Source organism: Chryseobacterium sp. TQ-BC-N36, from assembly GCF_058382295.1.
The window spans coordinates 4525858-4641200 of the sequence record NZ_CM178175.1 but is presented as its reverse complement, the minus strand read 5'-3'; the positions used below and the strand labels follow the sequence as shown (position 1 = coordinate 4641200).

The following is a 115343-nucleotide window of genomic DNA, read 5'->3' as shown; positions in this document are numbered from 1 at the left end:
TCCGGTACACAGCAAATTATTTTTCCTTGAAATCAAAACAAAAGAAGCAAAGAAAATCAGCATCGGAAAAGATCTTTACGGAGAAGCTGCCATGTATGTTCTGGACGGAACAGTGACTACAGACGGAAACTCTTATGGTTCAAAACAGCTGATGATCGCTAAAGACACCAAACTTTGCGAGTTTGATATGAGCGAAAACGGAACAGTTTATCTTTTTGGTGGCGAACCCTTCGATGAAGAGCGCTTTATATTCTGGAATTTTGTTAACTCTGATAAGGAATTGATCGATCAGGCAAAAGTAAACTGGAATGACCAGAATCACGAGGCATTTCCTCTAGTTCCAGGCGACGAAAATGAGTATGTTCCGCTTCCTAAGGCTATTCTAAACAGAAAATAACTTCAGTTCGATTTACGACCATGAAAATATTAGCATTTGCAGGAAGTACATCTTCCACATCTATCAACAGGGAGCTGGTAAAATTTGTTCTGAAAGATTTTCAGGATGAAGAGATCAATCTGATTGACCTCAACGATTTCACCATGCCCGTTTTTTCTGTAGATCTTGAAAAGAAAGGTTTTCCTGATCAGGCACATCAGTTTTTAAAAGCTATTGAGGAATGCGATGTGATTATCTGTTCTCTTGCGGAGCATAACCGCTCTTACAGCGCAGCTTTTAAAAATGTTTTTGACTGGGCTTCAAGGATTAACGTAAAAGTATTCCAGAACAAACCAATGCTTCTGATGAGTACCTCCCCCGGAGGGTATGGCGGCGGAAATGTAATGAATACTGCGAAAACCTTTTTTCCTCAGTTTGCGGCAGATATTAAAGACACTTTTTCATTACCAAAATTCTATGAAAACTTTGATCTTGAAAGCGGAGTCATCAATCCGGAAATGCTGAATGATCTGAAAGGTAAAATACAGAATTTTAAAAATCAGATAAAAACGAATGACTAAGGGAAGACTGGAGGCTTTCAGTGACGGTGTCCTTGCTATTATCATCACCATTATGGTACTTGAACTGAAAGTACCGGAAGGAAATAACTGGGCCAGTCTCAAACCTCTCCTTCCTAAGTTTCTGGCTTATATCTTCAGTTTTATTTATGTAGGGATCTACTGGAACAACCATCATCATTTGTTCCAGACCGTAAAAAAAGTAAATGGCAGCATCCTTTGGGCCAATCTTTATCTGTTGTTCTGGCTCTCCCTGATGCCTGTTGCTACAGAATGGATCGGAACTACAGGTTTTGCAAAAAATCCTGTTGCGGTCTATGGTATCGGGCTCATTATGTCAGCAATTGCTTATACGATTCTGGAAAATGTGATCATCCGCTGTGAAGGGGAAGATTCAAAGCTGAAAGAGGCCATTCATTCAAAATATAAAGAATATATCTCCATTGTATTTTATGTCCTGGGAATCGCCACTTCATTTTTTTATCCTTATATTGCCATAGGTTTTTATTATATCGTGGCTCTCATATGGCTGATTCCGGACAGAAGAATCGAAAAATCATTAAAAGAAAATTAATATGGAAACACACGAATATCCCAACGGCGACATCACTGTCATCTGGCAGCCCCAAAAGTGTATCCACTCGGCTGTATGTGTAAAATTACTTCCGAAAGTCTACAATCCCAAAGAAAGACCCTGGATAAAAGCGGAAAATGCAAGCCCGGAAGAACTTAGAAAGCAGATAGACCAATGCCCTTCCGGTGCATTAAGTTATAAATTCAACACAGAAAAATAATGGCAGTAACAGTAAAAGCAAGTTTAGGAAAAACAAAATATTATACAGAAGTAACAGCCGGCGAAAATCAGATTATTACTGATGAGCCGATTGATAAAGGCGGGCAGAATAAAGGCTTCAATCCTCTGGAAATTTTGGCAACGTCACTGGCAAGCTGTACAGCAGCTACATTGAGAATGTATATCGAAAGAAAGGAATGGGATGTGGAAAATATCAATGTAGAAGTAGAGCTTGAAAATTTCCCTTTAACAAAAAGAGCCGTCTTCAAAAGAGACATCAGCTTTGAAGGTATTCTGGATGATGAACAGAGAAAAAGGCTGCACACCATTGCAGACGCATGCCCTGTTCATAAAATCTTAACCAACGACATAGAAATATTAACCAAATTCTCATAGTATGATCGATGTAAAACAAAACAACGACGAAAAACACGGAAGTTTTGAAGCTTTCATAGACGGAAGACGTGCAGGAATGATGACGTATACCTGGGCGGGAGAAGAAAGATTTATTATAGACCACACTGAGGTGGAAGAAGCCTACAACGGAAAAGGTGTAGGCAAGGAAATGCTTCTGGCAGCAGTAGATTTTGCCAGAAAGAACGGGAAAAAGATTATTCCTCTTTGCCCTTTCGCAAAGGCAAGTTTCCAGAAAAGTGAGGAACTTCAGGATGTTTTAGTGAATTAACCACTGTTTCCACCCTTACAATACAAACCTTCCAGAATAGATCTGGAAGGTTTTTTATGCCGTTATTTTTATTTTTAATACGAGTTTCTCCCGTAAAAATTGTGTCTGAACTAAATTCACGATTCACGACTGATCTTTTTTATATATTTGCTAAAATTTAAAAATCAGGCATGAATCCAGGAACTATCCTTTTGCTATTTGTTTTCGTCTATTTTATTGGTCTTTTGGTGATTTCTTATTTCACCAGCCGCAACTCTGATAACCAGTCATTTTTTATCGGTAACAAAAAGAGTAAATGGTGGCTCGTAGCATTCGGAATGATCGGAACCAGCTTAAGTGGCGTTACTTTTATTTCAGTTCCGGGAACTGTCGGAAAAATGACCGGCTCCGAATATATCTACGGAGGTTTTGAATACTACATGATGGTCATCGGATTTTTCATAGGATATTTTATCGTTGCAGCCATACTCCTGCCGCTTTATTATAAAATGAATCTGACTTCAATTTACACCTACCTTGGAAAAAGATTCAACGTGGAAGCTCATAAAATAGGCTCGATCTTTTTTATTATTTCAAGAGCAATTGGTGCTACAGCAAGATTATATCTCGTGGTAAACGTTCTACAGATATTTTTACTTGAAGGATTGGGAGTTCCGTTCTGGGTAACTTCACTTGTTCTTTTGCTGATGGTACTTCTGTATACTTTTGAAGGTGGGGTAAAAACGATTGTGATTACGGATACGCTGCAGACCTCTTTTATGATCATCAGTCTTGTGGCATGTATCACTTATATTTTATCAAACCTTAATTTATCTTTTGGTGAAGCATACACGATTCTGGAGCAGAAAAACTATACTCATTTCATCAATTTTGATCCTAATTCCAAAACCTTTTTCCTGAAAACAATTCTGGGAGGAATTTTTATTACGATTGCCATGACCGGACTGGATCAGGAGATGATGCAGAAAAATATTTCTGTGGATAATCTTAAGAACTCCAAGAAAAACATGCTTACGTTTGCAGGAACACTTCTTTTGGTCAACCTTGCCTTCTTATTCCTTGGAGGATTACTGTATCTTTTCGCTATCCAGCATGGTGCTGAATATGGAACCCTGAAATCTGAAACGGTGACGAATATTTTCGGATTTAAAGATGCAACAGGAAATATTAAAAATATAATGGGGGATGATCTTTTTCCAGCTCTATCTCTTCAGGGATACTTCCCGATGGCTATTTCCGTCATTTTCATTATCGGATTAATCTCAGCATTATTCCCTTCTGCTGACGGAGCTTTAACAGCTGTAACAAGCTCATACTGCGTAGATCTATTAAACCTTAACGAGGATAAAACCAAAACTGAAAAAGAGAAGAAACGCCTTCGTATGAAAGTGCATTTAACGTTCACTGTTGTTTTCTTTATTCTGATTATGGTTTTCAAAGCAATGAATGACAAGTCTATTGTTTATCTGATTATGGAAATTGCAGGGTATACTTATGGACCGCTTTTAGGACTTTTTGCCTTTGGAATTTTCACCAAATTTAAGATTTCAAGGAAATATTCTATTCTTACCGTAACGATCTTAGCTCCTGTACTGACGTATTTGATCAATCTGGCTGTAACAACTTACACAGATTACAGAATTGGGGTGGAGCTGATTGTTCTCAATGGATTATTAACCTTTATTGGGTTGTGGCTGGTAAAAGACAGACAACATTTAAGAGTCGTTTAATTCAATCGTAAAAAACATAAAAAGGCTGTTTTCAATTGCGAAAACAGCCTTTTTTATATTTATGGTCAAATGGATTATTCTTTAATCCACTTAATTGTTTTATCTATATTTTTAGATTTAACCTTGATCAGATAGTCACCTTTAATCAGGTGAGATAAGTCAAATGTACCCGTTTTATCATGACTCAGTTTATTATTAGCCTGGCTGAATACCAATTTTCCACTTACGTCATATACGGTAATATCATACACTTCATTTGAGCTGGTAAATTTAATATTCAGAAGTCCTTTGCTTGGATTAGGATATACTGCAAACACATCTTTATTTCCTGTAGTTTCATTCACTCCCAATGTCTGGGTAATGGTAAAATTAACAGGGTTGATATTATAGAAAACGTTTGTCTCTGCTGCTACCATAATTCTTGCCTGTGTCGTATTTATGTTAGGAATAGTAACCGTCTCAGAACCATCGTTCGGTGTGGAACCCAAGATCAGTGTAGGATAAGTAAGACCTCCGTCTGTTGAAAGATAAATATTGACAGTGGCGGCATTCACCGGAAATGCAGTTGTATTGGCAACATTCCATGTTATGGTCTGGGTAGAGTTCCCTGCCCAGTTTACTGCTGTGATAGGTGCTGTTACAGTAAATGGTCCTGAATTGCCATCAACAGTAATAATAGCATCATCGTTAGCAACTCCTGCACAACCTGCATTGTTATCCCTTACAGTTAATCTGAACTCCATCGTTCTGGCATAAGTTGGCTTAACTTCACCTTTAGAAACAGTACCATTGATTACATCTGTAAGTTTTGGAAAGTATCTGTAAGGAACTGTTACCGGTACGTATGATCTGAACAGAGGAGCATTTCCTGTAGGGGCATTCCAGTCACCTGCAGGCCCTACATCATTCTGTTCCCAACTGTAAGTAAGTGGATTGTTATCAATATCTGAAGCAGATCCTTCTAATCTGAAGGGAGTGTCTAAAGGAATTGTATAATCCCCACCAGCATTTACAGTAGGAGCAAAATTATTGGAAGGAATAGTCACCTGACATGTTGTTGACTGAACTTTTGTCGTAATAGACTGATATGATTTGGTATGGAAAGTAGGAATACTGTTGGCTGCCAGGTTATTTACACTACCGCAAATTCCTGCGTAAGCCATAATTGTAATTCCACTTCCAGGCTCTACAGCATTGGCTGCGCTGCGATTTCCACCGCCACAGCTTCCTGTAGTTGCATTAAAGGTATGTGGCCCTCCAAACTGATGCCCTACTTCATGGGCAACATAATCAATATCATAAGGATCACCCACTGGATTTGGCGAACCCGTGATTCCTCTTCCTTTATTGGTACTGTTACAGATGACACCTAATCCTGCTAATCCACCACCACCGGTACTGAAGGTGTGCCCGATATCATAATTGGCATTTCCAATCAGTAAATCAATTTGAGTCTGGCTTTCATTGATTAGCGTATTGGCATTATTATTTCCATTAAATGGATCTGTAGCTGCATTTGTAAAAACTACATTAGCTTCATTAGCTACTAATACCAGTCTAGATGCTACCTCCTGCTCATAAACTCCATTGACTCTGTTTACAGAGGTTACAATGGCCGAAAGTGTCTGTGCAACAGTAGGAGTAGCTGAACCAGTTGCTGCTACCGCATATTCACCCGTACAGGCGACTGCCAGTCTGAAAACTCTAATTTGAGTTCCTACGCTTGGACTTACGGTTTTTTGAGCGTTTTTTTTTCCTAATGGAGAATCATCCTCATCTTTTACTCCACAGGTTCTGGGATTTTTATCAATTAAATCACTTTTTCTGTAAATGATATAATTATTCACGTCCATTTTGGCATAAGGATCAATATAAATATCACCAGTGACTACGGATTTTATCTGCGCATGGAATCCAAGCTCGGTAAAATCCAGTTTTATGGTAGCATACTTATCATCAATTCCCTGCCCGGTAAGGGTAACAATCTGAGGAAACTGATTGGCCAATCCCGGAGCCATCACAGAAGACTTCCAGATTCTGAATTTTGCTTTTGTACCATCCGGCATTGGCAGTACAATGATAGGCGCATTGTCTTTACGGTCACTGTCTTTCAGTTCCGGAACGGAATTAAAATAGCTTTTCATCCCGGCCACATCTAAGGTATATGTCAGTGATTTTTCCGGTTGTACAGTTCGGTTTTTAGGATCTGCCTTAATAGACCTTTCGCTGATCACTGTAAAAAAATCCTGAGCCTTACTCAAGGAAACGGATATTACAAATATCCCCAAATAAAATAATTGTTTAATTTTCATATATAATGGTGTGTAATTTATATTAATTCAAACAATAAGGCCAAAAACTAAAAAACAATTAGTTAAAGGATTATAATTCTAATAGTCTGGAATTATAAAATTAGTTAAATTAATCTAATTATCATTTATGAAAATTCAAAAAGTTGCTGTTAATTTGTAAAAAAACAAACGATCCGGTTGGTATAAAGCATTTCACTTCATACAATATTTTTATTTTTTTCTTCATTAAAAGCAACTGATTTTATAGACTTTTGCTTTTTAATTATCTTTGAAGCCAGGATTAAAAACAAAAATTAAAAACCATGAAAAAAATGATCTCAATTTTCATTTTCGCATTAACATTTGGGTTTATGAATGCTCAGGAAAACTTTGAAGTATCGACCTTAAGAATCGGACCATTTAAAGTATTTATGCCAAAGGCTGAAGCTGAAAAAATAGCAGGTATAAAATTGGTGAATTCAAACGGAGAAAAGAAAAATATGGTAAAATATCAGGGTGAAACTATCCAGATTGATCTTTTTGACAATTACATCAATGAAGCCAACCCAAGTGTTCCTTCTATCACTTATATGACAACAACGAGTAAAAAATTTAAGACCAAAAGCGGAATTGGAGTTGGAAATACCCGGGAGGATCTTATCAATGCCTACAAAAATTACCCCAACTTCAGTGTACGTCCGGATTGGGAAAAGGACAAACCGGTTAAAGATTCCGGTTATTTCAATATTGAAGACAGCCAAGCGGGAACGCTTCTAAGCTTTAAGTTTGTTAATAATATTGTTACTGAAATTTCCGTTTACCTCAATGAAGGCTGCTAAAGCGGAGCATTAAATAAATCTTACAAATCCGGGTTTTTACATTCGGATTCCGGACATTTCCGGTAAAAAATTGTAAATTCGCATACAAATAAATCAGATATAATGAGTAAAAGTATTGAGGAGTTAAAAACTCTTACTACGCAGATCAGAAGAGACATTTTAAGAATGGTTCATGCTGTAAATTCAGGGCACCCAGGTGGGAGCTTAGGCTGTACAGAATTCTTCACAGCCCTTTATGGAAAGGTAATGAACTATAAACTTCCTTTCACTATGGAAGGCAAAAATGAGGACCATTTTTATCTATCAAACGGACATATTTCCCCGGTATTCTACTCTACTTTGGCAAGATTCGGGTTCTTCCCGGTGGCAGAGCTGAGTACTTTCAGAAAATTGGATTCAAGATTACAGGGACACCCTACCACACATGAAGGACTTCCGGGAGTTAGAATTGCTTCAGGTTCTCTGGGACAGGGACTTTCTGTAGCGCTTGGAGTAGCGCAGGGTAAAAAATTAGATGGTGATCAGTCTATTGTTTACTCTCTTCACGGAGATGGTGAGCTTCAGGAAGGTCAGGTTTGGGAAGCCTTGATGTATGCTGCTGCTAAAAAAGTAGACAATATCATTTCTACTATTGATTATAACGGACGTCAGATTGACGGAGATACAGATGATGTATTAAGCCTGGGAGATCTTCATGCTAAACTGGAGGCATTCGGATGGATTGTTTTAGAAGAAAAGAATGGTAATGATCTTGAAGCGGTAATTGCAATCCTTGAGAAAGCAAAAACAGAAACTGGTAAAGGGAAGCCTGTAGCCATCCTTCTTCATACAGAAATGGGTTATGGAGTAGATTATATGATGGGATCTCATGCATGGCATGGTAAAGCCCCTAATGATGAGCAGTTAGACACAGCATTCAAGCAATTGTACCTAGAAGCTCCGGCTGATTACTAATATCTTAACATCTCGATTAATACAATAAAAATGAAATATACATATACAGAAAAAAAGGATACACGTTCAGGATTCGGAGCAGGATTAGCAGAACTCGCTGACAAAAATCCTAATGTAGTAGCACTTTGTGCTGACCTTATCGGTTCTTTGAAAATGGAGAAATTCATTGAAAAGGCTCCTGAAAGATTCTTTCAGATAGGAATTGCGGAAGCTAACATGATAGGAATTGCAGCAGGTCTTAGCATTACAGGAAAAATTCCGTTCACAGGAACTTTTGCTAACTTCTCTACCTCAAGGGTATATGACCAGATCCGTCAGTCCATCGCTTATTCTGACAAAAATGTAAAAATCTGTGCATCTCACGCAGGTCTTACTTTAGGAGAAGACGGGGCTACCCACCAGGTTCTTGAAGATATCGGTATGATGAAGATGCTTCCTGGGATGACAGTGATCAATACTTGTGATTACAACCAGACCAAAGCGGCTACATTGGCAATTGCAGATTTTGAAGGTCCTGTATATTTAAGATTCGGAAGACCAGTAGTTCCTGTATTCATCCCTGAAGATATGCCTTTTGAAATCGGAAAAGGAATCATGCTTCAGGAAGGTACTGATGTAACCATTGTTGCAACAGGACACCTTGTATGGGAATCTCTTGTTGCTGCTGATGAACTTGAGAAAGAAGGAATTTCCTGTGAGGTTATCAACATCCACACCATCAAACCTCTTGATGAAGAGATCATTTTAAAGTCTGTTGAAAAGACAGGTAAAATTGTAACGGCTGAGGAACACAACTTCCTTGGTGGTCTAGGTGAATCTGTTGCCGGTATGCTTGCAAGAAGAAGACCAACAAGACAGGAATTCGTAGCAGTGAATGATACTTTCGGAGAATCTGCAACACCTGCAGAACTGATGAAAAAGTATAAAATAGATGCTGCTGCAGTGAAAGAAGCTGTAAAGAGAATTTTAGCTTAATATCAGCTGTTTTATATAAACGAAATCCGGCGGTTTCTCCGAAACCGCCGGATTTTTTGTTGGTAGATTTGTGAAAATCTGTTTTTATGATGTATAAACCACCCCGTCAAAAATTCTTTGAATTTTCGCCACTCCACCGGAGGAGAGGAATGGTTACACCTCCATCCTTCATCGTATTAGTTTTACCCTGCTTATTATTGCTCTTCCTGATTCAAGGGAATTCCTACAGCAATCAGAATGGGACATAAGATTTCTTTGATGTATTCATCTTCTCTCCTTTCCGAAGCTTTTGACCCTGAAAAATAATTGCTGATTCTGTAGTTTTTCACAAACTGACTTCTTTTTTTTCCGATTGAATAATAATAACCGCCTCTTTCATCATTCACAAAATAGGTCATCTCATCAAAATTCATGAGCTTTCTGGAAAATAACACTTTTCTGTAAATGCACTGTTCCGATTTATCAAAGATATATTTCACGGGAACTCTGAAAAGAAGATCAAACAGAAAGTAGATCATATACACACTCCATAATCCCATTGCAATTTTAAACTGGTCACCAGACATTTTATCCATGAAATAATACAAAATGACAGGAAGAGCAATCATACCCAATACCAGCCACCATAACAAAGCACGCAGGAAACTATAATTGGGCATCAAAATTATTTCACTTCCGTTTTCTTCAAACTTATAGCGGTCTCTGATATCCATTCTAAGGATTATTAACATTCATTATATCTTCTGTTTCGTTGACCATTTTCTGTATCCCTTTCTGGGTAAGGGCCTGGCCAATCGTAAGCTGTTTCTCCTTACCATCTACTTCAAAGTACATAGACAGCATTACATTTGTAGTGATAAAGCCCATATATTTTGTGGCCAAAACATGAAAATTTCTGAAATTCTCTATGGGATAGGTTCTTACCGGAACAAAAATGGAGTGTTTTCCAGTAATCGTTTTTCGGTCCAAATCAATGATAAATTTCTTAGTAAAGAAATTGACTAAAATAAGAGCTACCACAGCAATGATAATATAGCTTCCGGTTCTTACACTGTTAAAAATCAATCCTGCGATGATGAGAAAAATAATACAGAGTACCGATACAAATACCGGCTGGTTTTTAAAAATATATTGGTTCCCTTCTTGTTTATAAAATTGATAGTTATTCATAATTAATGTAATTTGTTTTAGTAATTAATTTTATCTCTTAATTTTCTTTCCTAACCATTTTTCCATTTCTGAAAACATTTCATCGATAGACAAAACCCTAAGGTCAGGATGACTTTTCAGCCACTGAGAGTGAAGCTCTGCCAGATTTTCTTCCAGCAGGTAAAATGAATCGTTATTCAAATAGTCTCTTGTATTGTTGGGTCCGAAATATTCGCTTTCCAAAAAGTTCTTCAGTTCACCTTCTTTCAGATATTCAACTTTTGAAGATTGTTCCATAAACAATTCAAGATGTTTTTGTGCATTGATTTTGTTTAATCCTTCTTTGATAATTCTGTTTAATTCTGCTGACCAGCCTGAATTCCAGACAAACTGAGAAAAATTTCCGTTTTTATATTGACTGACATAGTAATCAATATAGTAACTGGTAATTGAATCTTCAAACATATTCTCTTCTTCCATTCCTTCTTCATGTAAAAGATTTACAACAGAAATATTGGAGTTAATAATATCATAAGGATCATTACTTTTAAAAGAGGCTTCTGAGACAATTATTTTATCGGGCTTCATATGTATATATTTAAAGTGTTTTTTTAATTCATCATACTTTTAATTGCCCCAGGTAGCCATCCAGTTCAGATATTCACTTTTGTATTTATTGTCATTAAGTCTGATAATAAGATCTTTCAGATCTTTTTTTTCAAACTCATAATCTGAAACAGTGAAAATCAGAAATATATCTTTGCCTGTGATCTTTGTGAAAAAGTTTTCATTTTTAAGTTTCTCCAGCACTTCAATGCAGGTGGAGAATAACTGAGTCTGAAAACCTTCAAACCATTGATCATCGTCATCATGTTTGTTAAGTTCTGCTCTCAATTGAGTGCAGATATCATTGAATTCTTTATCAGCCCCTTCCATTTCATAGGTCCACTCTGCCGGCTCATACTTATAATAAAGAGCATCATCTTCATCTACATCTTCCATTACTTTCATCGTATTGGCTGCCGGGCATACAGTCATTGCTCCTTCATCACTGTACAATGCAAAACAGTAAATTTCTTCTGCTCCATGCTTTTCGTACACTTCTAAAAAAGCTTTTTTAGCAGCTTCTTCAATCTGTTGTTTCAAAATTTCAAAATCCATACTTCTTTTCTTTTTTAAAACGGGCGTTAAAAATACCTTTATCCTGTCAAATCAGCACATTATATTTTATAAAGGTATAGCCAGTTTCATGATTATAGCTATCTGTTTTTATTATACATGAGCCATCCGGGAATCAAAACAGCTGCTCCAATTAGCATCGGAGGCAACTCTCCATATCTGAATAACCACGAAGTTTCTCTGGATGGTCCTATTTTAATGACTACTATCAGGCAGAAACTTATAATAATAAGGATAACTCCTAATGTTTTTTTCATACGATAAGATTGTAATGGCTCATCAGTCAATCTACAAAAGTGTTATAACGGTCAAGAACATATCCTGCTTCTCTTTCCAGATTATCAAGATTACGGTTCAGTTCCTGATTACCTTCATTCAGGCTTCGTTGTACAATCCTCATTTTACCCAGAAAATCATTAACAGAATTATTAAATGCCTGATAGCTGCTTTCCTTCTGCTTCTCTGAAGACGGAATCTTTTCGCTGATATTTCTATTGTACAATTTTTCCATTTGCAGATACTGCTGTGAAAACTTGTTTTGATAAGCATTCATATCCGTTACATCATAAGAATCATCAATAATCTTCTGAGTCAGCTCCATGATCTCTCTGGATTGGATGATCTGTGTCTTAAGCGGATGATCTTTAAGCACCTCTATTTCGGCCTTATTTGCTTTGGGGGAAAGCCGGATAAATAAATCATTGGCTGCGGTCCGGTTTTCCTTGATAAGTTTTATTGCCTTTTCATTAATTTCAGCAACCTTTTTTCCTTTATCATCTTTCCAGTCCTCTGCCTGTTTATAAGTGTCCAGTTCCTTTTTCAATGATTCCAGTTGGATCATTGTATCCTTCATCTTATCAACAAGTGCCTGAAAATCTTTTCCCAATACATCCGGAGCCTTTAATTCCTGACGGGTATACATCATCACTGAAGGGGTAAAAATAGGCACTACACCAGAAAACTGTGGATTTGCATCAGCATTTTTTACATAGTCTTCCATCTGTATCAATATACTCTGAAAATCTTTGATAAAATCTGACTGCTCATCATCCATTTTCACGACTTTGTTATTAAAAGAAATAATATCTCTGTTGGTATCCCCGGAATTAACACTGAAAGGATTTACCTGGCTGGTATCATTCTGAGATAGTTTTGCTTTAACTTTTTCTAGTTTATCACATGATATAACAGAAAAACTAAAAAGAAGCACTCCAGCGATGATTAATGGTTTTTTCATTATTCTATATTAAATGTTAAATAGGTATTTTCTCAAAATCTTCGAATCCTATCCGATAAAAGAGAATTTATCTTCAAACATTTTCCCGATTAATGGTAAAGGTTTTTCAACATTATTGGCCGCATTGATAATTCCTATAATCATCAGCACCAAAGGAATAATGCCAAATATTCCTAAAATTCCGATTTTGGTCACCATCAATATAATATTGAGAATGACAGATAATACAATTGAAAAAAAGATCAGTCCCAAAGATTGTTTCAGATGGTATTTTAAAAAACCGTTTGATTTTTCTTTTCCGATAACAAAGGAAATAAGCCACCCGAACAGAGTGATGTAAGATACAATTGATAATGTTTTATTGTCCATAATGTAAAAATTTAAGTGAATATTTCTGATTTTTTATCTGTTGTAAAATTGCCACAGAAAAATATGTACAGCTTCTTTTCTGTAGCTACAAAATATCTTCAACTCAGATTTCAGGTGACTACAAAACGACTACACAAACAAATAAACAATTCATTAACAAATACTTAAATAAATAACCTGTTTTTATTTTTTCATAGGGAAAATTGACAGGTGTCTACAATTTTTGTACTTTCACCCCTATGAAACTGAAGTACTCATTTTTATTTTGTCTACTTTTTATCTGCACCCTATACCAAGCACAGAATACATTTATTGACAGCCTCAAAAACCAATTGAGAGGAGATGATATTTCTATTGAACAAAAATTCAGGGCATACAATGAGCTTACAGAATATTACAGGGTTAGTGATCAGTATAGTACAGCCGAAAAATATATTCAGCTACAGCTGCAGCTTGCCAGAAGAGAAAAAAACAATGCTGAAGAAGTAAAGGCTCTTACTCAGCAGGGCATTATTAAGCTCAATCAGTCTGAATATGATAAGATTCCTGGCATTATTGACGCTGCGAACTTAGTTGTTCAAAAAAGCAATGATAAAACAGCTTTATTATATGCCGGTTATCTGAATATTTATTATATCAATGCTTTGGGGGAAACTGAAAATACAATCAGGCAGGTACAGAAACTCCTTCCGCTTGTTGAAAGGCAGCCTTCAGAAATTCTTCTGAAGGCAAAGCTGAATTATCTTCTCTATGCAATCTATACAGAATGGAATGATGCTGAAAATGCCACCAAATATGCAAAAAAAGCAATTGAACTTTCCGAAAAATCAGGAAATAAGAATATGCTGAGCTCAGCCTATTCTGCCCTTGCCGTATGCTATTCTTTTCTTCATGAAAAAACAGGAAATCTAAAAGACCTTGAACCTGTAATACAAACTTGTAAAAAAGCTGTTTCTTTATATTATAAATTCCCTGGCCGCGTTTCATCCCATGTACATGCCATGGCATTGCTTAATCTTATCAATTATTATTTAAACTATCCTGTCATGACTCCTGCAATCCGTGAGGATATTCAGAATAATGCCAACGAAATTTTAACGCTTACCCGGCACACGACCCTTAACCAGGGAATTCAGGCAGGGGCGCTGGGAGTTTTAAGTAACCTTGCTTCACGGGATCAGAATGATGCTTTATCTGAGCATTATCTTCTGAAAGCAGAACAGATTCTTCTTACTCAGCAGCCGGTTTATTACCATGTCATGATCAACGTAGTGAAAGATCTTGCCAAGCTGTATGCAAAGCAAAAAAATTATCAGAAAGCATTTGAGTATGAATCAAAAGTAACGGAATACAGCAATCTGCTGTTTGATGAAGGGCAGGCAGAAACTGCCAAAAGGCTGGAAGCACAATATCAGTCCCGGAAAAAAGAATCTGAACTTCAGATTCTTACAGAAAAAACAGACCGTCTAAAAAGAGAGAAACTATTATACATTATTCTGGGGATTATTGGATTGGCTGGTGCATTTTTTATGTTCCGTTCTTATCATTTTAAACTGAAATATTCTATTGAAAGAGAAAATAAACTTGATACTGAAAAACATGAGGCAGAAATGCAGATCAAACTGCAGGAAGAAGAACAGGCAAGATTAAAAGCTGAGCAGGAGCTTCTTACACTTCAACAGCAAAAGCTTCAAAGCGAAGTACTGGCCAGTCATCTGCATCTCCTGCATAAGAATAAAGTCCTTCAGCGACTTCAGACTCAGCTTTCTGACGCTGATATTAATATTCATCAGGTGGTAAAGGGAGAAAACCGAGTGGATAATGATTTTGAAAAGATCAGATTCACCATTCAGGAACTTCATCCGGATTTCTTTAAAAACATCGATGATAAGGCAAAACTGAAGCTCACTGCACTGGACCTGAAATACTGCGCCTATATTTATCTTGGAATGGATACCAAACAAATTGCCAACCTTCTCAATGTGGAACCGAAAAGTGTAAGAATGACTAAATATCGTTTGAAAAAAAAGTTCGGACTGAATGAAAATACAGCTTTAGATACTTTTTTTAGAGGAATATTTTCTGAGTAAATATTTCTGCTCTTTTACAGCCTCTATTATCAGCAGACCAAAAATTTCTTACAACCAGATGGTTCATCTTCTGCTTTTATTTTTTACTTTTTGCATTATTGTACAATAGAAAATAATACACAGTACTTTATTGGTATATTTTATTTTTTTTATTCGCTTGTATAAGTTTAGTTTATATTTTTTTTAATTATAAATATTTCACCAATACTCAATTATATTTTATATTAAAATTTGTATTTGTGTACATAAAAAAAACAAATCATTTGCAAATTTTATCCCATCAAAGTGATCTAATATTTTATAGATTTGGAAGCATCAACGTTGATGAAATATATTCTTCAGCTTTAAAATGTATGTGTACAGTACATGATAAATATGAGAATTATTCAACCCAAATGTCAGGGTTTGTATGACACAAATGATTTTACACAACACAAAAATTTTATCACAATGAAAAAATTAAATGGAATGAAGGGTGGCTTCTCTTCTACAGAAAACAAAAAATTACAAAGAAAAGATCTAAAATCTATTTTAGGTGGAGATGATTATAAATATGTAGAAACAGATTGTGGTTCTACATGTTATGATAAAGAGACATGGAAAGATGGTGTTCGTATCAGCACTTTGAAAATAGATACCAGCATTAATTAATATTAATACAGATAGAGGGGTATCCCTCTATCTTTTTCTATCAGATCATATTCGTTAGAGAATTTATGAAAAAAGATATTTGGAACTATACTTCATTTGCTTTAATAGCCATAATTTTTGCTCTTACAAGCTGTAAGAGCAAAAATTTAAACTATATAACCTATTATAATAAGATCAATGAAATCGACAGTATATTTCGTTTTCAAAAGGATACAATATTGACGATCAAGCAGTACAAAAAAATATTCAGACAATATCCTCCTAAAAACCAGGAACGGAGAGAAGAATATGAAAATTATATAAAGCTTGCAGATCAACATCACAAAAATTTCGGAGGAAAGAAAAGTCTTTACAAGCTTATTCCGTTAGTTGCACCTAATTGGAAATATAAAAAGCAAGATACTAGCTTTATACAACTCTATCAAAAATATGGTATTGACAGACAAGAAATGGAATTGAAAGTTGAAGAATGGAAAAAAAGACTTAATCAAAAACTTGTAGATTCTTTTACAGTCGCGTTTAAACGTGATCAAGACAGTCGTATTGATTCAAATTATGCAGATATCAATAAAAATGATAAAAAGAATGCTGAACTTCTTAGGTGGATGTTTGAGAACTATGGATTTCCAGACCTGCAAAAAATAGGTTTATGGAATGGTGATTTTTTTATGCCCTCCGGCCCCATGTTACTTCATATGGCCGATTATGAAGAGTATTACTCATATTTGAAAATAAAAGTATTAGAGTATGTAAAATCCGGTGAATGTCCCCCACGAGACTACGCAGCTATGATAGATAGAAATAATTTACACCATAAAGTACCTTATACTTATGGCGTTTATCAAGGATATGAAAATATAAAAGACTCCGCAACCGTCAATCGTAATCGCAAAAGCATAGGGCTGCCAAGCTTAAAGCATGCTCAGTTGATTACAAAAGATTTCTTCAAAAAAATAAAAAAGAAAAATTGATACTGATCATTTCTCAAAATAACGAAATAACGACTACAGAAGTCATTAAATGGCTACTAAAATTGGATAAAAGCTTTATCCGGGTACATGAAGATGAAATTTTTGATATTAAAATCCAAGAAAAACGGATTTATCTAGAAAGCCCGAGAAATTGTTTTTTTATTGATGAAATTACTAGTATATGGTATAGAAGAGGTGGATTGAAGTTTAACCGCCTGCATTATAAAAATGAAGCAATTAATCTTAATATGAATGAATATCAACACTGGTTGGAAGATTATATAATAAAGGTTTTAGAGTCAAAAAAACATATTAATAAACAAAGCAATAGTGATATCAATAAACTTCTCGTGCTTGAAGCGGCTCAAAAAGTTGGATTAGATGTTCCGTCTTATTTTCTGGCTGACACCACAGATGATGTTACTTTAAATAAAACAATCATCAAAACCATTGGTGGAAATCCGCGAATGGAAAACATACTCAAAGATTCCAGTGGTATGATGTATACAACAATTGTTCAAGAAAATGAAGACGAAAATTTTTTTATCACTTTCTTTCAGGAAAAAATTGAAAAAGATTTCGAGATAAGAAGCTTTTATTTAAATGGTAAAGTCTGGTCTACAGCCATCTTTTCGCAAAATGATAACCAGACTAAAATTGACTTTAGGAGATACAATGATGAAAAACCAAATAGAAAAGTTCCTTATAATCTTCCGAAAAATATTGAACAAAAAATACATCAGCTAATGAAGTCATTAGATCTTAATTCCGGTTCTCTTGATTTCATTAAAAATGATGGTAAATATTATTTTTTAGAAATCAATCCTGTAGGCCAGTTTTTGGGAATATCATTAATATGTAATTATTTATTGGAAAAAGAAATAGCTGATTATTTATGAAAAGAGATTTTACTAGCAAAGAAAAACATACACTTCCTCTCACATTTAAATATATTGACGTTGTAAAAAGTAAAAGTCGTGAGAAAAAGCATTTTAGCATTACCATTCCTTGTGAAAAATATTTTACGGATTCTTATGCTAAACTTAATCCTTATAAATTTCTGACAAGATTACTATGAAATACTTTAATCTTTTTTCAACAATTCTGATCACAAAAGGAGCCACCAGAATTCTTATTTCAGATCTACAGAGAAATGTATCGGAATTATATCCCTTGGAATTGTACGAACTGATAGAAGAAATTAAAAAACATTCTCTTGAAGACATACTGCAAGATTATGATGAAGAATCCAGGTCAATTGTTCAGGAATATATTAATCTTCTGCTGGAAAAAGAATATGGATTTATTACTGAAAACGATTGGGACAGGAACTTTCCTCCTCTTTCTTATGAATATCATGAGCCCAGTGCTATAACAAATCTCTTTATCGAAATGGAAGATATAGAGCTGCTGAAAAAAATAAAACCTTCTGTAGAAAACCTTGGCATTAAACATCTGGTGATTTATAGTTTAAAACCTTTAACAATAAATGAATTCATAGAAATTGATGATACTTTTAAAACCTCAGTGCTGTCAGGAATAGAAGTCTTTTCACCATTTCATCAGGAAACCAATCTATCTTTTATACAGGCTCTTCACAAAAATACAGTCAGAATATACAGTCTCATTTTCTACAATTGCTCGAACCCTCCTTTCAAAGCTAAAGATGAATACAGATTTTCGCTGAATTTTCTGAAAGATGACCTGAAACTATCTGCCTGTGGAAAAGTGGATCTGAAATATTTCAACACGAACCTTCCAAAAATACTGGAAGCGATGAATCACAATTCCTGCCTGTATAAAAAGATAGGTATTGACAGACATGGCAACATCAGAAACTGTCCTCTGATGAATGAAAGCTATGGGAATATCCAAAATCAAAGCCTTGAAGCAGCCTTATTTCAGCCTGGTTTCAAACAATACTGGAACCTTACCAAAGACAGCATAGAGACCTGTAAAGACTGTGAGTTCCGGTATGTCTGCACAGACTGCAGGGCATATACCGAGAATGCCGAAAAAAACAAGGAAGGTCTGGATGTATCAAAACCCCTTAAATGTGGTTATAATCCCTATTCAGGTGTATGGGAAGACTGGTTAGAGAATCCTTTAAAACAACAGATTTTCCATTCGCTTGAGCTTAAATAGTATTTTTCTCATCCCTCTTATTATTCAAAAACCGCTTTTAAATAGAATTTAAAAGCGGTTTTATTATCTTATTGCCAATGCCTAAGCCTTGCCTTATTTAAAAAATTTCCATTTCGGAATAATAGCCAGCATTCCGAATCCTGTAAACAGGAAAAGATTGGTAACATCCGTATACAGGAATGTAGAAAGATAATAATTGTGCATAAAGAAATGCAGTACCAGTAAAGCCGGAAACATAACTATTCCCACTTTTCTGTAAAAGAACATCAGCACCAGCCCAATCATCATCAGTACGTCAATGGAAAAAATAATATAGAAGTACCACCTAGGAATCTCCAGGTATTCATGCTGCAGATACTCATCCACATCTATTCCAAGTCCCATTATAGTAAACAACATCAAGGCAGCAAATGCCAGTATGAATCCCCATCCTTTCTTTGGGTCTTCGTCAAAATAGCTGTACTCTTCCATACCTGCAAAAATAAAGAACTTATGAGTAATTTCATAAGTTCTTTTATAATTATTCGTTTAAAATTTGATTAAACAGAGATCGCGTTGATCAGTCTGTTTTTGTCACTTAAGAATTCTTCCATAGAAATCATACTTTCAGTTCTCATTACGTCCTGAATGTCATCGATCTGATAGATAATTCTTTTAGCGTCATCGGTATTTTTAGCTCTTACTTTACAGAAAATATTATATTTTCCGGAAATTACGCTAGCTTCGATTACGTTAGGAATAGTTGACAACTCTTTCAATACTTCCTGAGTACGGTTTGACTTTGTCAAAAGGATACCTATGAAAGCTGTAAAGTGATAATCCAGCTTACCATAATCGATATTAAGAGATGATCCCAAAATAATACCTGCATCTTCCATCTTTTTCACTCTTACGTGAATTGTTCCAGCAGAAACATCCATCTGCTTTGCAATTTCAGTAAAAGGCATTCTTGTGTTTTCTACTAAGAAATCAAGAATCTTCTTGTCTATTTCGTCCAGTTGATAGTTCATATTAGTTAAATTACAATTTTTTTAAAAAATCTATGTATTTTTTGCAAATTTACGAAAAATAATTTAACTAAAAAATATATATCAAATATTAACAATAATTAACACAGATGATAAAAATCATTAAAATATTCTAATTATTTACCTTGCGATTTTATAGAATCTGTTTTTATTTCACCTTTTGCATCTGAACTTTTTTTGTCTTTTTTCTTCTTTTTAAACAAAGAATTGAAGCTTTTACTCCACACAACCCCTCCTCCATACGCTTGATTAGTAGAACCGTTTGTACTCACCATTCCGATGTTGGTAGGCTTGGAATAAGCACGGATGACCAATGAACCGTCATTCTTTTTAGACAGGTCATACTCAACTGAACCTTCCGTAGAAAGGTAATTGTTTTGTGCACCATCTGTTTTTGATAAAGGAATACCCAAACCGGTCTTAATATTAACCCTTGGAGAAACAGCAACACTCACCCCTGCATTAGCCCTGTCTCCGAAGTTTGAATTCTGATCACCTTTTACATAGTTAAGGTCGATCTGGAATTCATTACTCATGGTATTAAGAACAGATCCCAACTGTTTCAGAAGCATATTATACCCTGAAGACTCCGCTACATTCCCTACATTCACATCCACCCCACCGGTATTGGAGACATTAAAAGTACTCAACAGCAGGACAGATCCAAACTGAAGGACCTTCTCTCCCTCCTGGCTCATCTTTGCGGCGAGCGTTTCCCTTACCTGGCTGGACACATCCATGGCAGTTACGTTAAGATCAATCTGAGGATCCACCAGCGACTGGGTTATATGGGCCTGAAGCAGGATACTGATAGGCTGCAGTTTTCCCATACTAAGATACTCTCCGGCATTGGAAACCATTCTTATGTAGTTGGCGTTAATATCTAATGCGGGTTTCATTGCATCACCATCCCATCTGATACTGCTGTTTCTTTCAATCTGGAATGTTTTGTTAAGAATGGCCTTAGAAACGAATGTTCCGTTATCTACTTTATAAGTACCACTCATGGCAATATTCCCCTGCCTGTTCATATGGAACCTCAACGGATCAGCAGAGCCTTTTACCGTAATATTTCCTACATCATCTCCTACCAGTACGTTGACAGTAGTTCCTTTGTCTACAGCCAGGTTGAAATCAATATTCATATTGGCTCCTGTTTTTTTCTTTTCCTCGAGTGTGATCAGACCGTCTTTTCCTTCTTTAAGGAACCTCAGCATTTTAAATTCTTCAACATTGGACGTAGAGCCGGAATTGAAGGTAAAAGTACTTCCGTTAAGCGCCTTCATGTTAGGAGTTGTTATACTTAGCCCCGAAACCGGTCCATCCACATACAGGTCTCCCTGCCCGTAAACTCTTCCCCAAAACAGGTCAGAATCTTTCTGTGTGGTATTAAGCATCAGAAGATTGTCAGCTCTCATTACCAGAGATACCCCCATTGATGAAAGTGTTTCAAACTGGATTGCCCCGGAAATATTCCCCTTAGAATTGGTTCTTCCGTCATGAACCTCAATATTGTTGAGGATAGCAAGTCCTTTCGACAGCTGGATTACAGTATCATCAAATGAATAATCTACTCCTGTAAACAAAAGTTTTAATCCAAAATCTTTCAGAGCAATATCACCGCTATAGTCAAGGTTGTTAAGCTTTCCATTGATTTTCAGATCTCCCGTAGCTTTTCCACGAAGATTTCCGAAAATAGTCTGCACAAACTGCTGTGTAAATGACAGATCAAAATCACGCATTTCTGCGGTAAGGTCGATAATAGGAGAAGACGTATTATTGTTAACAGTTCCTGTCAGATTAAGACTGTTATTTCCCAACACTCCTGCAGAATGCACTTTTACATCAATATCATAGATATTCAGTGAAAAACCATTGGTAGCAGCAATAGAAATATCTCCCATATCATTACCATTCATCTTAATATCATCAATATTGAGATCTACCAAAGGCTGAAGGGTGCTTTTATCCATTTTGATCTTAACACTTCCGTTGGCAAGACCCTTTATATCCATGGTATTCCCTCCTGACTGCATTTCCAGCAGTTTTTCTACAGCAAAATCATTGATATCTGCATCTACGTAAAAATCTTTTGCTGATTTAAACTGCGCTTCTTTAATAAACAGAGCACTCTTGTCAGAATAAACGCGCAGATTCCTGATATCAAAATCCCCTGTCTTCTTTCTGTACGTAATGGAATGATTCAGTTCAGGACTTGTATCTATAGCCCAGGTAACTTCATTAAATTTTACTTCAGTAGGTTCAAACCTGAATACATAATCACCCGCGGCATCTGTAGACTGGTCAACATTGATGGCATATTCCTTAAGTTTTTCATTAATCTCATCATCAGGACTTCCATGCTTAAATACGGTCGCCAGATGCAACGTATTCCCATTCTCATTATTTCCTTTAAGCTCGAAATCTTTAATGACATTTTTATTATAGATCACTCTATTGATCTTGGCATACAACTGCTGATTAAGATCTGCGGTATTAATTCTGATCTTAACACTATCCACCATAGCACTGTCCCTGTTGACATTCTTCCTGTCGTTCACTTTATAATCAGGATTAGAAGCAGCAAGTGCTTTATCAGCATCTGTAATTTCTTCTTCCTTTGTCATGATATATTTTAAAGAAGCTGCATCAAGATTCAGGATCAGATTATTTGAATTTCCGTCATATTCCCCTTCCACCACCGCTCCCTGTGGTAACCTCAGGTCAGGCAAGAAGTAGTTGATTAATCCCTGCTGAACATCAAACTTAAGGGCAAAATTCTGTCCACGGTATAATTTTCTCGGAGGGGGTCCTACCAAAATTTTTCCGACTCCGTTTTCTACCATTCCGGCAAGATCTGCCAGGCTGTATTTCCCGGATATTTTACCGGTAGCAGCACCTGGCGCATCTACATCTATTACACGGGACCCTCCTTCTACAAATGTTTTTAACTTGGCGTTCGGAATATTATATTTTTGAGTGGCAGAAGCAAAGTGAAGATTATTGGCATTAACATCTAAAGTGAGGTCGTTAATGGAAGACATTGCCATTTTCCCTTCAACCTGTCCGCTTACCACCTGACTCCCCGGTTTATTGGTAAAGTAGTTCATATTCAGATAAGTGACATCAGCATTGACATCCATTGCAATCCTTGATGTACTGAAGTCTATTAATCCTTTGATGGTAGCTTTTGCCTGCTCATCATTTACAGTAATGAGTCCATTGTATTTTTTATGATCCAACAATCCGTCCAGATAAAGATTATTGATCGTTTTATCCATAATTTCAACACTTGCAATCTGAGATTTTGTGGTCAGACGCATGGTATTAACATCAAAGCTTTGCCCGTTAAGATCAAATTTACCCGAAATTAAACCCACTGTTTTATTCTTGGTAATCACAGAGGTATTAAGGTCTTTCACGTCAAGATAACCTGAATATTTTGGCATAGCCGTGCTGTAACCTGTCAAAGTAAGTCTGGAGATTTTCGCCTGTCCGATTCCTGTCATCAGGTTTCCGCTATCCACATAGATCTGGTCCGGATTTACTTTTGCTGTTCCGTTATACTTTAACTTCCCGAAATCATCAGCAAAATTCTTCATCTTTTTGGAAATAAATGAAGGCATCATTGCTTTTAAATCTTTGTAGGTAAAATCTGTGGAAAGATCCTTCGTTTCGATTGCAAAATGTCCTTTCAGTAAATGGTCCACCTTCATTGTTTTCGTGGCAATATTAACATCGGGATTTCTGATCAGGAAGTTTTCCAGATGGAACTTATTTAAAGGCCCGGTCATTGTTCCTGAAAGATTGAACGGCTTAATATTATCCCAGTTCGTCACAAAATAGCTGATATCGTAACCGCTTAACTGGCTTCCCTGCTTGATATTCATATCCCAGCGTACTTTATCTGCAAAATCTGCCCACGATCCGTCATGAAGATTAAATTTAATATCACCCTGAAGTAAAGTATGATCTGTATTCAGCGTAAGATCTTTTAATGACAAAAACTGCTTCGTTAAGGAAAGTTCTGTTGAAAAAGTATCTACAATATGGTCTTTCCCCCATCTTGAAGTGACAAATGACATATTATTGATTAACGCCGAAACATTCGGACCGTTGACTTTTACATTAGGCGCTTTTAAGTTGAATTTTGTTGCTGTAAGCCATTTGCCATGTTCTCCTGAAGAATTTTGATTAACAATAGAAACTTTGGAATCAATAATCTGTATCCTGGAATTCAGCTGAAAAGGAGGTTTTTTCGGATCTCTTTTCTTCCCGTTATCAAAAAGTTCTACAAATCTTACAAAATTAGAAATGCTGTCACCCTTATAAGTAATTACTTTTACATCGGCATTAACAAGAGCGAGAGAGTTAAAACTTAAGGAATTGCTGTTTCCGGAAATGGCATTCACAGCAAGAGATATCCAGTCTGAATCAGCACGAAACTCACGGGCTGTAATAAAATTAAAGCCTTTATAATCTTTTACTTTTAAACCTTTTATGGTAACATCTCCGAAGTAATTCACATCTACACTTTCCGTAGAAAAGTCAGATTTGAAATCGTTATTAACAAGTTTCAGCGCCTGATCAGCCGCCCATTGCTTTGTCACCGGAAGATTAATGGCAATAAGAACTCCCCCAACAAGAACAATTCCCAGCCAAAAGAGAATCAAAAGAAGCTTTGCCCACCAGGTATAGCTGGTAACGTCTTTCATGGCCTGCTTCCCAAACTCTTCAGCCGTTTCCACAGGATGATGTATGGCATCTGAAGCAAGCTCAGATGCTTCTTTCACTGTCTCCCGAACTTTCTCCTCTACATTTTCGACAGTCTTTTGTACCTGATCACCTAAGTTTTCAGCTACTGATTTTTTATTCTCATTCTCGTTATTATTCTCTAACTTTGCCATTATTATGAGCGACTCTATAATTTTAGGTATTGAATCGTCCTGCGACGACACCTCAGCAGCTATCATCAAGGGAAATTCTATTCTTTCAAACATTGCCGCGAACCAGGCCATCCACAAAGAATATGGTGGTGTTGTTCCGGAACTGGCTTCACGTGCCCATCAGCAAAATATTATCCCCGTTGTTGAAAAATCTTTTTCTAAAGCAAATATACAACAAAATGCAATCTCAGCTATAGGATTTACACGCGGACCCGGACTTTTAGGATCTCTTCTTGTAGGAACATCATTTGCTAAGTCTCTGGCTATGAGCCTCAATGTTCCGTTAATTGAAGTAAATCACCTTCAAGCCCACATTCTGGCCCATTTCATCGAGGATGCAAATCCTGTGCCGCCTGCCTTTCCTTTCCTATGTCTTACAGTAAGTGGCGGACATACCATGATTGTGCTGGTAAAAGACTATTTCGATATGGACATTATTGGAAAAACCATCGATGATGCCGCAGGAGAAGCCTTTGACAAAATAGGAAAAATCTTTGACCTTGATTATCCGGCCGGACCTATCATTGACAGACTGGCCAAAGAAGGGAATCCTGATGCTTTTAAATTCAATAAACCCAAGCTGGAAAATTATGATTATTCTTTCAGTGGAATTAAAACTTCTGTATTGTATTTCATCCAGAAAGAGGTCAGAAAGAATCCTGATTTCATTAAGGAAAATCTTAATGACCTCTGCGCTTCCGTTCAGAAATCCATTATTGAGATTCTGATGAATAAGCTTGAAAAAGCAGCCAAAGATCTCAACGTAAATGAAGTTGCTATCGCAGGAGGTGTTTCTGCCAATTCTGCCTTGAGAAAAGCCATGGAAGACAATAAAGAAAAACTGGGCTGGAATATCTATATTCCGAAATTTGAATATACTACAGATAATGCTGCTATGATCGCTATGGTAGCAAAGCTGAAATTTGAAAGAGGAGAATTTACAGATCTCAGAACAACGGCAACGGCAAAATATGATTTATAAGGATGCGGAGCCACGAAGTGGTGACGTAAAAAGCAAAGGGTTTTAAGCCCTTTGAAACAGAGATAAATAGGCATACATCAGCAATCAAAAACAACATCATACAATCAAAAATTTCAAGGAAGAGTTTTTAATGTTTCTTAGAAATTATGATATGGAATTTGATGAAAGATATGTCTGGGATTAATATTTCGCTCTTTCAGAGCTCAGGTAAACAAACATTAATTCAAACAAAGACCTGTAGTCTTTGCTAAGTATTGCGCCACTTCATGGCTCTTAAAAAAAATAAGATGAAACTATTCTACGGAGAAATCAACGGAAATAAAGTAACAATCAACGATGAAGAGCAGCAGCATATCGTGAAAGTTCTTCGGATGAAGGATGGAGAGGATATTCATGTGACAGACGGCAAAGGAAAGCTGGCTTCCGGAAAACTCATTATAGAAGGGAAGAAAGCTGGTATTGAAATTTCAGAGATCAAAGAAAATATGCCTGAATTCAACCCCAGGCTTCATATTGCCATTGCTCCTACCAAAAATATTGACAGGATCGAATTCTTTGTGGAAAAAGCTGTGGAAATGGGCATTTCTGAGATTACGATCCTGCAGACTGAGAAAACAGAACGTAAAAACGTCAATATCGATAAAATCAGGAAACAAGCTGTTGCTGCATCAAAGCAAAGCTTAAGATTTCATTTTCCGGTTATCAATGATTTAATTAAAATTCAGGATTTCCTGAAAAGTATTGATCCGGAACATACTTTTGTAGCCCATTGCCATGAAGACCTGGAAAGAATTGCTCTGAAAAATATTCCTAAGATGGAAAAGCTTACATTTTTAATAGGTCCGGAAGGTGATTTTTCTGAAAAGGAGATTGCATTTTTAGCAGAAAATAAGGTAAGAGCTGTATCACTTGGGAATCAAAGACTGAGAACGGAAACAGCTGGCGTTTTTGTGGCAGCATGGAATTATTATACTATGATATAAACAAAAAGAGAAGGTTGCTCAACTTTCTCTTTTTGTTTATTAATTATTTCCAGTCAACATTATTTTCTTTCAGATATTTTTCAAAAATCTGCTGTCCGCTTCTGATTGAATTCACTGCCCAAAGGATTTTCATCCTTAAAAGTTTATCTTCATTCAATTTATAGTCGATATCAGATTTTATCAGTTTCTGTTTCAATTCATACATACAGATTGAAGCCGCAACAGAAACATTGAAGCTTCTTGTAAAGCCATACATCGGAATCGCCAGCGTTTCATCCGCAAAATCTAAAATCTCCTGAGAAACACCTTCCATTTCAGTTCCAAAAACCAAAGCAATAGGTTCTGTTACTTCATATTCAGGAAGCATTTTAGCATTATTCTCCAGTGAAACAGCCACTATTTTGTATCCTCTGTCTTTAATATTCTGAAAAGATTCCATATTCCGGGGAAGTTTTTCAACTTCAACCCATGTATCTGCTCCTTTTGTTACGCGAAGATTAGGCTCAAAACTATATTCTTCCTGTAAGGCCACCACTTTATGAAAACCGCAAGCTTCTACAGAGCGTACAATTGCCGCTGCATTTCTAAACTGATAGACATCTTCCACTACCGGAAGCACAAAGTCTGAACTTTCTTTGGAGAAATGTTCAATTTTAGCCAGTCTTTCTTCGGTCAAAAACTGTTTTAAATATTCAAAAGTTTGCGCTAAATCACTCATCCGCATTTAGTTATTTTTTTTTCATTAGCCCCATAAAACGTCAACAATTTCCATTTTATTTTTATAAAATTTCACGATAAGCGTTTCATCCATTTTCAAATCTTTGCAAATTAACGTAATTTTGGCCTATGAACCCTAATCGGGCTCCAATTCTTAATTAAAATTAGTACATGAAGCGAAAAGTCCTGCTCATCTATACCGGTGGAACCATCGGAATGGAAAAAGATTACGAAACCGGAAGTCTCCGTGCCTTTGATTTTGGTAATATATTTGAAAAGATGCCTGAAATGAGGCTCATGGAATGTGAAGTCTTTGTTCATCCTTTCGCCAAACCGCTAGACTCTTCGGATATGGGGCCTGAAGAATGGAGGGTTATCGCCAATTATATTCACAAAAATTATAATGATTATGACGGCTTCCTGATCCTTCACGGAACCGACACCATGTCTTACACGGCTTCAGCACTGAGTTTCATGCTAAAAGGGTTAAGAAAACCGGTGATCATGACCGGTTCTCAGCTTCCGATTGGTGACCTGAGAACAGATGCCAAAGAAAATCTGCTGACCAGCCTTTATTATGCCAGCCTCTATGAAAATGATGAGGCGGTTATTCAGGAGGTTGCCATTTACTTTGAGTACAAATTGTTAAGAGGAAACAGAACATTGAAATATTCTGCAGAATATTTTGATGCGTACGCAAGTCCGAATTACCCAATTCTTGGGCAGTCAGGAGTTCATTTGAATATTATCAAAGACAACTTATTCCGCTGTGACCCTACAGTAGAATTTCATGTTGATGAGCATATTTCCGAAGATATTTTATTCTGGAGAATTTTCCCTGGTATGCATTTGAGCCATTTCAGAGAAATCCCTAAAATGAAGGTTCTGATTCTTCAGGTGTTCGGTTCAGGAACAATTTTCAGCAGTGAAAAAACACAGGAAACACTTCAGGAAATCAGAAACAACGGAACTGAGATTGTGGTGGTAAGCCAATGTATTTCAGGAGGTATCTCATTTGGAAAGTATGAAAACAGCAATGTTTTTTCAAGAATTGGCGCCATCAGCGGAAGAGATATGACTGCGGAAACGGCTATTACCAAAGCCATGCACCTTATAGATAATCCAAGCTATACCGGAAGCTTTGCGGATAATTTCACCAGAAGCCTTTGTGGAGAAATTACAGATTAAATTGCAATAATAATTTGGATATTCCAGAAAATACACTATTTTTGCAATCTCAAAAAGAAAGGTGTCCGAGTGGTTGAAGGAGCTACCCTGGAAAGGTAGTATACGGGTAACTGTATCGAGGGTTCGAATCCCTTCCTTTCTGCAAGAAACTAAATCCTGTGCTAATGATTAGCACAGGATTTTTTATGAACTGAATTTTTTGATTATTAACCTATAGGTATTTCTACTCAGTATAATAATTGGTAGTTTCTACGCTACAATTTCTTCTTTGTTCTCCGTTACTTTGAAGTACAATCTAATCACTAAAAACAACCTAATCATGACATCAACAAGTGTAAATGCGAATTCTTCAGGTCAGTTAGTCCTGGGAAACGGAGCACAGTTCTGGGTATACCTTTCACCACAAAATGAAACTTCCAGAATGATCTCTACATGGCGTGTAACCTTTTCACAGGGAGACTGGAGCGACTTTATCTCTAGTGAAAACCCTACCAAACAAATTCAGACCCCTAATCTTTCAGGGATCTTTGATATCAAAGTGGAATTGTTAAGCGGATCTACGGGTACATGGCGTCAGATTCCGCCTCAGACAGGAAGTAATAATGAAATAGGATGTAATTCCAACTGTGCTTCTATGGTAGGCATCGTTGCTGACAGCACGCATCCTCCTGTTGGAGCGATCAACGCCCATTTCTGGACAACATGGGACGCCATGTGCGGAGTAAGACAGAACTAATATAAATAAACAGTCTATAGCCAAATAGCCACAATATGCAGCATATTGTGGCTATTCACTGTTTAAAAGCATTTCTTTTTGTCATTATTAATGATAAGGTTATTTAAGCTTTACCCAACCACAAAAGTCACAGAAGGTTTTATTTAAAACACTTGAGTTCACTTCAGTAAGTTTAAAATAATCCCGCAGAAAAGATTTCGTAAAACTTAGGAGTATTTATTACGCATAAGGTTTGATTCTGAAAAAACTTAAGTGCTTAAAACTTTTGTGCCTTTTGACTTCGTCGAATCTTCGATTTGTGGTTAAAATAATGATTATAAAAGTTAAAACAACCTCGATTTGAAAATCCTATCGGTACAATAATTTCAGAATTTCATTTTTCACTAAATTTGCTACCAAAATACGATTCAATCAAATATGTATACCCTAAAGACAGCATTCTCATTGCTGTTACTTTCAGCATTTTTTCTATTGCCCCAATCTGCAAAAGCCAGTGCCTATTGGATGGAAATTCACGGATCAGGAAAATTAAAAGATCCTGTAAATATTCAGGTATGTTATGGTTTTATTGATGACCTTAGTGAGCGTCACCGGACCACTGGACCCGAATTTCAGAGGATCAAAGATTTTATTTTTTTTCTTTTTAATGCCAGAGGTGAAAAATTAAAAATCGAATTACAGCCTAAAGGAGATCATTGGGAAGGAACTTTTACTCCAGACCAGGAAGGAACTTATAGAATTTTAGGAATGAATGACCAGCAACCCGTTCTGGTAAGGTCTCAAAATCCGCAGGAAAATGTAAGGCCCATTGATTTTATGTGCGGAGCTTATCAGGTGGGAATCCCATCTAATAACAATCCACCACTTCCATTGATGGATATACGGCTTTCTGAAAAAAACGGCGTTTATACCATTTTTCCTTACCGCAATATGAAACCTGCAGAGAAAGGAACAATGCTTAGGATCTTTAACCCTGAAAACTGGGAAAAGAATATTCCGGTAAATGAGAATCATAAAGCTTTCTTTAAACCTACTATGCGAGGGCTTTATGTAATCAGACAGGATTGGCAGGAGAATACTTCCGGAGTATTTCAGGGAACCCCTTACACAAAGATAAGGTACCGTAATAATTACTGTCTCTGGAGGAATTAAGGAAACTTAGAAAATCTTTATAATATAAAAGTCCCGGATTCAGAGATCCGGGACTTTTATATCAACTATTCAACCTTATTTAGAATTTCAAGGAAACGCTTCCAAGAAAACGTGATGGAGCCTGTGGAGTCAAACGCACAGACCATGCTTTTTCGTTGGTAATATTGTCAAATTTCAGTCCTACTCTATATTTTGGCTGATCGTAGAAAATACCTAGATCAAACATTTTGTAAGACGGAATAATCACTTTAGCTGTTTGTGTATTGGTCTGATATGAAGAGGATCCCATATTTCCGCCGCCACCTATTCCCAGACCTTTTAATTTTCCTTGAGGAATACGGTAACTGATCCAGAAGTTGAACATATTGGCAGGACCGGACAATGCAGGCCTTAAACCATTGACCGAAGGGTTGGCATTGGTATATTTACTGTCATTATACGCATATCCGGCCACAACATTGAATCCGTCAAACGGGTTGGCCGTCAGCTCAGCCTCTATTCCTTTGCTTACCTGTGTCCCATCCTGTATGGAATAATTAATATCATCCGGATTGGTTCTTAAAATATTATCCACCCGTATATTGTAATAGCTTAAAGTACCTACAAGTCTGTGGTTGAAAACATCTGCTTTTACCCCAAATTCCAGCTGATTGGCATATTCAGGCTTGAAGATATTGCCGTTGATATCTGTTCCACTTACGTTATTAAAACCATTCATATAGTTCCCAAACAGAGAAAGTTTATTTTTCAATACTTCATAAACGATGCCCATTTTAGGTGAAAAAGCGGTCTGCCCATAAGGCCCGGATTGCGTTCCACTGTTGCTCAGGCCTCCTTTGATTTCTCCCGTCGTAATATCATAAACTCCTTTAAACTGAAACCGGTCTACCCTCAAACTGGCCATTACCATCAGCTGGTCTGTAATATTAAAGACATCAGAAACATAGGCAGCATAGGTATTGTCACTATTATTTTCCTTTCTGAAAGCAGAAGTAGCAGTAAGCGCATCGATTATATTGCTGTTGACTCTGAAGTCCGGTGACGGATGGACAAAATTAAATACTTTGGTGTTGGTATGATAACGGTCAAAATGATTGGAATTGTTATAAAAGTCCAATCCAACTACCATTCTGTTTCTGAAACGTCCGATACGGAAATCTCCGATAAAGTTCTGCTGAATATTGGTTGCAATAAATGAAGTCGTTCCCACCATAACCTGAGCACTTGCCGTAGAATCTGTCTTCCCATTGATGGCTGAAATATATCCGTTGATTGTAGATCGTGCCCGTGATAATATCGTCTGAGACGTCCAGTTTTCTGAGACTTTATAATTCATCTGCGCAAAAATGTTCAGCATCTGTGTTTCATAAGCCAGGTCATCACCCAGAAATTTTTTATAGTAAGGAAATTTCATATCCGCAATGGACTGAATTTTATTACTTCCTGTATATGGATTGAAGCGGACAACCGATGTTCCTTTTGCCTGGTTGAATTCCACATCTAACAGAAGGGACATGCGGTCATTAATCTGATAGGAAAAGCTCGGCGCAATCGCCAGAGAATTGGTAAACCCAAGATCCTGGAAACTCTTTTCAAAGGTGCCTGCGGCGTTAAGACGGAAAAGAGCAGTTCTGTCTTTGTTCACCGGTGTATTGACATCTACTGTCAGCCTGTTGTAATTCCAGCTTCCTCCTACATACCCTGCTTCACCACCAAAATCATTGTAAGGCTTTTTGGTCACCCTGTTGTATACTCCTCCGTAACTGCTGGCCACACTCTTTCCGAATAAAGTAGCTGAAGGTCCTTTAATAGCTTCTATACGTTCAAGGTTTACAGGATCTATTACTGAAAACGCAGCCCCTGCTACTCCATTTCTGGCGTTAGGTTCTGTCTCAAATCCTCTTGAACGGAATGTCACCCTTCCCTGATTGGCAATCATAGGAACTCCGGCTCCCGGTACATTTTTGGAAATGCTTCCCAGATCTACAGCAACCTGTTCCTGAAATAATTCCTTGGTAACCGTATTGTATACCTGCGGATTTTCTAAATTTTTCAAGGGCAGTCTGGCTACAAAACCACTTTCTTTTTTCGAAAAACGGTTTATGTTTTTCATAATGACCACTTCCTGTATAGCCTGAATATTTTCTTTGGTCAGCTGATAATCCAGTGTGGTTGTTTCCCCAGCTTTTACCTCCACCGGAAGGCGAACTTCTTTGGTTCCAAGAATCTGTAGCTTTAGGGTATATGAACCGGCATTCAGATTGGCAAAATGATAATATCCTTCATCATCTGTAAGGGTCTGGCGATTTGCTTCCGGCAACGAAACAGATATTGCCCTCAACGGCTGCCCATCTACCATATTTACTTTTCCCGAGATCCCACCCTGTAAATTCTGAGCATGTATTGTCATTAACCCTATCAGAGAGAATAAAAAAATAAAAAATGGCTTTGACCACTGTGGTTTCTGTATTGAAATATCATTTTGCTTCGTTCCCACGGAATGAGCCATATGTCCTTCAGCAGACATACATTCATTGGATTGCATCATTTTTTCAGCCTTATTTAAAGTGATTATAAATAAAGGTGCAAAATAACGGAATCATAAATTCTCCCACAATATTAATTTGAATTATTCTAAATAAATTTTAAAATCTATAGAATCCAGGTTCTGGCAATTTTAGAAACACCCACTAAAACAGGGGCTTAATCGTTATCCAGCCTTCAATAAAGAATGGTAAGCTGACTTTTCCACATGTTGTTAATAAATTATCCACATGTTATCCACAATTTTATTAATTATGAAAATAAGAAAAGGTTTTTAAAAGCTCCTGTTCCTAATTCTATCCTAAATCAGATGTTTATTTTGTCTTGATTTTAAACAGTATTAAAAGATTTTGAATAAACATTTTATGAACAAAGCCAATAATTTTACGACAATAAAGTATTCTCTCTGCGTATCAGCGGTATTCTTTTCCATCTTATGGTTTCGCAGTCATTTAAAATTAGCCGTAAAACAGCTATCCACATTATTGAGCATGAAGAAAATTTTTGCAGTATTAATTGTATTGGGGTGCATAGGAACCACCATCAAAGCACAGATCAGCCCACCAGGGTTAGGAGATGCCAACAATGCATTCTGGGGTGCCTTTGGTATAAAGCAGCAACTGGACTCTCTGGGGAAAAAACAGGCTTTGAGCTATGTTGCCATAGGGAGAAAAAGCAGCCCGGATCATCATAATCTGTTTTCGAAGCAGGCCATCATTGTTTTAAATCATGAAGTGTATCATTCCTTTGCCCCTCACCAGCAGTATAGCTATGCTTTAAGTTACCGACGCCAGCCACAGTATGAAAGTACAGCTCCTTATGATAAAGAATACACAGAACAGGAATTCAGGATTTACGGAAGATATGCATACACATTTGATCTTGGAAAAAGATGGAAACTGAAAAATGTGATAAGGCAGGAATTCAGGAAGTTTTTTGATGCAGACTTTCATAAAGCAGAGGAAGATTTTCAGCTAAGAACCCGTATTAAAAGCCAATTAACATATAACTTATCTCCAAAAAACAATCAGAAGCTGGCACTAAGCGCAGAAGCTCTTTTTTCCATAAGCCACCTCAATGACGCGGATTCGGAGTGGACCCCGTTCGGGTATCGTGAAATGCGGATTGCAGCTTACTATATATTGACCATTCCAAACTCTCCTTTTACGGTAGATTTAGGGTATATGGATGATCTGATCCGAGGCAGCAGAAGCATTCATCATGGAGGCGTTCATTATCTGGCAGCTGATCTGATCTGGAATATTCCTTACAGAAAGAGACAGTAAAAAAATTCTCATTTTTACAAACAAAATCCCAATCATCACTGACTGGGATTTTTGTTTGAAAAACATAAGTTTTTCCGCAATATAATTAAGTATGAATGTTTGGTGTATAATTTAGTTGCAAAGCTTCAGATATTCACGGCTCATCTGCACATTAAATTTTGCTTCAGCTTTAGAACGGGCATAAATTGTATCCTTAAAAGCATGTACAGTTTTTAGTTTCTGGTCAATAAATTCTGCAATCTGTACAATGGAAAAAAGAAAATCCCTGTACACCGCCATATTGACTGTCTGACCATAGTAGGGTAAGTACGCTTTCAAAAAAGGTATTGCTTTCTGATGGCGGTTATAGCTGATACAATATCCCACCCCATCTACTGAGGTAACAACAGCATAGTTATTAAGATAATCCTGAATATTCTTGCTGCCATCAAGAGCCTGAGGATTTTTGGAACAAAACTTATTGATCTTATCCAGAATATGCTGGGCATATTCCATCATGGAAATATTTTTAAATTCAAATACCTGGTGTATCTTATTGGCTGGCTGGATTCCGTTTTCACAATCAATACAGAAAGAGATTCCTATTTTTTCATGATAAGGAAAAAAACAGTCTTTCACTTCAATGGAGGCATCCGGCTTTAACCTGTCTTCAGCAAAATTGTAATAGACGTAAGGACTGTAAAGTTCAGCAAGCGCATTCAGATAATCTGTTTCGCTGGTGTTATGATATTCTTCAAACCATTTTTCAAGGTTATCGTAATAATTACGTTCAAAGTCGTTAAAGTTTAAGTAAAATGGCAATTCCATAGCTCTGTAATTTTGATATGACAAAGCTATATCTGTAATGCGACAAAACTTGACGCAATATATTTTTTGTGAAAGATTTTTTGGTCAAAGATCAATTTTTGTTTCGCAAAGTCAATCCTCAATAATTATTAACGCTGATGTTCGCAAAGTTTATTAATATACATAGCTTATTTGTTCGCAAAGGCATTTCATTTAGCAGAGAGACATACTTTTTCTTTGCTGAGTGGAACGCCTTTACGATCGAAAAAAATAATAAGATGGTATAGAAAACTCCGCTAACTCTGCATTTAATAGTATGCATTATCCCTAGATCCCGTACCCCGAATTACTTATCATAATTCTTCATAATGTACTCAAAGTAGTGGATCATTTTCAGATAGTTTTCAATGCTGAGATATTCATTCGTGCTGTGAATGCTTTGCTGTTCGGCACTGTTGATCTTGATCGGCATGAAACGGTAGACGTTTTTACTTACGATTTCGTATTTCCCCGCATCTGTTCCCGCCATGGTAAGATATGGGGTAACAATTGCTCCGGGATGAATTTCCTTCACTCCTGCTTCTATTATTTTAAAAGCTTTTGTATTGGTTGGAGAAATATTGGAAGCTTCCCTGGTGTTATCAATTTCTTCTACTTCAACATCAAAACCTTCAGTGGCTTTCGCAATATGATCTTTCACATCTTTCACCGAATTTCCGGGAAGCAGTCTGAAATTAACCACAAATTCCACTTCAGGAGAAAGCACATTGGTTCCGTCACTTCCCTTCATCATCGTTAATGCTGTGGTTGTTCTTACCAACGCATTGGTTGTATTGTTTTTGGTGAGCTGTGAAATCAATACAGGTTTTAAAAGCCATTGATTGGCCAGAGCCATTCTTGTGGCAAAAGGCATCTCACCACCAATATTATTAAAAAACTCTTTGATTAAAGGTGTGATAACAGGCTTCATCTGATGATCTTCCAGACGCTGCATGATAACAGCTGCTTTCCCGATAGCACTTTCCATAGGAGGCATAGAGGAATGTCCGCCAAGTCCTTTTACTTTGATTTTTGCCGAAAGAAATCCTTTTTCGGCACACCCTACAACGGCAACGTCAGTATCAATTCCTGCTACATTTCCTTTTCTCATAATTAATCCTCCCTCATCATAAACAGCATCGAACTTCAAGCCTTTTTTCTTAAAATAATCAGCAATCTGAACAGCTCCTTTCTGTCCGCCAACTTCTTCATCAAAACCGAAAGCCAGATAAATATCACGTTGAGGAATCTGTCTGTTTTTAATCATAGAATTCATAGATTCCATTAAGGAGAACAGCATTCCTTTCATGTCTATCGCTCCCCTGCCGTAGATTCTTCCATTGGCAACCGCTCCTGAAAAAGGGGCAAAATCCCAGTCCTCCGCTACTTTTGAAACGGGATCAAGCGGTTTGTCATCCGGACGGAATACATTTTCTTCGTTATTTTTGATATCTGCATCCCCGGGTGGCACAACATCCATATGGGAAAGAAATAAAATCGGTTCCAAAGCAGGATTGCTTCCTTTAAGCCTGAACACCAATCCATATTGGTTAACCTCGACATTTTCGGTATTCTGATACACTAATGGATAGGAGGTTTTTAAATAGGTTTTAAACTGATCGAATGGTGCGTAATTGAATTCACCCAAACTACCCGTAGAAACGGTTGGAACCTTTATTCCTCCCGACAACCGCATTACTGCTGAGTCATTTTTTATCGGCTTCCAGCCTTCGCCTGCCCCGATATTATTTTTTTTAAAAGGATAAGTGTAAGTTTTTATTAATACAACAGCAGCCAGAATGACAATGATTCCCAAAAGGATTAAAAGAAATTTTTTCATAGCAGATAGTTTGTGAAGTGATTTGATTTTATAAATATAGCAAAGTATTCAGTGCCCGACAATTTAAAGCCGGACTTTTTCAATCGACAAACTCATGGAATACACTCTTTACAGTTTTAATCTGATAAAAGGCAAAAGATATGTCCCCTCAATGGAAACTTATTCGTCATCAGAATAAAGAATAAAGAATAAAAAATGAAGAATATACTGCACATTATTTCCAGCGCAAGAGGAGAACTGTCTTACAGTAACCAGCTAAGCTCAGCCATTCTGGAAAAACTGTTACAACAAGGCAATATCAATACGATCACTGTAAGGGATCTGGTGAAGGATGCTCCTCCATATGCAGATGAAGTGTCCATTCATGAATTTTATAAGCATCCGGAGTTATATGATGAACAGAGTAAGCATCTTCTCTCATACGCCAACAGGGTTGTGGATGAAGTGCGTGAAGCAGATATTATTGTTATTGGAACACCAATGTTTAATCTGGGAATTTCCACCCCTTTAAAAGCATGGCTGGACCAGCTGATCCGGGCGGGAGTCACTTATGTTTTTGATGAACAGTGGAACCGCGTAGGACAATTTAAAGGTAAAAAAGTATATCTAGCAGTTGCTTCCGGAGGCAGGAGTGCAGAAGGTGCTCCGGATTATGTTTCTGCCTATATCAAAGATGTTTTCAGAAATTATACGGGAATTACTGATGTAGAAGCTTATCGTATTGAAGGGACTATGGAGAATGGTTTTACAGCGGATTATGAAAGTATTTTGAAAGATTTTAATTCTGTCACTGAAATGCCTTAAAAGCGGGTGTTATTGTAAAAGCAAAGTTTTTTATTGTTAATGCTGAATATAAGGAGCAAAGAAGGAATCAACAAGTTGATTGGATGAAGCTTTGGAGCTTTATAGTATTCTGTTTTTAACGCAAAGGCGCTAAAGGATTTTATCCTGATGTATATTTAAGGCGCAAGAAATCAAAGATTTTCAGCAGGGGAATTATGATAAAATCTTGCGCCTAAAAAATAATTATGATCGTTCTTATCGTTGTGGTTTCTTTAATTCAGGATTTTATTCATTTCGGTTAAGATGATAGGTTTTCCGTCGGTAATTACAATGGTATGCTCGTGCTGGGCCATATAACCGCCTTTATTGCCTACCATGGTCCATCCGTCTTTTAATTCTACCGCAATATTGGAATCGGTGGAGATAAATGTTTCAATAGCCACCACAGAGTTTTTCTTAAAACGCCTGGAATCATAGCGGTTTCTGTAGTTCAGCAATTCATCAGGCTGCTCATGCAGGCTTCTTCCTACTCCGTGACCTGCAAGATTCTTAATGACTTTAAGACCTCTTTTTTTCGCTTCGGTTTCCATTAAATGTCCTATGTCTGCTATTCTTACACCACCTTTTATATTGCTGATCGCCTTTCTCAGAATATCTTTGGATGCCTCCACCAGTTTCTGATGTCCGTGAATATCTTTTCCGATGACAAATGATCCTCCATTATCGGCCCAATATCCATCCAGCTCTGCAGAAACATCAATATTGATCAGATCGCCTTCCTTCAAAATCCTTTGATCTGTAGGAATACCATGGCAGAATTCATTGTCCACACTGATACACGTCCAACCCGGAAATCCATACGTTAGGTAAGGTGCCGATTTTGCCCCGAAATTTTCCAGTATTCCTGCTCCATACTCATCAAGATATTTTGTGGTCATGCCAGGTTCAGCATACGCTATCATCTTTTTCAAAGTGTAGGCGACAGCTTCGCTTACTTTTTGCATTCCAAGCATCTGATCTTCGTTGGTGATTGACATATTTGTTTTGATTATTGTTGATAATGACAAAGTTAAGAATTAAAATATTATGATACAGATTGTTTTAATGCATGAAACCGATTGAGTGGAAAATACGGTTATTCAATTCATTTCCTCCCAATCTCAATAGATAAGGGGCTAGATGGTATTCATAAGGGACTAACAACAGTTTGAAAAAGGGGAAGTCTTCATTATCACTATAATATGGTTGCAATGATGTCGTATCAATTGGTATTATAATATTTTCTTTACTTTCATTATATAGAGTAATATTAGCATTTTTTTTTTGAGAATCTAAATTCCAATTGATTTTAATTTGAGCTTTAAATTGTCCAAATATTGAAAATACAAAGATGATTTGAAATATTTTTAGTACGTTGTGAATCATTATTATTTTATTTACGGTTATTATATTTTATTTCACGTGCTTCAATAGCAAACCCCTGCTATTGCAAGGGCTACCTTATTAAAATATAATTAATACAGTGACGCATTGGGATTTCATCTATTTACAAAGCCTAGCTAATTGAAAAAATCACCATTTAATATACTTAGTATTTTTTAAATTCCACTTAATTCTAATAGGATTACTTTTTATCGTATAATTAATTTTCTCTTTATTATGAGTTGGCGAATTAGAACCACAATTAGTAAGATAGACAGTAATAGTATAATCTTGATTGCTTATAATATTAAAACTATCATATTTACCATTTTCTACATTAAATTGAAAAGGATTAAATTTGATTGGAATTACCAGTTTTTCTTTTGGCTTAATTTTAATTATTCCTTCCTTACTTTCTAAATATGTAAGCTGATTTCTTTTATTAGCAAGATCAATCTGTGTTTCATCTAATTCTATTAATCCAGTTTCATAATTTACAGACTTATTTTTACGTTTCAGTTCAATTAAAGGTCTAAAGTTACCTGCATTATATTGTTTGCCAAATGGTTTAAAACTTACAGTATCTATAGGGATTGAACACGTAATATTCGAATTATTATATATTTCCATCACAATTATCTTACTATTATTATCAGTATCTAACGATTTAATATTTAATAATAATTGAGATTTAACATTGATTATTGCCAAAAATAATACAAGAAGATATTTCATATTTTATGGTATTTTATAAATAGAATCTAACAATTTATATTTTTCTAAAAATAAATTATAAGCTTGTGTTCCTAAATCACTATTCCTACTATTAAGTTTATCAGCATATCCAAACTTAATAATATTAAGAATATTCAATTCATTTCCACTTTTTGTTTTATATCCTAAACTATCCATCCAACGATAAGATCTATATTCATTATATAATAATATAGCACTCGTACCTACAGTTCCATTTCCGAAATAATCTCGTAATGAACGATTCACAAAATATGAATCATATAGATGGAGCATTTCGTGACCCAACGTAAATGATAAATGTAAAATATTATCAATTTTCGTCATATTAAGAGCAATTATATTGGTAGAACTTAAAAGCTGTCCTGGAGCATCTGTTCCACCTTTTTGAAATTCTATGGGAGTCTCTTTAGTAAAATATTTATAAATATCTGCTAAAGAAGGAACCTTATCAACTAATTGCATCCAATCTTTGAAATTTGCTTTTTTATTAATAGGATCACTCCAACCTGCTTTCTTTAATTGCTCAACCATAGAGAACAAGGCCCCAATATTTCCACCACCACCAAAATATGATTGGGCAAAGGTAATTGCCTCCAGACTTGTAAACGATAATCCTCCGGAGGATGGCTCACTTTCAGTATATCCAAACCCACCAAAATCAGCAGAAGTACCACCGCTTCCATTAGGAATTTTCTGGTGAGGATTGAAGCTGCCACCAGCCATCTGCCACATATACGAACCTACTACCAAATGGTTCTCCATCCCTTCGTAAGGAACAGGGACGGCTTTTCTTCCATCAGGATCGATAAAGCTTACCGGATTATTTAAGGCATAGGCATAAGGTGAAAATCTTCTTGATGTTTCAGCCAATGGATCAATAACGCCCCATCGTCCGATATCAGACATATACATTCTGGCTCCGTAGTCATTCCAGCCGGTTTCCTTTTGTAATTCTTTACCATTGTACTGGTAATTATACGATGGGTTGAATCCTATCGTATTGTATCCCAAATGTTTTAACCCAAAAGGATAGTAGTTGTTTTCTTCAAGAGCTTCTGCGCTGCCGCCGGCATTTTCAAGTTATATTCAAAAATTAGGAGCATTGAAATCCAATGCTCCTAATTAGTTATCAAAATTTTGGAATATTATTAATACTATAAGTTTTTATACAGATTTACTATTTCCAAAAATCTTCAATAAGATTGGTGAAAGACCTACTGAAACAATTAAGAATAATCCTAAATTTGATATATTCAATTTATTAGGAAACATTACCATTAACATTAGCCATGTTAACATTATTCCAATCATTATATAACCATAAATCTTAGCTGATTTAGTACTATACCAATTGTATTCAACAATCGAATCATTACTCTTTTTTTTATTCTGCATAGTAATAATTTCAATTAAATCTTCTTTAAAATCTAAATAATTTCCACTATCTTTTTTAGGAATATTCAAAAAAATTTTATAAGACTTAAAGACTAATCTACATCCATAAAATGTTTCAGTTTCACTAAAATTATAATTACGAATATCTATTATATCAATTTTTTTATTGTTAAAAAAAATATAATCATTATCCAAAATTATATTATATGTAAATGTACAATTATTTTTAATTAACATAAAACTTAAAGCTGATAATGCAAAAAGTACAATCGCAGGAAAAATCCTTGGATTATAATAAATAGAAGTTAGTATAGTTAATGATATTACTAAAACAAAAGCAAAAGACATAAGCAATATCAGTCTTTTTATTGAAAAATTTTTAAATTTATATTTCTTCATTTAATTTATTTACGGATACCAAATTGTAGATTTTCTACCAATGCTCTTATCTAACTGATCACTTACTCCAAACATATAGTCTGCTACTCCATAAATTGCAATACCTGCAAGGATGGCAGGAGCTGCTGCAACTATAACAGGAGCTGTGGCAAATGTAGCAACAGCTGTTGCACCTAATAGACCAAGATTTACAATTGAATGGGCATCCCAAGTATCAGTTCCAAATTCATATAATGTTACCCCAGCAGTTAATGCTGTACCAACATAGCCTAATCTTTTAGATATTTTACCTACAGATTTCATAAATCCTTCGGTTGATCTTAAAATCTTTCCTGCTCTAATACCACTAACTGCTGAAAGAAACGTTGAAGCGTTTATTTTGTTTATGTTAGATAATTTATTATACTCATCTATTATCATATTAGCATTTCCTAATTGTCCATTTAAATGCTTTTCAGTGTCTTTAAAAAAATCTTCAGTTTGATATTTCATTAAAGAATGACTTGCACTTTCTATATCATTCGTAAGTCCTAATAAACCATCTCCAGCGAGCTTTAACATATGGCCCACCATCTCCTGAGCTGTTGTAGCATCTCCCACAGCTCCTCCTGTCCACCAGCTCATATAGCCGTTGTTGGTTTTGAGGGAGAAATCTGCACCATTTTGTAAAGATTGCATCAGATCTGCATAGGCCTGTGTCTGTCCAAAAGTGGTTCCGGTTCCGGTATATCCAAACCCACCAAAATCAGCAGAAGTACCACCGCTTCCATTAGGAATTTTCTGGTGAGGATTGAAGCTGCCACCAGCCATCTGCCACATATATGAACCTACTACCAAATGGTTCTCCATCCCTTCGTAAGGAACAGGGACGGCTTTTCTTCCATCAGGATCGATAAAGCTTACAGGGTTATTTAAGGCATAGGCATAAGGTGAAAATCTTCTTGATGTTTCAGCCAATGGATCAATAACGCCCCATCGTCCAATCTCAGCCATGTACATCCTGGCGCCATAATCATTCCAGCCGGTTTCTTTTTGTAATTCTTTACCATTGTACTGGTAATTATACGATGGGTTGAATCCTATCGTATTATATCCCAAATGTTTTAACCCAAAAGGATAGTAGTTGTTTTCTTCAAGAGCTTCTGCGCTGCCGCCGGCATTTTTAAAATAGCTGAGGCGTACATTTCCCAGATGATCGGTATAGCTGTAAATATACTTATTATTTTCAAAATTATAATACCCTTCCGAAGTGGGAACAAATTTTAAAACAGGAGATTCTGTTCCTTTTTTACTTGTTGTGGTTTCGTATTGAAAACCATCCAGGTATTCTGTAATATTGGATGTAAGTTCTGTAGCAGTACCAAAGGGATTGAAGGGAGTGTAGTTATAGACTTTCCTTACTTTCGTTCCATCTGCACGATACGTATAGATTGTATTTTCATTAATAATCCCTGTACGTGTCTGTAATCCCTTATCAAATTTGATATAATACGGGAGGTTCAGGAAGTTATAATCAATCTGCAAGACCCCTTTGTCCTTATGATCGGTCATATTGCCATTATCATCATAAGAGATTATATTTCCTGATCCATCAGGATACCCATCATAGTTGGTGGAAGTATCAGTGACAGAATTTAACCTGTTCCCTGTATAATTGTAGGTAAGGTCATCCATAAGGGCAGCCATTCCTGACATTCCTGTATTTCTCTTAAGCGAAGTGATATTGCTTCCGGAATCATATTCCACGGTTTCATTATAAAACCCATTTTGAGGAGCAGAAGCATTAGGTTCAGAATAAATTCCTTTCTTTAGCCTGTTTAAAGCATCATATTGGTAATTATACTGCCTTAATACATTATCCGTAGAAGTTTTCCAGGTTACTTCCGTTATATTCCCGTTATATTTTGCCGGGGAATTGGCGGTATTCTGGGGGGTGGTATATTTCAGCTCAAATCCAAACAGCTTTGTCCCTAGTTGAGCCGGATCGTTCAGTTTGGTGAGCTTGCCCCGGATATCATAGGCATAATCTATACTTTGCAGGTTGTTTCCTACCTTTTTGTTGCTGATCTGTGAGAGTTCATTATACGTATTTTCCGCCAGCAGTTCCTGTGGCTGGCTGCCTACCTGGTGCCATTTCTTTTTCAGGCGGTTTTTACTGTCATATTCATAAACCTGGCTGATGGTTTTCTCTGTATCGGCACTGACTCTTTTATGGTATACCCTGGTTTGTTTCACAACGCCTGCAAAATCAAATTCTGTCTCTGTTTTTGTGTAGCCGCCAAGATGATTGACAGAATAAGCACCGATAGCCATGCCTTTGGTATTATAATAAGCAAAGCTTTTAGTCCAGTTATTATCCTCGATATTTTTGATAAGACTAAGGGTAAGTAACCCTTTTGTACTGACAGAAGTTAGATCAGTAATTACATTTTGTCCCAATATGGCTGCTGGAAAGGCAGGATTAAAACTGTAAGCGGGATAGGTATCATAATAATTGATACTTAATATGGTAATATTCCCGCTTGGAAAAGCATTCTGAGTATAGAAAACCTGCATTCCGTTTGCGGTAAATGAAGTATCGCTCCTTGATTCATTATTTTCAGCATTTACCGTCACATTGTTGATATTATTCTGCAGCATGCCCCGTGAATCTTCGCTCGGAAAAAAACCAGAATACAGCACTCTTCCCCATTTATCATACTTGGTAAACATCCATCCTTTCGCAGAAAAAGTATTGTTTACGGTTCTCAGTTTAGCATCCTGTGTCATAATTACCCTGTCCTGCTGATCATAGATGATGTATTCCCAGCCTTTACCGGGAAGCTTTTTCTCTACCTGTCTTCCCTGGGAATCATAATGATATTGATAACACAGGTTATCCAGCATAGCAGTGGTAAGGGGGGCTGAAGCAGACATCCCGGCAGATGCCAGCGGAGGTATGACATAGGCGAGGTTTCCGAACTCATCATAGAGATAATATGTATCTATGGGTTTTGTCCCGTCATTTTTCCTTACCAATACGGTTTTACCGGAGCCGTTTGTAAACTCAGTGGTCGTATTGCCATCTCCATCTGTTGCGATGTTCTTTGAAAGCTGATTGGGAGCATAATCAGGGTTGTAGCTCAGTGTATAAGAAGTGGCATTGTTCACCCATGAGGTGACCACAGTTATTTTTCTGACCTGATCTCCGGAAGCATTTCCGGAAACGGCAAGCTGCAAAGGGTGGGCAGCCCATGCATTCCCTGCGGGAATCACCTGTTTTATCCGTCCGGAGATATCATTCTGAAATATTTTTTCGGAATATATTTTCTCTGACCCATACACCGCATTGGCATTGGCAAGCGGAGCGGAATAAATAGCTCCGCCCTGTGATCCGGACTGGGGAACAGGAAGAAAACTTTTTACCTGTCTGTCATAATTGTCATATTCTATATGCTGAACAATATCCTTTCCGGAAGGAGTCGCTCCAATAGAAATTACCTGTTTATTTCTTCCGAATCCATCTGCATACTGCACCGTTTCACTTTTTTTGGTACAGGTTTCATCCAGGCATGTTTTGCTGTATATATAATTTTCAGCCGGGCTCAGTGTCTGGGCATCTATAAACAATGCCAACCCTAAGCTCACTGTTGTTAATATTCTTTTCATGATCATTTGTTCTTATTGTTTATAGTGATATTGATATATTTTCAGTGTTTTACCGTCCTGGTCCACTACCTTTTCAAGCCTTCCGGCTTTATCGTAGGTATACATTTCTTTTGCTCCGTTAGGGGCGGTTACAGAAGTCATCCCTGTGAAGATATCCCAGGTATAGGTAGTGACATTGAAGTCTTTCACTGCACTGCTGGTCCGCAGGTTTTCAAGAGCCGTTTTCAGAGCTCCTTCATTTTCCGGGGTTGCAGAATTGGAGGCTGTTACTGCATTCTGTACGGCAGGCAGTGAAATAATCTGAGCATAGGAAGCTCCCTCAATTTTTGCAATAGGCTGGGTATTGTTATATCCATATACAACAGCGGTTGGAATCCCTTTAGGCGTTTTGGTTTCCACGGGATTTCCATAGCTGTCATAATTACTGAAAATTACTTTCGTCTGTGCTGACTGGTTCTGCATTTCATATGAATTCACAGAGGTTACCTGAAGCGATGCCGGATTATCATATTTGGTTTCTGCTTTACTGACTAATTTCCCGTTTATTTTTACTTCTGTTGCTAAAGGAGAAGAAAGGATACGGGCATTTACCAGTTTGGTATTATTAAGTTCAGAAGAGTATTTGATATTTTTTTCGGTTACTGTTCCGTCCGGAGCTGTAACCTTTGTATAAACAGGCTCAAAATTAACAGGGCTGTAAGTCACTTCAGAAGTGTTTTCCAATGCTGACCCATCGCTGAAAAATGTTTTTGAAGTTGTCTTTGCAGACTGTGTCCAGGATGATTTGCTTGTTGTTCCGTCACATAGGGTGTATTCTGGTGTATTATTGATTTCAGTGAGTACATAGTCTGTATTTTCATTTGAAACCAATTGGTTCTGATTATTATAGATTTCTTTCTTATACAGTAATCCTCCTGAAACGATATTATAATGAGGCCTTGTCCCATTTCCCGTAAAATCTTTTGGAGTTTTGAAGTAATATTGGGTATATCCAAGATTATTAGAATCTCCATATATTTCTTTTACATTGTTATATAAGATAACCGAATTCAGATAATCATATTCCTGGGACTGGCAGGTTTCCAGTGTAAAGTAGTCCCCACTTGAATTCATGGCATTGTCAAACGCATTATATTCATAGTTAATGCTTTTTTTCAGGGTATTATCATCATAATATTCTATCCTTCTTATTCTGGCTCCTGTAGCCACTGTTTTAGCATTTCTGTAAGGTGGTGGATCCGTCTGGATTTTCCCAATATTAAAGCCGCCATTTCCAAAACCAGTATTCACTTCTATTGTATAAGTTCCTGGTGTCAATAAATATTTCGGCATTTCACTACTGGTGATCACTGTTCCTCCTTTTTTAATAACATAGGTGATCTTGTAATTATAAGTATCAGGATCATCATGAATACCGAGATGATACTGGTCTTTATAGAATACATAATCATCTTTTCCAATAAAAATAGCCCTCGGCTCATCTACCTGAAAAGTATAGATACGGCTGATATTGGTATCAAAAAACACATTATCATAAACATATCTCTGTATTTCAGGATATTTAATTGAATAATTATCAGCTCCGGGGTAGCTGACAGCAGTGTAGACTTCATTGGCATCATATTGATATCTGATACGACCTCCTTCTGGCAGTTTCATTTCCGCCAGGGCTCCGATCATTTGTGAAGGAGAGACACTTGAACTTTCATATTGAAAAGAATAACTTCCGATTGTATTCTGGTCTTTATCAACTTGGTACAGGTTTGACAGGATTCTTTTTTCTTCTGCCTGATTATTGTTAATTGTGGAATATTCAAATTTATATTTAGACACCTGCCTTCCTGAATTATCCATCAGAGAAATACTTTGTATTTTATTGGGATCACTGTTTCCGTGATCTTCCCAATAAGGTTCATACATATTTTCAAAAGCGATTTTTCCAAAGATACTTGTAACTGTTGTCAGGTTGCAAGTCTGATATTTTACAAATGTTCCGCTATATCTGGTGTCTTTCTGATACACAAGACTTACAATTTCAACATTATTTTCATCCAGAATTCTGCTCAGATAAAACGCAGATCTGTAATTGGTTTTATAGCTGTCCCTCGAAGCTATACTGTAATTGTCGTATATATATTTGAATCCTTTATCATCCGTCAGTTTGAATGATTCCAGGATAAGGGTTGCTGTATTGGCAGTCCTGGTAAATTCTATTTTAACATTATTTCCTGAGATATTGTTAAGTGTAAAGGTATTGTTGATCGTATCCCTTACAAACTTAAACTTCCCGGAACTTCCCGGCAGATAGTAGTGATACACATCATCAAAGGCATTCTTCTTATAATCGGGTTTTGAGGCATTATCATACTTTTCATCCACATCACTGTTGATTACCCTGGAAATAATTCCGACCTTTGAAAGTGACCAGCCCAATCCTGCTTCACCAGCAGGCTTTTTTAACCCCACATTGTATACATGATTACTCAATCCAAAAGGAATACTAAGATTCTTATTGCTGGTAGGTAAAGTAAGCAAGGGGATGGATATTTCCGGTACGCCTGTCGCTAAAGAAACAGGGGTATTGGAATAAGAGGTAAAAGAAGAGGCTGAAGGCACCGGAACTGGTGTACTACCGAAATTTCGTTCTATCTGAGCCTTTCCCAATCCATAGATTAAAATAAATAGTAATAGTACTTTTTTCATCATGTTTATTTCTTAATTAATTTAGCATTCGCCGTTTTGTTGCTATCAGTTTTAATGGTCACCAAATAAGCTCCTTGTACAAGTGCCTGCGTATTGATCTTTGTCACTTTGTTCTTAGTTTTAATACTCTGAAGCTGTCTTCCGCTCATGTCATACAAAAGAATATCTGCATCCTTGAAATCGAAACCGATTTCTACATATGCATAATCAGACACTGGATTCGGATAGATTTTGATATCGTATTTCTCAATTAACTGGTCAACCTGTTTGTCTCCCAGTTTCACGATCTTCCAGTTTTCTTTTCCAAGCTCTTCTGCACTGGTTCCTGCTAGAATAATTGATCCGTCTTTGTTCAGCTTTAAATCAGAAAGTCTCTCTTCTTTCTTTCTGGATTCTCCCTTTACATGTTTTCTCCACTGCTCATTTCCATTCTGGTCAAGGTATAATATCCAGAAGGTTTCATCATCGGTCTGTATTCTTCCTTCTGCCTGGGTATAGCCACCCAATAAGATTCCTTTGGAAGATGTGTCATCTGCAGAGTGAAGAACACTCATTCCCATTAGAATATCACGGTTTTTGAAATTGTAAGACTTCTGCCACTGTTCATCGCCTCTGTCATTTAAAGAAATTAACCATAGGTCTGTTCCTTCTTCCAGTCCTACCGCTTTATTTCCTGATCTTTCTGATCTGGATTCTCCACCGATAATGAATCCGGTTGAGGTTAATGCAAGGGTTCTCAAATGATCATCATCTTTCCCTCCGAAGTTCTTTTCCCATTCCACTTTTCCGTTTTTATCCAGCTTTACGATCCAGTAATCGCCTTCGCCGAAGTTGTCGCTTTGTTTTTGTAACGTTGTCAGATGTCGGGTGTCGGATGTATTTTGAGGACTTTGTACAGCTGAACTTCTTGAATACATTCCAAGTAAAGCTCCTCCGTCTTTTGTTGGAATCATCTTCTCCACCTCATCCAATCCTTTTCCACCTAAAATAAGCTGTGAAAGTTCTTTTCCATCTTTGTCCAGTTTTGTGATGAAGACATCCTTGGAACCGTAGCCTTTTGCAGCGCTCTGTACATTTCCGGCCACAAAGAATCCCAAATCGGTAGTCTGGATAACCGCTCTGGCTTCTTCATCTGAAGAACTGCCTAAGGTCTTCTGCCATAATTCGTCCCCAAATTCATTGATCCTGATGAGCCAGATATCAGATCCTCCTTTGGAATCCTCTTTTTTATCCAGCCCTTTCCCTGAATAAGAAGTGCCTGCTAAAAGAAATCCGCCATCCTGTGTGGTAACAGTGGCTGACAGATAATCATGATTTGGTCCTGAGAAATATTTTTCCCAGACTTCTTCTCCCTGCTGGTTCAGCTTGACCAGATGAAAATCGTAACCGTTGTTCTGCTTACTTCCAGCCTCCAGCTTTCCGCTTCCTGACTGTATCGAACTTCCTGTAATTAGGTATTGCTGATCGATGGTTGTGGTGATCTGGCTTAAGAAATCCTGGGTAGAGGATCTGATGTCTTTCTGCCATATCACTTCCTGGGCTGATGTGCCCAGATAAGCGCATAAGGTGAGCGCTCCGAGATAGATTTTTTTCATTCCCGTGTTTTTTAAGTTAACATTGTTTATAGTGACAGATCATGGTTAAAATCCAATTCTCTTATAATATGCTAAGAATCAGAGATCTTTATAGTGTAAAAATATTTCAAAACTATTCAAAATAATATTCTTTTAAGGCAAAAAATATTGTATTTCAATGTGTATACATTTAAACTCCTATTTGTACATATTAAATTGATTTTGAATATTTTAAAAGTAACTGAAGAATATCCTCCGAATGAATATAATTGAATAAAAATTTCATAGTTATTGTTTTTTTAGCCATAATTTGACTATGTTATAAAACTTTACAAATTTAACGTTTTTTAACATATCTGTACACATATGATCCTGATGTAATACAAAAATATTTCTTTGAAGCGACAGAACGTGTCGTATAAAAATAAAAAAGGCCAACTCAAAAGAATTGACCCTTCCAAAAAACATTAACTGTTTATTGATAGAATTATGATGTTTTATTTCCAGCCTCCACCTAAACTTTTATAGATGTCGACTACTGTACTGAGCTGTTTCTGTTTTGCCTCAATAAGTTCCATTTTAGCATCCAGTGCATCCCTTTGGTTCAGAAGAACTTCAAGATAATCTGCTCTGGAATTCCGGAACAACTGATTGGCGATATCAATAGACTGGTCAAGAGCTTTCGTTTCCTGAGACTTTAACTGATAATACTGATCAATATTTTTAACCTTTGACATCAGATTGGCAACATCCAGATAAGCATTCAGAATGGTTTTGTCATATTCGTACAATGCCTGGATCTGCTTTGCATCTGCTGTCTGGAAATTGGCTTTTATCGCACTTTTATTAATCAGCGGACCTGCCAGTTCACCCGCAAGATTGTACGCAATAGATTCGGGCATTTTAACGAGATAGGAAGGTTTGAAAGCTTCCAGACCTAATGTTGCTGAAATTTCCAGAGAAGGATAAAATTCTTTTCTTGCTGCTTCCACATCCAGCTTTGAAGCCTTTAATTCCAGCTCTGCCTGCTTGATATCAGGACGGTTCGCCAAAAGCTGTGACGGAATCCCGGTATATACCGTTTGAGGAATGATAGACATAAAGTTTTCCTTCGTTCTTACAATCGGTTGTGGATACCGTCCCAACAAAGCATTGATTTCATTTTCCTTCTCCGTGATTTGCTGACGGATGGTATATTCTGTCGCTTTGGATTTCGCCAGTTCTGCTTCAAATTTCTTCACTGCCAGTTCTGTTGCCGCTGCTGCTTCTTTCTGAATTTTGGAAATTTCCAACGCCCTTTGCTGAAGCTTGATATACTGCTGTATAATATCCAGTTGGTTATCAAGCGCTAATAATTCATAATAATTATCTGCAACTTCTTCAATAAGATTAGATAAAACAAAGTTTTTACCTTCTACTGTAGAAAGATAATGAGCCACTGCAGATTCTTTTTCAGTTCTGAGTTTTTTCCAGATATCAATCTCCCAGCTTGCATTTAATCCTGCTTCAAAATTACCCAGCGGATCCGGCATTTCTTTTCCCGGTTCAATCTCTGTAGTAGCATCCCCGGCGCCTTCGCTGGTGTAACGACCTGATTTTTTCAGTCCGGCTCCTATTCCCGCAGAAACGGTTGGGCTCAATCTTCCTTTTTTAGCTAAAACACCACTTTTAGCAATCTCAATCTCCTGAAGAGTGATCAACAGTTCCTGGTTATTTTTTAAAGCTGTTTCAATAAGCGTTACCAGATTTGGATCGGTAAAGAACTGTCTCCATGGAGTTGTTCCGCTATTGTTATTCGCATCCTGCTGTTCTTCCTGATTAAAGTTCTGAGGAATATTTTCTTTTACCTCGTCTTTTATGACAGTCGCCATGGGCGCCTTACAACTTGCAAGTACAAGTGATAAGGCAATGGCGGTGATTATATTTTTAGTCTTCGAATTTTCCATCATGTTCATAAGGTTCAGTTTGTTCTGTTAAAGGATTCTCTTCTTCATATCTTGCCAGTCTGGACTTGTCTGCAATGGTTCCGAAGATGTAATATAATCCCGGGATGATCATCAATCCGAAAATGGTTCCGATCAACATCCCTCCTGCTGCTGCAGTACCAATTGTTCTGTTACCAACTGCTCCCGGCCCTGTCGCAACCACCAATGGAATCAATCCGGCAATGAAGGCAAACGAGGTCATCAGGATAGGACGGAAACGGATGGCAGCTCCTTCAATGGCAGCCTGTGCTACAGGAATTCCTTCCTCAGCCTTCTTCTGTACGGCAAATTCAACAATTAGCACCGCATTTTTCCCCAGAAGCCCGATCAGCATGACCATGGCCACCTGTGCGTAGATATTGTTTTCCAAACCTAAAAGTTTTAAACATAAAAAGGCTCCGAAAATACCTACCGGAAGAGATAAAATAACCGGTAACGGAAGAATAAAGCTTTCATACTGGGCAGAAAGGATCAGATAAACGAATCCTAAACACACCAGGAAAATAAATACCGCCTCATTTCCACGGCTTACTTCATCTTTGGAAATCCCTGCCCAGTCGATACCAAAACCTCTTGGAAGTGTTTTATCCGCAACTTCCTGAATTGCTTTGATCGCCTGACCACTACTGTATCCAGGAGCAGGTGTTCCACTTACCTGCGCAGAATTATACATATTATGTCTTGTCATTTCAGACAGTCCATACACTTTTTCAAGTCTCATGAAGTCTGAATAAGGAACCATCTGGTCTTTATCATTTTTAACATACAGTTTCAACAGATCTGTCGGTAAAGCCCGGTATTGTGGTCCGGCCTGAACAATCACTTTATAGGGTCTGTCGAAACGGATGAAACTCGTCTCATAGTTGGACCCGATCAATGTGGATAAGTTATCCATTGCCTTTTCAATGGTCACTCCTTTTTGCTCTGCCAGATCATTGTCTATTCTAAGCATATATTGTGGGAAACTTGCAGAATAGAAAGTAAATGCTGATCCAAGCTCCGGACGCTTTTTAAGCTCTTTCACAAAGTCGTTACTTACCTGTTCCATTTTATGATAATCACCGCTTCCTGCCTTATCCAGCAAACGAAGCTCAAAACCTCCTGCAGCTCCATATCCCGGTACGGAAGGCGGCTGGAAGAATTCAATATTGGCTCCCGGAATATTTTTGGCTTTTTCCTCAAGCTTTTCAATGATTTCAGCAGCAGATTCCTTACGTTCTTCCCAGTTTTTAAGGTTGATCAGACAGGTTCCTGAGTTGGATCCTGTACCTTCGGTCAAAATCTCATACCCAGCAAGAGAGGAAACAGACTGCACTCCGTCAATGTCTTCAGATTCCCTTAGAAGTTCTCTGGCAATCTGGTTGGTTCTTTCTAATGTAGACCCCGGAGGTGTCTGAATAATGGCATAGATCATCCCCTGATCTTCTGCCGGAATAAATCCTGACGGCAAAGAGTTGCTCAGGAAGAATGTACAGGCACAGAAAGCTAATAACAGTGGTAATGTTATGGTCTTTTTCGTAACTGTTTTATTCAGCATCTTCTCATATCTTCCTGCTCCTTTTGTAAACAGGTTATTGAATTTATCCAGGAAGATAGTAACCGGAGTTTTCTTCTTAGCTTTTCCATGATTATTTCTTAAGATCAAAGCACATAAAGCCGGTGTCAAAGTAAGTGCCACAACCCCTGACAGGATAATGGACGAAGCCATTGTAATGGAAAACTGACGATAAAATACCCCAACCGGTCCGGACATAAAGGCAATCGGAATGAATACAGATGCCATTACCAGTGTGATGGCGATAATCGCTCCACTGATCTCATGCATGGCCTCTTCTGTTGCCTTCAATGGGGAAAGGTGCTTTTCTTCCATTTTAGCGTGAACAGCTTCAATGACCACAATCGCGTCATCTACCACGACCCCGATCGCCATTACCAAAGCAAAGAGGGAAATCATATTCAGGGTAATTCCAAAGGCAGACATTACTGCAAATGTTCCCACCAGAGAAACCGGAACGGCTAGTGCCGGAATCAAAGTTGAACGCCAGTCTCCGAGGAATAGGAATACCACAATTGCAACCAAAATGAAGGCCTCAAACAACGTATGAATTACTTTTTCCATAGAGGCATCCAGGAATCTGGAAACGTCATAACTGATCTCATAATGCATCCCTTTAGGAAAGTTATTTTTCTCAAGGTCCTTCATCAATGCTTTTACGTTTTTAATAACGTCACTTGCATTCGATCCGTATGACTGTTTTACCGTAATCGCTGCAGAAGGTTTTCCGTTCAGTGTGGAATAAATATCATACATGGAACTTCCGAACTCAATATCGGCCACATCTTTCAGCCTTACAGACTCCCCGTTCGGTTTTGCTTTCAGAATGATATTTCCGTAATCTTTTTCATTATTATAACGTCCCGGATACTTTAATACATATTCAAAAGACTGAGAACGTTTTCCTGAGCTTTCTCCCGTTTTACCAGGAGAAGCCTCCAAACTCTGCTCATTCAGAGATTCCATTACTTCATCAGCTGAAATGTTATAAGCCGTTAACCTATCCGGTTTAAGCCAGATACGCATTGCGTATTCACGGGTTCCGAGGATATCGGCAAAACCAACACCGCTTACCCTTCTCAACTCAGACATTATATTAATATCTGCATAGTTGAAAAGAAATTTCTGGTCAGCTTTAGGATCATCACTATACAGGTTAATATACATCAACATGTTAGGTTCTTCACGGGTGATCTTTACCCCTTCACGTACTACCAGAGGAGGAAGTTTATTCACTACTGAAGATACACGGTTCTGAACGTTTACTGCTGCTACATTGGGATCTGTTCCCAGGTCAAATACCACCTGGATGGATGCTTCCCCGTCATTTCCTGCATCTGAGGTCATATATTTCATACCGGGAACTCCGTTTAGCCCTCTTTCTAAAGGGATTACTACGGATTTGATCAACAATTCGTTGTTTGCCCCGGGATATTCTGCGGTAATATTTACTTTAGGCGGAGAAATGGATGGAAACTGTGTCACCGGAAGTTTTACCAATGACAATATCCCCATAAATACAATAATCAATGAGATTACTATGGACAGAACTGGTCTGCGAATGAATTTTTTAAACATACTGCTTCATTTTAGAGACCACTACTCTGCTTTTAATTTCAATGACTGAAGAACTTTCTTAGGATCCTGGAACTTTGTTTTCAGCTTTTGATCATCCTTTACTTTCTGAACTCCTTCCAGAAGGATCTGATCTCCTTTTGAGATTCCTGAGCCTACCACATAAAGGTCCGGAAGTTCGTATGCTACTTTGATATTTCGGGACTTTGCCACTCCGTTTTTGTCAATAACAAATACATATTTCTGATCCTGAATTTCATACGTTGCTTTTTGTGGAATAATCAGCGCATTATGAACAGGCATTGACATCTGTACTTTACCGGTTTCTCCGTTTCTTAAAAGTTTGTCAGGATTAGGGAATTTGGCACGGAACGCAATATTTCCTGTTTCGTTATCAAATTCTCCTTCAATAGTCTGGATTTCTCCTTTCTGTGTATACATTTCTCCGTTAGCCGTGATCAGGGATACCTGATTACTTCCTCTGTCCGCAGCATGGGTCTGATAGCTCAGGTATTCCGGTTCTGATACATTAAAATATGTATAAATACCTGTGTTGTCTGATAAGGAAGTCAGTAAATCGCCTTCATCAACAAGGCTTCCCAGCTTTAATGGAATTCTGTTGATAATACCGGAGAACGGTGCTTTGATATCGGTAAATGAAAGGTGGATCTGAGCGAGTTTCATTTCTGCATTGGCAGCATCAAGCTTGGCTTTTGCCATTGCTCTTTCATTCTTGGAAACGATATTGTTTCCTGCCAGAGTGCTTGCATTTTTAAGCTCGATAGAAGCCTGTTCTACCTCTGCTTTTGCTTTTAATAATTCTGCCTGATACAGTTTAGGCATGATTCGGAACAATGTCTGTCCCGCATGTACATACTGGCCTTCATCTACAAAGATTTTTTCGAGAAAACCTTTCTCCTGCGCCCGCACTTCAATGTTTTTTACAGATTGAATCTGGGCTACGTATTCTTTGTTGATTACAGTATCCATTACTACTGGGGTTGTCACCGGATAGACGGTAACTTCTTCTTTTTCTTCTTTTTTCTTATTGCAGCCAACTGCCAACAGAAGGGCACTCAACGCAATTCCCGAAGCAACTCTTTTTATCATAATTCTAGAGTTTATATAAATCGTTAATGTTTTAATAGAAATAAAACGGTAATAAAAGGGGGAACGATGTGATGAATTACCAACAAGCACAACGCAAAGTATTTCTACCTGAAATCAGGCAGAAAAGAACAGATGTCAAAATTTTAAATTCTGATAGAACGGATAAGAATGAATCTTTTTGTAGCAAAACCAAGAACAAAGCCATGAATATCTGGCTTAAATCTTTTGTTGTTTTTTAATCCAAAAATATAGATCAGGCTGAAAACTCCGGCCAAAACAACAATAGCCTGCCATACATCAGAGAGCTGGAAATCATTCTCAGCCAGTTCCAATGTGGAGTTATCTACATGATCTGCCATCTGCTGAACAGATAGCTTTTCAAATGTCTGGTTAAGGCGGTTGGCCCGTTTGGGCATATGATGAGAAACATGACCATTGTAGTCATTTCGAAGAGTTTTAACGTTGAGTCTGCTTTCCACTACAAAGAGCAGAAAAAGACCCGTTAAAAAGTATACTATAAAGTTTCTCATTTTGAAGTTGCAAATGTACACCCTGTTTATGATATTATCATAGTAGATTAACAAAATTTAACTCTCCTTTAAAATACCTGAATTTAAACGCATGAAAAATATTAAATTTTTCTACTGTTCAAGGGTATTTTAGACAATTACAATTCCGACTTGTAAAGATTCGGATTTTTAAAAAATTAAGCTATTTTATGAATTGCAAAAAAAATGGCTCATCGGGTGGTCATTTTTTGAACATTTTAAATAGCCTAAGATTGTTATTTGTAATTTTTTTTGGCGAAAGTACAGAAAAAAGCAGAGAGCTAAACTTTGTCATAATTTTATATTATTAACATTCCCTTATTGTCATTCTCTTCTTTTTGAATTATTTTTGCCGAAAATTTACACAACAAATGAGAAATAAAAGAAAATTATATTATTACACTGATAATAAGTCCGTTAAAATTCCCATATTAACAGCTCCTGCACTAAGTTTTCCACAATAAATATTACTTTCCGTTTTCTGAATTGTGCTTCAATAAGCAGTGAGATAAATTAAGATAAATTTAAAATTACTGTTAGTTTATGCAAAATTAACACATATTTATTAAAAATATTCGTAAATTTATATAGCATTAATATTGTAATTCATGAAACACTTTAAAATCACTTATCACTATGAAAAAATTATTAACTCCGATCCTTTTGGGATTGACCATTCTTTCCTTAACAGCGTGTAAACATCCCGGAAAAGAAGCCGAAACCATTACAGCTGCTGCTCCTGAAAACAAAGACGACATTTCGAAAAATGTGTATGTTGACAGTTATGGAGAAAAAATAGAAGTCACAATCAACAACACCAAAAATACCGCTACAATTCATTTAAACGGTAAAACTTTTGACCTTAAAAAAAGTGATGCTTTACCTGAATATACAGCCTCCAATGAAGAGTATCAATACTCTGATATTAAAGGGAATATAACTTTCCTTAAAAAGAACGTGGACATGGTCCTGTTCCATCTTAAACAGGCAAAAAAAGAGTCCGGGCCTGCAAAAATGGCATCGTATTAGCATAGAGAAAAGCATTCATATTAAAAAAATAAGCATTATGAAAAGTTTATATTATTATCTATCGGCACTTGTTATCGCAACATTTTTGGTTGTTTCCTGCAAAACACAGAATGCTCAAAAAGCAACTGCTGATATTACAGGAAAAACATGGAAGCTTACTGAACTGAACGGGAAGCCTATTGAACTGAAAAATCCTAAAAACAATCCTTATTTCAAACTTGATATGAATGAGATGAGGTATTCAGGTCATGCCGGATGTAACGGTTTAGGTGGTACATTCGAAATTAAACCTGAGGTTATGAGAATTAAATTCAATCAGGGAATGTCTACCATGATGGCTTGTGAAGATCTTGATATTGAAAACCAGTTTACAAAAGCGATCCTTGCAGCGGACAATTACTCTGTCAATGGAAATACCCTTACTTTGAACAAAGCCAGAATGGCTCCTCTAGCCAAATTTGTTCTTCAGTAATTGAATCTCACTTAAATAAAAATACAATACGCCTCGTGATCACGGGGCGTATTTTATATATGGGTAGTGCTATTTTCTCCTGCTGTACATTATATAGCAGATCAGAAGACTGATATTGACCAGAACAGCAAATGAATTTGACAAGATAATGGGCAGCTCGTCTTTTTTAAAACCATACCACACCCACAAAGACAGCCCCGAAATAAGGACTAAAAGCATAAGTAAAGAAATATCTTCAACATTCTTCTCTCTGATTACCTTTACAAGTTGTGGAATCATGGATACGGAAGTAAGAACTCCGGCTACTATACCTAGTACATTTTCATTCATAAATTTTCAGCTTTACTATATTTGCCTTAATACCTTATTGAAATCTATTCAGTGAAACTTCTTCATGCAAAGGAATACCTTCTTCCATAAAACGGAACAGATCTCTTGCAAAATAGCATCCATTGAGAATACCGCGAGCTCCCAATCCATTAAAAACATACAGGTTACTGAATATGGTGTGTCTGCCAATAATCGGTCTCCTGTCTTTTACCGTAGGTCTGAAGCCAAAATGCACTTCCTTCACTTCGAAATCGTAAGGATAAAACTCAGAAAGTCCATTGACCAATTGTGTGACTGCTGATTCATCAATGTGATGATGAAGCTGCTCTCTGTCGTAAGTTCCTCCATAAAAGTAAAGCCCGTTTCCGGTTGGGAATAAGAAATGTTTCTTCTTAATGGTTATATTTTCAGGAATCGGTTGAGAGAGTTTTACTTTTATATGGTGGCCTTTGTTGGGGTTCACCATTATTTCAGAAAAATAAGGATTCTCCTTTACTCCCATTCCTTCACAGAAAATAAGATGTTTGAAATTAAAATCCTTATAAGTGGCTTCGGATGGATTCAATTTTGTGTAATCAAATTTTTCTTTTACCAAATGATCATTTTTTTCAAAATAATCGAATAAACCAATGAAAAATCCATTAACATTAAGCCTGGCAGACTGATTTACCTTTCCGGATAGAAAATCATTTTTTACCCCATTTAAGCGATCAAAATTCTGATCAAGAAAATTTTTAAGCTCTTCATTTCCGGATTTCTTTAACCATAGATTCTGTTCATTCTCATCATGAAAAATTCTGTGAATAGGAGCATTAATAAGATAGTTTTCTCCGGTATAGGATTGTATTTCCTGAAGACTTTCCTTCAGAAAATCTATTTGTTTCTGTGCTTTCCAGAAGGTGGTAAATTTTTTCAGAACAACAGGATTGATAATCCCCGCTGAAACCTGAGAAGCACTTTTTCTTCCTTCAGAAAAGATCACAAAAGATTTATGATGTTTAATAAGCTGATGAGCCAGAAAAAGCCCTGCATACCCGTCTCCTACAATAATATAATCTACATTTCTCATAATAAAAAAACCTGAGTAAAAATACTCAGGTTTTGTATAAATATCAAGTGAAATCTAGTAATTCCACATATCATTTTCCATTTCCAGAATCTGTGCTTTGATTCTATCACTTTCTTCCAGCTGCTCATCAGCATTTTTAGGGATATAGTCTTTGATGGTACCGTCTCCTAAACCGGCAGAAGATTTATAGATAATAGAAGAGAATCTTCTTGCATTGATGATATCATCAAAAGATAAGTCAGCAGAAGAGTTTTTTCTATTAAAAACATAATTGTTTGCCAAAATATCTCTTGCACTTGGATAGTAGATCCAGAATAAGTCGATCAATTCATCAGCTCCTGCTAAAGGCTGCCCATCAGGACCAATTCTCCCTACAGATGTAGGATCTGGACCCATGGCTGCGATACCAAGAGGTCTGTATTTCATTTGACCATCTCTTTTATCGATAAACCACATACCCATTACTTTAAGAACTTTTACTTTATCAGTAGTGGTTCTGATGATATCGGTTAATCTTTTCTTTTCGTCTTCTGTAAGAGTTCTTCCTGAGTTAAGGATATCGATCGCCTCTTCATCTAATCTTACACTTTCCAATCTTTTCTGAATGGCTTCCGGAGTAAGTCTTGTAACAAAGTTTTCGTCATCATAAACTTCCTTGATGTCACCTTTAAGAGCTCCATCTAGTAATAACTGATATAAAGATCTTGTAGAAGTTGAAAGAAGACCATCCGGGTTATCATAGTAGAATGGCTGGTTGATCTTATCATTCATATCAATGATTTCCCAAACAAACATACTTTTGTAAATATCCTTCTCATCAACGAAACCATATTCAAGAGGTTTTACTTTATTGCTGATAACAGTATCCCCTGCTTTTCTCATAGATTCAGCTCTCATCTGTCTAAATTCTTCAGGAGAAGCAGCATTCAGAATAGTCTGGGAAAAAGCAAATCCCGAAACTAAAACTAAAAGGGTGCTAATATATTTTTTCATAATATGATTTTACAAATTAACCTTATTGAACATTAATAATTACAGGTGAAATTTCCTTAAGCTTCTGGTTTCCAAGTCCTGTAGCAGTCGCCTGAATATCATAGATCTGAACTACATCACCAGGTCTAAGATTTCTAAGCATACCCTCTGCCCCTGATAATGAGCTACCCTGAATCAGAGTACCTGCTTTTCCTGGCAGCTTGATAATGAAGCTGTTTACAGTGAATGAAACAGGGAAATCAAAATCTGGTAAAGTTGCTGAAACAATCTGGTTAGGTATAGAACCTGCCGGCATAAAGTTTACTGCTTTACCTCTGATCTGACCCTGAGGTCTAGGGATATTCTTAATTCTGTATTCAAATACCTGAGAAACTGTCTTACCATATGGATCCGTACCTGATAATGTCAACTTAACCACATTTCCTGTAGTAGGTGTTACATCCCATTTACCCTGACCTGTACTCTTCACAGTAGCTCCTGCAGCAGATAATGAAAGTTTAGAATTATCAGCCCCTAAGATTGATCCTGAAACAGGGTTCTCAAGTCCTCTATACATTACATTCATTTTATCAGCAGAAAGCAATAATCCTTTCTCAAGTTTTACTTCTCTTGGTCCTGCAATGACATTATAAGTATGCGTCCAAGGGAAGCTTTGCGGCTTACCGGAAGCATCTGTCAATGTAATGGTACCACCTAATTTATGTTCACCAATTCCAGAACCTGAAATCTGCATAATACCTTTACCGTTTTCTACTCTGCTAACACCAGAAATACTGATCTTATTGCTGTTGGAGTAGGTACCCAGCATTACTTTTACTTCAGCCTGTTTTCCAGCCTGGATATCTACCGGACCTGAAACAATAGGCTCATAGCTTGAGAACTTGATGTTCGCATCTACTTTTTCCTGAAGTAATAGGGCCAATGCATCAGACTGTACATTTCTGGCATCATTTTGGATAATTTCCAAATTAGATATTGCAGCAATTAGCGGCTGATGATAAAATTTATTTTGGAACCAAGTCTTTTCATTTGGAGATGTTCCTTTAGGATATTCTGCAATTAGAGACTTATTAGCTCTTTCCACTAAATCTTTAAGTTGAGGATTATTTCCAAAAGTTGCATTGATATAGTTTCTTACATCATCAATTTTAGCTTTCAGATCTAATGCATTCTTTGAAGGTGTATTTTCATCTCCTTCCTTAAAGAAATATTCAGTAGTTGCTTCATTATTATTCAATGCAGCAAAATTCTCGCTTACATCAATATCTTTTCCTGTTTTAGGATCTTTATCATGAAACTCAGATTGTTTCTTTAATAAATTTTTGACATCCTGAGCAGAATTTACCAACACATCAATCTTAGATTTCAATACTTTGTATTGTGCCCAAGGCTGTGCATAGGTATCGGGAACCTGTTGAGCTTTAGCTTCCAGGGTTCTTTCAAAGATCTTTTCGTTTTTCTTTTCTGTTAGAGTTCTTGTCTCATTCAATGCTCTGGTAGAGTCATAGTATGATCTGATGATTTCTGCATCAATATTTAGGGCCATCATCGCGATGAACACCAAATACATCAGGTTGATCATCTTCTGACGAGGGGTCTGTTTTCCTTGTGCCATTCTCTTTTCTTTGTTTTTTGATTAAGTAGTTAAATTTAGAAATGGTTAGGAATTAAGACTTCATAGCAGTTAACATACCACCATAAACTCTGTTTAAATTATTAAGATTAGTTGTTAAACCTTGTAACTCTTGGTTGAATTTCTCAGATTGCTCTGCAGATTTCTGCATATCTGCTACATATTTGTTGGCAAATTCAGATTGCTTTTTACCGCTTTCCAATTGCATCGCATAAAGTGCGTTCATGCTTTCCATATGCTGAGCTGCTTTATTTAGCTGATCGTTATATTTATGAGTGGAAGCAGATACGTCAACGGTTTGATTGATCTGATCAACAGAGTTTGAAAATTTATCAATTCCTGTTCTTAATCTTTCAAATAACTGAACATCTAATCTTGCATCTTCAAGCATTTTATCCAATTTGCTGGAAAGGGAGTTTTCCAGTTCAGCAAACTGAGCACTTGTATTTTTAGTAGTAACGTTTGAGTGTAAAGGGTTTGGATTGGCATGTTTATCTAATAATTCAGGATAAACATTTTCCCAGGCATAAGACTCCTCAGTTTTTGGTGGGTCAAATGCGAAAATAATAAAGATAATCGCTTCAGTAATAAGCCCTACTGTAAGAGCCATATTCCCGTTGATGGGTCCCAGTGTAATGTGAGTAATTTTAAGCCAAGCTCCAAGAATTACAATTGCAGCACCGAATGAATAAAAGAAATTCATCCAAGCATCTTTAGTCTTAAACATATTGAGTTAGTTTTTTTAATGTTAAATAAAATTGTTATTGAAAAATTGTCTGGTTAGTTATCTGTTAATTCTTCTTGGCTTAACTGCTGCTTCAGGAATATCCTGAACTGTTCTGAATCCGATATAACTTCTCGCTGAATCTTTTCTTTCCCAGTCTCTGGCACCTGTCATTAGTGCAGATCCTATATCCTTCCAAGATCCACCTCTTACAGACTTCTTAGTATCCTTTTTATCTTTAGTAGAAGGATTGAGTGTAGAAGAGAATCCGTATGAAGAGTTGTTATATGAAGATGATGTCCACTCAGAAACGTTTCCAGCCATATCAAATAACCCAAACCCATTTTTCTTAAATTTCTTAACTGGAGCTGTATATGTATAAGTACCCTTTTTCTCGTCTTCCATGTAGTTACCTCTCTTAGGTTTGAAGTTGGCAAGGTAGCAACCTCTGTCGTCCATTAAATATGGACCTCCCCAAGGATAAGTAGCATTTTGCATTCCGCCTCTTGCAGCATATTCCCATTCGGTTTCTGTTGGAAGACGGAACTCTAATGGTCTTTGTTTTTTTCTTTTTAAACTTTCGTTGTAATCTGTTTTCAATTTAGATCTGAAGTTACAATAAGCCCTTGCCTGATCCCAGGTAACCCCAACAACAGGATAGTCTTTGTAAGCCTTGTGCCAGAAATACTGTTCAAACAATGGCTCATTGTAAGCAAAGTGGAAATCTTTTACCCAAACGGTAGTATCAGGATAGATCGCAATACTTTCGCTTCTCAGGTAATTAGCTCCTCTTTCGTTATCAGCAACTGCAGCATCCATATCTCCCCAACGGTAAGTATATTTAAGCTTGCTTACATCTAAAATTCTTTCGTTTCCAATTCTTGAAGAAGTAGGCAGATACATAGATTCTAAAACCTCTGCGTATTCTACATCCGGATATTTTGATGTGCTCCAGTGTAAAGGAATTTTCCAATCTAATCTTTTGCTGGCATCATATCCTCCATCTTCTCGGCCTCCCTGGCCTTCCATATATTCTTGATAAGGTGTTAAGTTTTCTTCTTTTTTAGCAAGGTATGCATAATCTCCTATGCTTGCTCCTCTACGTCCGCCTTCATCACCGCCTTCTCCGGCAGCTTCAGCAAGTAAAGTTCTCGCGATAGAGTCTCTTACATAATTGATAAATACTCTGTACTCCGCATTGGTAGTTTCTGCTTCATCCATGAAGAAAGAAGAAACAGTAACCGTCTTCAATGATGCTTTTTCAGGTGTATGTGTTGGATCCTGGTCTGCTAAACCAGCCACAAATGAACCTGCAGGAATAGCGACCATTCCGTATGGTCTTTCCGCAACAAATGATTTAGTTTTTTCTCTTGGTATCAATTCTCCTTTTGTTCCTGGCTTCCCTACAGAAGAGCTGCCACCACCTGAACAAGATACCGATGCTACCGACGCAGACAATAATAAAAGAAATATCCTTTTCATGTTAATTTTTATAATTAAGCCGTAAATATATAATTTTTTTAAGAAACTTTTAAGATTTTTTTTGAAATAACGGAAGAAATCTAAATTTATTTTATTTACAACAACTTTTTATTCCACGGTTACGGATTTTGCAAGGTTTCTCGGTTGATCTACGTTGGCTCCTCTGTATACTGCAATGTAGTAAGCAAGCAGTTGCAGAGGCACGGAAGCAACGATAGGAGAGAAACATTCTGAAGTTTCAGGGATTTCGATAACATAATCTGCCATTTCGCTCACCTGACGGTCTCCTTTGTTCACAACAGCGATAATTTTTCCTTTTCTCGCCTTAATTTCCTGAACATTACTTACAATTTTATCATAGTGGCCCTTTTTAGGAGCTATAATTACAATTGGCATATTCTCATCGATCAGGGCAATCGGACCATGCTTCATTTCCGCAGCCGGATATCCTTCTGCATGGATATAAGAGATTTCTTTTAATTTTAATGCACCTTCCAAGGCTGCAGGATAATTGTATCCTCTTCCAAGATAAAGGAAGTTCGTTGCTGACACGAAATCTTTTGCAATATTCTGGGTAAGCTCATGAGTCGTATTCAACACTTCTTCAATTTTCTTAGGAATAGCATCAAGCTCAGAAATTAAGCTCATAAATTCAGCATTTCCTAAATTTCCGTTGTGTTTCCCTAATTTAAATGCAATTAATGTAAGGATAGTAAGCTGCGCAGTAAATGCTTTTGTAGAAGCAACCCCAATTTCAGGACCTGCATGCGTATATGAACCAGCATCTGTAATTCTTGCGATTGAAGAATCAACAACATTACATATACCATATATAAATGCTCCTTTTTCTTTTGCCAGTTTTAAAGCAGCCATTGTATCAGCCGTCTCTCCAGATTGAGAGATAGCAATTACCACATCTTTATCTGTAATAATCGGATTTCTGTATCTGAACTCTGACGCATATTCTACTTCTACAGGGATTCTTGCATATTCCTCTATCAGATACTCTCCGATAAGACCGGCATGCCACGAAGTTCCACAGGCAATGATGATAATTCTGTTGGCATTTTTAAATTTCTCTACGTGATCCCAGATTCCTGCCATTTTGATAATCCCTTCATCTACAAGAAGTCTACCTCTCATGGTATCATGTACAGATTTTGGCTGTTCGAAGATTTCTTTAAGCATAAAATGCTCGTATCCTCCTTTTTCAATCTGCTCAAGGCTTAGCTTAAGTTCCTGAATTTCTGGCTCAATCTTAGAATTTTCATTGATGGTTCTGATATCAACCCCACTTTCAAGCGAAATGGTTGCCATATGCCCTTCTTCTAGATAAATAGCCTCTTTTGTAAATTCCACAAAAGGAGAAGCATCAGATGCAATAAAATATTCTTTATCTCCGATCCCGATTGCCAGAGGAGATCCCAGTCTTCCTACCACCAATACTCCAGGATAATCTTCGTGAAGTACAGTGATCGCATAGGCTCCATACACCTCGTTCAGTGCATATCTTACTGCTGTCGGGAAATCAGTATCAGAATTAAGATCCATAAAATACTGGATAAGATTTACCAATACTTCCGTATCTGTTTCTGATTTGAAGGTAAAGCCTTTTTCAGTAAGCATGGTTTTAATGGTATCATAGTTTTCGATAATACCATTATGTACAATTGCGATCTTTCCGTTATTTGACAGATGCGGATGGGAGTTTCTGTCACTTGGAACACCGTGGGTAGCCCATCGGGTATGCCCCATTCCAATTTTAGACTTCCCTTTCAGTTCTTTCGAAATATTCACCAAATCCTCAACTTTACCTTTTGTCTTTTCAACTTCCAGCTTATTATCTGGACTTTCTAAAACAATTCCGGCACTGTCATACCCTCTATATTCCAATCTTCTAAGACCGTTAATTACAATTTCGTAAGCGTCTTGAAAACCTGTATATCCTACTATTCCGCACATATTATTTTGTCTAGTGTTTTATTGTGTTCTATTTTTTTGTAGCGTACGTCACTTTTAACTGTACCCTGTTTTCATTTGTTTTATCCGTTCCCGTAAGAATAATTCTGTTCATATCAAATGCTCTTGTTGTATTACGAACTCCCAAAAGGGTACCGGTAGCATTGGCAGCAAATGATCCTGCACTGATATATAATAGCTTATTCACTACTGGCTGATCATTTCCACTTGAGTCTTTTTCTGTTTTTTGTTCAACAATATCCTTTAATGCCTTGGTAACTATAAAATCATAATATTCAGGCTTATTGTCTTTACTTTTATTATAATAATACAATCCAAGACCGTTCAGTAAATCTGATGTAAATGCCAGTTTAGAGTAATCAATTGTAGTATTTGCCAATGGGTTTGTAAGAAGGATAAATCTACGGTCTTCTGTAGATCCAGTATTTTTCCAGCTGGCAGGGTCTACATATATTCTGATCTTAGCACTCAGAATACCTGCTTTATCTTTGTTGTAAATATCTCTAAGCTGGGCAATCGTCTCATCCTTAATTTTAACAGCAACAGAAGGACCTCCCATTCCCTGAACAAAAAGTCTCGCGTCACCTTCAGAAGGCTTGCTTGATGCCAGCGCACCTGCAACTGAAGTTCCTGCTCTTTCATATTCGTATAGGCCCAGGTGAGCATTAGGAGCTCCAAGGTTGAATTTAAGTGTTGTCTGCGGTCTTGTTGTAGTTCCGTTATCCGTTTTATCATATTTATAATACATGATAAGTTCCAGATCATTAGGAGAGAACTGATACAGGTATCTGTCTGTTTCATCCACAGAAATTTTTATTCCTTTAAAATACCTGATAAAGTTAGCTGCATCCTGAAGTTCAGGCTTTCCCTTTTTATCAAGAATATGAGTCTGGAAAAAGTCTGTATTGCTCAATTTTATTCTGAATCCAAGATTTCCTGTAAACACAACCGAGTTATCGGATTTTTTCGTAATAGATAAAGAGCTGACATTGCCATCAAATACTCCTGATCCTAGCAGTTCGCCAGTACTTAAAGTCTTATTGGAACGTTTGAAACTATCATCATTGGTATCTAAGAATGTAGTTACTTCATGTACATTGATTTTCATTGATTTTGAAGCACCTCCAATTTTACCGTATTTACGAACAGGATAAGTTTTTTTCTCAATCGAAACAGCCGTAGCCACTCCATCTACAGGAAAATCACTTTTATCAAATGTATTGGTCTTTAATGAATCACTTTCAAAAAAATAAGTATTCGTTGTGGTATTTGCAGGTGGTCTCACGACAAGAACCACAGAGTCTACTTTTGGATTGGCGCCGTTAAAGTCGAAATTATCTACCGGCATTCTTAACTGAGTAACATAAGATGCCCTCTGCATCCCGAACTGATTTTCAGTAAAAGCACCAAGAACTCCTACAGTTAAAGCGGTACCGCTTTCATTCAATCCGTTAATTAATCTTGACGCATCACTTCTGATTGAGTCATTATTATTATAGTTGTACGCAATAACGTCATATGAAACTTCATTTCCTTGCGCTGCATCATTATTGAACAACTGCTCGCCCAAAGAATCCGGATCAGGTTCACAGTTATAAAGGATTGTACTTCCGAAAATCGCCAGTAAAAGTATGGCGAAGGTCCTTTTAAGATTATGAGTCATTAAAAATGTGTTTTTAATAAAGTTGATTTATAGAATCTATGTCCAGATATTCCGACTTTTGGGTAGCAGTTTCATTGAAAGCCTTATCCAGGTCTTCATCAAGGAACTCATCCCCTTTCACAACGGCATCCACATAGTTCATACTTTCGATAACAAAACTTTTAATAGTTGGGTTATCTAACGCTTTTAATCCTGAAATATTATCAAACTGAAGTTTTTCATCTATTTTTTTATCCAGGTCTGCATCTTTCTCATTGTAAAGAGAAAGTACAATTTTTGCGTCTTTGAAATAAGTATCTGATTCGTAATAAGTTTTAAGATAAATTGGAACGAAAGAAGACATCCATCCGTTCAAGTGGATAACATCGGGTACCCAGTTTAGCTTTTTAATGGTTTCAATAACTCCTCTGGCAAAGAATATAGCTCTTTCGTCATTGTCTTCGAAAGGGTTTCCTTCATCATCGAAATAATATTGCTTTCTTTTGAAGTATTCTTCATTGTCAATAAAGTAAACCTGAAGTCTTTCCCCCGGAAGCGACGCTACTTTAATGATCAGAGGCTGATCCAGGTCATTGATAATAATATTCATCCCTGAAAGACGGATTACTTCATGAAGCTGGAACTTTCTCTCACTTATTTGTCCAAATCTTGGCATAAAAACTCTTACATCATTGCCTTCTTGGTGCATCTTAAGTGCCATTTTGTTTACCACTGCAGCCATATTTGTGTCTTCCTGATATGGATACATCTCTGTAGTAATGTACAGTATTTTTTGATTCGGCATAAACTTTCTATCTAATTTTTGTAAAAATGCTTTAATGTGCAAAATTACAAAAAAACATCCAACATTATTTTAATTAACATTTTTTTACGAAAATTACCTTTTCCAATTTATTAAAACCCCATATTATTATGCGATATTTTTAGTATTTTTGAAATAGTATTAAAATAAACTATGGAAGTTATAAAAAACAGGAAGGTCCTTCAGGATTTCATTGAAAGACAGAAGGAAATGGGAAAAAAAATTGGCTTTGCTCCTACTATGGGAGCCTTACACAAAGGCCATCTTTCTCTGTATGAAGAGGCAAGAAAAGAAAATGATCTTGTCATTTCTTCAATTTTTGTAAATCCAACCCAGTTCAATAATCCTGAAGATCTTGAAAAATATCCAAGAGATATTAACAGGGACATTCTTATTCTGCAGAATTCAGGGCTTGTAGATGCTGTATACATTCCTGAAGTTGCAGATATTTACCCTGAAAAAACAGAAAGTCAGCATTATGATTTTGATGGTTTGGAAAATGAGATGGAAGGAAAATCAAGACCCGGACATTTCGACGGAGTAGGAACCGTTGTAGAAGAACTTTTCAGACAGGTACAGCCAGACCATGCTTATTTTGGTGAAAAAGATTTCCAGCAGCTTGCCATTATTAAAAAAATGGTAGAGAAAAAACATCTCCCTGTTAAAATAACCGGAGTTCCTATTTACAGAGCAGAAAACGGATTAGCATTAAGTTCAAGAAACCAAAGACTTCATGAAGACCGTAAAGAAGCTTCAAAAGTTATCTATGAGACTTTAAAAAAAGTAAACGACTGGTTCAGAACCGTTACTATACCAGAAATCAAGCAAAGAGTAACTGATATTTTCGATGACCAGCAGGGAATGAAACTCGAATACTTCCTGATAGCGGATGAAAAGACACTGCAGGAAACAGATTTCTTCTATAAGGACAGAAATTTCAGAGCATTTATCGTAGTTGTTGTAGATGGTGTAAGATTAATTGACAATATGCATCTGGATTAATATATAATATACTAAAAAAACAAATGCTCTGACAGTAGTCGTCAGAGCATTTTTATTTAGGATAATTCTTATAGTCTTATTTTCAGCATTGATACAAAAATCAAAGGCCTCCTGTAGGAAGCCTTTGAAACACCAAATCACAAAATATTAATATGAAAAAAATTTACTTTTCAGTAAACTTGTGACCCGGCTGGGATTCGAACCCAGGACCCATACATTAAAAGTGTATTGCTCTACCAGCTGAGCTACCGAGTCGGCCACAATTAAATGAAATAAATTTCAATATTAATTATAAATTTTCTTTGCAGTGCCTGCGACTGGACTCGAACCAGCACATCCTTAGGAAACCACCCCCTCAAGATGGCGTGTCTACCAATTTCACCACGCAGGCAATAAAATCACAAATCAAGTAATTTTTATTGCTAGTGACCCGGCTGGGATTCGAACCCAGGACCCATACATTAAAAGTGTATTGCTCTACCAGCTGAGCTACCGAGTCGGCCACTTATTATAACAAGCTTTCATTTAAGTAATGTCCCTTGTTTTAAGTGGTGCAAAGATATGACTTTTTTCTTTATCTCAAAACTTTTTCGCAAATTTGTTTAAAAAAAATTCATGGTAATTTCATTGATCGGATACATGGGAAGTGGCAAATCTCACATTTCCAAAATATTAAGCGAAAAAATCAATTTTAAATTAATTGACCTCGATAAAGAGATTTCCAGAAGAAATAAATTAACCATTCCTGAAATTTTCGAAAAGAAGGGGGAGATTTACTTTAGAAAGCTGGAAAGAGAGGCTCTGGAAGAGATATTGGCATCAGAAGAGAATGTGGTTTTAAGCCTCGGCGGAGGAACTCCTGTATATTATAACAATATGGAGATCATCAATCATAACTCCCAAAGTGTGTTTCTAAGAAGCTCTGTGGGAACATTAGTTGAAAGACTTTCAAAACAGAAAGAAAAAAGGCCATTGATTGCCAACATATCTGATGAAGACCTGCCGGAATTCATCGCCAAGCATTTATTTGAAAGGAATCAATTTTACAGTAAGGCTCAGTTTACCGTGGGAACAGATTCCCGGGAACCAGAAGATATTGTTAACGAAATAATAGAAAAGCTCTATCTCTAGAGCTTTTATTTTTTATTTAATCTTCATCATCCGATTCACCATCTGCCTCTCCAAAGAAATCATCCCAGTCTGTAAAGTCTGAGTCGATATCATTTCCTACATATTCATCCATTTCTCTTCTGTCTTTTTTAGTAGGCCTTCCCTCTCCTTTATTTCGGTAATAGTCTTGTGACATCTTACGAAGTTTCAGCAATTCATATTGTTCTTTATCAGTCACATCCTGGATATGAAGCGGTACCAGTTTGGCTCCTATCCTGCTTTTAGGAATCTGAATTACCTTTATTTTATAATCAATCTGATTCTTACGGATTTTAATCGTATCCCCCTCTTTTACCTCCTTAGATGACTTTACGGCAGACGTTCCTATAGAAACTCTGTTCTTTTTAATCTCCTCTGCTGCAATACTTCTCGTCTTATAAAAACGAATGCTCCATAAAAATTTATCTATTCTCATAATTTTTTATACTTTTGCCGTTATATTATTTGTAAAGTAATTAAAGTTTTTTGAAATGAAAAAAATATTTTTATATATCCTTGCAGGATCTTTGTGTTTTTCTGCATGTAAAAAAGATGATTCGATTGACACCTATGTAGAGCCGGAAGACATTGCAACACAAAACAGCTATGATGATCAGGCCATTAAGAAATTCATGGATGAAAACTATCTTGACGCACAAGGTAATATAAAAGCATTCAGTTCTACGGATACTACAGATGATAATGAGAAAAAACTATCTGAACTGAATCCTGTAACGCTTCCTTCAGGAACCATCTATATCATCAGAAACGGAGCTCAGCCTGTAAATCCAGGTGCTGATCAGGTCATTAAAAATAATGACATCCTTACCTTAATGATGAAAGCTACCACTTATCTTGCAATTAATACAGACGGACAGTCTTCATTTACTTCTTCGACATCCTTTGTAAACACAATCAACGGAAGTGGTATTCCTATAATTGATCCTAAATTTTATTATATTTCTAATGTGGAAGGCAAGAAGGATCCATTGATAGCAAACGCAACAACTGACGCTGCAAAACAACCAAGTTATTATACAATTGAAGGATTTAATGAAGCTATGCAGAAGTTTACAGCATTTAAAGATTATTCCAGCGGATCACCTTATAATCTACAGGGAGTAATTATTGTTCCTTCAAGAGCTGCTTTTGCAAGAGATCCATATTATACAGGCTACAGTTCTGTTTCACTTAGAAATAAGACTTTTGTTTTCAACTTCCAGGTATACGGAAGAGCAGACAGACCATAAATAATATTAAGTTTAAATAAAATAATAACCCCGCAACAATGATTGCGGGGTTTATTTATATCAGTATTCTACAGAATTACGATCTTGCTTTCTGCTTTACATTCCCTAAGATATCCGGGAAATATAGATCTGCAAGGTGATCAAACTCATCTCCTCTCATGAACATAGTGGCATCTACCTCTTCATAAGAATTTCTTCCTGCTGCTGCAATCAGCTCATTACAAGTATGCAGTGTGTTTTTATGGAAGTGATATACTCTTTCTGCTTTATCTGTCACATCAAGTCCTTTAATAAGCATCTTATCCTGCGTTGCTACTCCTGTAGGACAGTTGTTTGAATTACATCTCAATGCCTGAATACATCCTAAAGAGAACATAAACCCTCTTGCATTGTTACACATATCAGCTCCCATGGCCACTGCTCTCAGGATATCAAGACTCGTAAGCACCTTGCCGCTGGCAATTACTCTTAATTTGCTTCTTACATTATAATTATTAAGCGTTCTGTTTACAAAAATCAAAGCGGGTTCTAATGGCATCCCTACTCCATCCGAGAATTCCGGTGGCGCGGCACCTGTTCCTCCTTCCGCTCCGTCTATGGTGATAAAGTCCGGATAAATCTTCAGGACATTCATTTGTACACAGATATCTTCAAATTCTCTAGTATCTCCGATACAAAGTTTAAAGCCAACCGGCTTTCCTCCGGAAAGATCCCTCAATTGCTGTACAAACCTCAACAGCCCGGCAGCATCGGAGAAAGCTGTATGTGATGGTGGCGAAATAACGGTCATTCCCGGTGTTACGTGGCGGATCGCTGCAATTTCCGGAGTATTTTTCACCCCTGGAAGGACACCCCCATGCCCCGGTTTTGCTCCCTGTGACAATTTGATTTCAATCATTTTTACATTCGGAAGGGTAGCATATTTGGTAAATAATTCAGGATTGAATTTTCCCTCGTCGTCACGGCATCCAAAATATCCTGTTCCAATCTGCCAGCACAGATCTCCTCCTTCCATATGGTAAGGTGAAATTCCTCCTTCTCCGGTGTTATGATAAAAGTTTCCTTTTTTTGCTCCTCTGTTCAGAGAAATCTGTGCTCTGTCACTCAACGCTCCGAAACTCATAGCAGAGATATTGAATAAAGAAGCATGGTAAGGCTGTGTACACTGCTCACCTCCTACCCACACTCTCGGAAGTTCTTCTGATGGTGACTTTGCGTAAATAGAGTGCTTGATTCCTTCATATTTCCTGTGGTTCACTTCCAGCTGTGTTCCGAAAGCTACTGTATCACTTAAATTTTTTGCACGTCTGTATACTGCAGAACGCTGGTTTCTTGGAAACGGTTTCCCGTCTGTCTCCCTTTCAATGAAGTATTGTTGCATTTCAGGTGAAATACTCTCGAAAAAATACCGGAAATATCCTAATACAGGAAAGTTTCGCAAAATAGCATGTTTCGATTGGTACGCATTGTAAACACCCAATGCATAAATTGCGGATAACAGCGTTGGTATCCAATAATGCGCTCTGATCAGTATTGCTATAATCCATGTAGCAACTACCAATACGATTCCCCAAGATAAAAACTTATCTCTCATGAATGTAGTATTTAAAGTTTAAAAATAAATTTAGTAGAATTTTTGCAAAGAGCCTATGCTTTTGCTAAAAAATTTTGGTAAGAAGATTGCACAGAAACCGTGCCATCTGACAGGATTTTTTCTAAATTCAGAAATTCAATTTGATTTACGGATGCAGGATCAAAGTCTTTCTGAACTCTCACATAATTTTCTGTGAAGCCAAACATTTTCCCATCTTTATTTTCGTGCTCCCAAAGAACAGGAAGTGTCTTTCCAAGTTGCGTCTGGTAAAATGCCATTTTCTTCTTCTCAGAAAGAATTCTCAACATTTTATTACGCTTTTTCCTTTCTGCTATAGGAACTACTCCATCCATTGCAGCAGCTTCAGTATTTTCTCTTTCAGAATAGGTAAATACGTGAAGGTAAGTAATAGGAAGCTCATTAAGGAAATTATACGTTTCCATAAATCTTTCCTCTGTTTCTCCCGGGAATCCTACAATAACATCGACACCGATAGCCGCATCAGGCATTACCTCGCGGATCTTGTTCACTCTGTCATTATAAAGTTTAGTCAGGTAACGACGCTTCATTTTTTTCAGGAGCTCATCACTTCCGGACTGTAAAGGAATGTGAAAATGAGGAACGAAGCTTCTGCTTTTAGAAACCAGTTCAATACTTTCATCTTTTAAAAGGTTGGGTTCAATAGAAGATATGCGAATTCTTTCTATTCCATCTACTTTATCCAGCTCTGAAATAAGATCAAGAAAAGTATGCTCGTGTCTTTTATTTCCAAACTCTCCTTTACCGTAATCACCGATATTTACACCGGTAAGAACAATTTCTTTGATGTCTTTTGCAGCGATCTCCGTGGCATTTCTGAGTACATTTTCTATGGTATCAGAACGTGAAATTCCTCTAGCCAATGGAATGGTACAGTAGGTACATTTATAGTCGCAGCCATCCTGTACTTTCAGGAAAGCTCTGGTTCTGTCTCCAATAGAATAACTTCCGATAAAAAAATCGGTTTCTTCAATTTCACATGAATGAACTACTCCTTCATTTTCAGATTTCTCCAAATCGTCAAGATAACTCAGAATATTGAATTTTTCTTTTGCTCCCAAAACAAGATCAACACCTTCAATCTGTGAAATTTCTTCGGGTTTCAGCTGTGCATAGCATCCAACAATTACTACCAGTCCTTCCGGATTGGCTTTCATTGCTCTTTTTACGTGAAGTTTACATTCACGGTCAGCATTTTCTGTCACAGAACATGTATTGATAACATACACATTCGCTTTTTCATCAAAACTTACCTTCTCATAACCTGCATCTGTTAATTGACGGGCAATAGTAGATGTTTCTGCAAAGTTTAATTTGCAGCCCAGTGTATGAAACGCGGCAGTTCTGTGAAAAGTAGACATTTGTTACTCCTGAATTTTATGGGTGCAAAGATAGTAATTTTAATAAGAATGCAAGATTGATTCAATCTATTGTTTATATTCGCCCCTCACTTCGGGACTGTTTTGAAAACAGACAGGTGATGAATTGATTTCCTGATCCGGGTTTGAAAATCTGGTTTTCATTTCTGTATTAAACTCCTGAGAACGGTTTCTGGCTATAGAAAGTGTATTCCAGTCTTCATTTTTTATCATTTTAGCAATATACACGATCTGCCCGATGTGATAAGGATAATGAGCCAATTGACGCATAACCGCATCTATCACAGAATGGGCTTCTCCCCTGATATATATTGTTGAATAAAGATTCTCATCATTTATTTTGTCAAGAGCATTAAAAAAACAGATCCAGCCTTTTTCCCAATACTCAAGGACTTCCTCTTTAGTTGTAAAAGAGTTGACAAATTCGTCATCACGGTTACGAGAAGATTTTTCTCCATCTTCTGTAAGGAAATTGGTCCATCTTGAAAGCATATTTCCAGCAATATGCTTTACTATTATGGCAATAGAATTACTTTCATCATTATACTGCCAGAACAGCTGCTCCTCCGTAAGCTGATCAAAGGTTTTATCACCAAGCGATTTATAGTATTCAAAGCGTTTTACAAACAGGTCTTTCATTCTTTCTATTTTGATATCTAATTTAAAATAAAAACCACTTCGTTTGAAGTGGTTTTATCTATATGTTTTATTTATTATTCCCTGTTTTTCACCAGAACCCAGCCTGTGTATTTAATTGCTGTATTCTTTTTATCATTTTCATTCCATGTGATAGAATACCAGTAGGTTCCTGTAGGGACTCTTCTTCCGCCCTGGGTACCATCCCATTTATAACCATTTGACCTGTCTGCCTGGAAGATCTTATTTCCGTACCGGTCAAAAATATTCATGATCAGGTTTTGTTTGTTGGCCAGTGCGGAATAATCGATCACATCATTTATTCCGTCTGCATTAGGGGTAATTACATTGATCAGATTAGGCACAACGATTCCGATTTCTATAGGATCACAGTCATAAGCATCTTTTACATATACTTTATGGTCTCCTCTTGAAAGGTTATTGAAAACATTGGAATCCTGCCAGATGATATTATCTATTGAATACTTGTAGGCAGGTGTTCCTCCAATTACAGATACCGTGATTGTATTATTCGAAATATCAATACCGGAAACCACCGGCTGCTCTGAAGGGAACACTTTTACAGTCTGTGTCGTGATACATTCTCCTGTTTTAAGCTTTACCCAATATACTCCTATCCCTGCTTTGATGGTCTGTGTAGTCGCTCCAGTACTCCACTCATAACTCTTAAATCCAGGTCCAGCATCCAGTATTGTCTGGTCTTCCGCACAGATAGTCACATCTTTAAGCTTATCAGAATATACCGGTGGAATAACCGCTAAAGTGATCTTTGCTATATTATAACATCCCTGGGCATCAGAAACTCTTACATATACAAATCCATTAGGTGCAATATAGTTATTGGCATTCAGAATCTCATTTGTCTGACTGACAGCATCTGTCAATGATGGATAATATTTTTTTGTAGGATTAGTCTGCCCTGTTACCGAAGCATTAACAAGATTGAAAGAGGCTGTTGACGGATTGGATTCTATAAAGCATGACCTCAGGGTCGCTTCATTGACTACTACAACCGGGTAGAATTTCAGGGTAATCTGTGCCACTGCGGTACAGCCGAATTCCGAGATTACTTTCACATAGATGATTCCCTCTGCAGACACAAATGCCATTGGGTTGGTTATTTCATTGGTCCCGGCATTGAGATCAGCCATCGTGTGATAATATTTTTTAATAACATTTGGGTTTGAAATGACATCCGCTGTTGTTAAATCAAATAAAGCGGTACCTGCATTATTATTGTTACACTCGGTCAATATTGCATTCTTAGCCGTAATAGAGCCATTTTTAAATTTAAATGTTCCGACCTGCTTACATTTATTAAGCGGATTGGCGGCATTGGTGGGATCAGTATAATTGATACTGTAATAGTAAACTGTTGTTGTATTGACTGTGATAGGAGCTGTGATAGGATTATTCCCTGTTAAGGCCTCATTCTGACTCAGATGATAACTTACTCCAAAGTTTTGATTTCCGTTGAGAATTCCGGAAGATAGTGTAGAAAAATCAAATAAAGCAGTAGCAGAGCAAATTACAACTTCTCTTGGATCAGCAGGATTGGCTGCCGGAATTCCGGGAGGATTAAATGGCTGAGTCTGAATATTGGGATCTGTAAATGGTGAAGCCAGCGTTGCAGTTCCGCCCCATGTCAAAGAAAACGGAGCTGTGGTAGAACTGGTACTGCTCACCCAGTTATCAATAAATAAATAATAGGTCTGCCCTGGCAAAACATCAAGATATTTGCAATAAGGAGTCAGAGAACCTCCTGCAGCACTTAAAAGAGTACTTGTCATATTCAATCCTGTAGCAGGACCAGGCCCTATAACCGTCGCCGCGTTACAACGTATGGGTGAACCCAAAGTACCGCAGGTCACATTAGGACCAAAAATAGCCCAGTCATAATCGGCATCCGGATTATTCGGTACCAGATCGAAAGTGAGGGTTCCTCCTGTAGCAATAGTAATTTTATACCAAATTGAATTATGTTCCCCGGTAAAGTCTATACAACTTCCCGAGTTGACCAATTCTTTTATATTACCATATCCCGTTGGACTATAAGTGATATTTGAGTTTCCACAAACTGAAAGTGCAGTGGCACAATCCGCCTGAGCATAGAAAGTATGAGAGAGGCTTAAAAATACAAATAGTAGAAGTTTTCTCATAGATTACATGTTTTTATGGTTACACTAGCTATACATCACATTGATACTCAATGCACATCAAATATACCCATAATTTAATTACAAACAATAAAAACTAAATAATTTTAAACTATTTTAAATTAAAACATCAAATAATTTAGAATTATTCATATTATTCAAAATTAAAACACAAAATAACCAAACGAAAAACACTACTTTATGCTTGTGATATTTCCACACAGATTTTCAAGGTGAAATATTTTATGAAAAGGACTTTTCACTTCTTTCAGATGCTCTTTATCCTGAATAAAAGTATACCTTGAGGCAATAGAATTCATATCAGAAACAATAACCAGCCAGCACTCGTCTACAGATGTATCGTAATAAGGAAATTTTTCATTCTTCTTTTCAATAAGTTCCAGAATCTTTTCAGAGCACAATTCATCAAACAGATTCATACTGTATTCATGGGTAATAAAAACATTTCTCCGGTGGAAAGACTTTCTTACACTTTTTACACAGCCAACGGGTTTATTTCTTTTAATGCTTTTGTAAATATTGATGATATTTTCCTGCTGCACTTCCAGATTATCAAATTTAGTTTCTGGGTGGAATTCTAAAAAATAAACACCACGATATTTCGTAGTGTCTTCCTGTTCTAATAATATTTCTGCCTGACGGAACATCTTATTCAAAGTACTTTCCACTTTCTTCATTTCCAGATGATTGATTACTTCAGTCAGTTCTATTCCAATTTTTTTGTCGTTAAGTTTTGCGATAAAGTCCGGACTCTCGCAGGTAAGGTTTTCAAATTTGACTTCGGGGAAATGATGCATAAAAGAGTTGAGAAGAAGAATCTCAGATTTTTTTCTGTACTTTTCACGGTCATGAAGCGGAGATTCGTCTATGGTACGGTGATACTTCTCTATGGGCTTTTTTTTCAAATGCCTGTTCAGGTAATATAAACTCAGATTCTTGATCAGATCTTCATCAGAAAACGTCTTTTTCATGTGTGATTTTTTTATTTAATTAAAGAAACACATGCAGCCATTGGCTTTCATCATTAAAAGTTTTTGATAATCAAAAATTTACACACTTAAAGATAAGTAAAAAAACAATTCAATGCTTTGTTTTAAAAATAATTTATCTATTAATTAATGTAAAGTTTATTTTCATAATTAATACCTTTGTTTTTTTAAACACAAACCCACATTTATGGATTTCAGGAATTTCAGAATACCTTACAATATCAATCCTCAATATTCCAAAAAAACAGTCTATTTCTCGATGGAATTTGCTCTTGAGCAAGTACTGAAAATATATTCGGGCGGACTTGGCTTTCTTGCAGGATCTCACATGAGAAGTGCTTATAACCTGAAACAAGATCTTATCGGAATCGGAATTTTATGGAAATTCGGCTATTATGACCAGGCCAGAAATCACGATCAGACTTTACAGCCCGTATGGACAAGGAAAATGTACAGCTTCCTTGAAGACACCGGAATCAAATTCCAAATCGAGATCCACAGTGCTCCGGTCTGGGTAAAAGTATGGTACCTTGATCCTGAAATTTTCAATACAGCACCCATGTTTTTCCTTTCTACAGATGTTCCGGAAAATGATCATGTTTCCAAAACGATCTGCCATAAGCTGTACGATGCCAATGAATCTACAAAGCTTGCCCAATATATTTTATTAGGAAAAGGTGGTGCCAAGTTACTGGATGAAATGAATATTGAAAGAGAGGTTTACCACCTTAATGAAGCTCATGGACTTCCGGCCGCCTTTTATCTTCTGAAAAAATACAACGGGGACCTTAATAAAGTGAAAGAAAAACTCGTTTTCACAACCCATACTCCTGAAGAAGCAGGTAATGAAAAGCACAGCTTCAGATTATGCTATGACATGTCCTATTTTTCAGGCTACAGCATGGAAGAAGTAAAAAAAATTGAGGGCTCTGATGATGACCGCTTCAACCATTCTCTTTGTGCATTAAGAATGGCAAGAATGGCCAATGGGGTTTCTCAGCTTCATGGTGTAGTTTCAAGAGCCCTGTGGAGTAAATATCCCGGCATCTGCGAAATAACTTCTATCACCAATGCTCAGGAATTTAAATATTGGGCAGACAAACCTTTATATAACGCAAAGGATGAAAATGATGCCACTGTTTTCGACTTCCGCAAAAAATATTTAAAGAAAAAACTGTTCAGCATTGTTGCAGATCAAACAGGAAATTTATTTAACCCTAATATTTTTACCATTGTATGGGCCAGAAGATTTGCAGGGTATAAGCGTGCAGAACTTCTTTTACATGATAAAGAAAGATTTTACAGACTGCTGAACCATCCTAAATATCCGGTACAGATTATCTGGGCAGGAAAACCTTACCCAATGGATTACTCTGCCATTTCTACTTTCAATACATTAGTTGAAGAAAGCAAAAATCATAAAAACATGGCTGTCCTTACAGGATATGAGCTTTCTTTAAGTAAATCTTTAAAACAAGGATCTGATGTGTGGCTTAACAACCCACGGGTTCCAAGGGAAGCATCCGGAACCTCAGGGATGACGGCCGCAATGAACGGATCTGTGAACTTATCCACAGATGACGGCTGGATCCCGGAATTTGCCAAACATAAGGAAAACTCTTTTGTAGTCCCTAAAGCAGATTACCTGAACATGAGTATCTATGAACAGGATAATTATGATTTAAACCAATTATATGAAATCCTTGAAAACGAAATACTTCCTACTTACTACGATCGTCCCGATGAGTGGAGAAAAATCCAATACAATGCTATGAATGATGTTAAGGATCACTTTAACAGTGACAGGATGGCGGATGAATATTACAGAGTGCTTTATAACGAATCGAAATAATAAAAAGCGAATAGGCACACTTGCCATTTTTGCTCTTCAACAAAAATGCCTGGAAGTTTTCCGGGCATTTTTATTAAGTTTATTTACTTTTTTTCTTGGCAGGCACTTTAAGGCCTTTTTCTCTCGCTTCAGAAATACCGATAGCTACGGCTTGTTTTCTGCTTGTCACTTTCTTTCCGGAAGAAGACTTCAGTTTTCCTTCCTTGAATTCGTGCATCACTTTTCCTACTTTGTCCTGAGCTTTTTCTGAATATTTAGTCTTGCTCATGATATTTTTTTTTAAGATTTTGGCAGGGATACCCCTAATTCATAAACGCAGGCATGTTTCAAATATTTTGAACGCTCTCTCGATGTTACCGATTCAAAATGGTCATTTTTAATCACAATGATCGGGTCTTCCGCATTTTCAATTTCAAAATTGGCAAAATATCTTTCATCCGGCGGAGACTGCTGTTGTTTGGCTTTGATTTTCTGCAGTTCATCCGCATATTTTCTGAACCCCGGATCTGAAGAATGGATAAATTTATATTCATCGCCTGCATACACATAGTAATGAAGTTTTTTTTCTATCAAACCCGCTTCATCAGTAATTTCGGGATTATCATTTCCGTCTCTGAATACGACTTCCACCAATGTTCCTCCTTTTTTATGAGCACATTCTTCAGCGTCCTTAAAACTGGAAAAACCTGTGTAAACAATCCGGTCGTTTAATACATAACGGTTGAGTTTCTGGTTGTATGCATTCGTTTCCATAATTATTATTTGATTTGATTATAGATAATGATATTCAATTTTTTTGCCAAAAAGCGTATTTGAAAAGCTTTTTTACACATTTTAATAAAATCATTATCTTTGAAATCCATTACTAATTAGAAATGAAAAAACTACTTTTAACTCTTACTGTAGCGGCTGTATTTCAAAATCTGTCTGCACAGGAAATCACTTTAGATAAAATATATTCTGGATATTACCGCGGAAAAGGCATTGCGGGGATTACTTCCATGAAAAACGGAGAAAACTATCTTGTTATCGAACCATCAGGAATTGCAAAATATTCTTACAAAACTTCACAAAAGGAAGGAAATCTTGTAGACGGAAAGTTTGAAAGCTATATCTTTTCTGATGATGAATCTAAAATCCTTTTACAGGTGGGGAGTCAGCCTATTTACAGACATTCTTTTCTGGGAAAATTCGATGTTAAAGATTTAAAGTCCGGAAAAATAATCAGTCTGAATGAAGGAAAACCGGTTCAGGAACCCACATTTTCACCTGATGCTACAAAAGTGGCCTTTATTTCTGAAAATAATCTTTTCTATCAGGATCTTACTTCTGGAAAAATCACACAGATTACTACTGACGGTAAAAAGAATTCAATCCTGAATGGTTTGGCAGATTGGGTATATGAAGAGGAATTCGGACATGCAAGACAATATGAATGGACAAAGAATTCTGATGCGATCGTATTTGTAAAGTCTGATGAAAGCCAGGTTCCGGAAATTTATATTCCAATTTATGGAAAAACCCTTTATCCGGCTGAAATGCGCTATAAATATCCGAAGGCCGGAGAGAAAAACTCTGTAGTTTCAGCACAGTTATACCGCCTTGACAGCGGAAAAACAATGCAGTTAAACCTAGGTTCTTTTAAAAACTATTACATCCCGAATGTATTCCAGACAGCAAAGCCTGATGAAATTGTTTTAATTACTTCCGAGAGAATCCAGAATGCTTCAGATATCTTAAAAGTAAACACCAAAACTGGTGCTGTTCAGAAATTATTTACTGAAACAGATGACAAATGGATTGACACGGACAGTCCTACGCTGGAATTCCTTGAAGATGATTCTTTCCTTTGGGCTTCTGAAAGAGACGGAAACCGACACCTTTACTGGTATGATAAAGACGGCAAGCTGAAAAAACAGGTTACCAAAGGGAATTGGGAAGTAACCGATTATTATGGATTTAATCCAAAATCTAAAGAAATCTACGTTCAGACCACTGAAAAAGGAAGTATCAATAAGGTTGTTTCCAAAGTAAATATCGAAAACGGAAAAGCTCAGCTGATTTCCAATGCGGAAGGAAACAATTCTGCCAATTTCAGCAAGAACTACAACTATTTCATTGAAACTTCTTCTACCGCTGCAAGACCATATACTTATGTTTTAAAAGATGGTAACGGAAAAGCGGTGAAAGAACTTCAGAACAACAATGATCAGCTACAGAAGTTAAAAGCAGATAATTTTGTTGAAAAAGAATTCATCACCATTCCGAATGCTGTTGGCGATCAGATGAATGCCTGGATCATGAAGCCTAAAAATTTTGACCCGAATAAAAAATATCCGTTATTTATGTTCCAATACTCCGGACCGGGATCTCAGCAGGTAGCAAACTCATGGGATAACGGAAATGCTATGTGGTTCAACCATCTTGTGCAAAAAGGATATATTGTCGCTTGTGTGGACGGGCGTGGAACCGGTTACAAAGGAGCAAAATACAAGAAAGTAACCTATATGAACTTAGGAAAATACGAGATTGAAGATCAGATCACTGCAGCAAAGTGGTTTGGAAACCAATCTTATATTGATAAAAGCAGAATAGGAATGTTCGGATGGAGCTTTGGTGGGTATATGACCAGCCTGGCCATGACAAAAGGGGCAGATGTTTTCAAGATGGGAATTGCTGTTGCACCGGTAACCAACTGGAGATATTATGATTCTGTGTACACAGAAAGATTCATGAGAACTCCTCAGGAAAACCCTGATGGATATGATAAAAACTCTCCTACAGAATATTCTAACCTTTTGAAAGGAAAGTTCTTATTAATCCACGGAACGGCTGATGACAATGTTCACTTCCAGAATTCTATGGAGTTTTCTGAAGCTTTGATTCAAAATAAAAAACAGTTTGATTTCATGGCTTATCCTGATAAAAACCACGGAATTTATGGTGGACAGACAAGACCACAGCTCTATCAGAAAATGACGGATTTCATTTTGAATAATTTATAATATCCGCAATGAAAAAAATTATTTTATCAGCATGTATTTTATTATCCTTTTCTGTTAGGTCTCAGATAAAAGCATTAACAGAGGATGGAAAAGAAGTAGTTCTTTTAGAGAATAAAACATGGAAATTTGTAAACGAAAGTGACGAAAAAACTCTCGAAACGATTACGACCAATGATGAATTATTTGAAAAAACAAAAGAGTCTACCTTCATTGTAAAAAGTAAAAACGTTGATGGAGGATTTTATTATAATCCTAAAAAATGGAAAATCGTAAAAGCTCCTGAAAGCAGCACCTTTCTTGAATATGCATTTAACAATCTTTCAAACTCTACGGTATATGCATTATTTGGCAGTGAAATCATGCCGGTTCAGACCCTAAAGAATTTGAAGGATATTCTGATTCCCATTATCCAGAGAAATTCAGATTATTTTAAATTAAAAAAGTCTGAATACAGAACTGTTAACGGAATTAAAGTGCTTCATGTTGAATACAGTGCCAATGTCAAGGGGCTGGACTTTGAATATATCGCCAACCTCTACCTTACCAGCGGCGGTTACTGTAGCGTATCCACTCATACCTATGCCAATCAGTTTGAAGCCAATAAAAATGAAATGGAAAATTTTGTAAATGGTATTGTAAAAGCTGAAAAAAGAGGAACAGATGTGGTAGAAATCATGACTTCTCCACCTCCTCCAATGGCTCCTAAAAAATCTAAATAAAAGAATCCCCTCACTGCAGAGGGGATTCTTTTATTTATTTCATTAATCATTTGCGACGGTATTATTTATTTTATCAATTAAAATTAAAAACCTATTTTTGGGAAATTTGAAAATTGATTATATGAAGACTAAACATCCTAAAGGGCTGCCCTATCTCTTTTTTACAGAAATGTGGGAGCGTTTCGGGTACTACCTGATTCTTGGAATCTTTGTTCTGTATGTTATTGAGCCTACGGGTATGAAAGGCGGACTTGGACTTCCGGATAAAACTGCTGATGACATTTTCGGAACTTATATTGCCTTAACTTATCTGACTCCATTTATCGGAGGATTCCTGGCAGACAGGGTTTTAGGGTATATTAAATCTATTTATCTCGGTGGCTTTTTAATGGCTGCAGGATATATAGGAATGGGTGTTTTTAAGGATTTACCTTTGTTTTATACCTCTCTCGCTTTAATTATTATCGGAAATGGTTTCTTTAAGCCTACTATTTCAACGTTATTAGGAAATCTTTATTCTGAAGAACCTTATAAAGCCAACAAAGATTCCGGGTATAATATTTTCTATATGGGAATCAATATCGGGGCATTTATCTGTAACATTATTGCGGCTTTCATGCGTAATAAATTCGGTTGGGGTGAAGCTTTTATCACTGCCGGAGTAGGAATGCTTATCGGGATGGTTATATTTACAGTAGGAAGAAAGCATTATATCCACGCAGCACAGATGAAGCCTGTACAGGAAGGTGACACCAAGCTTTCAGAAATTCTGATCAAAGTATTTGTTCCTGCGATCATTGCCGGAGCAATAGGCTGGTTTATTCCTGACAATATTTTTGGAAGTGACAGTACGGATGCCTTTATTTTTGCATGTATTCCTGTTATTTATTTCTATGCTTCCCTTTACTTTAAAGCTAAACCTGATGAGAAAGCCTCTATCGGCGCATTACTTTCCGTATTTCTGATCAGTATGTTCTTCTGGGCGGTTTTCAAACAAAACGGTACAGCGTTAACAAGATGGGCCAATTATTATACGGACAGAAGTGTTCCTGCTTCCCTTGAAAAGCCATTGGAAGGTATTTATATGGTAGATGGGAAGAGTTATGAAGACAAAGAAACTCCTGTTTATGATAATCAGTTCCGTTCCCAGAAAGATGATAACGGAGAGACTAAAAAGGAAATGGGAAAAGATGTTTATTTTAAAAACATATCTCCTGAACAGCGTTCTGCTCTTGAGAAAAATCCTGAAAATAAAGTTTATTTATATAATACGGAATTGTTCCAGTCCATCAATCCGTTCTGGGTCATTGCTTTGACGCCAGTTGTTGTAGGATTCTGGGCATTGCTGAGAAGAAAGGGAAAAGAACCTTTAACGCCTACCAAAATTGTTTTAGGGCTGTTTATTTCCGGACTTTCCTGTCTGGTGATGGTTTTGGCAGTAATGGCCGGAGACAACGGTGCTGTAAAGGTTTCTCCTTTGTGGCTGGTTGCCAGCTACGGAGTTATTACTGTAGGTGAGCTCTGCCTTTCTCCAATGGGACTTTCCTTCGTATCCAAGCTTTCTCCTGCAAGAATTACCGCTTTGATGATGGGAGGTTTCTTCCTGGCTAACTCTGTTGGAAACAAGCTTTCAGGAATTCTGGCCAGTACATGGTACAATTATGAAAACAAGACCAATTATTTCCTTGTTAACTTCGCATTGTTAATATTTGCGACACTTTTAGGTCTTTCCATGTTAAAAAGACTGAATAAGATTATGAAGGAAAAAGGGCATTAATCATTTGATATTATAACGATTAGCAAGCTGCGGAGTAGTTCCGCAGCTTTTTTATTTAAAAATAAAATTAAAACCTTGCCAAAAACCCAAAATAAACTATATTTGTCAGTCTTAACAAAAATTAACAATAGAAATGGATAATATTGAAGCATTGAGTCCGAAACCGGATGAATTTGTAGAGAATAAGAATTCCAGACATCCTAAAGGATTATGGGTTCTTTTCGGAACAGAAATGTGGGAGCGTTTCAACTTTTATGGGATGAGAGCACTTTTGACGCTCTTCATGGTAAATTCCTTATTAATAAAAGAAGCTGATGCAGCGATCATCTATGGTGGATTCCTGGCTTTATGTTATTTAACACCTCTTTTGGGAGGATTTATTGCTGATAAATATATCGGAAACAGATACGCTATTATCATTGGTGGATCGTTAATGGCTATTGGTCAGTTCTTATTATTCATCAGTGCCTCTACTTTCTCAGCGGATATTGGCAGTGCCAAACTTATCATGTGGCTTGCATTATTCGTGATCATTTTTGGTAACGGATTCTTCAAACCGAATATTTCCTCAATGGTGGGAAGCCTTTATCCAAAACAGGAAAAATCTAAACTGGATTCTGCTTTTACCATTTTCTATATGGGAATCAACATCGGGGCTTTCCTTGGTCAGTTCATCTGTCCATATGTAGGAGATGTAAAAGATGCAGCAACAGGAGTAAGAGATATCTTCGCTTTCAAATGGGGATTCTTGGCCGCTTCTATCGCGATGGTAATCGGAACGGTAACATTCTTTATCCTTAAAAACAAATATGTAGTAACTCCGGAGGGAAGACCTATCGGAGGATTACCAAAAAACAATACAAGTGCTGATTTCGAAGAAGGAGAAACCCAAACAGCTAAGTTCTCAGGTCAGGCTTTAGGGATCACAGGAGGAATATTTGTTGTTTTATTTTTCCTTTTCAGATATCTTCTTGTGGGTGAGTTTGGGTTCAATTCCGTAGAAATGGGACAGCTGATCAAAGGAATCATTTATCCATTCATTTATTCAGCCGGTATTTCTCTTGCCTTCTTAATTATGTCTTCTGCTGAAAATAAGGTGGAAAGACAGAGAATATGGGTAATCTATATTGTATCATTCTTTATTATTTTCTTCTGGGCTGCATTCGAACAGGCAGGATCTTCATTAACGTTTATTGCAGATAACCAAACCGACAGAAACATTTTAGGATGGAATATGCCGCCTTCAATGGTTCAGATCTTTAACGGAATCTTCGTTGTTATTTTGGCAGTTCCTTTCAGTTTAATCTGGGATAAATTAAGAGCTAAAGGAAAAGAGCCTGTATCTCCATTCAAACAAGCGATGGGATTAGCATTGATCGCCCTTTCCTATTTTATTATTGCCCATAATGTAAAAGACCTAGGAAACTCAGGTTTATTGGCAATCAAATGGTTAATGTTACTTTATTTCATCCAGACATGTGGTGAGCTTTGTCTTTCTCCGATTGGTTTATCATTGGTTGGTAAACTTGCTCCAAAAAGATTTGCTTCATTACTGTATGGTGTTTTCTTTATTTCTAACGCTGCTGGTTATGCATTAGCGGGTTCTCTAGGAGCGCTTATCCCTGCCACTGGTGACAAGTTCAAGAAAGCGGAAGAATTAGGAGTTAATCTACAGGATGTTTTAGATAAAAAAGTAACGCTGACTGCTGATCAGGTAGCGGCTTTCGATAAAGCTCAGCTTCCGTTACACAACCCTACTTTTGTAGGATTTGAAATCCATAATCTATTTGAATTCTTTATGGTATTCGTAGTACTTTGTGGTATTGCTTCTGTGATTTTAGGTTTAATTTCACCGATCTTAAAGAAAATGATGCACGGTGTAAACTAATTGTATCAACAAAATATGATAAAGCCTCTGCCAAGTCAGAGGTTTTTTTTATTTTCGTATGATGGAAATTTCCGAAGATTCTTTATTCCAATCCGTAAAGGAAATCATTAGACAGTCGCGCGAAAAAGTGTTTCGGATAGCGAATTCTACGCTACTGCTCACTTACTGGCAGATTGGAAAACTTATTGTTGAAGATGAACAACAAGGAAAAGAACGGGCAGAATATGGAAAATATACGCTGAAAAAGCTTTCTGAAAAACTCACTTTGGAGTTCGGGAAGGGGTTTGATTATACAAACTTATCTAATATGCGGAAATTTTACACAGCATTTCCAATTGTTGACACATTGTCTCAACAATTGAGCGGGTCCCATTACAGATTTTTCCCACTCAAAATGATAAAAACAATTTATTTACCAGCAAATACCTGCTGTACCTCCCAAAAGAAGAAGAATTAAAACAAATTATTGACCAGGACAGAATCCGTTTTGAACTGGATCAGGACAATAAAAACCCTTAATTAGAACTTAATCATATATCATTATGAGCTTAACTTTAGATGAAATACAAAATTTCAAAGGAAAATATCCCAGACAGATCTGGAGCCTGTTTTTCTCTGAAATGTGGGAACGTTTCTGTTTCTACGGAATGCGTGGAATGCTGGTCTTTTTTATGATCTCTCAGCTTAATTTCCATGAAAAAGAAGCCAATCTTCAATATGGTGCCACCCAGGCTTTTGTGTATGCCTTTACTTTTGTAGGTGGTCTTTTTGCCGATAAAATTTTAGGATTCAGAAAATCCCTTTTCTGGGGAGGCCTTCTGATGATTGTAGGAAGTTTAATTCTTGCTACGGATCCCCACAAATTCTTTTTCTTAGGAATAGCATTCACCGTAGTAGGTACAGGTTTCTTCAAACCAAACATTTCATCTATGGTTGGACAGCTTTATAAACCTAATGACTCAAGAGCTGATGCCGGATTTTCTCTTTTCTATGCGGGAATTAATCTTGGAGCATTGCTGGGTGGTTATTTATGTATTGCTATTGGTAAAGGAGAATTTCTAAGTAATATTATTGCAGAAGAAATGAGATGGCATATTGCTTTCGGGTTAGCTTCAATAGTAATGGTAGTAAGCTTAATTAACTTTGTTTTTACACAAAGAACGTTGGGTACTATCGGTTTACAGCCAGGGCATCCTTTAGCAGAAACGAAAACTGCTCCTATTCCAAAATGGAAAGAGTATGGGGTATATGTTTTATCGTTAGTTTTTGTTCCTGTCATTATGACCATGGTAGCGAAGACAGAATATACAGATTATTTTATGTGGACGATCGGGCCATTAACTTTAATCTATTTATTCTATGAAATGTCTAAAGTCACCACTTCTGAACGTAAAAAGCTTTGGGCAGCTTTAGTCTTCATTATTTTTTCCATCATATTCTGGGGAATTTATGAGCAAAGCGGTGGATCATTAAGTATTTTCGCAGCTAAAAACCTGAACAAAGACCTTTTCGGATTAGACCCCAATGGGGTTAATAATTCAGGAGGAGCCTTCTTTATTATCTTCCTTGCTCCATTGATCGGACTTCTTTGGATCTGGATGAATAAAAGAAAAATTGAACCCAATACGATTATTAAATTCGGATTAGGATTTATTTTCCTGGGACTGGGGTACTATGTTTTATTTGCCACCCGCTTATTTGCAGATCTTCAGGGAATTACTTCTTTGAACTTCTTTACTCTGGCATTATTAATCATTACTCTGGGGGAATTATGCCTCTCTCCTATCGGATTATCCATTATGACAAAGCTTTCTACCAAAAATCTTCAGGGAATGATGATGGGAATGTGGTTTCTTGCTTCAGCGTATGGACAATATGTTGCAGGGATTATCGGTGCCAGTCTTGCAACATCAAAAGAAGGTTCCAGTAACTATGATGCTTTGATCACTTATACTGATGGATATAAACAATTGGGATTGTATGCGGTAATTGCCGGAGTGGTATTAATTTTGATATCTCCGTACGTGAAAAAATTAATGCAGGATGTAAAATAGAAAATAAGTAATTATGCTTATTTTTACCTAAATATCACAATATGAAGAAAATTTTAAGCATAGTTCTCTTACTTCTATTAAATTTCAGCTTTGCCCAGGTAAAGTGGATGACCATTGAGGAAGCCTTGAAAGCTCAAAAAGAAAATCCCAAAAAAATACTTATTGATTTTTATGCAGACTGGTGTGGTCCCTGCAAGATTATGGATAAAAAGACTTACGGACATTCCGTAATCGCTCAGAATCTGAATGAGAATTACTATCCGGTAAAATTCAATGCTGAAGAAAAAAAGAGTATTGAAATCTTTGGAAGAACATTTTCCAACCCTGATACTGAACACAAAAAAGGAAGAAATTCTTTGCATGAATTTACACAGTATATGAATGTAGGTGCTGTTCCAAGTACAGTATTCCTGGATGAAAAGGGAGATCCTATCACCATTCTTCAGGGAGAATTATCAGCCAAAGAACTGGAGCCTTATCTGGAACTGATCTCCAAAGATCTGTTCAAAAAGATTAAAACCAGAGAACAGTGGGAGGATTACCAGAAAAAGTTCAAATCTAAAATTAAAGATTAATTTAGGGTTTAAGTCCCGATTTCCGGATTCAATTCTAAAAATTCACCATACAGACTTTCAATTTTTTTGGAAGTCTTTTTTATTTTACCGAAATTCGGACCTTTGTTTTTTCATACTGATCTGGACATGTTGAACCAGATCTCAAACGCAAAATGACTTTAGAAACTTCCATAGAATATGTAAAAGGAATAGGTCCGGAAAGAGCCAAACTCATTAAAAATGTGTTGGGCTTATCTACTGTAGAAGATATGCTGAATTTCTACCCTATCCGCTACCTTGACAAAAGTAAAATTTATAAAATTTCCCAGCTTCAGGAAGAAAGCAATCAGGAAATACAGCTGAAAGGGAAAATCACCCAGGTACAGGAAATCCAAACCGGCAAAACCAAAAGATTATCTGCAAAGTTCAATGATGAAACAGGCAGTATGGATCTTGTATGGTTTCAGTATTCAAAATGGCTGAAAGAACAGCTGCCTGTAAATAAAGAGGTTTATATTTTTGGAAAGATCAATGTTTTCAACCGCCAGTTTTCCATGCCGCATCCGGAAATAGAAGCTGAAGAAAAAAAAGAGGGAGATACCCGTCTGAAACCTATATATCCGAGTTCTGAAAAACTCACCAAAAGAGGGTTAAATCAAAGGTTTTTTCAGAATGCCTTAAGAAATATCTGCAAAGAGATCCCAAGCCTCATTGAAGAGAATTTTCCGGATTATCTGATGAAAACTTTTAAGTTCATGTCAAGGCAGCATGCTTTTCTGAATGTTCACTTTCCGAAGGATGCAGAACATTTTGATAAGGCTGATTACCGGCTGAAATTTGAAGAGTCATTTTTCTTTCAGTTAGGATATGGCTTAAAGAAACTCCACCATAAAACCCAATCACATGGTAATCCTTTTCCAATAATTGGTGATCATTTCAATGATTTTTATGAAAATCATCTTCCTTTTGACCTTACCAATGCCCAAAAAAGAGTATTAAAGGAGATCCGTATGGATATGAAAAGGCCAATCCAGATGAACAGGCTTTTACAGGGCGATGTAGGATCAGGAAAGACAATGGTAGCACTTCTTACCATGCTTATTGCGATGGACAACGGTTTTCAGAGCTGCCTGATGGCTCCAACAGAAATTCTTGCCCAACAGCATTACAACGGAATCAAAGAATTGTTAGAAAAAACAGGAATCAATATCCGTCTTCTGACAGGTTCTACCAAAGCAGCCGAAAGAAGAATTATCCATGAGGAACTGGAAAACGGGATCCTTTCTATTCTAGTGGGAACCCATGCCGTTTTAGAAGATAAGGTTAAATTTAAAAATCTGGGATTGGCAATTATTGATGAGCAGCATAGATTTGGGGTTGCCCAACGGGCTAAGCTTTGGGCTAAAAATAAAATTCCCCCACATATTCTGGTCATGACCGCCACCCCCATTCCAAGGACTCTGGCAATGAGTTTTTATTCTGATCTGGATGTTTCCGTAATTGATGAAATGCCAGTGGGAAGAAAACCCATTATTACCGCTCATAGACGTGAAAAAGACAGACTGTATGTCTATAATTTCTGTAAAGATGAAATTAAAAAAGGGCGGCAGGTTTATTTTGTATATCCACTTATTGAAGAATCTGAAACGTTAGATTATAAAAACCTGATGGAAGGTTTAGAACACGTCATGGATTATTTCTCAGAATACAATGTAACCATGCTTCATGGAAAAATGAAACCGGATGAAAAAGATGCTGCCATGGCCTATTTTGCCTCCGGGAAAGCAGAGATTATGGTGGCAACCACCGTAATTGAAGTGGGCGTAAATGTTCCCAATGCTTCAGTAATGGTCATTGAAAGTTCCGAAAGGTTTGGGCTGTCACAGCTTCACCAGCTGAGAGGCCGCGTGGGAAGAGGAGCTGAACAGAGTTACTGTATCCTGATGACTTCTGATAAGTTATCCAAGGAAAGCAGAACCCGTATCAAAACAATGACAGAAACCAACGATGGCTTTAAAATTTCTGAAGTGGATATGCAGCTTCGGGGTCCAGGAGATATTCTGGGTACGCAGCAAAGCGGAGTGGTCGATTTTAAAAAACTGGATCTTATCAATGATTCAGCCATCATTAAAACAACAAAAAATACGGTAGAAAAAATTCTGGAAGCAGATCCTATGCTTTCCAGACCTGATAATCTGATTATTAAGAATTATTATATCAGATATTACAGAGGAAAAAATAAGTGGAGCAAAATATCATAAAAAAACCGCAGAAAAAAATTTTCTGCGGCCCCCTTATAAAACTGTTATTTAGAAGAAATTACTTTTTGTTTCTCTAAAAATTTATTTTAATAGTTTACACTTAATATTTTGTGATGTGGTGTGAAAATATTTATATAATAATATGTTATGAGATAAAGCCATAACTATTAAAATAAATTATAAAAAACAAAATGAATTATTTTTTTCCAACTTGCTTATTATAAAAACTAACTGTGTTTCGATGGAGATGAGGGAATGAAACGAATAAAAATACCTCCAACTACTATTGAGTTTTCATGATTGTACCGTTTTGTTTAAAGATCTTCTGTGCTTTAAAATTGGAAAATTATTATAATTCATTTTGTTAACTAACATCGTTATTTATATAATTTTTTTTGTTCTTTAGAAACAATTACTTTTCATTCATCTGTATCTTCTTCTATATAATGAAATTTGTGTCTGAGATTACTTTTACAAATGTCAGTATATTAATTCAGATCCTTTTTATATTATTTTAATTATTAGTTATAAAATTTTCACTTATTTGTGAATAGTATGCATTAAATACGATTTTAAAATCCTTAATATTAAATTAACAATTCCTTTATCCATCATACTTTCATAATAAAATTATCTATATTTAATCCTGAAGTATGATATTGCCAATTGATAGTAATAATATCCGTAAGCACCTTTTTAAGTTTCTCAAAACACTCTGGTTTTTTCATATAAATATTAGCCCCTTTTACAAAAATATCTTCAACTTCATTTTCCGGAATCGCTTCCGAAAAAATAACGGTTACCATATTATTGAATTTTGGGTTCGATTCAATTTCTTCAAGGCATTCCATACTTTCTTTTCCGGGGATTGTATATTTAATGAAAACAAGTTCAGGCACTACGGCATCATCATTATTCAGGTATCTCATCAGGTCTTTCCCGTTAGTGAAACATTGAACTTTTATAGAGATTTTCAACTCTTTCAAAATATTCTTAAAAAAAATCAAGGTGTTTTCATCGTTGTCTGCTACTATTACATTCAAAAATTCTTTATTCATACTGCATTTTATGATTTATTGCTGTACTCTGTACCTTCCTCCGTTTTCCAATGATCTTTTGAAACTGGGACGGAGTAATTCCCGTTGTGTTTTTGAACTGGGTACTCAAATGGGCTACACTGGAGTAGTTCAGCTTATGGGCAATTTCTGTAAGACTTTGTTTGTTTCTAATGATCAGCTCCTTAGCATGTTCTATTTTTTGCATAATAATAAAATTCTCTATGGAGGTGTAGGCAAGTTCTGAAAACAGATTGGAAAGATACCCATAGCTATGATTCAGTCTCTCAGAAATATAGATCGATGCTTTTACCGGTATGATCTCTTCTGAGAAGACAAGTTCTACGATAGCATCTTTTATTTTCTGTACAAGAGCGGTCTTTTGGCTTTCTATGATCTCGATCCCATAGTCTTCAAGATTTTTTTTAAAAAGGGAGTGTTGTTCCTGTGTAAGAGGTTCATAGAATTCCACCTCACCGAAGTTCAGTAATCTGTACTTCAGTCCGTGTTCTTTTAGTTTCTCGTCCAATACCTTCTTACAAAGGGCATTGAAATCAAATTTGACATACATTTTCATCCTATTAGTATATATAAAGCCAATTTATTTAGTAAATATAATAATTTATTTCATTTAAAAGTGAAATAGAAAGATATTTTTTTATTTTGATATAGAGACGAAAAAACTCCTGTATTATTGAATACAGGAATTTAAACACTAAGGATGAAAAAAATATACTGATAAAAAGCTGAATCAGCTCAAAACCAAGCATATGAATGTATTGTTATAAGTGATTTGGTTCTGAAACAAAGATGGCTCAAAAAAAGAAGTCACCTGTTATAGAATTACAGGATAAAGTTACAAAATTTTAAGTCAATCATGGGTGAATTAGGAATTCCATCAGATAATCATCCATTACAAATCCGTTTCCGATATCAAAAACACCTTCGTCATATACTCTGTAACCTTGAGACTCATAGAAGTTTCTGGCAGCATTGTATTTATTAACGTTCAAAATAATTCTGTTGTTCCCGCTTTCAAAAACCCTCTCATTCAGGAACTGAAGCGCGCCTTTTCCAAACCCTTTTCCTTTACTCTCAGGAATCAGATAAATGCGGTGAAGTTTGGTTGTTTTTTCTTCATAATGATGCTCATAGCCGATAAACCCTTCATAGGAATCATTATTTTCATCCTGAATAAGATAATAATGATAATGAGGATTTTGGAGATGATTAAGAATTTCTGCTTCAGAATACATTTCAGAGAGCATAAATTCCATTTGTTCCTTCGAAAGAATGTCTGCATAAGCATTTTCCCATGATCTTTGCGCAAGATCCTGAATTAATGGAATATCTGCTGCTGTTGCCTGTCTTAATTTCATGATCTGTTAATATTATGATGATTAAAAAAAGTGAAAAGCCTAAACTTTTCACTCTTTATTTATATTGTTCAATAATGGCTGGTGAATTTTAATACACGACCCAAATTCATTTTGCCTGCTCTTATTAAATGTTTGCCATTTCAGCTTTAATCTTTGCGTGAAGCCCTTCTGATGCTTTTACCAAAGGAAGTCTCAGATGGTTTTTAATGATTCCTTTTTCAGCCAGTATTACTTTAATACCGCAAGGATTTCCTTCTGCAAAAATCAAACGGGTAATGTCTACCAGCTTGTTGTGAATATCGTAAGCTTCTTTTACTTTTCCATCGAAAGCCAGCTGTACCATTGTAGAGAATTCCTTAGGATAGGCCTGTCCGATTACAGAAATCACCCCGTCTCCTCCTGCTAAAGTTACCGGTAATGTATATTCATCGTCTCCGGAAACTAAAGAAAACCCTTCAGGCTTTTTTCTCAGAATATCAAAATACTGCAAAATGTTTGGGGCAGCTTCTTTGATTAAAAACAAATTAGGAAATTCTTTTGCAAGACGAAGGGTTGTATCTGATTCTATATTCTGCCCCGTTCTTGAAGGAACATTATAAATAATAATATTTTTCCCTGTGGAAGCCAAAGCTTTATAGTGTTGATAAAGCCCTTCCTGATTAGGTTTATTGTAATATGGAGATACTGAAAGTACTGCTTCAAATGCAGAAAGATCTGCTCCTTCAATCTCTTTCTTGACTTCAAGAGTATTGTTGCCGCCAATTCCTAAAACCAAAGGAAGACGTTTATTATTCACCTTAATGATATGCTCAATTACCTGTTTCTTCTCCTCTGCAGAAAGCGTTGCGGCTTCTGCCGTAGTTCCCAATACCACCAAATAATTGGTTCCGTTTTCGATATTGTATTCAACAAGTTTTGTTAAACTGTCGAAGTCAACGGATAAATCTTCATTAAAGGGCGTTACCAATGCAACACCTACTCCTTTTAAAATGCTCATCTGTTAGAATTATTTTTGCCAAATTTAATCATTTACGGTAAGAATTTATAATAAATAATAATGTTTTATTATACATATAGTTATATTTGCATATACTAAAAGATATTATGAAAAATAAATTCTTATTATTAGGAATTGCCCTGGTGTCCATTACTGCATGCAAAACGGCTTCTGCGCCTCAGCTTGTGAATGTAAAGACCCAGAAAAATATTTCTATTAATAATGAGCTAAAGAATGATGAGGAAGTTGTAAAATTTATTGAGCCTTATAAACAGAAACTGGATAAAGAAATGAATCAGAAGATCTCTCATACCAATGTAGATCTTACCAAGCAGGGTGACAATAGCAACCTGGGAAATCTTTTAGCTGACTATACATTTGAAGGAGGTAATGAATGGATGAAAACTCATCGTAAGCAAAATGTAGATGCTGCACTGATCAATATCGGAGGAATCCGTACTACAATCGGAAAGGGAGATATTTTGCTTAAAAATATATTTGAAGTAATGCCTTTCGAAAACGAAGTGGTCATTGTAAAAATGAAAGGAACAGATCTACAGGAACTCTTTGAGTATTATGCAAAAACGCAGGTCAACAATCCTGTTTCTCATTTATACATTGAAACAAAGAACGGACAGATCATCAAATCTTTAGTCGACGGAAAAACAGTAGATCCGGCTAAAGATTATTATATTGCCACTTCAGACTACCTTGCACTGGGGGGAGACAATATGAAATTTTTTGCCAAAGGAGAATCAATTTCAACCGGAATTAAAATGAGAGATCTATTTATTGATTACTTTAAAAAATCTCCTGAAGTTGTACCCAATTCGGATGTTCGTTTAAATTTTATCGGGAAGAAATAATGGATAGAAAAAGTTTTTTAAAAGCAATAGGAGGCGGATCTTTAGCAATGGCTTTAGCTCCCAATATGATGATGGCGGAAGATTTAAAAATGCTCAATGTAAAATCCGCAAATAAACTGACCATTCTTCATACCAATGACCAGCACAGCAGAATTGAACCTTTTGACTCAGGCTATACAAAAAACCCCAATCAGGGAGGTTTTGCAAGAAGGGCAAGCTTAATCCAGCAAATCAGAAGCCAGGAAAACAATGTGCTTCTTCTTGATTCCGGAGATATTTTTCAGGGAACTCCTTATTTCAATTTCTTTGGAGGAGAGCTGGAATTCAAATTAATGTCCATGATGAAATATGATGCCTCTACAATGGGAAATCATGATTTTGATAATGGTCTCGACGGATTTTTAAAGGTACTTCCTAATGCGAAATTTCCTTTTATCTGTTCCAATTATGATTTTAAAAATACGGTTCTTGACGGGAAAACTTCTCCATATCAGATCTTCAGCAAGAATGGAATCAAAGTAGGAATTTTCGGGGTTGGCATTCAGCTGGATGGTCTTGTAGGCAAAAAACAGTATGGAGAAACCATTTATTCCAATCCGATTGATGTAGCACAACATTATTCAGACTTCCTGAAAAAAGATCAGAAATGTGATCTTGTGATTTGTCTTTCACACATCGGTTACGATTATAAAGAAGAACCGAATAAAATAAGTGATAAAATTTTAGCAGCCAATACAGAAAATATTGATATTATTCTGGGAGGCCATACTCATACATTCTTACCGGAACCTCAATCTTTTACTAACAGACAGGGCAAAAATGTACTTGTGAACCAGGTTGGATGGGCAGGACTTCTTTTGGGTAGAATAGATTTTTATTTTGATATCAACAAAAACGTACAGCATATTTCCTGGAACAATCAGGCAATAGACAGCAGCATAATCGCATAATATGAAAAAACTCTCTCTAATTTCTCTTGGTATTTTAGCATCTCTGCAGTTGACAAAAGCACAGGTCATTTCATCAAAAAAATGGGCAGATCTGTTTTCCTACAATAATGTCTTGGCCATGAAAGAAGACAATGGAAAAATCATTGCAGCCACAGAAAACGGAATATTCTATTATACAATGGCGACAGGAGAAATTACGAAACTATCCAAAGCAAATGGTCTTCACAACATCGGAATTACAGCTTTTGATTATAATCCCCAAACCAAAATCGGGCTTATAGGTTATCAAGACGGATCTATGGACGTTATCACTCCGCAGGAAATCAAATATATTGTTGATATCCCTATTGCAACGGGCTACAACGGAGATAAAAAAGTTAATCATATTTCCATAACCGGAGATCAGGCTGTCGTTTCTGTAGGCTATGGCCTTTCTTTATTTAATCTGAACAATAAAGAGTTCGGAGATTCTGCGTTCTTTCTGAATGGAGGAATATATGAAGCAAGCAATGAAGCAACCATATTGGGGAATAAAGTATATTCTGTAACCAATACCGGATTAAAAAGCCATCAAATGAACACTACCTTCCCGGTATATTCTACCTGGACTACAGAAGTTCCCGGAGCTTTCAAACATATTGACTCAGAATCTGAACTTGTTTTCTCAAATGCTACAGCGGCATATATTTATAATAATGGCACTCCGACACAGTTACCTACCAGCTTTGGAAATATCCGGGACGTTGTTGTTACTTCCAACAGTATTGTAGTGACTGACAACAGAGTGTATACTTACGGTCTGAACGGAGTTTCACAAAATTCAATAAGCCTTGGGGAAGAATGCAATACAGCTACTACCGCTGGCGGTAAAATTTTAGGAGGAACGGTATTATCCGGGATAAAAGATGAAAACAATAACACCTATAAGCCTTCAGGTCCTTATTTCAATATAGCTTATAACATTAATCTGTTTGACAATAATCAGATGCTTGTTTCTACCGGAGCAAGAGCAAATAACTATAATGAACCTGCCATTAACCCTAAGAAACCTGGCTTCTATTATTTCAATGGTACAGAATGGATCTACCCTTCGTTTTTCATTAATAACCCGAAGCAAATCAACGTATTAGATGCTACAATAAGTCCATTCACCAATAATGAGGTATTTTTTGCCAACTATACCATGTTTGATAATGGGGTCTACAGAATGAAATATAATGCGACAAGCAAAGACTTTGAATTGGTAAAATACTATAACCTTGGTGCACAGCCCTACTACAGACGTCCTGTAGGTTTTGCAGGGGATTCCCAGAGCAATTTCTTTGTCTCTTTTGGATTTAATGATGGTAACCCTTCCATGGGAATCTATGATAAAGCCGCTGATGATTTTATTATCAAGAAAATAGTGCTCGCCAGTGACGGGATCCAGAAAACTGTTTTCCATGAAAATATGCTATGGACCCCACTGCCAAGATCCAATAATTTTTGGGTATATGACTACAAAAATGCCACCAATCTTTCCGATGATACAGACTATATTCTCGCGGAAACAAACGGACTTCCAGGAAGTTCAAGTGGAGCATTATCTGTAACATTCGACAAGTCAGGAGATGCCTGGATAGGCACCAATAGTGGTTTAAGAGTAATGCCCAATGCTTCATCTGAAATCAAAAATTCTCACCCTGCAATGGAGCCTATTGTCATAGAGCAAAACGGTCTGGGGGAAGAACTTTTCAGAGAATCAGCAATTCTTCAGATTGCTGTAGACGGAGGAGATCAAAAGTGGGTCTCTGTGGATGGGGGTGGTGTATACTACCTTTCTTCCGATGGACAGAAAACAATAAAGCATTTTACCAGGGAAAATTCACCTCTTCCTACAAATACTGTTACTGATATAAAGATTGATAACAAAACCGGCAAGGTATATTTTGTAACTTACAATGGTATTGTGACATATCAGGGTGATGTTGCAGATGTGACATCCAACTTTGGAGATGTGGTAGTGTACCCTAACCCAGTAGTTTATTCAAATTTTAAAGGAAAAGTTACGATCAAAGGGCTTGCAGAAAAAACCAATATAAGGATCGTAGATGCTGCTGGAAATGTAGTGCATTCGGCAGTAGCCAGAGGAGGTTATTACGAATGGGATCTTAATAATCAGAAAGGAATAAGAGTAGCATCAGGAATTTATTTTGTACTGATGACGAATGAAGATGGCTCTGATAAAGCTACAGCCAAAATAGGAGTAGTCAATTAATGAATTTACAGAACGGTTTTTTACTCTCATTTATAAAATACGGAGAAAATGATGCAGTATTGCATTGTTTTACAGAAGAAGAAGGTTTTCAGAGCTATTTTTTAAAAGGAATTTATTCCAAGAAAAATAAGAAAAAAGCCCTCTTGCAGCCATTGAATCAGCTTAGCTTTTCTGTACATCCGTCCAGAGGCAACAGCATATCGTCTGTTTCCCGATTTGAACTGGTAAAAAATAATGATATCTACACAGACGTAAAGATAAACACTATCATCTTTTTTATTTCTGATTTTTTAAGCCATGTTCTTAAATATGAAAACAAGAATATGGCAATCTATTCCTGTATAGATACCTTTATCAATCAGCTGACCCATAAAAATTATCAGGCCCATCTGCTTTTCTTACTTGATGTTTTAAAAATTCAGGGAGTTGCTCCGTTAATGGGTGAAGGATCTTTTTTAGACCCTGAAACCGGCACATTTTCTCTACAAATAAGCCACCAGCTGTTCAATGAGGAAATCTCCACATTATGGAAGGAAGCTCTTTATGCCGATGATTTTTATGCAACAAAAGTCCGTTCTTCTCTTAGAAAGGATTTTCTTGATAGTATTTTAATATATTATCATTATCATATTACCGATTTCAAAACACCGGCTTCTCTGGAAATTATACAGCAGATTTTTGAATAAATTCAATTAGCCATAAAAGAATTGTCTTTTACTTTCCCTTTGTTTTATCAAGATCATCCGGCATTTGGGTTTCAGATTCTGCCATTTCTTTTTTTGAAAACCGGGGCTGCAGGATTTTGGCAATGAGCCCTGTCCAGCCTGTCTGATGGGAAGCTCCTACTCCACGACCGTTATCTCCATGAAAATATTCATAGAACAGGATATAGTCTTTAAAATCCGGATCGGTCTGAAATCTCTCATATTGACCATGAACCGGTCGTTTTCCGTTTTCATCTTTTAAAAAGATTTTGGTAAGTCTTTGATTCAAAGAGTCAGCAATCTGATCCAGGTTCGAATAATTTCCACTTCCAGTGGGATATTCCACCAAAAAATCAGGGCTGTAATAGAAGAAAAAACGCTGAAGACTATCAATAATAAGGAAATTAATAGGAAACCATACCGGCCCACGCCAGTTGCTGTTTCCACCAAACAATCCACTGTCACTTTCTGCAGGAGTATATTTTACATTATAATCCGTCCCATTCAAAGTTAAAGTGTAAGGATGATCTTCATATTCTTTTGATAAAGCTCTTACTCCATAATCGCTTAAAAATTCATCCGGATTCAGCATTCTGTGCAAAAGCCTTTTTAAACGGTGCCCTCGAAGCAGGGATAAAAGGTGTTTAGAATCCTGGCCCTTAACCTCCCATCTTGAAACGAGAGAAGCCAGTTCGGGTTTATTTTCCAGTACCCACTTCATTCTTTTCTTAAAATTGGGAAGATTCTCAATCATTTCATCATCTATGACCTCAACGGCAAACATGGGGATCAGTCCTACAATTGTACGCAGTCTCAGGTACATATGGGTTCCGTCACCAGAAGTAATAGCGTCATAAAAAAATTCATCTTCCTCATCCCACAAACTGAAATTTTCATCTCCCATATTATCTAATGAGTGGGCAATGGCCAGGAAATGTTCGAAAAACTTCATTGCCATTTCCTCGTATACAGTATTATAGAGTGCCAGTTCAAGTGCAATCCGCATCATATTCAGAGCAAACATTGCCATCCAGCTCGTCCCATCTGATTGTTCAAGCTGTTCACCATTGGGCAGAACAGCGTTTCTGTCAAAAACCCCTATATTATCAAGTCCTAAAAATCCCCCCTCGAAGATATTATTACCATTACTATCCTTTTTGTTAACCCACCATGTAAAATTCATCAGCAATTTCTGGAAGGCACTTTCCAGAAATTCAAGATCTGGTTTGTTCTTTAAATACTCATCAATCTTAAATACCCTGAAAACAGCCCATGCATGTACAGGAGGATTCACATCACTGAAATCCCACTCGTAGGCAGGAAGCTGTCCGTTGGGATGCATATACCATTCAAACAGGAAAAGCTTCAGCTGATGCTTGGCAAAATCAGGATCTACCAGAGAAAAACTGATCGTATGAAAGGCAAGATCCCAGGTGGCATACCAGGGATATTCCCATTTATCAGGCATGGAAATAATATGTTCATTGTTAAGATGTTTCCAATCGTAATTTCTTATTTTTTCTCTGGATTTTGGAGGGCGCATTTCTCCCGGATCCCCTTTGAGCCATTTTTCAACATTGTAATGGTAATACATTTTGTTCCACAACATCCCTGCAAATGCCTGCCTTTGTATTAATCTTTCATCTTCGGAAGAAATCCCTTTCTGGATTTCTGCATAGAAGTCATCTGCTTCTTTTTGCCTTTGCTCAAAAATTATATCAAAATCACTGAACGGTTCACGTAGATCTTTGTCTGAAAATCTGAATTCAAAAGTTTTGGATTCTCCGGATTTAAAATCTTCATCAATAAAAAAAGATGCTTTAGTTCCTATATTCTGTGTATTCACTGACTGGGAATTTCCCGTCATCACAAAATTATTGATTCCATCCTTACAATATTCCGAATCATTGGAAGACTGATAGAGTCTTTCGTTATTGGTTTCATTATCACAAAACAAAGTCTTTAAAGACTGCTTTGCATACACGTTCTTAATCTCAATATCCCGGTGATTCACTTGAATACGGTCTGCATCTTCGGCTTGCAGATGAGGTCTGTAGTCATCATAGCCCCACTTCCAGGTATTCCGGAACCAGACCGTTGGTAATATAACAAGGGAAGCTTCTTTTTCAGATTTATTAACAACTGTTATCCTGGCCAGGATATCATTCTGACTTTCTTTTGCATACTCAATAAAGATGTCAAAATATTCATTATTATCAAAAATTCCTGTATCAATCAGCTCATATTCTGGTTCGTCTTTTCCTCTTCCTGCATTTACTTTGATCAGATCTTCATAAGGAAAAGTATTCTGAGGATACTTATACAGCATCTTCATATAGGAATGAGTAGGGGTAGAATCCAGGTAATAAAAATACTCCTTAACATCTTCACCGTGATTCCCCTGACCATTGGTAAGCCCGAAGAACCGTTCTTTTACCATTTTGTCTTTTTTATTCCAGAATCCGGCAGAAAATACAAGTTTCTGAAGATCATCGCAGATCCCACATATTCCTTCCTCTCCCCAACGGTATGTTTTGGCTTCTGCTGTATCATGATTGGTATAATTCCAGGCATCTCCGTTTTCACTATAATCTTCACGGACAAGTCCCCATTCACGGTTACTTACATAAGGTCCCCATTTTTTCCATGAGATATCTGAAATTCTCTGTTTTTCTGACATAAGCAATAATTATGAGTAATAAATAATGAGTAATGAGTAATATTTAATTTTGTTTCAAGTTCTACGAATAATCTCAAAACTTTAAACTGCATTACCCTCCTGTAGAAAAACTTTCAAATGTAGTCATACCGCCATCAATGAAAATACTGGTTCCGGTAATATAATCCGCGAGATCGCTGGCAAGGAACGCGGCTAAGTTTCCTATATCCTGAGGCTGTCCTATCCTGTTATAAGGAATGAGAGTAAGAAGAGAATTAAGGGCTTCAGGGGTATCCCAGGCGTTTTTATTAATAGGAGTCTGTATTGCTCCCGGACAGATAGAGTTGACCCGGATTTTGTCTGCGCCATATTCCTGAGCTAAAGTTTGCATCAGCATTCGGATAGCTCCTTTACTGGAGGCATAATTAGCATGTCCGGCCCATGGGATAATTTCATGTACAGAGCTGATATGGATGATCTTTCCGCAGGCAACAGAACGTGAAGGATCTATTCCCCGTCGAAGAAACTCTTTAATAGCTTCTCTTGCACACAAGAACTGTCCCGTCAGATTTACCCCAATGACAGCATTCCACTGATCCATCGTCATTTCGGTAAATTTTGCATCCTTTTGAATCCCTGCATTATTGATCAGGATATCTACCGTATGATATTCTGAAACTACATCCTGAAACATTCTGACCACCTGATCTTCTTTGGAAACATCACACTGGTAAGTCATTCCTTTTCCGCCTGCATCAGTTATTTCTTTCAATACCGCTTGAGCTTCTTCCAAAGATCTTTCTGATGAATGATTGACAATGACTGCCGCACCTGCAGCAGCCAATGACTTTGCGATTCCTGAACCAATTCCGCTGGATGCTCCTGTAACTACAGCTACCTGATTTTGAAGTGATATTTCCATGTTTTATAATTTGATGTTACTCAAAGTTATGGAAAGATATCAGCAGATAAAAAATAAAGATTTTAAAATTTTATTAAAGTTTTTTATGCATCAGGTACTGAGGTCCGCTTCTTCCGATTCTTGTTTTACCATCATAAACATATCCTGCCTGCAGATAAATATGATAAGCGGAATCATTTTTCTGATTTACGGCAAGTACAATTTCATCGCAGGTATTGAAACGGTCTCTTATAAAATCATCTACTTTCAGCATTGCTGCCTTTCCAATTCCTTTTCCCTGCATTTGCGGGTTCACAGATAAGGAACGTAGTAATGCCGAGTTTTCATTATCTGTAAGCTCAAATTTATCTTTCCCGAAATCAATAACAAAAAAACCGGCCGGCTCATTATTTTCAAATATAGTTACCGGAAATGCATCATTATCATCCCGTTCGCTGATACTCTGTAAAGCCTGCTGAGCAGTTGCAGTGAACTTCATCTGGTTTTCATCCAATGCATAGCAGACCCCGGAAAGATCTTCTGGTTTAAAAAACTCTAAATGTATCATAAATATTAGTGATGGTAGATATCTTCATACATTACTCCTGCACGGATTTCCACGGGAAGTTTATTTTCCTCGGGAACAACAGGACAATTGTAATCATAAGCATTATAGGCACAGAAAGGATGATAAGACTGGTTAAAATCCAATATAATGGTATTTCCTTTCGGGATTTTTAGATCCATATATTTTCCGCCTCCATAGGTTTCTTTCTCATTGGTTGCATCACGGAAAGGAAGAAAAAGATAGTCTTTGTATTTATCCTGTTTGATCAAAGCCAGACTCTGGTATAGTGTTACGGTGTACGGTTTATCATCCAGCGTAAATGTTGCTTTACCATATTCCTGATAGGGTTTTGTTTTTCCCGAAGAGGTAGGAAGTTCAAAAGGCTTTGTATCTTTTGATTTAACAAATTTTGCAGTTACTCTGTATTTGGCATCAAAAGGAAAGAACGGATGGCCTTTAAAATTTTTAAAATTATCTCCTCTTAAAGGTGTCTCTTTTGGATTGAGATACTCAGCATTCAGCTCTTTCTGAAATTTCTGTACCTCTTTCTCTTCCTTTGAAACCATTTTCTGAGAAAAAGCCCATAACGGAAGAAGTAAAAAGAGTACTATATATTTTTTCATGAGTAAAAATTATAAGTAAAGCTATGAATTTTCATGACAACAAAAGTTAAAATTGTAATAAAAAATATAATCTGTTTTAAATACAATAAGGGCCTGTAGATCTAGCATACTTTTTGAAAAACAAAGCTTATGGACAGAAAAAAATTCATTAAGACCAGCACCTTAGCCATATCCGGCTTTTACTTTCTCCAATCCGGATTATTACGTGCAACCGGAAGAAAAAATAATCTGGTAAAAGAAAACATTGATGTTCCGATCGTGATCATTGGGAGTGGCTATGGAGGAGCTGTGTCTGCCTTACGCCTTTGTGAAGCAGGGAAAAAAGTTGTGATGCTTGAAATGGGGCTTAATTGGGAAAAGGCAGGAATTCCGTTTTCCAACTTATTGAAACCGGGAAAAAGCGCTGCATGGCTGAAAAAGAAAAGCATTGCTCCTTTTATGAATATTTTTTCTTTGACTCCTTTTACAGGAACGCTGGACCGTCTGGATTTTGATCATATCGATATCTGGGTAGGGAGAGGTGTTGGCGGTGGTTCTCTGGTGAACGGAGGAATGGCGGTTACCCCCAAAGAAAGTTATTTCAGAGAGGTTTTTCCAGAGCTTGATGCAGAAAAATTTTACAGCCACTACTTTCCTCTGGTAAGAAATGAGTTGAAAGTAAATGTCATTGATGAACAGTTTCTGAAAGACTGTCCTTATTATCAATTCACGCGGGTAGGTGAAGAAGAGGCCCACAAAGCTGGTTTTAAAACAATGAGAGTTCCGAACGTGTATGATTTTAAATATATGGAAAAGGAATTCAGAAATGAGGTTCCCCGTTCTGCTCTTAATACGGAAGTGATCTATGGAAATAATCATGGGAAAAACAGTTTAGATAAAACCTATCTGAGAAAAGCTCTTCAAAGCGGAAATCTGGAAATTCTTGACCTTCATCATGTTCAAACAATACAGCTTAATGATGATAAAAGCTATACCATAAATGTTCAGCAGACCGATACTGCGGGAATTTTGACTGCAGATAAGGTTTTCAACTGTAAAAAGCTGATTCTTTCCGCAGGAACTATGGGAACATTACAGATTCTGTTGCAATCCAATGCCGAAAATGGTTTTCCCATTCATGAAAAGGTTGGCAAAAACTGGGGAAACAATGGAAATTTCATGACAGGAAGAAACTGGGTAAAACCTTTATCAGGTGGTACAGGAGCCAAGCAATCCACCATTCCTGTGGGAGGAATTGACAACTGGGATGATCCCGAACATCCCTTTTTCACGGAAATAGCTCCTTTACCTATGGGAATGGATGTAGCAACAGCTTTGTATCTGCTGATCAATAGAGTTGATAAAAAAGGAGATGTTTCTTACAATAAGGCCAGCCGGTCTCTTACACTGAATTGGGATGAGAGCAATACCATCAAAATGAAAGAAAATGCCCAATATTTTGTCCGTAAGATGAATAAAGCGAATGGAGGCACCAGAAGTCACTTACTTTTCAACAATGGTTTTGGGGCAGATATCTGTTATCATCCTCTTGGAGGATGCGTTCTTGGGGAAGCCACCAATGAATATGGAAAGCTTAAGAATCATGAAAACTTATATGTTCTGGACGGATCATTAATCCCGGGAACAATTGGTGTCAATCCTTTTGTCACTATTACTGCTATTGCAGAATACTGTATCGAAAACCTCATCAGACAAAATGAGTTTGCCTGAAGTTAAGATATAGCTCTTATTTCAGTAAGATAATTTCTGGTATCAGCTTCCAGCTTTACAGGATAGGTAAAATCAAGTTTCTCTGCCAAAGAAATTCCCAGTTGATGTACCAGATCAGCAAAGGCAAACAATGCTGTCCAGTTGTCTTCAATATGATTTCCTGAAAAAGTAGCTTCTACACTATTCCATAGTTCCGGGGATAAATATTTTTTGAAAAGTCTTCCATGTTTATTGGTTGTTATATCTTTCCAGTCATGGTTTCCAGCAATATACCATTCTGTCAAAGGAACAAGATAATCTGTCCGCAGAACATTTTCGGACATAAATTTGGCATAAAAAATATCTCCGCGTTTCAGACATTTTGCTACATAAGTAGTATCCCACCAGAAGTCATTCAGCAGCTGCTGAAATTTTTCCTCAGTTGGTTTCTGTATCATGATTGACTGGTACGTCGGAGGTTTCATATTTTTAGTCAGACCGTCTTTATCTATCAAAACTTTATAACCTACATCCCAATCTTCAGAAAGCTCTTCTTCATTGGCATCTTCAGTAAATTCTGTTACCTGATAGAGCTTAAAATCAACTTTTACATGGTCTTTATACAAAACCATTTTCATGGCATGTCTTCCATCAAAAACATGATCCTCTTCTTCAATCATAGAAATAGGATCTCCAAAAAGACTAATCCATTCATTATCTGATTCATAAGGTGTTCTGTTTTCAAAAACAAGCTCTATATCAAGATCACTGAAATCATCTACGGGAGCGTAAGGATTTACCAATGAGCTGGTCAGGAGAACAGCACGGATGTCAGGATTGCTTTCAGCCCACTGAATAATCTGTTCCAGCTTTTCTTCCCTTGCTTTCATATTAATAGGATTCTGAAATTTTTACGCGATAAACGTCAGAAGAATTTCTTTTGATTGATTCTACAAAAAAGCCTCCTTCTTCAGGAATAACTTCCTTCAGATCAAAACTTTTGCAATCTTTTGGAAGTCCGGAAAATATTAAGGTGAACCAAAAATCTTTCATAAAAGGAACCGGTGTCCAGTATGGGGAAATTGAAATATTTTCCGCGTGGATCAGTTTGCTTCTATGCTCAGACTGATTATCAAAAAGATAGGTCGAGTGCCAGATCCTGATCAAGTTGCCCAAAAACGGAGATGCCGGGAAACAACAGTGTACAATAACCTGCCTCTCCTCTTCTGTTTTCGCCTGAAGAGATTCCAGGATTTCCTTTGCAATGACTGGTTTTACAATTACTTCTTCCACCTTTTATAAGTATGAATAATGAGCAATGAGTAATAGAAGCTACTACTCATTGCTCATGACTGATGTTAATATTCTAATTCTAATTTTTCTTTTGTATAATTTCTTACTGTATTGGTCAGTTCAGGATTTTCTGCGAGTTTTTGTCCATAAGAAGGAACCATCTCAAGCAGCTTCTCTTTCCATTCACCATGAAGTTTTTCCGGGTAGCATTTTTCCAGTACGTTCAGCATAGCATATACTGCTGTAGAAGCACCTGGTGAAGCACCCAACAGAGAAGCAATTGTTCCGTTTTTATTCACCACCACTTCTGTTCCGAATTCCAGCTTACCTCCTTCTTTTTCATCTTTTTTAATAATCTGAACTCTCTGTCCTGCTACTTTCAGTTCCCAGTCTTCTTCTTTGGCATCTTTAATAAACTCTCTCAAGTGCTGCATTCTCTGAGACTTTGTCATTGCTACCTGCTGGATAAGATATTTTGTCAGAGGAATATTATGCCACCAGGCTCCGAAAAGCGATCTTAAATTTTTGGTGTTTACACTTTCAGGAAGATCCAGATAACTTCCTTCCTTTAGGAATTTGGTTGAGAACCCTGCAAAAGGTCCGAAAAGAAGAGCTTTTTTCCCGTCAATAATCCTTAGATCAAGGTGTGGAACAGACATTGGAGGAGCATCCACCGTGGCTTGAGTATACACTTTAGCCTGGTGCTTTTCTACCAATTCCTGATTATGACTTACCAGCCACTGTCCGGAAACCGGAAAACCACCGTATCCTTCACTTTCTTTAATATCTGAACTGTCCAGCAATGGAAGCGCATATCCTCCGGCACCAATGAATACAAAATCAGCAACTACTTCCTGTTTGTGGCTGTTGATTCTGTCTTTTACTTTCATTTCCCATTTCCCATTTTCTCTTGCATCGATATCCTTTACTTCATGGTATAAGAAAACCTCTACATTGGAATCTTCCAGCAGGTGTCGTCCCATTTTTCGGGTCAGCGTCCCAAAGTTTACATCCGTCCCCATATCCATCTTCGTAGCAGCCATTACTTCAGACTGGTTTCTTTTGCTCATTACCAATGGAATCCATTCTCTCAGTGTATCATGATCTGTAGAAAATTCCATTCCTGAGAAAAGAACAGATTCTGCCATCTTATCATGGCGTTTTTTAAGATATTCTGCATCTCTTTCTCCAAATACCAGGCTCATATGAGGGCATGAATTGATAAATTCTTTTGGCTGATGGATATATCCTTTGGTAATCAGATAAGCCCAGAATTGTTTTGAAATTTCAAACTGTTCTGCGATGCTTTCTGCTTTGGTAATATCAATAGATCCGTCAGGTTTTTCGGGAGTATAATTGAGCTCACAAAAAGCGGAGTGCCCTGTTCCGGCGTTGTTCCATGCTGCAGTACTTTCTTTGGCAAACCTTCCCAGTCTTTCAAAAATTGCGATTTCAAGATGGGGATCAAATTCATGAAGCAGCGTTGCTAAAGTGGCACTCATAATTCCGCCGCCTATCAGTACAACGTCGTATTTAGGTTTCGGTGTTCTGCTTGTAAGCGATTGTGACATAATTTTTAAATTTTACTTCAAATTTCGGGAAAAGTTTTAAAAAGCGGAACGCGTTTAACGATTTTAACACGTTATTTTTCGCTTTGAAAATAGTTCTTAAGTACACAACAAAAAACAATGGAAAATTTCAATAAAGCATCATTGAAATGATTGATAATGTAAAAATTATTTTTAAGGAAATAGTTAAATTTTATATTTTTTAATTCACTGGATGGTAAATAATTAAGCTATTTTCACAGCCGCTTATTTAACAAAAATTTTAAGTTTATTTAAGTTCACTATAATAAATACAGCCATCATAACCTTTTACGCAACTATACTTTATCAACAAAAAGTGAAAAACAATTATATAAACAACATCAAAAATCACTTTTAATTGACAAATATGTAATTTTATAGATAAATTTCTATACAATACATATAAAATAATAGTTTTTTCTATGTAACTTTCAATTAAATTAATACATATTCCACAGGTATTTAATTAATTATTTCGTAAACATACTAAAGATGAAAATTATTAATTTCGTGAGCACACTGTTCGCAACAGTGGCGTTTGCCCAAAGCGGAAGTGTAGGAATCAACACGTCCACCCCGGACCCGAGTGCTATTCTACACATTGAGAACTTCAATGGAATCCCGGCCACAGCCACAGCTACCATTTCAGGGGGAGCAGTTACCGGTATTACCATCACTAACGGAGGCAGTGGATATACCTCACCTCCAACAATCAATTTTTATGGCGGAGGAGCTGTTGTAAACGGTGGTTCAAAAGCACGTGCTACAGCGGTTATTTCCAACGGTCAGGTTACGGGTATCACCGTCAATAACGGAGGCAGTGGCTATACAACATCTCCTTCGGTAACAGTTTCAGGAGGGAATAAAGGCTTGTTATTTCCTAATCTGAATATTGCCAATCTGAACAGCACCACCACCCCTGTTGCCTCTCCTGCCAATGGACTGATTGGATTTAATGGCGGAACTAACAGTAATAACAAAGCCCTGCATTTTTTCAATGGCACCACAAGCACTTGGCAAAGCACAATTGATGCCCAAAATACACCAAAAGTTGCCTATCTTGATTTTACAGGATCTTTGTCTGCTCTGGACAATGCTGTAGCGGGCGCCAGCAATGTTCTGATTGTAAATCCTCCGGCGATTTCCGGGGTGTCAAACATCAGTGGTTTTAAAGTGGTTCCAAACACGGTTTCAGGAGGCTATTCACTGATCCTTCCACAGGGAAATTATCTTGTAGAAGTCAATCTGAATCTAAATTCACCTCAGGAAAACCCCGCCGGACAGGGTGGAACAGCCCCACTTTCAGGAAGTTCTTATTACCTGATGGGATATTTTATAGACTTCATCAGTGATACCTATAATAATACCACTAATACATTTACCGGAGGAAGTGCAACAAGGAAAGAAGTCCCTATTGTTTCTAAGATTAATACCAACCATCTTGCCACATGGTCCTATTATTATACTGTTCCTCCCAATGTCAATGCCAATATTATCGGAGGTCTAAGACTCAATCTTGGAAGAATGCAGAACAGCACATTCTACGATCTGGTGAATATCATTGCCAATGGATCTTATATTAAAATCTCTCAGCTTTAAAAAAAATTCACACATGAAAAAAAGTTATATTCTGCTATTATTGATTATAGTACAGATCACATATGCACAAGTTGCGATTGGAAAATCCACAGTGAACAGTTCGGCTGTTCTGGATGTGGCCTCTACAACCAATAAGGGAGTACTTCTTCCAAGAGTAGATATTGTAGATATTCTTAGTAATACCTCACCGGTAAATAATCCGGCAGAAGGACTGGTTGTATATAATAAAGGTAATTCTATAAGTCCTGGTCTTTACATCTGGAAAAACAGCAGGTGGACCCAGTTGTCTGATACTTATAATCTGGTAAGTTACATGATGCTTCAGCGTACCTCTGATTATGCTGTATTAGGAGGTTTCAATAATGGTATATACAAGAATTTCAATGACGCTGCTTTTACTGTGGTGTCTAATGATATCGGAGCTCTATACAATACTTCTACAGGAGTCATTACTCTGCCAGGGAACAGCGGCTACCTCGTAAATGTCTGCCTGAATATCAGAACGGCTCTTGAAAGTGCAACAGCAGGAATCGGAGGGACTTCCGTTCATTTACACCAGTATCTTGTCAAACTTATAGACCCTGTAAGCGGAACACAGTATGGCAAAACAATCAGTATCAATAGCCAATCGATTGCCAGCAATAAAACCCATACCCTGAATATGAGTTTTTCTTTTGTAACGACTTCGGTATCCCCTATCCTTTTAGTTCCCGCCATTGCACATGATGCAGGAGGTACTTATCAGAATGGAGCCGGCGGAACAACTCCCAATAACGGTGAGATTATCATTACCAATGCCAAAGTTGACATTCAGAGATCAGCCCTTAATCAATAATCAATTGCACAATGAAAACATCAATTTATATCAGTTGTATGGTACTTTTCAGTATTCTCACGAATGCTCAGGTTGGTATCAACACAAACACCCCGAATGCCAGCAGTGTACTGGACATCAACTCATCCAACAAAGGAGTTCTTTTTCCGCAATATGACCTTCTGGTCCTGAACAGCACTTCAACTCCTGTAGCAAACCCAGCAGATGGGCTCATTATTTACAACAGCGGAGGGGCTTCTGCTTTTCCGAAAGGATATTATATATGGATCAGAAATCAATGGCAACGTCTTATTGTTTCCGGTTCTGAACCGCAGGCAATGTCTCTTCTTATTAGCCCGGGGATCCTGATCCCTACCGGAAGCACCAATAATACCTTAGGAAACTTTGCCGTAACGTCCAATAAAATTACAGGAGCTTCCCTGGGCACGGACAATTCTACCATAACATTACCGGCAGGAACTTATATTGTACGGTATTCTGTAGACTCCAGCAACGCCAATAACAATAACGGAACAGCCAATACCCAATATCTTGGTCAAAATTTTACCTGTACACGCTCTTATCTGATAAATTCTGCTACCAGCACAGCTATTACGGAAACCAACAGAATGTGCCAGCTGTCAAGTTCTTTTACATTCTTTCAGGGAAGTTATTTTTTAACATTGACTTCTCCAACTACCATTCGACAGAAATTTGAATTTGATACAGGAAACGGCTTTACAGCCAGCAATCTGAACGTAAGATCATCACTAACACTTGTCATTACCAAGATGAGCCAATAAAAAAACTTAAGCATAAGAATGCTTAAGTTCAATTATTTACAGTTAACGGGACTTTAATTCTAAGGTCCTGTTTTTTTAATTCAGTTTTGCTGTCAGCTTTTTAAATTGTTTTTCAGCATTTTTACCTTCATAAAGGATAGCATAGACTGTATCGATAATCGGCAGCTTAAGATTTTTCTGTTTTGCTGTTTTATAAATAGAATCGGCAGCATAGTATCCCTCTGCCACCATATTCATAGACTGAATGGCTGATTTCACAGTATATCCTTTACCGATAAGATTTCCCAGGTTTCTGTTTCTTGAGAAAAGCGAATAGGCTGTTACCAGGAGATCACCAAGGTAAGCGCTTTCATTCACATCTCTGGGTGCTTCGTAGATGGCTTCCAGGAAGGTTTCCATTTCACGGATCGCATTGGAAACAAAAACAGCTGTAAAGTTATCCCCATAGCCTAAACCACTTGCTATACCCGCTCCGATCGCAAAAATATTCTTAAGAATAGCACTGTATTCGTTTCCTAAAATATCTTTGCTTGTATGTACTTTAATAAAGTCTGAACTGAAAATTCCTTCAAGCTTTTCGGCAGTTTCATCTTCCACTGCTGCAATGGTAAGATAAGAAAGTCTTTCCATAGCAACCTCTTCCGCATGACAGGGACCTGCAATCACTGCCTGATTCCTGAAACCGATTTTAAATTCATCACGAAGATAATGGGCCACCACATTGTTGACTTTAGGGATAATACCTTTAATTGCGGAGATAAAAATCTTATCTGAATAATCACAGGTCATCTTCTCCAGCGTATCAGAAAGATAGATAGATGGCGTTGCCAGAACAATAACATCACAGGCAGAAACCAGTTCATTAATGTCCGTTGTCAGTTTTAAACTTTTAAGATTGAAATGTGCGGCGGTAAGATAAGTCGGATTATGCCCCCGAAGCTCAATAGCTCCTTTTACAAATTCATTTCTGACACACCAGTGTACTACTTTACAGTTTTCAACAAGCATTTTTACGATAGCGGTTGCAAAACTTCCGCTTCCTACAACTCCTACAGAAATATCCTTTTTATTCTTTTTTGGATTCGAAGATTCTGAAATAATTTTCTTTTTAGCCATAATTGGAATGTGAACTGCAAAGATATTAAAACAAAGACGTAAAGGAGGCTTTGAAACTATGATAAAAGCCATTTTCTGAAAAAATTAACATACCTGCGCAATTAAATAGCTATTTAAACGTTAAATACAGAAAAAAGTGAATTTTAATTAAAAATAACCCACAAAGACTATTTTTAATTAAATTTGCAGCTTCAAAACCGTTTTAAATTTACTAAGAGAAGAAATATGAAAAAATTTCTAAACAGCAAGAAGAACGTAAACATTCT

At 36.9% G+C, this 115343-nt stretch carries 101 protein-coding genes and 4 tRNA genes (2 of these 105 only partly in view); 46 read left to right on the top strand and 59 right to left on the bottom strand.

Going from position 1 to position 115343, the window contains the following annotated elements; genetic code table 11:
- The 7 genes from AC3FI7_RS21010 to AC3FI7_RS20980 all read left to right on the top strand — a co-directional run.
- Positions 1 to 397, top strand: partial view of a pirin family protein gene (locus AC3FI7_RS21010; RefSeq protein ID WP_142724061.1) — the end only. It extends 503 nt beyond the left edge of the window; only the last 397 of its 900 coding nucleotides appear in the window; the start codon falls outside the window, past its left edge; its stop codon occupies positions 395 to 397.
- Between the two features lie 20 nt (positions 398 to 417).
- The gene (locus AC3FI7_RS21005) at positions 418 to 957 is read left to right on the top strand and encodes an NADPH-dependent FMN reductase (RefSeq protein ID WP_142724062.1); all 540 of its coding nucleotides are present in this window, start codon (positions 418 to 420) and stop codon (positions 955 to 957) included.
- Positions 950 to 1528 carry a TMEM175 family protein gene (locus AC3FI7_RS21000; protein ID WP_491460827.1) on the top strand — a complete coding sequence of 193 codons (579 nt, stop codon included), beginning with the start codon at positions 950 to 952 and terminating at the stop codon, positions 1526 to 1528. The genes AC3FI7_RS21005 and AC3FI7_RS21000 overlap by 8 nt, the downstream gene beginning before the upstream one ends.
- A 1-nt stretch (position 1529) precedes the next feature.
- A complete protein-coding gene (locus AC3FI7_RS20995) occupies positions 1530 to 1748 on the top strand; it encodes a (4Fe-4S)-binding protein (RefSeq protein ID WP_002984416.1) in 219 nt (72 codons plus the stop codon).
- Positions 1748 to 2143 (top strand): OsmC family protein, encoded by a 396-nt coding sequence (locus tag AC3FI7_RS20990; RefSeq protein WP_002984417.1) that lies wholly within the window; start codon positions 1748 to 1750, stop codon positions 2141 to 2143. Before AC3FI7_RS20995 ends, AC3FI7_RS20990 begins: the two co-directional genes overlap by 1 nt.
- Before the next feature lies 1 nt (position 2144).
- Positions 2145 to 2432: a GNAT family N-acetyltransferase gene (locus AC3FI7_RS20985; RefSeq protein ID WP_172617036.1), complete on the top strand. Its 288-nt coding sequence runs from the start codon at positions 2145 to 2147 to the stop codon at positions 2430 to 2432.
- A gap of 170 nt (positions 2433 to 2602) precedes the next feature.
- Complete coding sequence (locus AC3FI7_RS20980) at positions 2603 to 4162, top strand: sodium:solute symporter (RefSeq protein ID WP_142724064.1); 1560 nt, start codon at positions 2603 to 2605, stop codon at positions 4160 to 4162.
- 74 nt (positions 4163 to 4236) lie between these two features.
- Here the strand turns inward: AC3FI7_RS20980 and AC3FI7_RS20975 are convergent, their stop codons facing one another.
- Entirely contained in the window at positions 4237 to 6474 is a 2238-nt protein-coding gene (locus tag AC3FI7_RS20975) for a reprolysin-like metallopeptidase (protein ID WP_491460826.1), read from the bottom strand.
- 302 nt (positions 6475 to 6776) lie between these two features.
- Between AC3FI7_RS20975 and AC3FI7_RS20970 the strand changes: the two genes are divergently transcribed.
- The 3 genes from AC3FI7_RS20970 (at position 6777) to AC3FI7_RS20960 (ending at position 9221) form a co-directional block, all read left to right on the top strand.
- The gene (locus AC3FI7_RS20970) at positions 6777 to 7292 is read left to right on the top strand and encodes a hypothetical protein (protein ID WP_343661395.1); all 516 of its coding nucleotides are present in this window, start codon (positions 6777 to 6779) and stop codon (positions 7290 to 7292) included.
- A gap of 102 nt (positions 7293 to 7394) precedes the next feature.
- The gene (locus tag AC3FI7_RS20965) at positions 7395 to 8246 is read left to right on the top strand and encodes a transketolase (protein WP_142724067.1); all 852 of its coding nucleotides are present in this window, start codon (positions 7395 to 7397) and stop codon (positions 8244 to 8246) included.
- A 30-nt stretch (positions 8247 to 8276) separates the two neighbouring features.
- Positions 8277 to 9221, top strand: coding sequence for a transketolase family protein (locus AC3FI7_RS20960; RefSeq protein WP_142724068.1), 945 nt, complete (start codon positions 8277 to 8279; stop codon positions 9219 to 9221).
- Between the two features lie 194 nt (positions 9222 to 9415).
- Here AC3FI7_RS20960 and AC3FI7_RS20955 read toward each other — a convergent pair whose 3' ends face one another.
- The 7 genes from AC3FI7_RS20955 to AC3FI7_RS20925 form a co-directional block, all read right to left on the bottom strand.
- Complete coding sequence (locus tag AC3FI7_RS20955) at positions 9416 to 9952, bottom strand: hypothetical protein (protein ID WP_491460825.1); 537 nt, start codon at positions 9950 to 9952, stop codon at positions 9416 to 9418.
- Positions 9936 to 10391 (bottom strand): hypothetical protein, encoded by a 456-nt coding sequence (locus AC3FI7_RS20950; protein WP_343661393.1) that lies wholly within the window; start codon positions 10389 to 10391, stop codon positions 9936 to 9938. The genes AC3FI7_RS20955 and AC3FI7_RS20950 overlap by 17 nt, the downstream gene beginning before the upstream one ends.
- A gap of 30 nt (positions 10392 to 10421) precedes the next feature.
- Positions 10422 to 10958: a DMP19 family protein gene (locus tag AC3FI7_RS20945; RefSeq protein WP_491460824.1), complete on the bottom strand. Its 537-nt coding sequence runs from the start codon at positions 10956 to 10958 to the stop codon at positions 10422 to 10424.
- 39 nt (positions 10959 to 10997) lie between these two features.
- Positions 10998 to 11531: a DUF4303 domain-containing protein gene (locus AC3FI7_RS20940; RefSeq protein ID WP_491460823.1), complete on the bottom strand. Its 534-nt coding sequence runs from the start codon at positions 11529 to 11531 to the stop codon at positions 10998 to 11000.
- Positions 11532 to 11629: 98 nt separating this feature from the next.
- On the bottom strand, positions 11630 to 11806 hold the full coding sequence (locus tag AC3FI7_RS20935) for a hypothetical protein (RefSeq protein ID WP_172617037.1): 177 nt from the start codon (positions 11804 to 11806) through the stop codon (positions 11630 to 11632).
- A 26-nt stretch (positions 11807 to 11832) separates the two neighbouring features.
- Entirely contained in the window at positions 11833 to 12786 is a 954-nt protein-coding gene (locus AC3FI7_RS20930) for a YiiG family protein (RefSeq protein ID WP_491460822.1), read from the bottom strand.
- 48 nt (positions 12787 to 12834) lie between these two features.
- On the bottom strand, positions 12835 to 13155 hold the full coding sequence (locus AC3FI7_RS20925; protein WP_142724073.1) for a magnetosome magnetite crystal formation protein family: 321 nt from the start codon (positions 13153 to 13155) through the stop codon (positions 12835 to 12837).
- 239 nt (positions 13156 to 13394) lie between these two features.
- On the opposite strand from AC3FI7_RS20925, the gene AC3FI7_RS20920 reads away from it, so the two are divergent.
- The 5 genes from AC3FI7_RS20920 to gwsS all read left to right on the top strand — a co-directional run bounded on the left by AC3FI7_RS20920 (position 13395) and on the right by gwsS (position 19012).
- Positions 13395 to 15245: a helix-turn-helix transcriptional regulator gene (locus AC3FI7_RS20920; RefSeq protein ID WP_491460821.1), complete on the top strand. Its 1851-nt coding sequence runs from the start codon at positions 13395 to 13397 to the stop codon at positions 15243 to 15245.
- Positions 15246 to 15695: 450 nt separating this feature from the next.
- Positions 15696 to 15896 carry a TIGR04139 family peptide modification target gene (locus AC3FI7_RS20915; protein ID WP_172617038.1) on the top strand — a complete coding sequence of 67 codons (201 nt, stop codon included), beginning with the start codon at positions 15696 to 15698 and terminating at the stop codon, positions 15894 to 15896.
- Positions 15897 to 15961: 65 nt separating this feature from the next.
- Complete coding sequence (locus AC3FI7_RS20910) at positions 15962 to 16867, top strand: hypothetical protein (protein WP_142724076.1); 906 nt, start codon at positions 15962 to 15964, stop codon at positions 16865 to 16867.
- Positions 16864 to 17766, top strand: a complete 903-nt coding sequence (gwsG, locus tag AC3FI7_RS20905) for a grasp-with-spasm system ATP-grasp peptide maturase (RefSeq protein ID WP_491460820.1) — start codon at positions 16864 to 16866, stop codon at positions 17764 to 17766. Before AC3FI7_RS20910 ends, gwsG begins: the two co-directional genes overlap by 4 nt.
- Positions 17767 to 17941: 175 nt before the next feature.
- On the top strand, positions 17942 to 19012 hold the full coding sequence (gene gwsS / locus AC3FI7_RS20900) for a grasp-with-spasm system SPASM domain peptide maturase (RefSeq protein WP_491460819.1): 1071 nt from the start codon (positions 17942 to 17944) through the stop codon (positions 19010 to 19012).
- A 93-nt stretch (positions 19013 to 19105) separates the two neighbouring features.
- On the opposite strand, the gene AC3FI7_RS20895 is transcribed toward gwsS, so the two are convergent.
- From AC3FI7_RS20895 to AC3FI7_RS20885, 3 genes are all read right to left on the bottom strand, one after another.
- Positions 19106 to 19483: a hypothetical protein gene (locus AC3FI7_RS20895; protein ID WP_142724079.1), complete on the bottom strand. Its 378-nt coding sequence runs from the start codon at positions 19481 to 19483 to the stop codon at positions 19106 to 19108.
- A gap of 68 nt (positions 19484 to 19551) precedes the next feature.
- On the bottom strand, positions 19552 to 20022 hold the full coding sequence (locus AC3FI7_RS20890) for an Lrp/AsnC family transcriptional regulator (protein ID WP_002984446.1): 471 nt from the start codon (positions 20020 to 20022) through the stop codon (positions 19552 to 19554).
- A gap of 134 nt (positions 20023 to 20156) precedes the next feature.
- The gene (locus tag AC3FI7_RS20885; protein ID WP_491460818.1) at positions 20157 to 24947 is read right to left on the bottom strand and encodes a translocation/assembly module TamB domain-containing protein; all 4791 of its coding nucleotides are present in this window, start codon (positions 24945 to 24947) and stop codon (positions 20157 to 20159) included.
- Positions 24948 to 24951: 4 nt separating this feature from the next.
- Here AC3FI7_RS20885 and tsaD point away from each other — a divergent pair, with 4 nt between their 5' ends.
- Entirely contained in the window at positions 24952 to 25968 is a 1017-nt protein-coding gene (gene tsaD, locus AC3FI7_RS20880) for a tRNA (adenosine(37)-N6)-threonylcarbamoyltransferase complex transferase subunit TsaD (RefSeq protein WP_142724081.1), read from the top strand.
- A 287-nt stretch (positions 25969 to 26255) separates the two neighbouring features.
- Complete coding sequence (locus tag AC3FI7_RS20875; RefSeq protein ID WP_491460817.1) at positions 26256 to 26951, top strand: RsmE family RNA methyltransferase; 696 nt, start codon at positions 26256 to 26258, stop codon at positions 26949 to 26951.
- A 43-nt stretch (positions 26952 to 26994) separates the two neighbouring features.
- Here the strand turns inward: AC3FI7_RS20875 and AC3FI7_RS20870 are convergent, their stop codons facing one another.
- Positions 26995 to 27675, bottom strand: a complete 681-nt coding sequence (locus AC3FI7_RS20870) for a TrmH family RNA methyltransferase (RefSeq protein ID WP_491460816.1) — start codon at positions 27673 to 27675, stop codon at positions 26995 to 26997.
- Between the two features lie 164 nt (positions 27676 to 27839).
- Between AC3FI7_RS20870 and AC3FI7_RS20865 the strand changes: the two genes are divergently transcribed.
- From AC3FI7_RS20865 to AC3FI7_RS20850, 4 genes are all read left to right on the top strand, one after another.
- Complete coding sequence (locus AC3FI7_RS20865; protein ID WP_142724084.1) at positions 27840 to 28856, top strand: asparaginase; 1017 nt, start codon at positions 27840 to 27842, stop codon at positions 28854 to 28856.
- 55 nt (positions 28857 to 28911) lie between these two features.
- Positions 28912 to 28998 (top strand) — tRNA-Ser (locus AC3FI7_RS20860).
- A gap of 177 nt (positions 28999 to 29175) precedes the next feature.
- Positions 29176 to 29592, top strand: coding sequence for a hypothetical protein (locus AC3FI7_RS20855; protein ID WP_142724085.1), 417 nt, complete (start codon positions 29176 to 29178; stop codon positions 29590 to 29592).
- A 417-nt stretch (positions 29593 to 30009) separates the two neighbouring features.
- Complete coding sequence (locus AC3FI7_RS20850; protein ID WP_142724086.1) at positions 30010 to 30744, top strand: immunoglobulin domain-containing protein; 735 nt, start codon at positions 30010 to 30012, stop codon at positions 30742 to 30744.
- Between the two features lie 79 nt (positions 30745 to 30823).
- On the opposite strand, the gene AC3FI7_RS20845 is transcribed toward AC3FI7_RS20850, so the two are convergent.
- Positions 30824 to 33292 carry a TonB-dependent receptor domain-containing protein gene (locus AC3FI7_RS20845; RefSeq protein ID WP_491460815.1) on the bottom strand — a complete coding sequence of 823 codons (2469 nt, stop codon included), beginning with the start codon at positions 33290 to 33292 and terminating at the stop codon, positions 30824 to 30826.
- A 487-nt stretch (positions 33293 to 33779) separates the two neighbouring features.
- Here AC3FI7_RS20845 and AC3FI7_RS20840 point away from each other — a divergent pair, with 487 nt between their 5' ends.
- Complete coding sequence (locus tag AC3FI7_RS20840) at positions 33780 to 34574, top strand: DUF2490 domain-containing protein (protein ID WP_172617039.1); 795 nt, start codon at positions 33780 to 33782, stop codon at positions 34572 to 34574.
- Between the two features lie 111 nt (positions 34575 to 34685).
- Here AC3FI7_RS20840 and AC3FI7_RS20835 read toward each other — a convergent pair whose 3' ends face one another.
- Both AC3FI7_RS20835 and AC3FI7_RS20830 read right to left on the bottom strand, forming a co-directional pair.
- Positions 34686 to 35381, bottom strand: coding sequence for a hypothetical protein (locus AC3FI7_RS20835; RefSeq protein ID WP_142724089.1), 696 nt, complete (start codon positions 35379 to 35381; stop codon positions 34686 to 34688).
- Positions 35382 to 35706: 325 nt separating this feature from the next.
- Complete coding sequence (locus AC3FI7_RS20830; protein WP_343661376.1) at positions 35707 to 37239, bottom strand: M20/M25/M40 family metallo-hydrolase; 1533 nt, start codon at positions 37237 to 37239, stop codon at positions 35707 to 35709.
- Positions 37240 to 37434: 195 nt separating this feature from the next.
- Between AC3FI7_RS20830 and AC3FI7_RS20825 the strand changes: the two genes are divergently transcribed.
- Entirely contained in the window at positions 37435 to 38043 is a 609-nt protein-coding gene (locus AC3FI7_RS20825; protein WP_491460814.1) for an FMN-dependent NADH-azoreductase, read from the top strand.
- 251 nt (positions 38044 to 38294) lie between these two features.
- Here AC3FI7_RS20825 and map read toward each other — a convergent pair whose 3' ends face one another.
- From map to AC3FI7_RS20765, 12 genes are all read right to left on the bottom strand, one after another.
- A complete protein-coding gene (gene map / locus AC3FI7_RS20820) occupies positions 38295 to 39059 on the bottom strand; it encodes a type I methionyl aminopeptidase (protein WP_491460813.1) in 765 nt (254 codons plus the stop codon).
- 64 nt (positions 39060 to 39123) lie between these two features.
- Positions 39124 to 39447, bottom strand: a complete 324-nt coding sequence (locus AC3FI7_RS20815) for a hypothetical protein (RefSeq protein WP_491460812.1) — start codon at positions 39445 to 39447, stop codon at positions 39124 to 39126.
- A gap of 147 nt (positions 39448 to 39594) precedes the next feature.
- On the bottom strand, positions 39595 to 40179 hold the full coding sequence (locus AC3FI7_RS20810) for a hypothetical protein (RefSeq protein WP_142724094.1): 585 nt from the start codon (positions 40177 to 40179) through the stop codon (positions 39595 to 39597).
- Between the two features lie 3 nt (positions 40180 to 40182).
- On the bottom strand, positions 40183 to 41211 hold the full coding sequence (locus AC3FI7_RS20805) for an RHS repeat-associated core domain-containing protein (RefSeq protein ID WP_491460811.1): 1029 nt from the start codon (positions 41209 to 41211) through the stop codon (positions 40183 to 40185).
- Between the two features lie 153 nt (positions 41212 to 41364).
- Positions 41365 to 41994: a hypothetical protein gene (locus AC3FI7_RS20800; protein WP_491460810.1), complete on the bottom strand. Its 630-nt coding sequence runs from the start codon at positions 41992 to 41994 to the stop codon at positions 41365 to 41367.
- Between the two features lie 9 nt (positions 41995 to 42003).
- The gene (locus AC3FI7_RS20795; RefSeq protein WP_491460809.1) at positions 42004 to 45642 is read right to left on the bottom strand and encodes a DUF6443 domain-containing protein; all 3639 of its coding nucleotides are present in this window, start codon (positions 45640 to 45642) and stop codon (positions 42004 to 42006) included.
- Between the two features lie 12 nt (positions 45643 to 45654).
- A complete protein-coding gene (locus AC3FI7_RS20790) occupies positions 45655 to 48348 on the bottom strand; it encodes a hypothetical protein (protein WP_491460808.1) in 2694 nt (897 codons plus the stop codon).
- Between the two features lie 2 nt (positions 48349 to 48350).
- Positions 48351 to 49940, bottom strand: a complete 1590-nt coding sequence (locus tag AC3FI7_RS20785; RefSeq protein WP_491460807.1) for a T9SS type A sorting domain-containing protein — start codon at positions 49938 to 49940, stop codon at positions 48351 to 48353.
- A gap of 476 nt (positions 49941 to 50416) precedes the next feature.
- Positions 50417 to 51874, bottom strand: coding sequence for a TolC family protein (locus AC3FI7_RS20780; RefSeq protein WP_491460806.1), 1458 nt, complete (start codon positions 51872 to 51874; stop codon positions 50417 to 50419).
- A complete protein-coding gene (locus tag AC3FI7_RS20775) occupies positions 51846 to 55037 on the bottom strand; it encodes an efflux RND transporter permease subunit (RefSeq protein WP_142724102.1) in 3192 nt (1063 codons plus the stop codon). Before AC3FI7_RS20775 ends, AC3FI7_RS20780 begins: the two co-directional genes overlap by 29 nt.
- A 21-nt stretch (positions 55038 to 55058) precedes the next feature.
- Positions 55059 to 56141 (bottom strand): efflux RND transporter periplasmic adaptor subunit, encoded by a 1083-nt coding sequence (locus tag AC3FI7_RS20770; RefSeq protein WP_142724291.1) that lies wholly within the window; start codon positions 56139 to 56141, stop codon positions 55059 to 55061.
- Positions 56142 to 56287: 146 nt separating this feature from the next.
- The gene (locus AC3FI7_RS20765; protein ID WP_343661185.1) at positions 56288 to 56674 is read right to left on the bottom strand and encodes a hypothetical protein; all 387 of its coding nucleotides are present in this window, start codon (positions 56672 to 56674) and stop codon (positions 56288 to 56290) included.
- 654 nt (positions 56675 to 57328) lie between these two features.
- On the opposite strand from AC3FI7_RS20765, the gene AC3FI7_RS20760 reads away from it, so the two are divergent.
- Both AC3FI7_RS20760 and AC3FI7_RS20755 read left to right on the top strand, forming a co-directional pair.
- The gene (locus AC3FI7_RS20760) at positions 57329 to 57721 is read left to right on the top strand and encodes a multicopper oxidase domain-containing protein (RefSeq protein WP_142724104.1); all 393 of its coding nucleotides are present in this window, start codon (positions 57329 to 57331) and stop codon (positions 57719 to 57721) included.
- A gap of 37 nt (positions 57722 to 57758) precedes the next feature.
- Entirely contained in the window at positions 57759 to 58193 is a 435-nt protein-coding gene (locus AC3FI7_RS20755; RefSeq protein ID WP_142724105.1) for an META domain-containing protein, read from the top strand.
- Between the two features lie 69 nt (positions 58194 to 58262).
- Here AC3FI7_RS20755 and AC3FI7_RS20750 read toward each other — a convergent pair whose 3' ends face one another.
- The 9 genes from AC3FI7_RS20750 to AC3FI7_RS20710 form a co-directional block, all read right to left on the bottom strand.
- Positions 58263 to 58523, bottom strand: coding sequence for a SemiSWEET transporter (locus AC3FI7_RS20750; protein WP_142724106.1), 261 nt, complete (start codon positions 58521 to 58523; stop codon positions 58263 to 58265).
- A 34-nt stretch (positions 58524 to 58557) separates the two neighbouring features.
- Positions 58558 to 59592 carry an NAD(P)/FAD-dependent oxidoreductase gene (locus AC3FI7_RS20745; protein ID WP_491460805.1) on the bottom strand — a complete coding sequence of 345 codons (1035 nt, stop codon included), beginning with the start codon at positions 59590 to 59592 and terminating at the stop codon, positions 58558 to 58560.
- Positions 59593 to 59646: 54 nt separating this feature from the next.
- Positions 59647 to 60585 (bottom strand): type IX secretion system ring subunit PorN/GldN, encoded by a 939-nt coding sequence (porN, locus tag AC3FI7_RS20740; protein WP_142724108.1) that lies wholly within the window; start codon positions 60583 to 60585, stop codon positions 59647 to 59649.
- Between the two features lie 22 nt (positions 60586 to 60607).
- Entirely contained in the window at positions 60608 to 62200 is a 1593-nt protein-coding gene (gene porM, locus AC3FI7_RS20735) for a type IX secretion system motor protein PorM/GldM (RefSeq protein WP_142724109.1), read from the bottom strand.
- Between the two features lie 52 nt (positions 62201 to 62252).
- Positions 62253 to 62945, bottom strand: coding sequence for a type IX secretion system motor protein PorL/GldL (gene porL / locus AC3FI7_RS20730; RefSeq protein WP_142724110.1), 693 nt, complete (start codon positions 62943 to 62945; stop codon positions 62253 to 62255).
- A gap of 57 nt (positions 62946 to 63002) precedes the next feature.
- Positions 63003 to 64424, bottom strand: a complete 1422-nt coding sequence (gene porK / locus AC3FI7_RS20725) for a T9SS ring complex lipoprotein PorK/GldK (RefSeq protein WP_142724111.1) — start codon at positions 64422 to 64424, stop codon at positions 63003 to 63005.
- Positions 64425 to 64532: 108 nt separating this feature from the next.
- The gene (gene glmS, locus AC3FI7_RS20720; protein ID WP_291904199.1) at positions 64533 to 66386 is read right to left on the bottom strand and encodes a glutamine--fructose-6-phosphate transaminase (isomerizing); all 1854 of its coding nucleotides are present in this window, start codon (positions 66384 to 66386) and stop codon (positions 64533 to 64535) included.
- Positions 66387 to 66414: 28 nt separating this feature from the next.
- Positions 66415 to 68067 carry a DUF4270 family protein gene (locus tag AC3FI7_RS20715; RefSeq protein WP_491460804.1) on the bottom strand — a complete coding sequence of 551 codons (1653 nt, stop codon included), beginning with the start codon at positions 68065 to 68067 and terminating at the stop codon, positions 66415 to 66417.
- 13 nt (positions 68068 to 68080) lie between these two features.
- On the bottom strand, positions 68081 to 68851 hold the full coding sequence (locus AC3FI7_RS20710; protein WP_142724114.1) for a glycogen/starch synthase: 771 nt from the start codon (positions 68849 to 68851) through the stop codon (positions 68081 to 68083).
- Positions 68852 to 69022: 171 nt separating this feature from the next.
- Here AC3FI7_RS20710 and panC point away from each other — a divergent pair, with 171 nt between their 5' ends.
- Entirely contained in the window at positions 69023 to 69871 is an 849-nt protein-coding gene (panC, locus tag AC3FI7_RS20705; RefSeq protein WP_142724115.1) for a pantoate--beta-alanine ligase, read from the top strand.
- Between the two features lie 182 nt (positions 69872 to 70053).
- Here panC and AC3FI7_RS20700 read toward each other — a convergent pair.
- The 3 genes from AC3FI7_RS20700 to AC3FI7_RS20690 all read right to left on the bottom strand — a co-directional run bounded on the left by AC3FI7_RS20700 (position 70054) and on the right by AC3FI7_RS20690 (position 70370).
- A tRNA-Lys gene (locus AC3FI7_RS20700) sits at positions 70054 to 70126 on the bottom strand.
- Between the two features lie 53 nt (positions 70127 to 70179).
- Positions 70180 to 70262 (bottom strand) — tRNA-Leu (locus AC3FI7_RS20695).
- 35 nt (positions 70263 to 70297) lie between these two features.
- A tRNA-Lys gene (locus AC3FI7_RS20690) sits at positions 70298 to 70370 on the bottom strand.
- A 116-nt stretch (positions 70371 to 70486) separates the two neighbouring features.
- Here AC3FI7_RS20690 and AC3FI7_RS20685 point away from each other — a divergent pair.
- Positions 70487 to 71002, top strand: coding sequence for a shikimate kinase (locus AC3FI7_RS20685; protein WP_343661190.1), 516 nt, complete (start codon positions 70487 to 70489; stop codon positions 71000 to 71002).
- A 16-nt stretch (positions 71003 to 71018) separates the two neighbouring features.
- On the opposite strand, the gene AC3FI7_RS20680 is transcribed toward AC3FI7_RS20685, so the two are convergent.
- Positions 71019 to 71456: an RNA-binding S4 domain-containing protein gene (locus AC3FI7_RS20680; RefSeq protein ID WP_343661191.1), complete on the bottom strand. Its 438-nt coding sequence runs from the start codon at positions 71454 to 71456 to the stop codon at positions 71019 to 71021.
- A 55-nt stretch (positions 71457 to 71511) separates the two neighbouring features.
- On the opposite strand from AC3FI7_RS20680, the gene AC3FI7_RS20675 reads away from it, so the two are divergent.
- Complete coding sequence (locus AC3FI7_RS20675; RefSeq protein ID WP_491460803.1) at positions 71512 to 72270, top strand: hypothetical protein; 759 nt, start codon at positions 71512 to 71514, stop codon at positions 72268 to 72270.
- Positions 72271 to 72346: 76 nt separating this feature from the next.
- Here the strand turns inward: AC3FI7_RS20675 and AC3FI7_RS20670 are convergent, their stop codons facing one another.
- The 5 genes from AC3FI7_RS20670 to AC3FI7_RS20650 all read right to left on the bottom strand — a co-directional run bounded on the left by AC3FI7_RS20670 (position 72347) and on the right by AC3FI7_RS20650 (position 79087).
- Positions 72347 to 73864, bottom strand: coding sequence for an FMN-binding glutamate synthase family protein (locus AC3FI7_RS20670; RefSeq protein WP_142724119.1), 1518 nt, complete (start codon positions 73862 to 73864; stop codon positions 72347 to 72349).
- A 53-nt stretch (positions 73865 to 73917) separates the two neighbouring features.
- The gene (gene mtaB / locus AC3FI7_RS20665; RefSeq protein ID WP_142724120.1) at positions 73918 to 75264 is read right to left on the bottom strand and encodes a tRNA (N(6)-L-threonylcarbamoyladenosine(37)-C(2))-methylthiotransferase MtaB; all 1347 of its coding nucleotides are present in this window, start codon (positions 75262 to 75264) and stop codon (positions 73918 to 73920) included.
- Between the two features lie 66 nt (positions 75265 to 75330).
- Entirely contained in the window at positions 75331 to 75921 is a 591-nt protein-coding gene (locus AC3FI7_RS20660; protein WP_291904206.1) for a DUF1572 domain-containing protein, read from the bottom strand.
- Positions 75922 to 75995: 74 nt separating this feature from the next.
- Positions 75996 to 78098, bottom strand: coding sequence for an FIDD domain-containing protein (locus AC3FI7_RS20655; protein ID WP_491460802.1), 2103 nt, complete (start codon positions 78096 to 78098; stop codon positions 75996 to 75998).
- Between the two features lie 191 nt (positions 78099 to 78289).
- Positions 78290 to 79087, bottom strand: coding sequence for a hypothetical protein (locus AC3FI7_RS20650; RefSeq protein WP_491460801.1), 798 nt, complete (start codon positions 79085 to 79087; stop codon positions 78290 to 78292).
- A 205-nt stretch (positions 79088 to 79292) separates the two neighbouring features.
- On the opposite strand from AC3FI7_RS20650, the gene glgP reads away from it, so the two are divergent.
- On the top strand, positions 79293 to 80957 hold the full coding sequence (gene glgP / locus AC3FI7_RS20645; protein ID WP_142724124.1) for an alpha-glucan family phosphorylase: 1665 nt from the start codon (positions 79293 to 79295) through the stop codon (positions 80955 to 80957).
- A 79-nt stretch (positions 80958 to 81036) separates the two neighbouring features.
- On the opposite strand, the gene AC3FI7_RS20640 is transcribed toward glgP, so the two are convergent.
- Together AC3FI7_RS20640 and AC3FI7_RS20635 are read right to left on the bottom strand one after the other, a co-directional pair.
- Positions 81037 to 81225, bottom strand: a complete 189-nt coding sequence (locus tag AC3FI7_RS20640) for a DUF6496 domain-containing protein (protein WP_065400615.1) — start codon at positions 81223 to 81225, stop codon at positions 81037 to 81039.
- Positions 81226 to 81236: 11 nt separating this feature from the next.
- The gene (locus AC3FI7_RS20635; RefSeq protein WP_142724125.1) at positions 81237 to 81710 is read right to left on the bottom strand and encodes a hypothetical protein; all 474 of its coding nucleotides are present in this window, start codon (positions 81708 to 81710) and stop codon (positions 81237 to 81239) included.
- 122 nt (positions 81711 to 81832) lie between these two features.
- On the opposite strand from AC3FI7_RS20635, the gene AC3FI7_RS20630 reads away from it, so the two are divergent.
- The 8 genes from AC3FI7_RS20630 (at position 81833) to recG (ending at position 93215) form a co-directional block, all read left to right on the top strand.
- Complete coding sequence (locus AC3FI7_RS20630; protein WP_491460800.1) at positions 81833 to 83962, top strand: S9 family peptidase; 2130 nt, start codon at positions 81833 to 81835, stop codon at positions 83960 to 83962.
- 8 nt (positions 83963 to 83970) lie between these two features.
- Entirely contained in the window at positions 83971 to 84681 is a 711-nt protein-coding gene (locus tag AC3FI7_RS20625) for a hypothetical protein (protein ID WP_491460799.1), read from the top strand.
- 121 nt (positions 84682 to 84802) lie between these two features.
- Positions 84803 to 86458 carry a peptide MFS transporter gene (locus AC3FI7_RS20620; protein WP_491460798.1) on the top strand — a complete coding sequence of 552 codons (1656 nt, stop codon included), beginning with the start codon at positions 84803 to 84805 and terminating at the stop codon, positions 86456 to 86458.
- 133 nt (positions 86459 to 86591) lie between these two features.
- Entirely contained in the window at positions 86592 to 88346 is a 1755-nt protein-coding gene (locus AC3FI7_RS20615; protein WP_142724129.1) for a peptide MFS transporter, read from the top strand.
- Positions 88347 to 88407: 61 nt separating this feature from the next.
- The gene (locus AC3FI7_RS20610; RefSeq protein WP_142724292.1) at positions 88408 to 88803 is read left to right on the top strand and encodes a DUF1016 N-terminal domain-containing protein; all 396 of its coding nucleotides are present in this window, start codon (positions 88408 to 88410) and stop codon (positions 88801 to 88803) included.
- An 85-nt stretch (positions 88804 to 88888) separates the two neighbouring features.
- On the top strand, positions 88889 to 90400 hold the full coding sequence (locus tag AC3FI7_RS20605) for a peptide MFS transporter (RefSeq protein ID WP_142724130.1): 1512 nt from the start codon (positions 88889 to 88891) through the stop codon (positions 90398 to 90400).
- A gap of 41 nt (positions 90401 to 90441) precedes the next feature.
- On the top strand, positions 90442 to 90975 hold the full coding sequence (locus AC3FI7_RS20600; RefSeq protein WP_343661203.1) for a thioredoxin family protein: 534 nt from the start codon (positions 90442 to 90444) through the stop codon (positions 90973 to 90975).
- Positions 90976 to 91127: 152 nt separating this feature from the next.
- Positions 91128 to 93215, top strand: coding sequence for an ATP-dependent DNA helicase RecG (gene recG, locus AC3FI7_RS20595; RefSeq protein WP_343661205.1), 2088 nt, complete (start codon positions 91128 to 91130; stop codon positions 93213 to 93215).
- Positions 93216 to 93826: 611 nt separating this feature from the next.
- Here recG and AC3FI7_RS20590 read toward each other — a convergent pair.
- The 4 genes from AC3FI7_RS20590 to dapA all read right to left on the bottom strand — a co-directional run bounded on the left by AC3FI7_RS20590 (position 93827) and on the right by dapA (position 96646).
- A complete protein-coding gene (locus tag AC3FI7_RS20590) occupies positions 93827 to 94273 on the bottom strand; it encodes a response regulator (protein WP_343661207.1) in 447 nt (148 codons plus the stop codon).
- The gene (locus AC3FI7_RS20585; RefSeq protein ID WP_142724134.1) at positions 94266 to 94847 is read right to left on the bottom strand and encodes a helix-turn-helix domain-containing protein; all 582 of its coding nucleotides are present in this window, start codon (positions 94845 to 94847) and stop codon (positions 94266 to 94268) included. Before AC3FI7_RS20585 ends, AC3FI7_RS20590 begins: the two co-directional genes overlap by 8 nt.
- Before the next feature lie 298 nt (positions 94848 to 95145).
- Positions 95146 to 95649, bottom strand: a complete 504-nt coding sequence (locus tag AC3FI7_RS20580; RefSeq protein ID WP_343661209.1) for a GNAT family N-acetyltransferase — start codon at positions 95647 to 95649, stop codon at positions 95146 to 95148.
- A gap of 124 nt (positions 95650 to 95773) precedes the next feature.
- On the bottom strand, positions 95774 to 96646 hold the full coding sequence (gene dapA / locus AC3FI7_RS20575) for a 4-hydroxy-tetrahydrodipicolinate synthase (protein ID WP_491460797.1): 873 nt from the start codon (positions 96644 to 96646) through the stop codon (positions 95774 to 95776).
- 107 nt (positions 96647 to 96753) lie between these two features.
- On the opposite strand from dapA, the gene AC3FI7_RS20570 reads away from it, so the two are divergent.
- From AC3FI7_RS20570 to recO, 4 genes are read left to right on the top strand one after another with little or no spacing between them, the layout of a single operon-like run.
- Positions 96754 to 97512: a 5'-nucleotidase C-terminal domain-containing protein gene (locus tag AC3FI7_RS20570; protein WP_491460796.1), complete on the top strand. Its 759-nt coding sequence runs from the start codon at positions 96754 to 96756 to the stop codon at positions 97510 to 97512.
- Positions 97512 to 98462, top strand: coding sequence for a bifunctional metallophosphatase/5'-nucleotidase (locus AC3FI7_RS20565; protein ID WP_142724138.1), 951 nt, complete (start codon positions 97512 to 97514; stop codon positions 98460 to 98462). The genes AC3FI7_RS20570 and AC3FI7_RS20565 overlap by 1 nt, the downstream gene beginning before the upstream one ends.
- Before the next feature lies 1 nt (position 98463).
- Positions 98464 to 100719 carry a type IX secretion system anionic LPS delivery protein PorZ gene (gene porZ / locus AC3FI7_RS20560; protein WP_491460795.1) on the top strand — a complete coding sequence of 752 codons (2256 nt, stop codon included), beginning with the start codon at positions 98464 to 98466 and terminating at the stop codon, positions 100717 to 100719.
- Positions 100719 to 101405, top strand: coding sequence for a DNA repair protein RecO (gene recO, locus AC3FI7_RS20555; RefSeq protein WP_142724140.1), 687 nt, complete (start codon positions 100719 to 100721; stop codon positions 101403 to 101405). The genes porZ and recO overlap by 1 nt, the downstream gene beginning before the upstream one ends.
- Positions 101406 to 101433: 28 nt before the next feature.
- On the opposite strand, the gene AC3FI7_RS20550 is transcribed toward recO, so the two are convergent.
- From AC3FI7_RS20550 to AC3FI7_RS20535, 4 genes are all read right to left on the bottom strand, one after another.
- Positions 101434 to 104103, bottom strand: a complete 2670-nt coding sequence (locus AC3FI7_RS20550) for an MGH1-like glycoside hydrolase domain-containing protein (protein ID WP_142724141.1) — start codon at positions 104101 to 104103, stop codon at positions 101434 to 101436.
- A gap of 91 nt (positions 104104 to 104194) precedes the next feature.
- Positions 104195 to 105004, bottom strand: coding sequence for a glucose 1-dehydrogenase (locus AC3FI7_RS20545; protein WP_142724142.1), 810 nt, complete (start codon positions 105002 to 105004; stop codon positions 104195 to 104197).
- A 73-nt stretch (positions 105005 to 105077) separates the two neighbouring features.
- Complete coding sequence (locus AC3FI7_RS20540) at positions 105078 to 105551, bottom strand: GNAT family N-acetyltransferase (protein ID WP_343661217.1); 474 nt, start codon at positions 105549 to 105551, stop codon at positions 105078 to 105080.
- Positions 105552 to 105556: 5 nt separating this feature from the next.
- Positions 105557 to 106174 (bottom strand): DUF1684 domain-containing protein, encoded by a 618-nt coding sequence (locus tag AC3FI7_RS20535; RefSeq protein WP_491460794.1) that lies wholly within the window; start codon positions 106172 to 106174, stop codon positions 105557 to 105559.
- Between the two features lie 129 nt (positions 106175 to 106303).
- On the opposite strand from AC3FI7_RS20535, the gene AC3FI7_RS20530 reads away from it, so the two are divergent.
- On the top strand, positions 106304 to 107884 hold the full coding sequence (locus tag AC3FI7_RS20530; protein WP_142724145.1) for a GMC family oxidoreductase N-terminal domain-containing protein: 1581 nt from the start codon (positions 106304 to 106306) through the stop codon (positions 107882 to 107884).
- A gap of 2 nt (positions 107885 to 107886) precedes the next feature.
- On the opposite strand, the gene AC3FI7_RS20525 is transcribed toward AC3FI7_RS20530, so the two are convergent.
- The 3 genes from AC3FI7_RS20525 to mqo all read right to left on the bottom strand — a co-directional run bounded on the left by AC3FI7_RS20525 (position 107887) and on the right by mqo (position 110727).
- On the bottom strand, positions 107887 to 108753 hold the full coding sequence (locus tag AC3FI7_RS20525) for an AadS family aminoglycoside 6-adenylyltransferase (protein ID WP_491460793.1): 867 nt from the start codon (positions 108751 to 108753) through the stop codon (positions 107887 to 107889).
- A gap of 1 nt (position 108754) precedes the next feature.
- A complete protein-coding gene (locus tag AC3FI7_RS20520) occupies positions 108755 to 109156 on the bottom strand; it encodes a hypothetical protein (protein ID WP_142724147.1) in 402 nt (133 codons plus the stop codon).
- A 65-nt stretch (positions 109157 to 109221) separates the two neighbouring features.
- Positions 109222 to 110727, bottom strand: a complete 1506-nt coding sequence (gene mqo, locus AC3FI7_RS20515; protein WP_343661222.1) for a malate dehydrogenase (quinone) — start codon at positions 110725 to 110727, stop codon at positions 109222 to 109224.
- 510 nt (positions 110728 to 111237) lie between these two features.
- Here mqo and AC3FI7_RS20510 point away from each other — a divergent pair.
- From AC3FI7_RS20510 to AC3FI7_RS20500, 3 genes are read left to right on the top strand one after another with little or no spacing between them, the layout of a single operon-like run.
- Positions 111238 to 112344: a phage tail-like protein gene (locus AC3FI7_RS20510; protein ID WP_491460792.1), complete on the top strand. Its 1107-nt coding sequence runs from the start codon at positions 111238 to 111240 to the stop codon at positions 112342 to 112344.
- A 13-nt stretch (positions 112345 to 112357) separates the two neighbouring features.
- Positions 112358 to 113179, top strand: a complete 822-nt coding sequence (locus AC3FI7_RS20505; RefSeq protein ID WP_142724150.1) for a phage tail-like protein — start codon at positions 112358 to 112360, stop codon at positions 113177 to 113179.
- Between the two features lie 11 nt (positions 113180 to 113190).
- The gene (locus AC3FI7_RS20500; protein ID WP_491460791.1) at positions 113191 to 113961 is read left to right on the top strand and encodes a phage tail-like protein; all 771 of its coding nucleotides are present in this window, start codon (positions 113191 to 113193) and stop codon (positions 113959 to 113961) included.
- A 75-nt stretch (positions 113962 to 114036) separates the two neighbouring features.
- On the opposite strand, the gene AC3FI7_RS20495 is transcribed toward AC3FI7_RS20500, so the two are convergent.
- Positions 114037 to 115077: an NAD(P)H-dependent glycerol-3-phosphate dehydrogenase gene (locus AC3FI7_RS20495; RefSeq protein WP_491460790.1), complete on the bottom strand. Its 1041-nt coding sequence runs from the start codon at positions 115075 to 115077 to the stop codon at positions 114037 to 114039.
- Positions 115078 to 115302: 225 nt separating this feature from the next.
- Here AC3FI7_RS20495 and AC3FI7_RS20490 point away from each other — a divergent pair, with 225 nt between their 5' ends.
- Positions 115303 to 115343 carry the start of a M23 family metallopeptidase gene (locus AC3FI7_RS20490; RefSeq protein WP_343661226.1) on the top strand. Its footprint extends 988 nt past the window's final position, so only the first 41 of its 1029 coding nucleotides appear in the window; it begins with the start codon at positions 115303 to 115305; the stop codon falls past the right edge of the window.

Excerpts from the sequence above, each read along its gene's own strand:
- AC3FI7_RS21005 (WP_142724062.1), top strand. The coding sequence starts at position 418 with ATGAAAATATTAGCATTTGCAGGAAGTACATCTTCCACATCTATCAAC.
- AC3FI7_RS21000 (WP_491460827.1), top strand. The coding sequence starts at position 950 with ATGACTAAGGGAAGACTGGAGGCTTTCAGTGACGGTGTCCTTGCTATT.
- AC3FI7_RS20995 (WP_002984416.1), top strand. The coding sequence starts at position 1,530 with ATGGAAACACACGAATATCCCAACGGCGACATCACTGTCATCTGGCAG.
- AC3FI7_RS20990 (WP_002984417.1), top strand. The coding sequence starts at position 1,748 with ATGGCAGTAACAGTAAAAGCAAGTTTAGGAAAAACAAAATATTATACA.
- AC3FI7_RS20985 (WP_172617036.1), top strand. The coding sequence starts at position 2,145 with ATGATCGATGTAAAACAAAACAACGACGAAAAACACGGAAGTTTTGAA.
- AC3FI7_RS20980 (WP_142724064.1), top strand. The coding sequence starts at position 2,603 with ATGAATCCAGGAACTATCCTTTTGCTATTTGTTTTCGTCTATTTTATT.
- AC3FI7_RS20975 (WP_491460826.1), bottom strand. The coding sequence starts at position 6,474 with ATGAAAATTAAACAATTATTTTATTTGGGGATATTTGTAATATCCGTT.
- AC3FI7_RS20970 (WP_343661395.1), top strand. The coding sequence starts at position 6,777 with ATGAAAAAAATGATCTCAATTTTCATTTTCGCATTAACATTTGGGTTT.
- AC3FI7_RS20965 (WP_142724067.1), top strand. The coding sequence starts at position 7,395 with ATGAGTAAAAGTATTGAGGAGTTAAAAACTCTTACTACGCAGATCAGA.
- AC3FI7_RS20960 (WP_142724068.1), top strand. The coding sequence starts at position 8,277 with ATGAAATATACATATACAGAAAAAAAGGATACACGTTCAGGATTCGGA.
- AC3FI7_RS20955 (WP_491460825.1), bottom strand. The coding sequence starts at position 9,952 with ATGTTAATAATCCTTAGAATGGATATCAGAGACCGCTATAAGTTTGAA.
- AC3FI7_RS20950 (WP_343661393.1), bottom strand. The coding sequence starts at position 10,391 with ATGAATAACTATCAATTTTATAAACAAGAAGGGAACCAATATATTTTT.
- AC3FI7_RS20945 (WP_491460824.1), bottom strand. The coding sequence starts at position 10,958 with ATGAAGCCCGATAAAATAATTGTCTCAGAAGCCTCTTTTAAAAGTAAT.
- AC3FI7_RS20940 (WP_491460823.1), bottom strand. The coding sequence starts at position 11,531 with ATGGATTTTGAAATTTTGAAACAACAGATTGAAGAAGCTGCTAAAAAA.
- AC3FI7_RS20935 (WP_172617037.1), bottom strand. The coding sequence starts at position 11,806 with ATGAAAAAAACATTAGGAGTTATCCTTATTATTATAAGTTTCTGCCTG.
- AC3FI7_RS20930 (WP_491460822.1), bottom strand. The coding sequence starts at position 12,786 with ATGAAAAAACCATTAATCATCGCTGGAGTGCTTCTTTTTAGTTTTTCT.
- AC3FI7_RS20925 (WP_142724073.1), bottom strand. The coding sequence starts at position 13,155 with ATGGACAATAAAACATTATCAATTGTATCTTACATCACTCTGTTCGGG.
- AC3FI7_RS20920 (WP_491460821.1), top strand. The coding sequence starts at position 13,395 with ATGAAACTGAAGTACTCATTTTTATTTTGTCTACTTTTTATCTGCACC.
- AC3FI7_RS20915 (WP_172617038.1), top strand. The coding sequence starts at position 15,696 with ATGAAAAAATTAAATGGAATGAAGGGTGGCTTCTCTTCTACAGAAAAC.
- AC3FI7_RS20910 (WP_142724076.1), top strand. The coding sequence starts at position 15,962 with ATGAAAAAAGATATTTGGAACTATACTTCATTTGCTTTAATAGCCATA.
- gwsS (WP_491460819.1), top strand. The coding sequence starts at position 17,942 with ATGAAATACTTTAATCTTTTTTCAACAATTCTGATCACAAAAGGAGCC.
- AC3FI7_RS20895 (WP_142724079.1), bottom strand. The coding sequence starts at position 19,483 with ATGGAAGAGTACAGCTATTTTGACGAAGACCCAAAGAAAGGATGGGGA.
- AC3FI7_RS20890 (WP_002984446.1), bottom strand. The coding sequence starts at position 20,022 with ATGAACTATCAACTGGACGAAATAGACAAGAAGATTCTTGATTTCTTA.
- AC3FI7_RS20885 (WP_491460818.1), bottom strand. The coding sequence starts at position 24,947 with ATGGCAAAGTTAGAGAATAATAACGAGAATGAGAATAAAAAATCAGTA.
- tsaD (WP_142724081.1), top strand. The coding sequence starts at position 24,952 with ATGAGCGACTCTATAATTTTAGGTATTGAATCGTCCTGCGACGACACC.
- AC3FI7_RS20875 (WP_491460817.1), top strand. The coding sequence starts at position 26,256 with ATGAAACTATTCTACGGAGAAATCAACGGAAATAAAGTAACAATCAAC.
- AC3FI7_RS20870 (WP_491460816.1), bottom strand. The coding sequence starts at position 27,675 with ATGCGGATGAGTGATTTAGCGCAAACTTTTGAATATTTAAAACAGTTT.
- AC3FI7_RS20865 (WP_142724084.1), top strand. The coding sequence starts at position 27,840 with ATGAAGCGAAAAGTCCTGCTCATCTATACCGGTGGAACCATCGGAATG.
- AC3FI7_RS20855 (WP_142724085.1), top strand. The coding sequence starts at position 29,176 with ATGACATCAACAAGTGTAAATGCGAATTCTTCAGGTCAGTTAGTCCTG.
- AC3FI7_RS20850 (WP_142724086.1), top strand. The coding sequence starts at position 30,010 with ATGTATACCCTAAAGACAGCATTCTCATTGCTGTTACTTTCAGCATTT.
- AC3FI7_RS20845 (WP_491460815.1), bottom strand. The coding sequence starts at position 33,292 with ATGATGCAATCCAATGAATGTATGTCTGCTGAAGGACATATGGCTCAT.
- AC3FI7_RS20840 (WP_172617039.1), top strand. The coding sequence starts at position 33,780 with ATGAAGAAAATTTTTGCAGTATTAATTGTATTGGGGTGCATAGGAACC.
- AC3FI7_RS20835 (WP_142724089.1), bottom strand. The coding sequence starts at position 35,381 with ATGGAATTGCCATTTTACTTAAACTTTAACGACTTTGAACGTAATTAT.
- AC3FI7_RS20830 (WP_343661376.1), bottom strand. The coding sequence starts at position 37,239 with ATGAAAAAATTTCTTTTAATCCTTTTGGGAATCATTGTCATTCTGGCT.
- AC3FI7_RS20825 (WP_491460814.1), top strand. The coding sequence starts at position 37,435 with ATGAAGAATATACTGCACATTATTTCCAGCGCAAGAGGAGAACTGTCT.
- map (WP_491460813.1), bottom strand. The coding sequence starts at position 39,059 with ATGTCAATCACCAACGAAGATCAGATGCTTGGAATGCAAAAAGTAAGC.
- AC3FI7_RS20815 (WP_491460812.1), bottom strand. The coding sequence starts at position 39,447 with ATGATTCACAACGTACTAAAAATATTTCAAATCATCTTTGTATTTTCA.
- AC3FI7_RS20810 (WP_142724094.1), bottom strand. The coding sequence starts at position 40,179 with ATGAAATATCTTCTTGTATTATTTTTGGCAATAATCAATGTTAAATCT.
- AC3FI7_RS20800 (WP_491460810.1), bottom strand. The coding sequence starts at position 41,994 with ATGAAGAAATATAAATTTAAAAATTTTTCAATAAAAAGACTGATATTG.
- AC3FI7_RS20795 (WP_491460809.1), bottom strand. The coding sequence starts at position 45,642 with ATGAAAAGAATATTAACAACAGTGAGCTTAGGGTTGGCATTGTTTATA.
- AC3FI7_RS20790 (WP_491460808.1), bottom strand. The coding sequence starts at position 48,348 with ATGATGAAAAAAGTACTATTACTATTTATTTTAATCTATGGATTGGGA.
- AC3FI7_RS20785 (WP_491460807.1), bottom strand. The coding sequence starts at position 49,940 with ATGAAAAAAATCTATCTCGGAGCGCTCACCTTATGCGCTTATCTGGGC.
- AC3FI7_RS20780 (WP_491460806.1), bottom strand. The coding sequence starts at position 51,874 with ATGAACATGATGGAAAATTCGAAGACTAAAAATATAATCACCGCCATT.
- AC3FI7_RS20775 (WP_142724102.1), bottom strand. The coding sequence starts at position 55,037 with ATGTTTAAAAAATTCATTCGCAGACCAGTTCTGTCCATAGTAATCTCA.
- AC3FI7_RS20765 (WP_343661185.1), bottom strand. The coding sequence starts at position 56,674 with ATGAGAAACTTTATAGTATACTTTTTAACGGGTCTTTTTCTGCTCTTT.
- AC3FI7_RS20760 (WP_142724104.1), top strand. The coding sequence starts at position 57,329 with ATGAAAAAATTATTAACTCCGATCCTTTTGGGATTGACCATTCTTTCC.
- AC3FI7_RS20755 (WP_142724105.1), top strand. The coding sequence starts at position 57,759 with ATGAAAAGTTTATATTATTATCTATCGGCACTTGTTATCGCAACATTT.
- AC3FI7_RS20750 (WP_142724106.1), bottom strand. The coding sequence starts at position 58,523 with ATGAATGAAAATGTACTAGGTATAGTAGCCGGAGTTCTTACTTCCGTA.
- AC3FI7_RS20745 (WP_491460805.1), bottom strand. The coding sequence starts at position 59,592 with ATGAGAAATGTAGATTATATTATTGTAGGAGACGGGTATGCAGGGCTT.
- porN (WP_142724108.1), bottom strand. The coding sequence starts at position 60,585 with ATGAAAAAATATATTAGCACCCTTTTAGTTTTAGTTTCGGGATTTGCT.
- porM (WP_142724109.1), bottom strand. The coding sequence starts at position 62,200 with ATGGCACAAGGAAAACAGACCCCTCGTCAGAAGATGATCAACCTGATG.
- porL (WP_142724110.1), bottom strand. The coding sequence starts at position 62,945 with ATGTTTAAGACTAAAGATGCTTGGATGAATTTCTTTTATTCATTCGGT.
- porK (WP_142724111.1), bottom strand. The coding sequence starts at position 64,424 with ATGAAAAGGATATTTCTTTTATTATTGTCTGCGTCGGTAGCATCGGTA.
- glmS (WP_291904199.1), bottom strand. The coding sequence starts at position 66,386 with ATGTGCGGAATAGTAGGATATACAGGTTTTCAAGACGCTTACGAAATT.
- AC3FI7_RS20715 (WP_491460804.1), bottom strand. The coding sequence starts at position 68,067 with ATGACTCATAATCTTAAAAGGACCTTCGCCATACTTTTACTGGCGATT.
- AC3FI7_RS20710 (WP_142724114.1), bottom strand. The coding sequence starts at position 68,851 with ATGCCGAATCAAAAAATACTGTACATTACTACAGAGATGTATCCATAT.
- panC (WP_142724115.1), top strand. The coding sequence starts at position 69,023 with ATGGAAGTTATAAAAAACAGGAAGGTCCTTCAGGATTTCATTGAAAGA.
- AC3FI7_RS20685 (WP_343661190.1), top strand. The coding sequence starts at position 70,487 with ATGGTAATTTCATTGATCGGATACATGGGAAGTGGCAAATCTCACATT.
- AC3FI7_RS20680 (WP_343661191.1), bottom strand. The coding sequence starts at position 71,456 with ATGAGAATAGATAAATTTTTATGGAGCATTCGTTTTTATAAGACGAGA.
- AC3FI7_RS20675 (WP_491460803.1), top strand. The coding sequence starts at position 71,512 with ATGAAAAAAATATTTTTATATATCCTTGCAGGATCTTTGTGTTTTTCT.
- AC3FI7_RS20670 (WP_142724119.1), bottom strand. The coding sequence starts at position 73,864 with ATGAGAGATAAGTTTTTATCTTGGGGAATCGTATTGGTAGTTGCTACA.
- mtaB (WP_142724120.1), bottom strand. The coding sequence starts at position 75,264 with ATGTCTACTTTTCACAGAACTGCCGCGTTTCATACACTGGGCTGCAAA.
- AC3FI7_RS20660 (WP_291904206.1), bottom strand. The coding sequence starts at position 75,921 with ATGAAAGACCTGTTTGTAAAACGCTTTGAATACTATAAATCGCTTGGT.
- AC3FI7_RS20655 (WP_491460802.1), bottom strand. The coding sequence starts at position 78,098 with ATGAGAAAACTTCTACTATTTGTATTTTTAAGCCTCTCTCATACTTTC.
- AC3FI7_RS20650 (WP_491460801.1), bottom strand. The coding sequence starts at position 79,087 with ATGAAAAAGACGTTTTCTGATGAAGATCTGATCAAGAATCTGAGTTTA.
- glgP (WP_142724124.1), top strand. The coding sequence starts at position 79,293 with ATGGATTTCAGGAATTTCAGAATACCTTACAATATCAATCCTCAATAT.
- AC3FI7_RS20640 (WP_065400615.1), bottom strand. The coding sequence starts at position 81,225 with ATGAGCAAGACTAAATATTCAGAAAAAGCTCAGGACAAAGTAGGAAAA.
- AC3FI7_RS20635 (WP_142724125.1), bottom strand. The coding sequence starts at position 81,710 with ATGGAAACGAATGCATACAACCAGAAACTCAACCGTTATGTATTAAAC.
- AC3FI7_RS20630 (WP_491460800.1), top strand. The coding sequence starts at position 81,833 with ATGAAAAAACTACTTTTAACTCTTACTGTAGCGGCTGTATTTCAAAAT.
- AC3FI7_RS20625 (WP_491460799.1), top strand. The coding sequence starts at position 83,971 with ATGAAAAAAATTATTTTATCAGCATGTATTTTATTATCCTTTTCTGTT.
- AC3FI7_RS20620 (WP_491460798.1), top strand. The coding sequence starts at position 84,803 with ATGAAGACTAAACATCCTAAAGGGCTGCCCTATCTCTTTTTTACAGAA.
- AC3FI7_RS20615 (WP_142724129.1), top strand. The coding sequence starts at position 86,592 with ATGGATAATATTGAAGCATTGAGTCCGAAACCGGATGAATTTGTAGAG.
- AC3FI7_RS20610 (WP_142724292.1), top strand. The coding sequence starts at position 88,408 with ATGGAAATTTCCGAAGATTCTTTATTCCAATCCGTAAAGGAAATCATT.
- AC3FI7_RS20605 (WP_142724130.1), top strand. The coding sequence starts at position 88,889 with ATGAGCTTAACTTTAGATGAAATACAAAATTTCAAAGGAAAATATCCC.
- AC3FI7_RS20600 (WP_343661203.1), top strand. The coding sequence starts at position 90,442 with ATGAAGAAAATTTTAAGCATAGTTCTCTTACTTCTATTAAATTTCAGC.
- recG (WP_343661205.1), top strand. The coding sequence starts at position 91,128 with ATGACTTTAGAAACTTCCATAGAATATGTAAAAGGAATAGGTCCGGAA.
- AC3FI7_RS20590 (WP_343661207.1), bottom strand. The coding sequence starts at position 94,273 with ATGAATAAAGAATTTTTGAATGTAATAGTAGCAGACAACGATGAAAAC.
- AC3FI7_RS20585 (WP_142724134.1), bottom strand. The coding sequence starts at position 94,847 with ATGAAAATGTATGTCAAATTTGATTTCAATGCCCTTTGTAAGAAGGTA.
- AC3FI7_RS20580 (WP_343661209.1), bottom strand. The coding sequence starts at position 95,649 with ATGAAATTAAGACAGGCAACAGCAGCAGATATTCCATTAATTCAGGAT.
- dapA (WP_491460797.1), bottom strand. The coding sequence starts at position 96,646 with ATGAGCATTTTAAAAGGAGTAGGTGTTGCATTGGTAACGCCCTTTAAT.
- AC3FI7_RS20570 (WP_491460796.1), top strand. The coding sequence starts at position 96,754 with ATGAAAAATAAATTCTTATTATTAGGAATTGCCCTGGTGTCCATTACT.
- AC3FI7_RS20565 (WP_142724138.1), top strand. The coding sequence starts at position 97,512 with ATGGATAGAAAAAGTTTTTTAAAAGCAATAGGAGGCGGATCTTTAGCA.
- porZ (WP_491460795.1), top strand. The coding sequence starts at position 98,464 with ATGAAAAAACTCTCTCTAATTTCTCTTGGTATTTTAGCATCTCTGCAG.
- recO (WP_142724140.1), top strand. The coding sequence starts at position 100,719 with ATGAATTTACAGAACGGTTTTTTACTCTCATTTATAAAATACGGAGAA.
- AC3FI7_RS20550 (WP_142724141.1), bottom strand. The coding sequence starts at position 104,103 with ATGTCAGAAAAACAGAGAATTTCAGATATCTCATGGAAAAAATGGGGA.
- AC3FI7_RS20545 (WP_142724142.1), bottom strand. The coding sequence starts at position 105,004 with ATGGAAATATCACTTCAAAATCAGGTAGCTGTAGTTACAGGAGCATCC.
- AC3FI7_RS20540 (WP_343661217.1), bottom strand. The coding sequence starts at position 105,551 with ATGATACATTTAGAGTTTTTTAAACCAGAAGATCTTTCCGGGGTCTGC.
- AC3FI7_RS20535 (WP_491460794.1), bottom strand. The coding sequence starts at position 106,174 with ATGAAAAAATATATAGTACTCTTTTTACTTCTTCCGTTATGGGCTTTT.
- AC3FI7_RS20530 (WP_142724145.1), top strand. The coding sequence starts at position 106,304 with ATGGACAGAAAAAAATTCATTAAGACCAGCACCTTAGCCATATCCGGC.
- AC3FI7_RS20525 (WP_491460793.1), bottom strand. The coding sequence starts at position 108,753 with ATGAAAGCAAGGGAAGAAAAGCTGGAACAGATTATTCAGTGGGCTGAA.
- mqo (WP_343661222.1), bottom strand. The coding sequence starts at position 110,727 with ATGTCACAATCGCTTACAAGCAGAACACCGAAACCTAAATACGACGTT.
- AC3FI7_RS20510 (WP_491460792.1), top strand. The coding sequence starts at position 111,238 with ATGAAAATTATTAATTTCGTGAGCACACTGTTCGCAACAGTGGCGTTT.
- AC3FI7_RS20505 (WP_142724150.1), top strand. The coding sequence starts at position 112,358 with ATGAAAAAAAGTTATATTCTGCTATTATTGATTATAGTACAGATCACA.
- AC3FI7_RS20500 (WP_491460791.1), top strand. The coding sequence starts at position 113,191 with ATGAAAACATCAATTTATATCAGTTGTATGGTACTTTTCAGTATTCTC.
- AC3FI7_RS20495 (WP_491460790.1), bottom strand. The coding sequence starts at position 115,077 with ATGGCTAAAAAGAAAATTATTTCAGAATCTTCGAATCCAAAAAAGAAT.